The organism is uncultured Williamsia sp., assembly GCF_947494875.1.
Lineage (GTDB): Bacteria > Actinomycetota > Actinomycetes > Mycobacteriales > Mycobacteriaceae > Williamsia_A.
This window is the reverse complement of record NZ_CANLWM010000007.1, coordinates 226117-341459: the sequence shown is the minus strand read 5'-3', so window position 1 is coordinate 341459 and position 115343 is coordinate 226117. Positions and strand designations below refer to the sequence as shown.

99 protein-coding genes, 1 tRNA gene, 2 pseudogenes and 1 riboswitch (2 of these 103 only partly in view) are annotated in these 115343 nt (G+C 70.5%); of the genes and pseudogenes, 56 read left to right on the top strand and 46 right to left on the bottom strand.

Features of this window, described 5'->3' with window-relative positions; genetic code table 11:
* The 4 genes from Q1A98_RS17725 to purH all read left to right on the top strand — a co-directional run.
* Positions 1-658, top strand: partial view of a DUF5336 domain-containing protein gene (locus Q1A98_RS17725; protein WP_299575910.1) — the 3' end only. It extends 764 nt beyond the left edge of the window; 658 of the gene's 1422 nt are visible here — the last part of the coding sequence; the start codon falls outside the window, past its left edge; its stop codon occupies positions 656-658.
* A gap of 84 nt (positions 659-742) precedes the next feature.
* Positions 743-2194 carry a DUF6350 family protein gene (locus tag Q1A98_RS17720; RefSeq protein ID WP_299575909.1) on the top strand — a complete coding sequence of 484 codons (1452 nt, stop codon included), beginning with the start codon at positions 743-745 and terminating at the stop codon, positions 2192-2194.
* Positions 2195-2321: 127 nt separating this feature from the next.
* Entirely contained in the window at positions 2322-2903 is a 582-nt protein-coding gene (gene purN, locus Q1A98_RS17715; protein ID WP_299575988.1) for a phosphoribosylglycinamide formyltransferase, read from the top strand.
* Positions 2900-4456, top strand: a complete 1557-nt coding sequence (purH, locus tag Q1A98_RS17710) for a bifunctional phosphoribosylaminoimidazolecarboxamide formyltransferase/IMP cyclohydrolase (RefSeq protein ID WP_299575908.1) — start codon at positions 2900-2902, stop codon at positions 4454-4456. The genes purN and purH overlap by 4 nt, the downstream gene beginning before the upstream one ends.
* Before the next feature lie 100 nt (positions 4457-4556).
* On the opposite strand, the gene Q1A98_RS17705 is transcribed toward purH, so the two are convergent.
* On the bottom strand, positions 4557-6617 hold the full coding sequence (locus tag Q1A98_RS17705) for a glycosyltransferase family 39 protein (RefSeq protein ID WP_299575906.1): 2061 nt from the start codon (positions 6615-6617) through the stop codon (positions 4557-4559).
* 255 nt (positions 6618-6872) lie between these two features.
* Here Q1A98_RS17705 and Q1A98_RS17700 point away from each other — a divergent pair, with 255 nt between their 5' ends.
* Complete coding sequence (locus tag Q1A98_RS17700; protein WP_299575905.1) at positions 6873-8114, top strand: MlaD family protein; 1242 nt, start codon at positions 6873-6875, stop codon at positions 8112-8114.
* Positions 8115-8118: 4 nt separating this feature from the next.
* Here Q1A98_RS17700 and Q1A98_RS17695 read toward each other — a convergent pair whose 3' ends face one another.
* The 3 genes from Q1A98_RS17695 to Q1A98_RS17685 all read right to left on the bottom strand — a co-directional run bounded on the left by Q1A98_RS17695 (position 8119) and on the right by Q1A98_RS17685 (position 13673).
* Complete coding sequence (locus Q1A98_RS17695) at positions 8119-11658, bottom strand: hypothetical protein (RefSeq protein ID WP_299575904.1); 3540 nt, start codon at positions 11656-11658, stop codon at positions 8119-8121.
* Between the two features lie 171 nt (positions 11659-11829).
* Complete coding sequence (locus Q1A98_RS17690; RefSeq protein WP_299575902.1) at positions 11830-12465, bottom strand: TetR/AcrR family transcriptional regulator; 636 nt, start codon at positions 12463-12465, stop codon at positions 11830-11832.
* On the bottom strand, positions 12462-13673 hold the full coding sequence (locus tag Q1A98_RS17685) for a CaiB/BaiF CoA-transferase family protein (protein ID WP_299575900.1): 1212 nt from the start codon (positions 13671-13673) through the stop codon (positions 12462-12464). Before Q1A98_RS17685 ends, Q1A98_RS17690 begins: the two co-directional genes overlap by 4 nt.
* Before the next feature lie 244 nt (positions 13674-13917).
* On the opposite strand from Q1A98_RS17685, the gene Q1A98_RS17680 reads away from it, so the two are divergent.
* The 12 genes from Q1A98_RS17680 (at position 13918) to Q1A98_RS17625 (ending at position 38425) form a co-directional block, all read left to right on the top strand.
* Positions 13918-14751: an ABC transporter permease gene (locus tag Q1A98_RS17680; RefSeq protein ID WP_299575898.1), complete on the top strand. Its 834-nt coding sequence runs from the start codon at positions 13918-13920 to the stop codon at positions 14749-14751.
* Between the two features lie 70 nt (positions 14752-14821).
* Positions 14822-15622, top strand: coding sequence for an ABC transporter permease (locus Q1A98_RS17675; protein ID WP_299575987.1), 801 nt, complete (start codon positions 14822-14824; stop codon positions 15620-15622).
* Complete coding sequence (locus Q1A98_RS17670) at positions 15619-16671, top strand: MlaD family protein (RefSeq protein WP_299575896.1); 1053 nt, start codon at positions 15619-15621, stop codon at positions 16669-16671. Before Q1A98_RS17675 ends, Q1A98_RS17670 begins: the two co-directional genes overlap by 4 nt.
* Complete coding sequence (locus Q1A98_RS17665; RefSeq protein WP_299575894.1) at positions 16668-17672, top strand: MlaD family protein; 1005 nt, start codon at positions 16668-16670, stop codon at positions 17670-17672. Before Q1A98_RS17670 ends, Q1A98_RS17665 begins: the two co-directional genes overlap by 4 nt.
* Positions 17669-18643 (top strand): MlaD family protein, encoded by a 975-nt coding sequence (locus Q1A98_RS17660; protein ID WP_299575892.1) that lies wholly within the window; start codon positions 17669-17671, stop codon positions 18641-18643. The genes Q1A98_RS17665 and Q1A98_RS17660 overlap by 4 nt, the downstream gene beginning before the upstream one ends.
* A gap of 1 nt (position 18644) precedes the next feature.
* Positions 18645-19787 (top strand): MlaD family protein, encoded by a 1143-nt coding sequence (locus Q1A98_RS17655; protein WP_299575890.1) that lies wholly within the window; start codon positions 18645-18647, stop codon positions 19785-19787.
* Positions 19784-20839 (top strand): MlaD family protein, encoded by a 1056-nt coding sequence (locus Q1A98_RS17650; protein WP_299575888.1) that lies wholly within the window; start codon positions 19784-19786, stop codon positions 20837-20839. Before Q1A98_RS17655 ends, Q1A98_RS17650 begins: the two co-directional genes overlap by 4 nt.
* 57 nt (positions 20840-20896) lie before the next feature.
* Complete coding sequence (locus Q1A98_RS17645) at positions 20897-21832, top strand: MlaD family protein (protein ID WP_299575886.1); 936 nt, start codon at positions 20897-20899, stop codon at positions 21830-21832.
* A 69-nt stretch (positions 21833-21901) separates the two neighbouring features.
* Entirely contained in the window at positions 21902-22612 is a 711-nt protein-coding gene (locus Q1A98_RS17640) for a hypothetical protein (RefSeq protein ID WP_299575884.1), read from the top strand.
* A 302-nt stretch (positions 22613-22914) separates the two neighbouring features.
* The gene (locus tag Q1A98_RS17635; RefSeq protein WP_299575882.1) at positions 22915-36561 is read left to right on the top strand and encodes a non-ribosomal peptide synthetase; all 13647 of its coding nucleotides are present in this window, start codon (positions 22915-22917) and stop codon (positions 36559-36561) included.
* 59 nt (positions 36562-36620) lie between these two features.
* Entirely contained in the window at positions 36621-37640 is a 1020-nt protein-coding gene (locus Q1A98_RS17630) for an ATP-binding cassette domain-containing protein (protein WP_299575986.1), read from the top strand.
* Positions 37637-38425, top strand: coding sequence for an ABC transporter permease (locus Q1A98_RS17625; RefSeq protein WP_299575880.1), 789 nt, complete (start codon positions 37637-37639; stop codon positions 38423-38425). The genes Q1A98_RS17630 and Q1A98_RS17625 overlap by 4 nt, the downstream gene beginning before the upstream one ends.
* 133 nt (positions 38426-38558) lie before the next feature.
* Here Q1A98_RS17625 and Q1A98_RS17620 read toward each other — a convergent pair whose 3' ends face one another.
* The 3 genes from Q1A98_RS17620 to Q1A98_RS17610 form a co-directional block, all read right to left on the bottom strand.
* Positions 38559-39473, bottom strand: coding sequence for a MetQ/NlpA family ABC transporter substrate-binding protein (locus Q1A98_RS17620; protein WP_299575878.1), 915 nt, complete (start codon positions 39471-39473; stop codon positions 38559-38561).
* Between the two features lie 92 nt (positions 39474-39565).
* Complete coding sequence (locus Q1A98_RS17615) at positions 39566-40294, bottom strand: methionine ABC transporter permease (RefSeq protein WP_299575876.1); 729 nt, start codon at positions 40292-40294, stop codon at positions 39566-39568.
* Complete coding sequence (locus tag Q1A98_RS17610) at positions 40291-41295, bottom strand: ATP-binding cassette domain-containing protein (RefSeq protein ID WP_299575874.1); 1005 nt, start codon at positions 41293-41295, stop codon at positions 40291-40293. The genes Q1A98_RS17615 and Q1A98_RS17610 overlap by 4 nt, the downstream gene beginning before the upstream one ends.
* Before the next feature lie 244 nt (positions 41296-41539).
* Between Q1A98_RS17610 and Q1A98_RS17605 the strand changes: the two genes are divergently transcribed.
* Entirely contained in the window at positions 41540-42811 is a 1272-nt protein-coding gene (locus Q1A98_RS17605) for an HNH endonuclease signature motif containing protein (RefSeq protein ID WP_299575872.1), read from the top strand.
* A gap of 33 nt (positions 42812-42844) precedes the next feature.
* Positions 42845-43582 (top strand): sulfite exporter TauE/SafE family protein, encoded by a 738-nt coding sequence (locus Q1A98_RS17600; RefSeq protein ID WP_299575870.1) that lies wholly within the window; start codon positions 42845-42847, stop codon positions 43580-43582.
* A gap of 81 nt (positions 43583-43663) precedes the next feature.
* Here Q1A98_RS17600 and Q1A98_RS17595 read toward each other — a convergent pair whose 3' ends face one another.
* On the bottom strand, positions 43664-44563 hold the full coding sequence (locus Q1A98_RS17595; protein ID WP_299575868.1) for a hypothetical protein: 900 nt from the start codon (positions 44561-44563) through the stop codon (positions 43664-43666).
* A 230-nt stretch (positions 44564-44793) separates the two neighbouring features.
* Here Q1A98_RS17595 and Q1A98_RS17590 point away from each other — a divergent pair, with 230 nt between their 5' ends.
* Genes Q1A98_RS17590 through Q1A98_RS17580 form a run of 3 tightly spaced genes read left to right on the top strand, consistent with a single transcriptional unit; the run spans position 44794 to position 49057 of the window.
* Entirely contained in the window at positions 44794-46200 is a 1407-nt protein-coding gene (locus Q1A98_RS17590; protein ID WP_299575866.1) for an ATP-binding protein, read from the top strand.
* Between the two features lie 45 nt (positions 46201-46245).
* Positions 46246-48240 carry a VWA domain-containing protein gene (locus tag Q1A98_RS17585; RefSeq protein WP_299575864.1) on the top strand — a complete coding sequence of 665 codons (1995 nt, stop codon included), beginning with the start codon at positions 46246-46248 and terminating at the stop codon, positions 48238-48240.
* Between the two features lie 10 nt (positions 48241-48250).
* Positions 48251-49057 (top strand): DUF72 domain-containing protein, encoded by an 807-nt coding sequence (locus Q1A98_RS17580; RefSeq protein WP_299575862.1) that lies wholly within the window; start codon positions 48251-48253, stop codon positions 49055-49057.
* Here Q1A98_RS17580 and Q1A98_RS17575 read toward each other — a convergent pair.
* Positions 49050-49670: a DUF1707 domain-containing protein gene (locus Q1A98_RS17575; RefSeq protein ID WP_299575860.1), complete on the bottom strand. Its 621-nt coding sequence runs from the start codon at positions 49668-49670 to the stop codon at positions 49050-49052. The genes Q1A98_RS17580 and Q1A98_RS17575 overlap by 8 nt on opposite strands.
* A 9-nt stretch (positions 49671-49679) precedes the next feature.
* Positions 49680-50234: a CGNR zinc finger domain-containing protein gene (locus Q1A98_RS17570; protein WP_299575858.1), complete on the bottom strand. Its 555-nt coding sequence runs from the start codon at positions 50232-50234 to the stop codon at positions 49680-49682.
* A gap of 39 nt (positions 50235-50273) precedes the next feature.
* On the opposite strand from Q1A98_RS17570, the pseudogene Q1A98_RS17565 reads away from it, so the two are divergent.
* A pseudogene (locus Q1A98_RS17565) lies at positions 50274-51161 on the top strand (DMT family transporter); the annotation flags it as partial.
* An 18-nt stretch (positions 51162-51179) separates the two neighbouring features.
* Here Q1A98_RS17565 and Q1A98_RS17560 read toward each other — a convergent pair.
* Positions 51180-52115, bottom strand: a complete 936-nt coding sequence (locus tag Q1A98_RS17560) for an AEC family transporter (protein ID WP_299575856.1) — start codon at positions 52113-52115, stop codon at positions 51180-51182.
* A gap of 91 nt (positions 52116-52206) precedes the next feature.
* On the opposite strand from Q1A98_RS17560, the gene Q1A98_RS17555 reads away from it, so the two are divergent.
* From Q1A98_RS17555 to Q1A98_RS17540, 4 genes are all read left to right on the top strand, one after another.
* Positions 52207-52458 carry a type II toxin-antitoxin system Phd/YefM family antitoxin gene (locus tag Q1A98_RS17555; RefSeq protein WP_299575854.1) on the top strand — a complete coding sequence of 84 codons (252 nt, stop codon included), beginning with the start codon at positions 52207-52209 and terminating at the stop codon, positions 52456-52458.
* Positions 52455-52865: a PIN domain-containing protein gene (locus Q1A98_RS17550; RefSeq protein WP_299575852.1), complete on the top strand. Its 411-nt coding sequence runs from the start codon at positions 52455-52457 to the stop codon at positions 52863-52865. Before Q1A98_RS17555 ends, Q1A98_RS17550 begins: the two co-directional genes overlap by 4 nt.
* 63 nt (positions 52866-52928) lie before the next feature.
* Complete coding sequence (locus Q1A98_RS17545; protein ID WP_299575850.1) at positions 52929-54179, top strand: acyl-CoA dehydrogenase family protein; 1251 nt, start codon at positions 52929-52931, stop codon at positions 54177-54179.
* A complete protein-coding gene (locus tag Q1A98_RS17540) occupies positions 54176-55153 on the top strand; it encodes an acyl-CoA dehydrogenase family protein (RefSeq protein ID WP_299575848.1) in 978 nt (325 codons plus the stop codon). Before Q1A98_RS17545 ends, Q1A98_RS17540 begins: the two co-directional genes overlap by 4 nt.
* A 16-nt stretch (positions 55154-55169) precedes the next feature.
* On the opposite strand, the gene Q1A98_RS17535 is transcribed toward Q1A98_RS17540, so the two are convergent.
* Positions 55170-55727 (bottom strand): TetR/AcrR family transcriptional regulator, encoded by a 558-nt coding sequence (locus tag Q1A98_RS17535; RefSeq protein WP_299575846.1) that lies wholly within the window; start codon positions 55725-55727, stop codon positions 55170-55172.
* 103 nt (positions 55728-55830) lie between these two features.
* Between Q1A98_RS17535 and Q1A98_RS17530 the strand changes: the two genes are divergently transcribed.
* Positions 55831-56301 carry a DUF1772 domain-containing protein gene (locus tag Q1A98_RS17530; protein WP_299575844.1) on the top strand — a complete coding sequence of 157 codons (471 nt, stop codon included), beginning with the start codon at positions 55831-55833 and terminating at the stop codon, positions 56299-56301.
* On the opposite strand, the gene rpsR is transcribed toward Q1A98_RS17530, so the two are convergent.
* Genes rpsR through rpmB form a run of 4 tightly spaced genes read right to left on the bottom strand, consistent with a single transcriptional unit; the run spans position 56298 to position 57270 of the window.
* Positions 56298-56552: a 30S ribosomal protein S18 gene (gene rpsR, locus Q1A98_RS17525; protein ID WP_299575843.1), complete on the bottom strand. Its 255-nt coding sequence runs from the start codon at positions 56550-56552 to the stop codon at positions 56298-56300. The genes Q1A98_RS17530 and rpsR overlap by 4 nt on opposite strands.
* A gap of 4 nt (positions 56553-56556) precedes the next feature.
* The gene (rpsN, locus tag Q1A98_RS17520; RefSeq protein ID WP_299575841.1) at positions 56557-56862 is read right to left on the bottom strand and encodes a 30S ribosomal protein S14; all 306 of its coding nucleotides are present in this window, start codon (positions 56860-56862) and stop codon (positions 56557-56559) included.
* Between the two features lies 1 nt (position 56863).
* A complete protein-coding gene (gene rpmG, locus Q1A98_RS17515) occupies positions 56864-57034 on the bottom strand; it encodes a 50S ribosomal protein L33 (protein WP_253654229.1) in 171 nt (56 codons plus the stop codon).
* Positions 57034-57270, bottom strand: coding sequence for a 50S ribosomal protein L28 (gene rpmB, locus Q1A98_RS17510; RefSeq protein WP_299575839.1), 237 nt, complete (start codon positions 57268-57270; stop codon positions 57034-57036). The genes rpmG and rpmB overlap by 1 nt, the downstream gene beginning before the upstream one ends.
* An 86-nt stretch (positions 57271-57356) precedes the next feature.
* On the opposite strand from rpmB, the gene Q1A98_RS17505 reads away from it, so the two are divergent.
* From Q1A98_RS17505 to rpmF, 3 genes are read left to right on the top strand one after another with little or no spacing between them, the layout of a single operon-like run.
* The gene (locus tag Q1A98_RS17505; RefSeq protein WP_299575837.1) at positions 57357-58628 is read left to right on the top strand and encodes a GTP-binding protein; all 1272 of its coding nucleotides are present in this window, start codon (positions 57357-57359) and stop codon (positions 58626-58628) included.
* Positions 58625-58924, top strand: a complete 300-nt coding sequence (locus Q1A98_RS17500) for a type B 50S ribosomal protein L31 (protein ID WP_299575835.1) — start codon at positions 58625-58627, stop codon at positions 58922-58924. Before Q1A98_RS17505 ends, Q1A98_RS17500 begins: the two co-directional genes overlap by 4 nt.
* Before the next feature lie 21 nt (positions 58925-58945).
* Positions 58946-59119, top strand: a complete 174-nt coding sequence (rpmF, locus tag Q1A98_RS17495; RefSeq protein WP_299575833.1) for a 50S ribosomal protein L32 — start codon at positions 58946-58948, stop codon at positions 59117-59119.
* 73 nt (positions 59120-59192) lie between these two features.
* Here rpmF and Q1A98_RS17490 read toward each other — a convergent pair whose 3' ends face one another.
* The 3 genes from Q1A98_RS17490 to Q1A98_RS17480 all read right to left on the bottom strand — a co-directional run bounded on the left by Q1A98_RS17490 (position 59193) and on the right by Q1A98_RS17480 (position 61543).
* Positions 59193-59846, bottom strand: coding sequence for a 3-oxoacid CoA-transferase subunit B (locus tag Q1A98_RS17490; protein WP_299575831.1), 654 nt, complete (start codon positions 59844-59846; stop codon positions 59193-59195).
* On the bottom strand, positions 59843-60511 hold the full coding sequence (locus Q1A98_RS17485; RefSeq protein WP_299575829.1) for a 3-oxoacid CoA-transferase subunit A: 669 nt from the start codon (positions 60509-60511) through the stop codon (positions 59843-59845). Before Q1A98_RS17485 ends, Q1A98_RS17490 begins: the two co-directional genes overlap by 4 nt.
* Positions 60512-60655: 144 nt before the next feature.
* Positions 60656-61543, bottom strand: coding sequence for a hypothetical protein (locus Q1A98_RS17480; RefSeq protein WP_299575827.1), 888 nt, complete (start codon positions 61541-61543; stop codon positions 60656-60658).
* Here Q1A98_RS17480 and Q1A98_RS17475 point away from each other — a divergent pair.
* The gene (locus Q1A98_RS17475) at positions 61500-65498 is read left to right on the top strand and encodes an Ig-like domain-containing protein (RefSeq protein ID WP_299575825.1); all 3999 of its coding nucleotides are present in this window, start codon (positions 61500-61502) and stop codon (positions 65496-65498) included. The genes Q1A98_RS17480 and Q1A98_RS17475 overlap by 44 nt on opposite strands.
* Positions 65499-65524: 26 nt before the next feature.
* On the opposite strand, the gene Q1A98_RS17470 is transcribed toward Q1A98_RS17475, so the two are convergent.
* Genes Q1A98_RS17470 through Q1A98_RS17450 form a run of 5 tightly spaced genes read right to left on the bottom strand, consistent with a single transcriptional unit; the run spans position 65525 to position 71161 of the window.
* Complete coding sequence (locus Q1A98_RS17470; protein WP_299575823.1) at positions 65525-67732, bottom strand: MMPL family transporter; 2208 nt, start codon at positions 67730-67732, stop codon at positions 65525-65527.
* Positions 67733-67744: 12 nt separating this feature from the next.
* Positions 67745-68905, bottom strand: coding sequence for a hypothetical protein (locus Q1A98_RS17465; protein WP_299575821.1), 1161 nt, complete (start codon positions 68903-68905; stop codon positions 67745-67747).
* Entirely contained in the window at positions 68902-69672 is a 771-nt protein-coding gene (locus Q1A98_RS17460; protein ID WP_299575819.1) for a phosphatidylserine decarboxylase, read from the bottom strand. The genes Q1A98_RS17465 and Q1A98_RS17460 overlap by 4 nt, the downstream gene beginning before the upstream one ends.
* Before the next feature lie 5 nt (positions 69673-69677).
* Positions 69678-69908: a serine/threonine protein phosphatase gene (locus tag Q1A98_RS17455; RefSeq protein ID WP_299575817.1), complete on the bottom strand. Its 231-nt coding sequence runs from the start codon at positions 69906-69908 to the stop codon at positions 69678-69680.
* Positions 69905-71161: an SDR family oxidoreductase gene (locus tag Q1A98_RS17450; protein ID WP_299575815.1), complete on the bottom strand. Its 1257-nt coding sequence runs from the start codon at positions 71159-71161 to the stop codon at positions 69905-69907. Before Q1A98_RS17450 ends, Q1A98_RS17455 begins: the two co-directional genes overlap by 4 nt.
* 223 nt (positions 71162-71384) lie before the next feature.
* Between Q1A98_RS17450 and Q1A98_RS17445 the strand changes: the two genes are divergently transcribed.
* The 9 genes from Q1A98_RS17445 to Q1A98_RS17405 all read left to right on the top strand — a co-directional run bounded on the left by Q1A98_RS17445 (position 71385) and on the right by Q1A98_RS17405 (position 81070).
* Positions 71385-72071 carry a response regulator transcription factor gene (locus tag Q1A98_RS17445; protein ID WP_299575813.1) on the top strand — a complete coding sequence of 229 codons (687 nt, stop codon included), beginning with the start codon at positions 71385-71387 and terminating at the stop codon, positions 72069-72071.
* Positions 72072-72223: 152 nt separating this feature from the next.
* Positions 72224-73639 carry a HAMP domain-containing sensor histidine kinase gene (locus Q1A98_RS17440; RefSeq protein WP_299575985.1) on the top strand — a complete coding sequence of 472 codons (1416 nt, stop codon included), beginning with the start codon at positions 72224-72226 and terminating at the stop codon, positions 73637-73639.
* A 202-nt stretch (positions 73640-73841) separates the two neighbouring features.
* A complete protein-coding gene (locus tag Q1A98_RS17435) occupies positions 73842-75416 on the top strand; it encodes a trypsin-like peptidase domain-containing protein (protein ID WP_299575812.1) in 1575 nt (524 codons plus the stop codon).
* Entirely contained in the window at positions 75416-76087 is a 672-nt protein-coding gene (locus Q1A98_RS17430; protein ID WP_299575811.1) for a molybdopterin-binding protein, read from the top strand. The genes Q1A98_RS17435 and Q1A98_RS17430 overlap by 1 nt, the downstream gene beginning before the upstream one ends.
* A 607-nt stretch (positions 76088-76694) precedes the next feature.
* Positions 76695-77324 (top strand): MspA family porin, encoded by a 630-nt coding sequence (locus Q1A98_RS17425; RefSeq protein ID WP_299575809.1) that lies wholly within the window; start codon positions 76695-76697, stop codon positions 77322-77324.
* Between the two features lie 73 nt (positions 77325-77397).
* On the top strand, positions 77398-78054 hold the full coding sequence (locus Q1A98_RS17420; protein WP_299575807.1) for an MspA family porin: 657 nt from the start codon (positions 77398-77400) through the stop codon (positions 78052-78054).
* A 207-nt stretch (positions 78055-78261) separates the two neighbouring features.
* The gene (locus tag Q1A98_RS17415) at positions 78262-78537 is read left to right on the top strand and encodes a DUF3263 domain-containing protein (RefSeq protein WP_299575805.1); all 276 of its coding nucleotides are present in this window, start codon (positions 78262-78264) and stop codon (positions 78535-78537) included.
* Between the two features lie 166 nt (positions 78538-78703).
* Positions 78704-79825 carry a diguanylate cyclase gene (locus Q1A98_RS17410; RefSeq protein ID WP_299575803.1) on the top strand — a complete coding sequence of 374 codons (1122 nt, stop codon included), beginning with the start codon at positions 78704-78706 and terminating at the stop codon, positions 79823-79825.
* Between the two features lie 270 nt (positions 79826-80095).
* The gene (locus Q1A98_RS17405) at positions 80096-81070 is read left to right on the top strand and encodes an NADPH:quinone reductase (protein WP_299575801.1); all 975 of its coding nucleotides are present in this window, start codon (positions 80096-80098) and stop codon (positions 81068-81070) included.
* Between the two features lie 10 nt (positions 81071-81080).
* On the opposite strand, the gene Q1A98_RS17400 is transcribed toward Q1A98_RS17405, so the two are convergent.
* Genes Q1A98_RS17400 through mscL form a run of 3 tightly spaced genes read right to left on the bottom strand, consistent with a single transcriptional unit; the run spans position 81081 to position 82331 of the window.
* On the bottom strand, positions 81081-81407 hold the full coding sequence (locus tag Q1A98_RS17400; RefSeq protein WP_299575799.1) for a hypothetical protein: 327 nt from the start codon (positions 81405-81407) through the stop codon (positions 81081-81083).
* Positions 81404-81805 carry a VTT domain-containing protein gene (locus Q1A98_RS17395; protein ID WP_299575798.1) on the bottom strand — a complete coding sequence of 134 codons (402 nt, stop codon included), beginning with the start codon at positions 81803-81805 and terminating at the stop codon, positions 81404-81406. Before Q1A98_RS17395 ends, Q1A98_RS17400 begins: the two co-directional genes overlap by 4 nt.
* Before the next feature lie 58 nt (positions 81806-81863).
* Positions 81864-82331: a large-conductance mechanosensitive channel protein MscL gene (mscL, locus tag Q1A98_RS17390; protein WP_299575797.1), complete on the bottom strand. Its 468-nt coding sequence runs from the start codon at positions 82329-82331 to the stop codon at positions 81864-81866.
* Positions 82332-82771: 440 nt separating this feature from the next.
* Positions 82772-82909, top strand: a riboswitch (cobalamin riboswitch).
* Between the two features lie 213 nt (positions 82910-83122).
* On the opposite strand from mscL, the gene metE reads away from it, so the two are divergent.
* Positions 83123-85411: a 5-methyltetrahydropteroyltriglutamate--homocysteine S-methyltransferase gene (metE, locus tag Q1A98_RS17385; protein ID WP_299575795.1), complete on the top strand. Its 2289-nt coding sequence runs from the start codon at positions 83123-83125 to the stop codon at positions 85409-85411.
* A gap of 205 nt (positions 85412-85616) precedes the next feature.
* On the opposite strand, the gene Q1A98_RS17380 is transcribed toward metE, so the two are convergent.
* From Q1A98_RS17380 to Q1A98_RS17350, 7 genes and pseudogenes are all read right to left on the bottom strand, one after another.
* Positions 85617-86318 (bottom strand): SAF domain-containing protein, encoded by a 702-nt coding sequence (locus Q1A98_RS17380; RefSeq protein ID WP_299575793.1) that lies wholly within the window; start codon positions 86316-86318, stop codon positions 85617-85619.
* Between the two features lie 95 nt (positions 86319-86413).
* Complete coding sequence (locus Q1A98_RS17375; RefSeq protein ID WP_299575791.1) at positions 86414-86788, bottom strand: FmdB family zinc ribbon protein; 375 nt, start codon at positions 86786-86788, stop codon at positions 86414-86416.
* A 100-nt stretch (positions 86789-86888) separates the two neighbouring features.
* Positions 86889-87641 (bottom strand): annotated as a pseudogene (locus tag Q1A98_RS17370) (YoaK family protein).
* A gap of 85 nt (positions 87642-87726) precedes the next feature.
* Positions 87727-88317 (bottom strand): 5-formyltetrahydrofolate cyclo-ligase, encoded by a 591-nt coding sequence (locus tag Q1A98_RS17365; protein WP_299575789.1) that lies wholly within the window; start codon positions 88315-88317, stop codon positions 87727-87729.
* Complete coding sequence (locus Q1A98_RS17360; RefSeq protein WP_299575984.1) at positions 88314-89135, bottom strand: alpha/beta hydrolase; 822 nt, start codon at positions 89133-89135, stop codon at positions 88314-88316. Before Q1A98_RS17360 ends, Q1A98_RS17365 begins: the two co-directional genes overlap by 4 nt.
* A 42-nt stretch (positions 89136-89177) precedes the next feature.
* On the bottom strand, positions 89178-89687 hold the full coding sequence (locus Q1A98_RS17355) for a DUF4442 domain-containing protein (RefSeq protein WP_299575787.1): 510 nt from the start codon (positions 89685-89687) through the stop codon (positions 89178-89180).
* A gap of 85 nt (positions 89688-89772) precedes the next feature.
* A complete protein-coding gene (locus Q1A98_RS17350; protein ID WP_299575785.1) occupies positions 89773-91596 on the bottom strand; it encodes an EAL domain-containing protein in 1824 nt (607 codons plus the stop codon).
* 216 nt (positions 91597-91812) lie between these two features.
* Between Q1A98_RS17350 and Q1A98_RS17345 the strand changes: the two genes are divergently transcribed.
* From Q1A98_RS17345 to Q1A98_RS17320, 6 genes are all read left to right on the top strand, one after another.
* Entirely contained in the window at positions 91813-92649 is an 837-nt protein-coding gene (locus Q1A98_RS17345) for a trans-aconitate 2-methyltransferase (protein WP_299575783.1), read from the top strand.
* A gap of 73 nt (positions 92650-92722) precedes the next feature.
* On the top strand, positions 92723-93658 hold the full coding sequence (locus Q1A98_RS17340; RefSeq protein ID WP_299575781.1) for a UTP--glucose-1-phosphate uridylyltransferase: 936 nt from the start codon (positions 92723-92725) through the stop codon (positions 93656-93658).
* 90 nt (positions 93659-93748) lie between these two features.
* A complete protein-coding gene (gene glp / locus Q1A98_RS17335; RefSeq protein ID WP_299575779.1) occupies positions 93749-95014 on the top strand; it encodes a gephyrin-like molybdotransferase Glp in 1266 nt (421 codons plus the stop codon).
* Between the two features lie 45 nt (positions 95015-95059).
* Positions 95060-95725 carry a GNAT family protein gene (locus Q1A98_RS17330; RefSeq protein WP_299575983.1) on the top strand — a complete coding sequence of 222 codons (666 nt, stop codon included), beginning with the start codon at positions 95060-95062 and terminating at the stop codon, positions 95723-95725.
* Between the two features lie 105 nt (positions 95726-95830).
* Entirely contained in the window at positions 95831-96898 is a 1068-nt protein-coding gene (gene glpR, locus Q1A98_RS17325) for a gephyrin-like molybdotransferase receptor GlpR (protein WP_299575777.1), read from the top strand.
* 9 nt (positions 96899-96907) lie between these two features.
* Positions 96908-97255, top strand: coding sequence for a hypothetical protein (locus tag Q1A98_RS17320; RefSeq protein WP_299575775.1), 348 nt, complete (start codon positions 96908-96910; stop codon positions 97253-97255).
* Here Q1A98_RS17320 and crtI read toward each other — a convergent pair.
* Positions 97242-98726 (bottom strand): NAD(P)/FAD-dependent oxidoreductase, encoded by a 1485-nt coding sequence (gene crtI / locus Q1A98_RS17315; RefSeq protein ID WP_299575773.1) that lies wholly within the window; start codon positions 98724-98726, stop codon positions 97242-97244. The two genes, Q1A98_RS17320 and crtI, sit on opposite strands and share 14 nt — an antisense overlap.
* Positions 98727-98812: 86 nt before the next feature.
* Between crtI and Q1A98_RS17310 the strand changes: the two genes are divergently transcribed.
* Positions 98813-99085: a hypothetical protein gene (locus tag Q1A98_RS17310; RefSeq protein WP_299575771.1), complete on the top strand. Its 273-nt coding sequence runs from the start codon at positions 98813-98815 to the stop codon at positions 99083-99085.
* A gap of 209 nt (positions 99086-99294) precedes the next feature.
* Here Q1A98_RS17310 and Q1A98_RS17305 read toward each other — a convergent pair whose 3' ends face one another.
* The 3 genes from Q1A98_RS17305 to Q1A98_RS17295 form a co-directional block, all read right to left on the bottom strand.
* On the bottom strand, positions 99295-100173 hold the full coding sequence (locus tag Q1A98_RS17305) for an SDR family NAD(P)-dependent oxidoreductase (protein WP_299575769.1): 879 nt from the start codon (positions 100171-100173) through the stop codon (positions 99295-99297).
* A gap of 59 nt (positions 100174-100232) precedes the next feature.
* Entirely contained in the window at positions 100233-100664 is a 432-nt protein-coding gene (locus Q1A98_RS17300; protein WP_299575767.1) for a hypothetical protein, read from the bottom strand.
* A gap of 109 nt (positions 100665-100773) precedes the next feature.
* Positions 100774-100846: transfer RNA gene (locus Q1A98_RS17295), tRNA-Ala, on the bottom strand.
* 116 nt (positions 100847-100962) lie between these two features.
* Here Q1A98_RS17295 and Q1A98_RS17290 point away from each other — a divergent pair.
* Both Q1A98_RS17290 and Q1A98_RS17285 read left to right on the top strand, forming a co-directional pair.
* Positions 100963-102723, top strand: coding sequence for a DUF2207 domain-containing protein (locus Q1A98_RS17290; protein WP_299575765.1), 1761 nt, complete (start codon positions 100963-100965; stop codon positions 102721-102723).
* Between the two features lie 25 nt (positions 102724-102748).
* Positions 102749-103312: a LemA family protein gene (locus Q1A98_RS17285; RefSeq protein WP_299575763.1), complete on the top strand. Its 564-nt coding sequence runs from the start codon at positions 102749-102751 to the stop codon at positions 103310-103312.
* A 6-nt stretch (positions 103313-103318) separates the two neighbouring features.
* On the opposite strand, the gene Q1A98_RS17280 is transcribed toward Q1A98_RS17285, so the two are convergent.
* From Q1A98_RS17280 to Q1A98_RS17270, 3 genes are all read right to left on the bottom strand, one after another.
* Positions 103319-104584: an HNH endonuclease signature motif containing protein gene (locus tag Q1A98_RS17280; protein WP_299575761.1), complete on the bottom strand. Its 1266-nt coding sequence runs from the start codon at positions 104582-104584 to the stop codon at positions 103319-103321.
* A 151-nt stretch (positions 104585-104735) separates the two neighbouring features.
* Entirely contained in the window at positions 104736-105545 is an 810-nt protein-coding gene (locus Q1A98_RS17275) for a DUF2470 domain-containing protein (RefSeq protein WP_299575759.1), read from the bottom strand.
* A 1-nt stretch (position 105546) separates the two neighbouring features.
* Complete coding sequence (locus Q1A98_RS17270; protein WP_299575757.1) at positions 105547-107250, bottom strand: FAD-binding dehydrogenase; 1704 nt, start codon at positions 107248-107250, stop codon at positions 105547-105549.
* A gap of 82 nt (positions 107251-107332) precedes the next feature.
* Here Q1A98_RS17270 and Q1A98_RS17265 point away from each other — a divergent pair, with 82 nt between their 5' ends.
* Genes Q1A98_RS17265 through Q1A98_RS17255 form a run of 3 tightly spaced genes read left to right on the top strand, consistent with a single transcriptional unit; the run spans position 107333 to position 108911 of the window.
* Positions 107333-108247 carry a ribokinase gene (locus Q1A98_RS17265; protein ID WP_299575756.1) on the top strand — a complete coding sequence of 305 codons (915 nt, stop codon included), beginning with the start codon at positions 107333-107335 and terminating at the stop codon, positions 108245-108247.
* 57 nt (positions 108248-108304) lie between these two features.
* The gene (locus Q1A98_RS17260; protein WP_299575755.1) at positions 108305-108454 is read left to right on the top strand and encodes a hypothetical protein; all 150 of its coding nucleotides are present in this window, start codon (positions 108305-108307) and stop codon (positions 108452-108454) included.
* Complete coding sequence (locus Q1A98_RS17255; protein WP_299575753.1) at positions 108441-108911, top strand: NUDIX domain-containing protein; 471 nt, start codon at positions 108441-108443, stop codon at positions 108909-108911. The genes Q1A98_RS17260 and Q1A98_RS17255 overlap by 14 nt, the downstream gene beginning before the upstream one ends.
* Here Q1A98_RS17255 and Q1A98_RS17250 read toward each other — a convergent pair.
* Both Q1A98_RS17250 and Q1A98_RS17245 read right to left on the bottom strand, forming a co-directional pair.
* Positions 108902-111094 carry a cation-translocating P-type ATPase gene (locus Q1A98_RS17250; protein ID WP_299575982.1) on the bottom strand — a complete coding sequence of 731 codons (2193 nt, stop codon included), beginning with the start codon at positions 111092-111094 and terminating at the stop codon, positions 108902-108904. The genes Q1A98_RS17255 and Q1A98_RS17250 overlap by 10 nt on opposite strands.
* Positions 111091-111378: a DUF1490 family protein gene (locus Q1A98_RS17245; protein ID WP_299575751.1), complete on the bottom strand. Its 288-nt coding sequence runs from the start codon at positions 111376-111378 to the stop codon at positions 111091-111093. Before Q1A98_RS17245 ends, Q1A98_RS17250 begins: the two co-directional genes overlap by 4 nt.
* Positions 111379-111491: 113 nt before the next feature.
* On the opposite strand from Q1A98_RS17245, the gene Q1A98_RS17240 reads away from it, so the two are divergent.
* Together Q1A98_RS17240 and Q1A98_RS17235 are read left to right on the top strand one after the other, a co-directional pair.
* A complete protein-coding gene (locus Q1A98_RS17240) occupies positions 111492-112808 on the top strand; it encodes a S8 family serine peptidase (RefSeq protein WP_299575749.1) in 1317 nt (438 codons plus the stop codon).
* A 41-nt stretch (positions 112809-112849) separates the two neighbouring features.
* Positions 112850-113083 (top strand): hypothetical protein, encoded by a 234-nt coding sequence (locus Q1A98_RS17235; RefSeq protein ID WP_299575747.1) that lies wholly within the window; start codon positions 112850-112852, stop codon positions 113081-113083.
* 17 nt (positions 113084-113100) lie between these two features.
* On the opposite strand, the gene Q1A98_RS17230 is transcribed toward Q1A98_RS17235, so the two are convergent.
* From Q1A98_RS17230 to Q1A98_RS17220, 3 genes are all read right to left on the bottom strand, one after another.
* Positions 113101-113367 (bottom strand): hypothetical protein, encoded by a 267-nt coding sequence (locus tag Q1A98_RS17230; RefSeq protein ID WP_299575745.1) that lies wholly within the window; start codon positions 113365-113367, stop codon positions 113101-113103.
* A 267-nt stretch (positions 113368-113634) separates the two neighbouring features.
* Positions 113635-115002 carry an MFS transporter gene (locus Q1A98_RS17225; protein WP_299575743.1) on the bottom strand — a complete coding sequence of 456 codons (1368 nt, stop codon included), beginning with the start codon at positions 115000-115002 and terminating at the stop codon, positions 113635-113637.
* Positions 115003-115058: 56 nt separating this feature from the next.
* Positions 115059-115343, bottom strand: the 3' portion of a protein-coding gene (locus Q1A98_RS17220) for a VOC family protein (RefSeq protein WP_299575742.1). The gene runs 174 nt beyond the window's last position; the window shows 285 of its 459 coding nt (coding positions 175-459); its start codon lies beyond the right edge, outside the window — the gene reads right to left on this strand; its stop codon occupies positions 115059-115061.

Below are 115343 nucleotides of genomic sequence, written 5' to 3'. Positions count from 1 at the left end.
CGTCGGGTTCCCGCTGATCGCGCTCGCCGCAGCCGGTGTGCTCGCCCTGACGACCCTGCTGCCCAAGCTGACCGGCACCGTCAGCCCCGTCGTCGCCTCCCTCGCCCTCATCGGCGCGTTGGTGACGCTGTTCCAGCTGGTCACACTGCCCGAGGTCGTCAGCGCGTCGATCGGCCTCATCCTGCTGCTGGTGTTCGGCATCATCGAGGCCATCGCGGCCATCGTCTGGCTCCTGGTCGACGGCGGCGTGCTGAAGACGGCGCCCGCGACCGCCGGGTCGAACGACGCCGGACAGTCGGGCACGGGAACGCCCACGACGACCACCACCACCCAGACGCCGTCGTCGGCACCGACCCAGGCCTACAGCTACGGCGGCGCCACCGGCACAGCGACCGGATCCGGCACTGCCTCGGGTACCACCGGCACGCCGGGCTCGTCGTCGAGCACCGGCTCGACCACCGACACCGGTACGTCGACGAGCTCGCCCACCGCCCAGCCGACCGTCGGCCTCGGCAAGCCGGCGGGGGAGACGTCCTCGGCGTCGCCCTCGACCGGTGTCCCGGGCGCCCCGACCGCGGGCCCGACGGGCACCACGCCGCCCGCCTCGCCGTACGGCGAACGCACGCAGTCGTTCCCGGAGCAGACCTCCGGGTCCTGACCACGGCAGAGCACGACGGCGCGTCCGAGGTCACTCGGCGCGCCTGACACCGGCGCCGGTGGGGTGGTGCGACCCTGAGGGGTGATGGTCACCTCCACCGGCGCCGGTCTGTCCACACGACTGCGGGAACTCCGACGCGCGCAACGACTCTCCGCTGCGCGGTCTGCGGGTTCGACCCGCGAACTCGTCGTGGTCGCGTTCGCCGTGGGCTCCTGCGTCCTCATCGGCATCGCGGTCCTCGTCGCGATCACACTGCTCTCCTCCGACGGGGGGATGACCGGCCTCACCGCGGCCGTCGGTGCGGTCTGGCTCGCCGCGCACCAGGTCCCGGTGACGGTCAGCGAGGTCACCGTCGGTGTCTTGCCGCTGCTGCCGACGATCGGCATCGTCGCCGCCGTCGCCCGGGTGACCGCACGCGCTGCGTCCCGACGCTCACGGTCCGACGTGACCGCCGTCGTCCTGGCCGCCGTCGCCGGCCCATTGGTGATCACGGTCATCGCACTCGCCCTGGTGATGGACGGGTCCACCGTCGTGACGGTCGGGATCCCGAACATCGCCGTCGCCCTCGGTGCCACCGTCGCCGTCCACGGGACCGGCGCGGGCATCGGACTGCTCTGGGCGCACCGCTCGGACCCGGCCGCACCGCGCCTGCGCGACGTCGTCGGTGCCGCCCCGTGGGCCCCGACAGCGCTGCGCGGCGCGGCCATCGGCCTGCTTGGCCTGCTGTCCGCCGGAGGACTGGTGGTAGCCGGGCGACTGCTGTGGCGCTGGGACGCCGTCGGTGATCTGGTCGCCACCGGCCACGGTGTCGTCGGCGGCATCGGGCTGACGGTGCTGTCGATCCTCTATCTGCCGAACGCTGTCATCTCCGCCGCCGCAGTCCTGGTCGGCGCCGCCGTACACGTCGGTCCCGCCGGCGGCGACCTGTTCGCGGCGAGCCCGGGGAACCTGCCGCCGCTGCCGATCGTGGCCGTCGTCCCCACCGCCGCGCCGACCCTGGCTCCGGTCCTGCTCGTCCTCACTGCTGTCGCGGCCGTCGTCACCGCGACGCGCACCCCGTTCCGCGGACTGATCCACGCGGTGCGCCTCGCAGCCGCGATCGGCGGTCTCATGGCGATCGCGATGGTGGTCCTCACCTGGCTGGCCGGCGGCGCCCTCGGCGAGATGGGCTCCGCGGGGGCGACGATCCCCGCGGCCGGACTGTTCACCGTCGGCTGGTGGTTCGTGGTCGGCGTCGTCGTCGCGCTGGTCCGGGTCGCGCTCCCGTCGACCCGCCGCGACCTGCGCGAGCGCGCCTGGCACGACGACCTCGCCGTCGAGGACCACGACGACCAGATCGACGGATGGGCCGACGAGCCGTCGGAGGACGCCGACGATCTGCCCCAGGACAGCCCGCAGATCCCCGCCGATGACAGCCCCACCGTCGACATCGACCCCGAGGACGCCCCGCAGCGCGCTCCCGCGGCCCTCGTCTTCGCCGACCACGACGTCGACGACGGCTGGGACGACGACCGCTGGGACGACGACCGCCGCTGAGGACACCTCACCCGGCGCGCCGGGCGTCGGGCCACCCGGTTTAGGCTCCTCGTGTCCGCCAGTCGCCCGCCGCGAGGAGATCGTCCTGAACGCCACGCCTCCCGCCGAGCGGGCACCCGTCGTGGTGCTGGCCTCCGGGACCGGGACGTTGCTGACCGCACTCCTCACCGCCGCCGCCGACGAGTCCTATCCCGCGCGTGTCGTCGCGGTCGTGGTCGACCGCCCCTGCCGCGCCGAGGATGTCGCAGCCGGATTCGATGTTCCCGTCGTCCGCTGCGCGGTGTCCGACTTCCCCGACCGCCCGGCGTGGGACGCCGCGATCACCGACGCGGTGGCACGTCACGAGCCCGCCCTCGTCGTGACGGCCGGCTTCATGAAGATCCTCGGTCCGACATTCCTGACCCGGTTCGGCGGGGCGATCCTCAACTCGCATCCCGCGCTCCTGCCGTCGTTCCCGGGGGCGCATGCCGTCGCCGACGCCCTGGAACACGGCGTGACGGTGACCGGGGCGACCATCCACCTCGTCGACGACGGCGTCGACACCGGACCGATCCTCATGCAGGCCCCGGTGATGATCGACACCGACGACGACGAGACCTCCCTGCACACCCGTATCAAGAGCGTCGAACACGTCCTGCTGGTGCAGGCGGTGGCGGCGTACGTGACCCGAGGGGTCACCACCCACGGACGAAAGGCCCGTTTCTCGTGACCGACTCCCGTATCCCGCTGCGTCGCGCGCTCGTCAGCGTGTACGACAAGTCCGGACTCGCCGAGCTCGCCCGCACCCTCCACGGCGCCGGTGTCGAGCTCGTGTCGACCGGTTCCACCGCCAAGACCATTGCGGCGGAGGGGATCCCGGTGACGGAGGTCTCCGAGGTCACCGGCTTCCCCGAATGCCTCGACGGGCGCGTCAAGACACTGCACCCCCGGGTGCACGCCGGCATCCTCGCCGACCGCCGCAAGGCCTCCCACCGCGACCAGCTCGAGGAGCTCGGTGTCGCACCGTTCGACCTCGTCGTGGTGAACCTGTACCCGTTCACCGACACCGTCGCCTCGGGCGCCGGCTTCGACGAGTGCGTCGAACAGATCGACATCGGTGGGCCGTCGATGGTCCGCGCCGCGGCGAAGAACCACCCGTCGGTGGCCGTCGTGGTCGATCCAGGCGACTACGACCGCATCGCCGGCGCCGTCGTCGACGGTGGCTTCGACCTGGGGGCCCGGACCGCGCTCGCCGCGAAAGCGTTCGCGCACACGGCGTCCTACGATGTCGCCGTGGCCGGGTGGCTCTCGCAGCACCTCTCCGACGGCGGGTCACCCGAGTTCGTCGGCCGCACCTGGGAACTCGGCTCGTCCCTGCGGTACGGCGAGAACCCGCACCAGTCGGCGTCGGTCTACCTCGACCCGGTCGACGCCGGCGGGGGTGGCCTCGCCCGCGCCGAGCAGCTGCACGGCAAGGAGATGAGCTACAACAACTACACCGACGCCGACGCCGCCTGGCGCGCCGCGCACGACTTCGACGGCCCGGCCGTCGCGATCATCAAGCACGCCAACCCCTGTGGCATCGCCGTCGCCGACGACGTCGCCACCGCCCACCGCAAGGCGCACGAGTGCGACCCGGTGAGCGCCTACGGCGGGGTGATCGCCACCAACACCACCGTCAGCGTCGCGATGGCCGAGCAGGTGGCCGAGATCTTCACCGAGGTCCTCGTCGCACCGGGCTTCGACGACGGCGCGCTGGGCGTCCTGACGCGCAAGAAGAACATCCGCATCCTGCAGGCGCAGCCACCACAGCGTGCAGGAACCGAGCTGCGGCCCATCTCGGGCGGGATCCTGGTGCAGCAGCGCGACATCCTCGATGCCGAGGGCGACGATCCCACGAACTGGACTCTGGCGGCGGGGGATCCGGCCGACGACGCCACCCTCGCCGACCTGCGCTTCGCGTGGATCGCGTGCCGGTCGGTGAAGTCGAACGCGATCCTCCTCGCCGCCGACGGCGCGTCGGTCGGCGTCGGCATGGGACAGGTGAACCGTGTCGACTCGGCCGACCTCGCGGTCCGGCGCGCCGGTGACCGCGCGAAGGGCAGTGTCGCGGCGTCGGATGCGTTCTTCCCGTTCCCCGACGGTCTGCAGGTGCTGACCGCCGGCGGTGTCCGGGCGATCGTGCAGCCCGGTGGCTCCATCCGGGACACCGAGGTGATCGAGGCCGCCACCGACGCGGGGATCACCCTCTACCTCACGGGCTCCCGCCACTTCGCGCACTGAGCCCGGCGTCGACTGGGCGGTTGGAGGCGTCGAGTGGGCGGCCGACCGCCCACTCGACGCCTCCATCCGCCCACTCGACGGGTGAGACTGTCGGGACCGCTCAGTGGGACGGGGCGCGCAGGTCGTACACCGTGTAGCTGCCGATCGTGTGGCCGGTGTAGTGGCTCTGGACCCACTCCTGGATCTGACCCGTCACACCGCCGGACTCGAAGCGTCGCAGCAGCTGTGCCGCCTGGTCGGCCTGGCTCGGGTCGAGGCCCAGCGCGCTCGTCGCGCTCGATCCGCCGCGTGACCGGTCGCCGGTGCTGCCGGTGCTGATGTAGTACCCGATGTCGCCATCGGCGACGTAGCGCTGGAATTGCGCGAGCGTCGGTGCGGGATCGCTGCCGGTGAAGCCGCCGATCGCCATGATCGGTGTGCGCGTCGACAACTCGAGACCCGCCGCGGTCGACGACCGGCTCACGGCCGCGGCCCACCGGGTGTGCGTCGCCTGCAGTGCGCGGGTGAGCTCCGACGGCGCGCTGGTGGTGCCGCCGAAGAACGACGCGAATCCTCCGGTGTCGTGTTGCGAGTGGGCCCGGTCCTCGGTGGTCGGGTCCGCCGACGGGCTGCCGCCGGTGTGTGGGGTGGCGACCACCTCGGCGGAATACGCCGCGGGCGCGGCGATCCCGGCCAACCCGATGAGCGCGGCGATCGCGGCGACGGCGAGCCCGGTGCGTCGACCGACGCGCGACGACGACTCACCCGCCAGGCCGATGACCACGATCGTCAGCACGGCGACCACGGTCAGGACCGCGACCGTCCACGACAGCCACGACTGCCAGGTCGGGTCGCGGCGCATGAGCACGAACGACCAGCCGCCCGCCGCGGCCACGATGGCCGCGCCACCGATCACAGCGGTGATGCGATGCCTGTCGCGGACGCACTGCGCCACACCGAGTCCGACGAGCGCGGCGATGGGCGGCGCGATGGCCAGCGAGTAGTAGGGGTGCGGATTGCTCTTCATGTACGAGAGCACGATGCCGTCGACCAGCAGCCACGTCCCGAACAGGATGAACCCGACCCGAGTCGGGTCGGTGCGGGGCGCGCGACCACGGAGCACCAGGCCCACCACCAGTGCGACGAGCGCCGCCGGCAGCAACCACGAGATCTCGACACCGAACTCGCCCTGGAACAGTCGCGTGATGCCGGGGTTCTCGGAGAACATCCCGCCGCGGTGCCCGCCGCCGGCGTGGGAGAACCGCTGCATCAGCTCGTGCGTCAGCGGTGAGTTCATCACCGAGCGCTGGGCGGCGTTGCCTGCGTGCTCCTTGCCCTCGATGCGCTGCAGCCCGTTGTAGCCCAGCACGAGGTTCATGAAGGAGTTGTCCGTCGACCCGGCGATGTAGGGCCGCGACGACGCGGGCCACGCGATGGTGACGAGGACGTACCACCCGGCCGCCGCGATCATCGCCACCGTCGCGACGAGCAGGTGGACGATCCTGCGGCGCAGGGTCGTCGGGGCCGCGATGAGGTAGACCAGGCCGAGGGCGGGCAGCACCATGAGGCCCTCGAGCATCTTGGCGAGGAACGCGAACCCGACCGCGACGCCGGCGAGCGCGAGCCACCGTCCCGACGCGGACGCCGTCGCCCGGACGGTGCAGTACGCGGCGACGGTCATGAGCAGCACCATCGCGGCGTCGGGGTTGTCGAAGCGGAACATCATGACGGCCACGGGCGTCAGCGCCATCGCCGTGCCGGCCACCAGGCCTGCGCCCCGACCGGCCAGACGCGTGACCGCGGCGTAGACCAGTGCGACGGTCGCGACGCCCATGAGGGCCTCGGGGATCAGCAGCGAGGCGCTGGAGTAGCCGAAGATGCGGCCGGACAGCCCCATCACCCACTGCGACACCGGCGGCTTGTCGACGGTGATGAAGTTCGACGGGTCGATGGAGCCGAAGAAGAGGGCCTCCCAACTCTTCGACCCCGCCCACGCGGCGCCGGCGTAGAAGGTGTTCGCCGACCCGTTGATCGTGATGTTCCAGAGGTAGAGCACCGCGGTGCCGACGAGCAGCACCGCGAGCGCGATGCGATCGACGGGACGTGCGGGCGGCAGGCCGCCGGTGGGCGACGGAGCGTCGGCCGCGGCGGGGGACGGATGCACAGGGGCGTCGATGGTCACGGTGACGACTCTCGCGACTGCCGCTGACGGTCGGGTGACGGGTCACTGTGAACTCGCTGTCAGGATGCCCGGCGTCCCGGACGTTCCCGACAAAGCCCGCTCGGGCAGGTCGGGACGTCGACCCGAGGTCCGCCGAGCCGACACGTTTGACGTCGAACATGTCCAATTCACTGTTATCAACGCGCGGTCGTCCTACTGTGCTCACAGCGCGTCGCGGACAGACGAACGACGCGGGAAGGGTGACCCGGGCAGGTGGTGCGGTCGAGACGTGTGCGCTGGCAGCTGACGGTGCTGGCCGTGGTCGGGGTGATCGCCACGGCGTACGTCGGCGCCACCTACGCCCGCCTGGACAAGCTCTTCGGCATCGGGACGTACACCGTCCACGCCGACTTCCCCGACTCCGGCGGCATCTTCACCAACGCCGAGGTGACCTATCTCGGTTCGCCGGTGGGCCGCGTCGGATCGCTCCACCTGCGGCCCGACGGTGTCCGCGTCGACCTCGACCTGAACTCCGACGGCCCGCGGATCCCGGCGTCGGCCCAGGCGGTGGTGGCGAGCCGGTCGGCGATCGGTGAGCAGTACGTGGACCTGCGTCCGCCGTCGACGGGTGGACCACAACTGACCGACGGCTCGGTGATCAGCGACACCGCGATCCCGGTACCGATCCAGGACGTCGTGTCCTCCGCGGTCGACCTCGCCGGGTCGGTGCCCGTCGACGATCTGAAGACGGTCGTGACGGAGCTGGGCAAGGCGTTCGACAACAACGGCGAGAACCTGCGCACGCTGGTCGACTCGCTGGCGAACCTGTCGAAGTCGGGCAACGACAACCTGCCGCAGACGATCTCGCTGATCCGCAACTCCGACACGGTGCTCACCACGCAGGCCGCGCAGTCGGACGAGATCCTGAACTGGTCGCGCAGCCTCGGGCTCATCACCGCGCAGCTCGCGACCAGCGACCCCGACCTGCGTCGCCTCCTCACCACGGGTCAGACGTCGGCCACGCAGCTGTCGGCGCTGCTGGAACGCAGTGGGGGCGACGTCACCAGGGCCCTGCGCGATCTCGCGCTCGACATCCGGAACATCAAGGGCACGTTCCCGGCCGTCTCGCCCGCTCTCGCCGTGATCTCCGCGGTGTCCAGCGGGAGCTACACGCCGTCGCCGGGCGACGGCACGGTCCATTTCGGGGCGACCCTGGAGACGAACAACCCGCCCGCGTGCACCTTCGGCTACGAGAAGACCCAGCAGATCATCGCCGAGGAGAAGCGGAAGAACCCGGATTTCGACATCAACTACGACGACTTCCCGTTCAACACCGACGCGAGGTGCGCTCTGCCGCAGGGCAGCCCGACCAGCGTGCGCGGCGCGCAGAGCGCGGTCTGGGCCGACCCGGACATCCGGCAGCCATGGGACGACATCCCCAAGAAGGACCCCGACAAGCTCGACCTGAACCCGATCGCCACGCAGCTCTCGGCCTTGCTGGGAGTCTCCCCCCGCTGACGGGTCAGCAGCCCGTGGCGGCGCAGATGCGCTGGTCGACGGTCTGGGTCCGCAGTGTCATCACGCGGCTGGCCGTCTCGTCCCCGACCGCGATGATGTCGTCACCGCCCGACGGCCCGACGTGGACGACGCCCGATCCCTGCGCGGGGTAGAGGTCGGCCACCCGGACAGCGCTGCCGTTGGCCGCGACGCGGTGGATGGAGCCGTCCGCGGAGCCGGTCGCCGTCGTCGCGCCGACCGCGGCGACGGAGGTGACAGCGGTCGACCCGAGGGACACCCGCGGACCCAGCGCACCGCCGGTGCCCACGTCGAAGCGGCTCACGCCACCCGTCGCGTCCCCGACCACCACCACCGGGCGCAGCGCGGCCCGGGAGTCCGAGCCGGGTTCGCCCTCGCCGAGCGCGAGTCCGTAGGCGAGCGCGGTGACGGGTGTCGACGGCGCGATCCGGCCGGAGATGGCACCGACCCCCGTCGACGACACAGTCCACCGCAGGACGCCCGTGGGCCCGCCCACGGCGATCTGGCCGCCGTCGGAGGACCAGGCGGCCGCGGTGGCTCGGGTACCGATGTCGAGGTCGCCGATCGCGACCAGTCCTCGCGGCGTGACCGACCAGATCCCCGTCGACGCGCCACCGTTGCGCGACATGGCGATCAACGACGACGTGGGTGAGAACGCGATCACGCCGATTGGGCCGGGACCGAGCTGCACCGGGGCGCCCACCGCGACCGGCGCCGCGAACGTCCGGGTGTCCCACAGCTGAGCGCGGTGTCCGGCATCGACAGTCATCATCCACAGGCCACTCGGCGCGACCGCCGCGCCGTCGAAGTGGTCGGGTGCGTCGACGACCCCGCCGACCACCGGTGCCCGGGGATCGCTGATGTCGACCACCTGGACCGGTCCGTCGAGATGCGGTACGGCGCAGATGGATCGGGCGATCGAACACGACGGCGTCGCCGCGGTCCCGATCGTGCCGGGGATCGTCCCCGTCGGCAGCGACCACGAGCGCGCGCCATCGGCGCCGGTGCTGACCAGTACGCCGTCGGGAGCGAACCGGGCGGCCGTGATCCCGCCCGGGCTGCGCAGCGGTGAGATCTGCGGCGTGGACGCGGCGGGGCGGGCGGGGTCGACGATGTCGGTGATGCCGTCGGCGGTCACCGCCAGAACGGGTGCCGGGCGGCCGGGGCCGGACGGTGAGAACGACAGCGACCCGACGCGGCTGTGGTCGCCGGCGAGATCGGTCGCGGGCCCGGTCGCGAGCCCGTCCGCGCCGACCCGGACGACGGACACCTGACCGGCACCGTCCGCGAGGGCGGTGTAGCCGGTGGTGGTGGCGACGGCGGTCACGGCGCCGTCGACCGACGGCAGCGACCCCACGAGGGCCCCGGTTCGGGGGTCGACGACGGTCGCCCCGCCGTCGGTGGCACCGACGACGACGCCGTCGGGTCCGGCCGCGAGGGCGGTGGGTGTCCCACCGAGCGCGGCGGTCGCGGCGACCGTCGGGCGGGCGGGATCGTCGACGGCGACGATGCGCAGGGTGCCCGCCGCGTCGACGACGGCGAACCGGTTCGGCTCCGGGATCGCGACCACCGCGACCGCGGGACGGGAGGTCGGCACCGTCCCGACCGGGCTCGGGGCGAGCCCGGATCCGATGCGCCACAGGCGGATCGCGCCGTCGGAGACGACACCCATCGCCGTCGTCCCGGAGATCGCCACCGACTGCGGACCGTCGGCGACGCCGGCGTCGACGATCGATCCGCCCGGGCCGGTCGCGCCGACCACGGTGAGCCCACCGGCGGGTCCCACGACCACCGACGGGGCCGCCGGGTCCGCCGCGGGGGTGGCGACGGCGCGTGTGGCGCCGACGCCGAGTGGGCGGGCGAGTGGCCGTGTCTGGGTGGCCAGGACGGCCGCCTCGGCTCCTGCGTCAGCCGGGTCCGCCGCGAACGCAGCACGGGCGGCGGCCGCCGACGCGGACGGATTCGTCTGTGCGAGAGCCGAGGACCGCTCGATGAGGGATGTGATCCGTGCGGCGTCGCGCTGGGCGTCCGATCGCTGGGTACCGACCCCGAACACCACCGCGAGCACCAGCGACACGATCGCCACGAGGACCCCGACAGTGGCCAGGACCCGACGTCGGGAACGATGCAGCCGCAGGCGATCTCGTGATCGCTCGAGGAACGAGGCGGCATCGGATCCGAGCTCGTCGAACGGTTCGAGCGCGGACTCGGCGCGCCGGAGCCGGTCGGTGTCGTACAGCTCGTCGGCGGGCCGGCCGCCCTGCGCCCAGCGGGCCGCGTCGGTGGTGACGCGGTCCCGCAGCGGTGCCTGCACTCGACGGTCGGCGATCCACGCGGACAGCCGCGGCCAGGCCGTGATCAACGCCGGGTGGGTGAGTTCCACCCGGCCCTCGACGACCCGGACGAGGTGCGCCTCGGTGAGACGGCTGAGGACGCGGTCGAGATGGGGGCGGGCGACACGACGCAGCAGGTGGGTGGTGTCACGAGCGGACGGTGATCCGTCGGCCGCGGCGAGCAGGAGGATGCGGGCCGTGTCCCGGTCGACCGGGGTGAACCGCGACCAGGCACGGTCGGCGGCGATCGCCGTGATCTCGGTGATCGGGTCCGACGCGCGGTACGCCTTCATGGTCATCGCGACGTCGGTGTCGGCGATCCGCGTGTGCCACAGGTGATCGAGCATCACGCCGAGCGCGACGAGGGGCGGGGTGTCGGCGTCCACCCGGGTGAGATCGGCCGCGATCGCCTCGCCGAGCCCGGACTCGGTCCGCACGCCCGCGACCCGCGCGGGCAGGTCGACGGCCTCGACGACCTCCGGGGTGCTCATCGGCGTGAGCACCACCGACCGAGTGTCGAGGGCGGTGGCGAGGACGGGTTCGGTGAGCGCCTGCGCGGCGTACTCGGCACCCAGCCCGAGGACGACGGCGAACCGGCTGTCACCGGCCAGTGTGTCGATCAGACGGAGGAACAGGGCGCGGTCGGCCGAGCCGCACCAGCGGAACAGCTCCTCGACCTGGTCGACGACGAGCAGGCAGGCGCGGTGCCGACCGGTGGCCGTCACGGAGACGACGTCGGACGCCGCCACGAGATCGGGCGCGGCGGAGGCGTCGTCGACCGCGGACCGGTCGAGGCCGACGGCCGCGGCGAGCGACGCGACGGCGTCGGAGCCGGGCCTGAGGATCACCGTCGACGCGTCGACCCGGTCGGTGCGGGTGCGCAAACCCGATGCGCGGACCTCGGGGATCAGACCGGCTCGCAGCAGCGAGGTCTTCCCGGAGCCGGACGGACCGAGCAGAACGACGGCGCCCTCGCCGGCCGTCACCCGCAGATGAAGGCGGCGTCGCAGGTCGGTACGTCCGGCGAACACCGCGGCGTCGACCTCGGTGTAGGCGGTGAGCGGTCGGTACGGGCTCGCGTCGTCGGGCCGTGGCGACGGATCGTCCGCCACCGATGCGGCGTCGGTCGACGTCGGATGCGTGGAGTGCCCGGCCGCGTCGACACGCGGACGGGCACGCAGATCTGCGTACACGAGGCCCCCCTGGCCACCCCGCCGACCGTGGACGGCGGGTGTCTCACTCTCGTTGCGCGGCGCACGTCCCCACGTGCGCTGCCTTCCCCGTCAGCGATTGTGCGGGAGTCCCGTGGCCTTTGTCCACCGCGTGCGCCGCCACCGCACCCGTCCTGACCTCGTGAGATCAGCTCACGAGTCGGTGGACGCACGCCGATCGGTGGGCACGACGAGCCCGCGTCGCCAGATCTCGACGAGTGTCGCGATGGCCTCCTCCTCGGTCCGTCCCCGGGTGATGTCGTCGCCGCCGCTGACGAACCAGTTCCAACAGAACGAGTCGAGCATCGAGACGATCGCCGAGGCGAAGAGATGTTTGTCGAGCCCGATGTCGGTGCCGCGGTGCTCCACGGACCGGAACACGTCCAGCACCGCGTCGATGCCCTGCGCCCGCCGCGTCCGCCACCACTGCCCGAACGCGGGGTCGGTCATCGACAACTGGAAGGCACCGATCATCTCCGGCAGGTAGTCCCGATACGACGCCCAGTACACCCGCACCGCCGCGTCGATGTTGTGGCCGGGATCGGCGGTGAGGCGGCTGCGGGTGTCGGCGAGGATCCGGTCCTGGAACTCCTCCAGGAGGTGTTCCAGCAGTTGACGTTTGCTCTCGTGATAGTTGTAGAACGACCCCGGCGAGCGGCCGGCCGCGGCCGCGATGTCGGAGATCTTCGCCGCGAGGTACCCCTTCTCGGCGAACACCTTCCGCGCCGCCTGCACGAACGCCTGCTCGGTGCGGCGACCCTTCTCGGTCGCGATCGGCGTGTCGTTCACACGACACCCGCCTCGCGGAGACGGGCGAGCGCCTCCGGGTCGCGCAGTGCACCGAGCACCTCGTCGTTGTGGTGCCCGGGGCGGGGCGGTGCGGCGGTGCGAACCGATCCCGGGGTGCCGTGGAGCATGGGCACGACACCGGGTCCGAGCACGGTGCGTCCCACCCGCTCGTCGGGGTGCTCGACGAGCATCCCGCGGGCGCGCAGCTGCTCGTCGTCGACGATGTCGGCCACGGTGTTGATCGGTCCGGCGACCACCCCCGCGTCGTCGAGGCGGGCCAGGAGGACGTCACGCTCGATCGTCGCGGTCCATGCGGCGATGATCGCGTCGATCTCGTCCTGATTGGTCCCACGGGCGCCGTGGGTGGCGAAGCGGGGGTCGTCGGCGAGTTCGGGCCGGCCCATCGCGCCACACAACCGTCGGAACACGGTGTCCTGGTTGGCCCCGATGACCACCAGCGACCCGTCGGCGGTGGGGTAGACGTTCGACGGCGCGATCCCGTCGAGACGGGTGCCCGACGGCCCGCGCACGACGCCGCCCATCGCGTAGTCGGGGATGACGGACTCCTGGATGGCCAGGCAGGCCTCGGTGAGCGCGACGTCGACGACCTGTCCCTCGCCGGTGACCGTGCGGCGGTAGAGGGCGGCGAGTGCGCCCTGCGCGGCGAACATCCCGGCGAGGGTGTCGCCCAGGGACAGTGCGAGCCGGGGCGGCGGCTGATCCGGGTACCCGTTGAGGTGCCGCAGTCCGCTCACGGCCTCGGCGACCGACGCGTAGCCGGGACGCGACGCGGCAGGGCCGGTCTGCCCGTAGCCCGACACCCGCACCAGGACGAGGCCGGGATTGCGCTCGTGCAGGACGTCCCAGCCGATGCCGAGCCGCTCGAGGGTGCCGGGACGAAAGTTCTCGACGACCACGTCGGCGGTCGCGACGAGGTCCAGGAACAGGGCCCGCCCGTCGCCGGAGCTCAGGTCGATGGTCACCGCGCGCTTGTTGCGTGCATAGACCGTCCACAGGAACCGGTGCCCGTCGACCTCGGCCTGACCCCATCCCCGCAGCGGGTCCGGCGAGGTCGGCGACTCCACCTTGACGACGTCGGCGCCCATGTCGCCGAGGAGGCGCGCCCCGAACGGCCCGGCGATGAGCGAACCCAGCTCGACGACGCGGATCCCGTCGAGGGCGCCGGACACGGCGGGGTGCTTCTGCATGGGTCCAGGGTGACGAATCGCCCGTACACGGCGCCAACCGACCCGCCGACAGCCCGGTGTCCGTCACTCGTCGTGCGCGCGTGCCCAACGTCGTCCTGGACCGTTTGTCCACCGTCCCAATGTCGTTTCGCAACCCGGACAAAAGATCAGAGCACCCCGTTACAGTGACCGCGGTCACGGAGCCCGGGTGACGTCACTTCCCCGTGCGCCGTCGACAGCAGCTTCACGACGACCCGGGGGAGAGATGGCGAACGTCGGCACGCGCCGCAGCGGTGTGCTCGCGGTGACACGGTTCGGTGATGCCGTCGTGTCCGCGATCGCGACCCTCGGTCGCCTCGTCGAGTTGACCCTCACCGCGTTCGGGCACCTCGGCCGGGACATCGTGCGGGGCCGACTGCCCGGGCGGGAGGTGCTGAGTCAGGCGAGCTTCTTCGCCGGCGTCGCCGGGGTGCCGGCCGTCCTCGTCTCGATCCCGTTCGGCGTCATCCTGTCCGTACAGGTCGGCGGCCTCACGCAGCAGCTCGGCGCGTCGTCGCTGTCCGGCGCCACCGGTGCGCTGGCCATCCTCCAACAGGGCGCGCCCATCGGCGCGGCGCTGCTCATCGGCGGCGCCGTGGGGTCGGCGATCGCCGCCGACCTCGGTGCCCGCACGGTGCGGGAGGAGATCGACGCGATGCGCACGATGGGCATCGACCCGGCACGACGGGTGGTCGCGCCCCGCATCCTCGCGGTGATCGTCGTCGCCCCGCTCATCTGCATGGAGATCATCGCGGTCGGCGTCGCCGCCGGGTACGTCATCAACGTGTCGTTCCAGGGCGGCGCCCCCGGCAGCTATCTCGGCGGCTTCGGCCAGTTCGCCGGCGTCACCGACCTCGTGATCGCGCTGGCCAAGTCGGTCCTGTTCGGGGTCGTCGTCGTGGCCATCGCCTGCCAGCGCGGACTCGAGGCCCGCGGCGGGCCCCGCGGCGTCGCCGACGCGGTGAACGCGGCCGTCGTGCTCGGCGTCGTCGCGTCGTTCCTGCTGAACCTCGCCGTCACCCAGATCCTGTCGATGTTCGTCCAGCAGAAGGTCGGGTGACGCGGTGACGGGTTTCGCGACGTACTCCCGCTCCCGGCGGTGGACCACCGCCACCAGCCGGGCCGCCGCCGTGCCGGTGAACGCCCTCGAGCGCGTCGGACATCAGGTCCACTTCGCCTACGACGTGCTGCGGTCGACGCCGCACGCCCTGCGTGTGTACCGGTCGCAGACCGGCGCCGTGCTGTCCGACCTGATGTGGGGCTCCACCGGCATCGTCGTCGGCGGTGGGTCGGTCGCGGTGCTGGTGGTGCTCGGGCTGTCGGTCGGCGGGTCCATCGGCATCGAGTCGTTCGCGACGCTGCGACTGTTCGGGATCGGGCCGCTGAGCGGGTTCCTCTCCGCCTACGTCAACACCCGGGAACTGGGGCCGATCGTCGTGGCCATCGGGTTCGCCGCGCAGGCGGGCTGTCGGATGACCGCGGAGATCGGGTCGATGCGCATCGCCGAGGAGATCGACGCGTTGGAGGCGCAGGCGATCCGTCCGGTGCCCTTCGTGGTGTCCACCCGCGTCATCGCGGGCGTGGTCACGATCATCCCGCTGTTCCTCATCACGCTGATCCTGAGCTACCTGTCCTGCGCGTTCGTCGTGAACACGGTCAACGGGCAGTCGTCGGGCACGTACTACCACTACTTCACGGCGTTCCTGTCCCCGGTCGACATGCTGTTCGCGATGGTCAAGGCCGTGATCTTCGTCGTCGCGGTGATCCTGATCCACTGCTACCAGGGGTTCTACGCGGCGGGCGGACCCGAGGGCGTGGGCATCGCGTCCGGCCGGGCCATCAAGAGCAGCTTCGTGATGATCGTCGTGCTCGACATGATCCTGACCCTGGTGTTCTGGGGGTCCGACGTCGGGTTCCGGTTCTCCGGATGATGTACGAGGACGCCTCCGGACGCGGTCCGTCCCGACGCACGCTGCTGATCATCGGCGCGGCCACCCTCGCCGTGCTCGTCGTCGCGGCCATCCCGCTGACGATCTACGCGCGCGGCGGATTCGACGACCGGGTGACGGTCGTCGCCGTGACCGACGCCGTCGGTGACGGGCTCGCCGCGGGCGGCGACGTCAAGTTCCGCGGCCTCATCGTGGGACGCGTCGACTCGGTGCGGGTCACCGACGGGACGCAGCAGCAGGTCACGCTCTCCATCGACGAGAAGCAGGCCGCGAACATCCCCGACCGGGTGAGCGCCGCGTACGCGCCGTCGAACATCCTCGGCGTCACCGGCATCGAGCTGCGCTCCGACGCCACCGCCGGACAGGGCGCGGGCCGGCTGCGCGACGGTGAACGACTGCGGATCGGGTCGGACTCGACGAACGTGTCGGTCGCCGAGCTGCTCCGACAGGTCGGTCAGATCTCGACCACGGTCACCGGCACAACGGTCTCGCAGAGCATCGACGTGCTCTCCCGTGTGGTCGACGCCGTCCAGCCGCTGCTGCGGTCGGGGGCGGACCTGCTGAACCTCGCCGCGGCGCGTCAGCAGATGCCGCTCGCGCGGTTCCTGCAGATCCTCGGGCCCGCGTCCCGGGGTGTCGCCGACCTCGAGGGCCCGTTCGACACCGTCCTGATCAACCTGACGAAGACCACCGCCGAGTACACCGACCCGAAGGTGGTCAGCGGTGTCCGCGACACGCTGTCGGGACTCGTGCAGACCGTCGGCACCATCGGCGGCGTCGTCGGCGACAACCTCACCTCGCTGAGTACCCTGCTCGACTTCGTCATCACCGTGGGCTCACCGCTCGGACGCACCCTGCGGTCCATCCCGCCCGCCTACGACGACTCGCGGGAACTGGTGCGGCGGTTGACGAAGGCGCTGCCGACGCAGGACGGCAAGGTCACCCTGCAGGTGGGCGCGACCCTCGCGAACATGCCGCAGCTGACCTCGGTGCTGCTCGCGCCCCCGACCGCAGGCGGCGGTGGGCGATGAGGCTGCGGGCGGGGTCGATGATCGGGCTCGCGCTGTTCGTCGTCGCGATGATCGCCGCCGGCTGGGTGGTCGTGGGTGCCCTCTCGCCGCCGGTCGAGGGTCCGCAGCGCACGGTGACCGCCGACTTCTCCGACGTGTCCGGTCTCGCGGCCGGCAACGACGTGCGCGAGATCGGCGTCCGCGTCGGCAAGGTCGAGAAGGTCGCTCTGCACGACGGCGTCGCCCGCGTCACCTTCAGCCTCGAGCGCTCGGTCCCGCTGTTCGACAACACCACCATCGCGGTCCGGTACCTCAACCTCGTCGGCGAGCGGTACCTCGACGTGTACACCGACGGCCCGGCCGGGGTGCGGGTGTCCGGCTCGCAGGTCATCCCGCAGTCGCGGACCGTCCCCTCCTTCGACATCACGGTGCTGTTCAACGGACTTCGCCCGGTGTTCCGCGTGCTCGACCCCGCGCAGATCAACGAGTTCGTCGGCAACGTGCTCGCCGTCGTGCAGGGCCGCGGACCCGAACTCGGCTCGATCCTCGACCGCCTCAACGACATCACGCGGTTCGCGGCCGACCGGTCGGAGACCATCGCCGCGTTCGTCACCGGACTCGGGTCGTTGGCGCGCCAGATCCAGTACAAGTCACCGCGTCTCAACGAGCTCATCGCGCGCACCGGTGACGCGCTCGGTGCCCTGGCCGGCAACATCGACCAGACGCAGGCGTCACTGAAGGAGTCGGCGCGGGCGCTGAAGCCGCTACGGCTGGTGCTGCAGAGCCTGAACGGGGTCTACTTCGGCAACTACGCCGACGTCGACCGGCTGCTGCGCAAGTACATCCCACTGACGAACACCGCCTCGCAGATCCTGGCCGGGATCCCCGGCGTCCTCGACTCCCTCGTCGCGTCCACGCAGAGCGCCCGGGCCGCGTCCCTCACCTGCCGTGCGGGACAGTCGGTCCCGGGCCCGCTCACCACCGTGCTGCTCGCCGGTGCCCCGGTGGTGATCTGTCGATGACCCGTCGTCGGAAAGAGGTGCTGTACGGCCTGGCCGGGGTCGCCGTCATCGCGGTGATCGCCCTGGTGTGCGGGCTGCTCTACGTCATGCCGATGGGCGAGGACGAATACACCGCCGAGTTCACCTCGAGCGGTCAGCTCCGGTCGGGCGACGAGGTGCGTGTCGCCGGGATCCGGGTCGGCGAGGTGCGGGACGTCTCGGTCGTCGGCGACCACGTCGAGATCCGGTTCGGCCTCGACGGCTCGGTGCGCCTCGGCGACCGCACAGGCGCCGACATCCGCCTCACCACCGCGATCGGCGGCCACTATCTGGCGGTGACGCCGCAGGGATCGGAACCGCTGCGCGGCCACATCCCCCGCACGCAGACCTCCACGCCCTACGAGCTCACCGACGTCATCCGGGACTCCGGCTCGGTCGTGGACAAGGTCGACGCCGTCACCACGCGGCAGACCTTCGCGCAGGTGAGTCAGGCCCTCGCCGGGCGCTCGGACGCCGCGCGCGAGATCATCAGCCAGATCGAGACGGTCACCACCACCCTCGGCGACCGCGACGACGATCTCGACCGGGCGATCGCGATCACCGAGGAGTATGTCGGCGCCCTGAACAACGGTCGCGCCCAACTGGTGAACCTGCTCCGTCTCGTCGGGCTCATCGGATACCGCTTCTACCAGTTCCGGTTCGACGCGCTGGAGACGATCCGCGGCGTCGACGCACTCTTCGCCTTCCTCGAGCCGCCGGTGGGGGCGCTGTCGGGAACGATCAACCCAGAGGTCGACAAGGTGAAGGAGATCGTACTGGCCGTGCGCGACAAGCTCGGTCGCGCCAACCCGATCGTGGACCGACTCACACAGCTGGCGAACGAGATCGGTGGCATCCTCAGCACCGACGGGTCCGCCGTCGACGTCGATCTCTCGAAGACCCGCGTCGACGCGCCCTCACTGTGCATCCCGACCCCGGACAAGGGGTGCTGAGATGACCGACGCCACAGCACAACCCGCCCCGTCCCGCTGGCGGACCGTCGCCGCGCGGGTCGTGGTGGTGGCCGCGATCGTGGCCGTCATCTCGATGATCGTCGCCGCCGTGCGGACCACCGACTCGTCGCCGAGCGGGTCGGGCTGCGCCATCATGTCCGACTCGATCGGTCTCTACCCGGGCAGCAACCTCACCTTGCTCGGGGTCACCATCGGACACGTCACGAAGGTCGCCCCCGACAACGGCGCCGTCCGCGTCGATTTCGACGTCGACGGCGGCGTGCGGTTCCCGGTGAACGTCTCCGCGGTGACGACGTCGGACTCCATCGTCACCGATCGGCGGTTGGAGATCCCCACCCCGTACGTCGGTGGCCCCACCTGGGACACCGCCCGGTGCATCCCGCTCGACCGCACCCGCACGCCGAAGAGCCTGAGCCAGGCGTTCGACGCGTTCAACAAGCTCTCGGCCCAGCTGACCGACGTCGCGGGCCGCACCCCCGAGCAGCAGCAGGCGGTCGGGAACGCCCTGGCCGACGTGGACAACGCGCTCAAGGGGTCGGCCGAGGACTTCAACCGCGCCGTGCAGGGGTTGTCGCGGGCGCTGGGTGATCCGGCCCTGCGGGACTCGCAGCTGCGGTCCCTGATCGTCAACGGGCAACAACTCGCGCAGTTCTTCGTCGACCGCTGGCCCGACGTGCAGTCCGCCATCGACAACGTCGGCAAGTTCTCCATCGCGTTGGGAGAACTCACCCGCGAACTGAACCCCGCCCTGCGGCGCATCACGACAGTGGTGCCGCAGCTCGCCGACAACGTCGGCCGCTACGGTCCGATCCTGCTCAAGGTCCTCGAGCTGATCACCCCGCTCGTGCAGCTGCTCCCCACCGACCAGATCGTGGCGCTGCTCGAGCTGCTGCCGCCGGTGATGTCGGCGATCCGCGCGCAGGCCCAGGACACCCAGCCGGGCCTGGCGGTCTCCGTCGCGGCGCCGACCGTCCGCGTGAGCGCACCGCTCTCGGCGTCAGCCGCCTCGTGTGCTGTCGTGAACCGACTCGTCGCCGGCTCCTGTCGACCGGTGGCCGGCGCGCCCGACCGCGTCGACACGAAGCTGCTGCAACTCGTGCTCGGATCGGCAGGCCGGCGATGACCCGCACCCGCCGCGCCGCCGCCGCGGTTCTCGTCGTCGTCGTCGCGACCCTGCTGGCCGGATGCGGCGTGCAGGTCGTCGACCTCCCGCTGCCGGGGACCCGCGTCTCCGGGCAGAGCAGAGAACTACGGCTCGAGTTCTCCAACGTCCTCAACCTGCCCGCGCGCAGCAAGGTGCTCATGAACGGCACCAAGGTCGGCGTGCTCCGCGAGGTCGGCATCGGGGGTACCCCCGGTGCCCCCGTCGCCGTCGCGACCGTCGACGTGGAGGCGGCCGTACGGATCCCGCAGGGGACGCGCGCGTCGCTCGAGCAGTCGACCCTCCTCGGTGACATCTACATCGCGTTGACCCCGCCGTCCCAGGACGGCGACGAGCCGCCGCTGGCGAACGGGGCCACCATCCCGGAGTCGCGGACCACGGTCACGCCGGCTGTCGAGGAGTTGCTCGGCGGCATCGCCTCGCTCGCGAACGGCGGGACCCTGGAGAAGCTGCAGCGCACCGTCGACCGTGCGAACACGGCGTTCCCGCAGGACACCGCGCAGCGCGACAAGGCGATCGAGGTGTCGCGGGAACTCGTCGCGCGGCTGGCACAGAACCAGGGACCGGTGGGGGAGTTGCTCGAATCCCTTGCGGTGCTGGCCCGCTCGGTGCAGGTGCGTGGGCCCGACCTCGCGTTCTCCCTCGACGTCGGCCCGGAGCGCATCGGTGGCGCGCTGGTCTCCTTCGCCTCGTTCACCAAGGTGTTGGGGACGTTGGGGTTCGAGCTCGTGCCCGTCGACCAGCTGTTCACCACACGAGCCCAACCGCTCTCGACGCTCATCCGTACCGTCGACCCCCTGGTTGATCTCGCCGTCGAGCTCGATTCGACGCTGCCGACCGACCTGCAGAAGCTCGGCGATCTCGTGAACGACCGGATCCTGCCGTTCCTCGCCGCACCCAGCGTGAACATCGTCGACATGAACTCACCCCGTGGGGTGTCCACGCCGACGGCCTCAGGCGACGAACTGCGGACGATCGCCGCGACCCTCCGGATGATCGGGGCGATGAAGTGACGCGAGGTGGGTCATGAAACCGGGTGGGCGAGAGCGGGGCGGGTCATGAAGCTCGGCGTGAAGACCTCGTTGGCGTTGCTCGTCGTGGTGTCGGTCGGCCTGGCCGGGTACCTGGCCGTCGGGATCCTGAAGGTGCGGCCCGTCGCCTCGACGTCGACGGTGACCGTCGACATGGCCTCGTCGGGAGGGTTGTTGCCCCGATCGCGCGTGCTGTGGAACGGGATCGAGGTCGGAACCGTCCGCGCCATCGACATCCGCCCCGACGGACTGCGGGCGACGCTGTCCCTCGACACCGACTACAAGATCCCGGCGTCGGCCTCGGTCACGGTCGAGAACCTGTCGCTGGTGGGCGAGCAGTACCTCAACTTCTCGTCGACGACGGCCGACGGCCCCTTCATCGCGAACGGCGCCGTGCTGGAGAAGAACATCGACGCGCGGTCGACGGTCGGGGAGACGCTGACCAACCTGCAGCGGCTCGTCGGGCAGATCGACCCCGGGCGGATCGAGAGCATCGCCAACACCGTCAACGCCGGGTGGATCGGCCGCGACGACGACATCACCCGCATCGGTGAGTTCTCCCGCTACCTGTCGCGGACCATCACCACGCAACGCACCGAGTTCTCGGACCTCTTCGACACCGCCCAGGCCTTCGTGCGCACCATCGACGGCATCGGTCCGACACTGTCCGAGGGATCGCGGCAACTGCTGCTCAACCAGCCGACGTTCACCGAACTATGGGGTCTGTTCCCCGGCCTGGCCCGCGCGACCAACGGTGCCGTGGCCTGGACGCAGGTGATCTCCCCGTTCCTGCAGACCCTCGACGACTACCTGGTCCGCCTGCTGCCGAAGATCACCCCGCCGATCGGTGTGCTGCTCCCGCTGCTGTCGACGGTCGCCCCTGCGACCGACATCGACATCGGGTCGGTGGTCCGACGGGGGCTGCGGATCGTCGACGAGAACGGTGTGGTGCGCTTCCGCGTGACCACCCGATAGTGCACACGACGGTGAGAGGGTCCCGCGCGCAGGCGGCGGGGCGGACGACGACGACGGAGGATGCAGGCGATGGCGACTGACGACGAGAAGGACGCCGTGGACGACACCACGGCGACGTCGACCGAGGCGTCCGCCGACGAGACGACGGCGGAGGCGACGACGGAGTCGACGGGGAAGCCGTCGTCGGACACGACCCCGACGACGCCGGAGAAGAAGGCCGACGACCGCCCGGCCGATGCCGCGCAGCCCTCACGTCGTCCTCGGCTGCTCGTGGGCGCACTCGCCGCGCTGGTGGTGGTCCTGGCTGTCGTCGCCGGTGTCGCCGTGTACTTCGCGTCGTCCTACCGCGACGACTACACGACGCTGCGGGACGCGAACTCCGGCGCGCAGCGGGCGCAGGACGTCGCGAGCGACTACGCGGTGAAGGCGGCGCTGATCAACTACCGCGACTTCGACCCGTGGTTCGCGGCGCTGCGGACGAACGTCGACGACAAGATGCGGCAGCAGTTCACGACGAGTGAGTCCGTGTTGCGGCAGCTGCTCGGCCAGTTGCAGTGGGTGTCGAAGGGCGACCTCGTCGGCAGCGACATCAAGAGCCAGAACAACGGCGTCTACGTCGTGCAGGTGTTCGTCGACGTCCAGGTGACCAACGTCCAGTCCCCGGGCGGGGTGAAGACCACCGCGCTCTACCCGATCACGGTCGACAAGAACAAGAACTGGACCATCACCGACATCAGCGGCGGGGTGGCCCCGCTGGCGCAGGCGACACCGCCGAACTGACTCCCGCCCGAAAACAGCACGCATGCAATGTAAATGCGTTCTTCTGGGTGGATTTGCAATGTCAAATATGCGGCGGTAAAACATGTGGACAGTCACAACTGTTTGTTAACGTGAACCCGGACTGAGGACACGTTCGACGCCGCGTGGGCACGACTGAGCTGGTTACTGTGGCTCACAATGCTTTTCGGGACGCTCTGGCGCGCTCACAGCCGAGGCCCCCGCGGTGGTGTCCGGCCGAGTCCGCGCCTTCGTCACCGACCCACGGCGACGACGACACCGGTGGATCCGGCGTGGGAGGTCGCGTGGACGCGGAGCGTCGCCTCGAGACGGTGCCGATGACGGCGGCGCAACGAGGGGTGTACCTGGCCCACGAGCTCGCGCCCGAGGCGCCGATGTCCATCGCGTTCTTCCTCGACTTCCCTGCTGCACTGGACATCTCGGCGGTCGAGGACGCCGTGCGCCGCACGACACGGGAGATGCAGTCGCCGGCTCTGGCCATCGTCCCGGCGACGCAGGCGCCGCCCCCGGAAGGTCTCGAGGACGACCCCGACGCCGACCTCCCGGTCCGGCTCGTCGTCGACCACGACCTGTCGCCGGCCGTCGACCTCGTCGACCTCCGGGACGACGCCGACCCCTCGGGGACCGCGCGGGCACTGATGGACCTGCACCGCACCGCCCCGGTCGATCTCGTCGCCGACCCTCTGGTGTCGATGATGGTGCTCCGCCTCGGACCCGACCACGACATCCTCTACGCCCGCGGCAATCACATCGTCCTCGACGGGTACGCGGCCGCGCTCATGCTGATCCGCGTCGGCCAGTGGTACGGCGAGATCACCGGGGTGCGACGCGCGCCGCCCGTCGACGCCCTCACCATGCGCCAGATCTCCGACCTGGACCGGGCACATCGATCGTCGGCGGACCACACGGCCGACGCCGCGCACTGGCGCGAGGTCGTCGCCCGCGCACCCGAGATCGCGACCCTGGCCGACGCGCTGCACCCCGGGGCGGTCACCGACGACGCCGAGCTGTCGATCACCGAGACCCGCACGCCGAGTCGCGACGTGGTCGACGCGGTGCGCGAGCGGGCCGGCCGGGCGTCGGTCCGCACCGCGACGGTGGTCACCGCCGCCGTCGCAGCGCATCTCGCCGCCCTGACCGGTCGGGACGCGCTGATGCTGAGCCTGCCGGTCGCGGCGCGGACATCCGACGACCTCCGCCGGTCCGCCGGGATGTGTTCGACGGTGCTGCCGATCGTCCTCGACGTGCATCCTGCGGCGACCGTCGACGACCTGCTCGTGCACACCGAGGCGACCATCCGGGATGCGCTGCTACACCAGCGGTATCGGCACGAGGACATCGCCCGGGAGATGGCCACCACCGGAACGGACGTCGTCCGTGGCTTCTTCGGACCGATGGTCAACGTCATGCTGTTCCTCACCGAGATCGACTTCGGCGCCACCGCGGGCACGGTCCACGTCCTGACCACCGGACCGGTCGAGGACCTGTCGCTCAACGTCTACGAGACACTCGACGGCGGGATGCGCGTCGACCTCGAGGCGAATCCCCGCCGCTATCGGCGGACCGAGGTCGCCGCGGCTCTCGACCGCATCCTGGCGGGTCTCGCGGCGTTCGTCACCGTCGACGGGGCGACGCCCCTCGCGCGACTCGACACCACGACCGTCGACGAACGCCGCCGGATCGCCGCGGCCGACAACACGACGCACGCCGTCGATGCCGGGACGCTGTTGGATCTGCTCGAGCGCGGACGGCGGGCGGGGATCGCCGCGGGTGTGCCCGCGGCCGTCGCCACCGACGCGGACGGCGAGCACCGGGGCGACCTCGACCACGCACGGTTGCACGGTCTCGCCGCCGAGCTCGCCGACGACCTCGTCGCCGCCGCCGTCGGACCCGGTGACGTGGTGGGTGTGATGCTGACCCGCAGCATCGATCAGGTCGTGGCGATCCTCGCCGTGCTCGGGGCCGGGGCCGCGTTCCTCCCGATCGACCCGGCAGAGCCGGAGGACCGTCTGCGCCACGTGGTGTCGACCGCCGACCCGGTCCTCGTGCTCACCCTCGATCAGGCTGCGGCACAGCGGATCGGTGAGATCGGGGCACGGCCGACCGTCGTCGTCGACCTGCCCGGGCTCGCCGACCGCCTCGACGCACGCGACGCCCCTCGCTCGCTGCGTCAGGTGCGTCGCCGCCGGGACGTCCGACCGCTGGACCTGGCCTACGTCCTGTTCACCTCGGGGTCCACGGGACGGCCGAAAGGCGTGGGGATCACGCACGCCGGCATCGTCAACCGGCTCGCCTGGATGCAGGGGCGCTACCGGCTGCGCACCGACGACGTCGTGCTGCAGAAGACCCCCGCCACCTTCGACGTGTCCGTGTGGGAGTTCCTCTGGCCCCCGGCCACCGGCGCCACCCTCGCCGTCGCCACGCCCGACGGCCACCGCGACCCGTGGTACCTCTACCAGGCGATCGCCGCGCTCGGCGTCACCGTGCTCCACTTCGTGCCGTCGATGCTCACCACCTTCGCGACGATCATCGGCGACGACGGCGACGCGGGCTCCGGTGGTGAACTCGAGAGCGTCCGCATGGTGTTCACCAGCGGCGAGGCGCTCTCCACGGCCACCGTCGCGCGATTCGCCGAGCTGTCCGACGCGCCCGTCCACAACCTGTACGGGCCCACCGAGGCCTCGATCGACGTCACCCACGCCGACGCGATCGACCCGGCCGTCTCGCCGGTGCCGATCGGCCGACCGGTGTGGAACACCGGGGTCCGTGTCCTCGACACCCGACTCCGCCCGGTGCCGCCGGGGATCGCCGGGGAGCTCTACCTCACCGGGATCCAGCTCGCGCGAGGCTATCTCGCGCGGCCCGACCTCACCGCCGACCGGTTCGTCGCGGATCCGTCCGGCGACGGCACCCGCATGTACCGCACGGGCGACCTGGTCCGCTCCGCCGCCGACGGGGCGCTGATCTATCTCGGCCGCAGCGACTTCCAGGTCAAGATCCGCGGGCAGCGCATCGAGCCGGGGGAGGTGGAGGCCGCGGTGTCGGCCGTCGACGGCGTCGCGGACACGGTCGTCGTCGCCCGCGGCGCGTCCGGCGAGGACCAGATGCTGGTCGCCTACGTGACCGGGACCTCCGGCCGTCGGCCCGACCCCGCCACGGTCCGCGCGACCGTGGCCCGGCACCTGCCGGCGTTCATGGTCCCCGCCGCGGTGGTCGTCCTCGACCGTTTCCCGACCACCGCCAACGGCAAACTCGACCGGCGCGCCCTGCCCGCGCCGGGCAGGACGACGGTCGCCTCGGGCGACCACGCCGCTCCCGCCGACGATCTCGAGCGCGGCGTCGCGACGACCTTCGCCGACGTGCTCGGTGTGGCCGCGGTCGGCGCGACGACCTCCTTCTTCGACGCCGGCGGCAACTCGCTGACCGCCACCCGACTGGCGAGTCGCCTCTCGGCCGCCCTCGACCACCCCGTCGGGATCCGTGACCTCTTCGACGACCCGACCCCGCGGCGGCTCGCCCGCGCGCTGCGATCCCGCGGTGTGCAGACGTGGCATCACGACACGCGACCCGACGGGCTCGTCGCCGCTCCCCGGCCGGACCGCATCCCGCTGTCGCCGGTGCAGCACCGCATCTGGTTGCTCGCGCACGGTGACCAGACGGACGGTTCGTACAACATCCCCTTCCTGGTGCGGTTCACCGGACCGCTCGACGTCGACGCCCTGCGTCTCGCCGTCGACGACGTCGTCGCCCGGCACGAACCGCTGCGCACGGTGTTCCGGGTGGACGCCGACGGGCCCCGCCAGGAGATCCAGCAGCCACCCGCCGACGTGGTGCACGTGGTCGGCGACGTCGACGACGGGCAGTTCGCCGCGCGCGGGTTCGATCTCGCGCACGAGATCCCGATCCGGGCGGCGCTCGTGCGGGAGTCCTCCCGTCCCGAGCGTCATCGCCTGGTGGTCGTGGTGCACCACGTGGCGGCGGACGGTATGTCGTTGATCCCCCTCGCCGGCGATCTGGCCGCCGCCTACGCCGCCCGTCGCGACGGCCGCGATCCCGTCCGAGCCGCGCCGGCGGTGCAGTACGCCGACGTCGCTATCTGGCAGCTGAGTCGTCTCGGCGACGCCGACGACCCCGCGTCGACCGCGGCCCGCCAGGCCGCGTTCTGGCGAGAACACCTCGCACACCTGCCGGCCGAGACGGAACTGCCCGTCGACCGCCGCCGGCCGGCGGTGGGGTCGCACCGCGGTGGTCGCGTGCGGGTGGATCTGAACACCGCGGTCCACGCCCGGCTCGTCGCGATCGCGGCCGACGCCGAGGTCGGGATGTTCACGGTCGTCCACGCACTGGTCGCGGTGCTGCTGCGGCGGTTGGCGCGCGAGGACGACATCGTGGTGGGGACCCCGGTCGGCGGCCGGGGCGACCCCGCTCTCGACGCGCTCGTCGGGATGTTCGTCAACACGGCGACGCTGCGGGTGCCGGTGAGCAAGCACGCCTCGTTCACCTCGGTGGTCGAGCGGTGCCGCGAGGTCGATCTCGCCGCCCTCGACCACGCCGACCTGCCGTTCGACCGCGTCGTGGAGATAGTCGACCCACCCCGCGTCCCGGGCCGACACCCGCTGTTCGCGGTGAGCGTCGCGCTCGAGGCCGCACACCGCGTCGAGCTCGACTTCCCCGGACTGGAGGCGGAGGCCGAGCCGGTCGAGACGGGCACCACGAAGTTCGACCTCGAGATCACCGCGATCGAGCGGTTCGACGCCGAGGGTCGCCCCGACGGCGTGGTCGTCGAGATCGCCTACGCCGCAGACCTGTTCGATGAGGCGACGGTCGTCGACCTCGGCGACCGCCTGCGCCGCATCGCCCGCGGGGTGTCCGCGGACCCGGAGCGCGCCATCGGCGACGTCCCGGTGCTCCACCGCCACGAACGTGCCGCGCTCGTCCCCGCGACGGGGCGTGCCCCGCGGCGGGCGGTGACGTTCGCGGACATGGTGGCCGACGCGGTCTCGGTCGACCCGAACGCCGTCGCGGTCCGTTTCCGCGACGAGGACGTCACCTACGCCGAGCTCGACCATCGCTCGACCACCCTGGCCCGTGTCCTGCTGGGCATGGGGATCGGCCCGGAGGACGTCGTCGCCGTCGCGATGCCCCGGTCGGTGGAGTGGGTGTGCGCGATGTGGGCCGTCAGCAAGGCCGGCGCGGCGTGGGTCCCCGTCGACCCGCGGTATCCCGTGGATCGGATCGACCACATGCTCGCCGACTCCGGCGCGCGGATCTGCCTCACCGCGGACGTCGAGGTGCCGCACACGGTCGACGTCGCCGAACTCGATCTCCAGGGGGAGCGCTGCGCCGAGCTGGCCGCCGCGGTCGACACCGACCCGGCCGACCCCGTGACGGACGCCGAACGGCCCGTGCCGATCTCGGTCGACAACCCCGCCTACCTCATCTACACCTCGGGCACGACCGGCCTGCCGAAGGGCGTCGTCGTGAGCCACCGCGGACTCGCGAACTTCGCCGCCGAGCAGCTGGTGCGGTTCACCGCCGGACCGGGTAGTCGCACACTGCAGTTCGCGTCCCCCAGCTTCGATGCCTCGGTGCTCGAGACGCTCATGGCCACGGGCGCCGCCGCGACGATGGTGATCGCACCACCGGAGACGGTCGGTGGGCGCGACCTCGAGGAACTGATCCGCAAGGAACGCATCACCCATGCGTTCCTCACGCCGTCGGTGCTGGCGACGATCTCGCCCGGCCTGCCGGACCTCGAGGTGGTGGTGGTGGGTGGCGAGGCCCCGAACCCGGTGGTCCTGCACGAGTGGTCCCGCGAGCACCGGGTGTTCAACGCCTACGGCCCCACCGAGGCGACCGTGGTGGCCACCATCTCCGACGAGATCCGGCCCGGTGACCCGCTGACCATCGGCGGACCGATCCGCGGGATCGGGGTGCTCGTCCTCGACGAACGTCTCTCGCCGGTCCCGCCGGGTGCGGTCGGTGAGCTGTACCTGACCGGTCCGCAGCTGGCCCGGGGGTATCACGAGCGACACCCGCGGACGTCGAGTGCGTTCGTGGCCAACCCGTTCGGGGAACGCGGCGACCGGATGTACCGCACCGGCGACCTCGTGCGATGGACGTCGGACACCGAACTCGAGTTCGTCGGACGCGCCGACGACCAGGTCAAGATCCGGGGATTCCGGATCGAGCTCGGCGAGGTGGACGCCGCCCTCAGCGCGGTGCCCGGCGTGGCCGAGGCGGTCACCACCACCGCGCCCGGCCCCGACGGCAACGACCGCCTCGTGTCGTACGTGGTGGTGGGCGAGACCGACGAGGGCGTCCCGGACGGCGCGTCGGTGCGCACGTCGGTCGCGCAGACGCTGCCCGGACACATGGTGCCGCAGAGCATCACGCCGGTCGACGCCATCCCGATCACGCCGTCGGGCAAGGTGGACCACCACGCCCTGCCCGAGCCCGAGCTCACCCCCGTCACCGTGACCCCACCGCGCGACGACGCCGAACACCGTGTCGCCGAGATCTTCGCCGCGGCGCTGGGGCTGCGGACAGACCAGATCGACCGCGACGCCGGCTTCTTCGACCTCGGCGGCACGTCGCTGATGGCGACGACGGTGGTCGCCGCACTGGAGGCCGCGGTCGGTGAACGGGTCGGTGTGCGGGTGCTGTTCGAGACGCCCAGTGTCGCCGGCGTCGCCGCGCGGTTCGGTGACCGGCTGCGCACCCCGACCGGCGACGACGTCTTCGGCGCCGGTTCCGTGGTGCCGATCGTCCATCGCGACAGGGCGCCCGACGAGGGTGTCTGCTCGCCCGCGCAGCGCCGACTGTGGTTCCTCAACCGTCTCGAACCCGACAACGGTTCGTACACCATCGCTTTCGTCGTCGAGCTCCGTGGTGCGGTCGACCCGACGGCACTCGGTGAGGCCGTCGTCGACGTGGTCGCGCGACACGAGCCGCTGCGCACGGTGTTCCCCGACCACGACGGGACACCGCATCCCCGGGTGCTCGACGTCGCCGACGCCGTCGGGTCGCTGCCAGTCCTCGACGCGGTCGACGCCGACGACGCGCAGGCGCGTCACACCGATCTCGCGCGGCACCCGTTCGATCTCCGTGTCGACCCGCCGATGCGTGCACACCTCGTTCGCATGGCCGAGAACGGCGGCGATCAGCGGTGGGAACTGGCGTTGGCGATCCACCACATCGCCGCCGACGGGTGGTCGATGGGTCCGTTGGCCCGCGACATCGCCACCGCCTACGCGGCCCGGTCAGCCGGGTCCGCGCCCGACTGGACGCCGCTGCCCGTCGACTATCGCGACTACTCGGCCTGGCTCGCCGAGTCGCTCGGCGACGTCGACGACGAGGACAGCCGCATCGCGGAGCTCCTGTCGTGGTGGACGCAGACCCTGGCCGACCTGCCCGCCCGGGCGAGCCTGCCGACCGACCGGACCCGCACCGCCGCCGCGGACATTCGCGCCGGGACCGTCGACGCCGACCTCGGTGTCGCGCGCCTCGACGGGGTGCGGCGCCTCGCCGCCGCACGGGGTGTCAGCCCGTTCATGGTGGTGCACAGCGCGTTCGCCGCCCTGCTGGCGCGGATGTCGACCGACCCCGACGTCGCTCTGGCCGGCGACCCCGCGGACGTCGTCGTCGGGACCCCGGTGGCGGGGCGCCCCTCGACCGCCCTCGCCGACCTGGTCGGGATGTTCGTGACGACCCTCGTCCTGCGCACCTCGGTGTCGCGGTCCGAGCCCTTCACCGATCTCGTCGACCGTGTCGGCGCCGCGGACATCGGCGCCCTCAGTCACGCCGACATGCCGTTCGAGCATCTCGTCCAGGCGCTCGCACCGGATCGCTCCGCGGGCTCGCATCCCCTGTTCGCCGTCGCGCTGGCCTTCGCCGACACCGCGCCCGAACCGGTCGACATCGGCGACGTGGAAGTGGTTGCGCGGGAGATCGACACCGGCGCAGCGCGGTTCGACCTGGAACTGCGCGTCACCGGATCGGCGCTGCGCTTCACCTATGCCGCGGACCTCTTCGACGCCCAGACGGTCGCCGACCTCGGTGAGAGGTTCCTCGCCGTCGTCGACCAGGTCCTCGCCGACCCGACCGTGCGGGTGGGGGACCTCGGCGTCCTCACCGAGGCGGAGCGGCATCGCGGCCCCGCGATCGACGCCGCCGACGCCGCGCCGCCCGTGCGGACCCTCGCCGAGATGACCGCGGCCGCTGCTGCCGCCGCACCGCGGGGCCTCGCCGCCGTCGATCCCGCCGCCGACCGCGCGATCACCTACCGCGAGCTCGACGAGGCCTCCAACCGGTGGGCCCGTCTGTTGATCGGCCAGGGGGTCGGGGCGGGCGATCGGGTCGCGATCGCCGTCGCGCGCAGCATCGAGTCCCTCGTCGCGACATGGGCGGTGGTCAAGACCGGCGCGGCGTTCCTCCCCGTCGACCCCGCCTACCCGGCACCCCGGGTCGCGCACATGCTGGCCGACGCGCAGGTGCGGATCGGGCTGACACGTGCCGCCGACGTCGAGGCGTTGCCGGCGGACGTGACGTGGGTCGCCGTCGACGACGACACCCCGGCCGCGCAGCTCGTCGCGACCCTGTCCGACGACGCGATCGCCCCGCGCCACCTCGTCCGGCCGATCCGACCGGACGGTCCGGCGTACGTGATCTACACGTCGGGGTCGACCGGTACGCCCAAGGGCGTCGCGGTGACCCACCGCGGTCTCTCGGCACTCGCCGCCGATCAGCGACGGCGCTACGGCACCGATCGTCGTTCTCGTGTCCTGCATTTCGCGTCACCCAGCTTCGACGCCTCGGTGCTGGAGTTGCTGCTCGCGCTGGAGACCGCGGCGACCCTCGTGATCGTCGCGCCGTCGGTGGTGGGCGGGTCCGAACTCGCGGATGTCCTGCGCGCCGGCGAGGTGTCCCACGCCTTCATCACCCCCGCCGCGCTGGCGACCGTCCCCGACGTGTCGCTGCCGTCGCTGCGGACCGTGGCCGTCGGAGGCGAGGCGCCGACGCGGGATCTCGTCGCACGGTTCGGGGCGACGCGGACCATGCTGAACGCGTACGGCCCCACCGAGACGACCGTCGTCGCGGTGATGGGGGAGATTCACCCGGGCGGACCGGTGACGCTCGGCACGCCGGTGCCGGGCACGCGCGCCCTCGTCCTGGACAGCACCCTCCGCCCCGTCCCCACAGGGACACCAGGCGAGCTGTACCTCACCGGACGGGGTGTGGCGCAGGGATATCTGGCCCGGCCGGATCTCACCGCGACACGCTTCGTCGCCGACCCCGACGGCGCGGGGGGAGTGGCCTACCGCACCGGCGACGTCGTCCGCCACGACCGACACGGCCGCCTCACCTATCTCGGTCGCGCCGACTCGCAGGTCAAGCTGCGGGGATTCCGCATCGAACCCGGTGAGGTGGACGCTGTCCTCGCCGCGTGCGACGAGGTGCGCTCGGCGGTCACCGCCGTCCACGGGGCCGGCGCCGACGCGACGCTCGTCAGCTGGGTGGTCCCCGCCGACCCCGCCGTCGACCTGGACGTGGACGCGCTGCGTCGGCAGGTCGCCGCGCGGCTGCCACGCCACTTCGTCCCCGCGAGCATCACCGTCATCGACGAGGTGCCGCGGACGACCAACGGCAAGCTGGACCGCAGGGCCCTGCCGGAGCCGGTCGCGCAGTCCGGCCCGGCGTTTCGCGCACCGACCACGGCGGTCGGGGCGGCGGTCGCGGTGGCCTTCGCCGCGGCGATCCCCGGTGTCGAGAGCGGCTCGATCGGCCTCGACGACGACTTCTTCGATCTCGGCGGCACCTCGCTCGGCGCGACGCAGGTCGTCGCGGCCCTCGCCGACACCACCGGGTCCACGGTGCGCGTGCGGGATCTCTTCGACCACCCGAGGGTCGGTGCCCTCGCCGCCGCCCTCGGAGACGCCCAGCCCGCGGTCGGGGAGATCGTCCGAACCCCGGACCACGACGGGGGCGCGACCGAGGGACCGCTCGCCCCGGCGCAACGCCGGATGTGGATCGTCCAGGCCGCCGACACGGCGTCGTCGGCCTACAACGTCCCGATCGTCCTGGGCATCGACGCCGACGTCGATCTCGGTGCCCTGCGGGCGGCCTGGCGGGATGTCGTCACCCGGCACGCCGCGCTGCGCACCGTCTTCCCCGTCGTCGACGGCAACCCCGTGCAACGTGTCGAACCGGTCGACGGGGTCGACGGCACAGGCGGTCTCGACGACGTCCTCGAGATCGTCGACGTGACCGATCCCGCCGCCGTCGAGGCGACCACCCACCGGCAGGCCCGCGCCGGGTTCGATCTCGCCGTGCGATGGCCCCTGCGGGTGACGGTGATCCGGCGCAGCGGCCACACCGATCTCGTGATCGTCGTGCATCACATCGCCGCGGACGGGTGGTCGCTGCCGATCCTCGTCGAGGACCTGTTCACCGCGTACAGCGCGCGGATCACCGGCAGCACACCCGACCTGCCGACGGCGCCGGTCACGTTCCTGGACCACGCGCGGCGTCAGGTCGCGGCCCTCGGCTCCGTCGACGACCCGGGATCGACCGCCGCGCAGCAGCTCTCCCACTGGCGGACGCGTCTCGCCGACGCCCCGTCCGAGACGACCTTGCCCACCGACGCGCCGCGACGTCCCAGCGCGTCGGCGACCGCTACCGTCGACCGTCGCGTCGACGACGAACTGCGGGACGCGATCGCCGCCGCGGCGCGGGCGGTCCGGGCGGGGCCGTTCGTCGTCGTGCACGCGGCCCTCGTCGTCCTGCTCCACCGCCTCGGCGTCGGCGACGACCTCGTGATCGCGACGCCCGTGGCGGGTCGGGACCACCCCGACGTCACCCGCGTGGTCGGCATGTTCGTCAACACGGTCGCTCTCCGTACCGCGGTGTCGCCGCACGACGAGGTGGGTGCGCTCTTGTCGCGGGTTCGTGACGCAGACCTCGACGACCTCGACATGGCGGACATCCCGTTCGACGACGTGATCGCTGCGGTGAACCCCGCCCGTGTAAACGGCCGGGTACCGCTCGTGCAGATCGCGTTGTCGGTGCACGACCTCGCCGACGACGGCGCCCTCGACGTCGACGGCATCCCCGGTGTCACCGCTCGCGAGATCGACACCGGGGCGGCCAAGTTCGACCTGCAGATCACCGTGCGCGGACTCTCGCCGCGGACGCCGACGGGTTCCATGCAGATCACCTATGCCCGGGATCTCCACGACCATGCCGACGTGGACGCCTTCGCCGATCGCCTCCTGCACGTCCTGAGGACCGTCGCCGACGGTTCCTCCTCCTCGATGGCCGTCGGCGACATCGCCGTCCACCCCGACGGGGAGGGGTCCGCTCTCGTCGTCGGTCCCGAGGCGGTCGAGCCGCGGACGGTCCCGCAGATGCTGGCCGAAGCGGTCGACGCCCGGCCGGACGGGATCGCCGTGGTCGACGCCGACGGGCCCATCACCTACCGCGTCCTCGACCGGCACACCACGCGACTGGCCCGCCACCTCCGCGGACTGGGCGTCGGGCTCGGCGACGTCGTCGCGGTGGCGGTGCCGCGCTCGGCGTACGCGATCGCTGCCGTGTGGGCGATCACGAAGACCGGTGCCGCGTGGCTGCCCGTCGACCCGCTCTATCCCGCGGACCGCATCGCGCACATGCTCGACGACAGCGGGGTGACGGTCGGTGTGACGACGGGCGATCACGTCGACGCCCTGCCGGGTGCGGTCCGCTGGGTGGTGCCCGACGACCCGACCACCATGCGCGACGTATCGTCGCAGTCCGCGGATGCGCTGTCGGACATCGCCATGCCCGTGGACGCCGCCGCCTACGTCATCTACACCTCGGGATCGACCGGACTGCCCAAGGGGGTCGTCGTCCCGCACCGCGGGCTCGCCGGTCTGCGCGCCGAACTCCGCTCTGCCACCGGGGTCGGACCGACCGCGACCGTTGCGCACTTCTCGTCGCCGAGTTTCGACGCGTCGGTCCTCGAGATGCTCCTGACCCTCGCCGGACCGGCCACCGCCGCGGTCGTCGGCACCGACGTCTACGGCGGGCCGCCGCTCGCGCAGACCCTCGAGGAGCGCGCGGTGACCCACGCCTTCCTCACACCGGCCGCCCTCGGCAGCATCGACCCCACCCGGGTCCCGACGCTGCGCACCGTGGTGGTCGGTGGCGAGGCGGTCGGTGATGTCCTGGTCCGCCGGTGGTCGCGCGAGCGCACGCTGCTCAACGCCTACGGCCCCACCGAGATCACCGTGTTCGCCTCGCTCAGCGCACCGTTGCGACCGGGCGCGCGCGTCGACATGGGTGCGCCCAACCGCGGCGAGTCGGCCCTTGTCCTCGACCGCCGCCTGCATCCCGTGCCCGTCGGGGTGGTCGGAGAGTTGTACGTGCTCGGCGACGGGATCGCCCGCGGGTACCACGGCCGTCCGGGCCTGACCGCCACCCGATTCGTCGCGTCACCCCACGGCGGTGACGGGTCGCGGATGTACCGGACCGGCGACCTGGTCCGCTGGACCCGCGACGGGACGCTCGAGTACGTCGACCGCGCCGACAGCCAGGTGAAGATCCGCGGGTTCCGCGTCGAGCCCGGCGAGATCGACGCCGTCGTCGCCGATCACCCCGGCGTCCACCAGGTGGTGACGCTCGTGCGGGGTGAGGGCGCCGCCGCCTCGCTGGTGAGCTACGTGGTCCCGGCGTCGGGCAGATCGGACGTGCCGGAGGACATCCGAGCACACGCGGCGCGCAGCCTGCCGCGGCACATGGTGCCGGCGTCGGTCGTCGTCGTCGACGCCATCCCCGTCGGGCCGAGCGGCAAGATCGATCGCGCGGCGCTGCCCGTCCCCGCCGAGCGGTCGGGCACCGGTCGTGCGCCGCGTCCGGGGACCGAGGCGGTGATCGCCGAGGTGTTCGCCGACGTCCTGGGCCTGCCGTCGCTCTCGGCCACGGACGGGTTCTTCGACCTCGGTGGCACGTCGCTGACCGCGACCACCGCGGTGACCGAGATCCGGCGGCGCACCGGCGTGGAGGTCGCGGTCGCCTGGGTGTTCGCCGCGTCGACCCCGGAGGAACTGGCGTGGCGGATCGACGGTGTGCAGGTGGGCGCCGGGCCGACGGGCATGAGCCCGGCGATCGTGTTGCGGCCCGCGACGGACTCGCCCCGCGCCGACCGCCCGGCACCCCTGGTGGTCGTGCATCCCGCCATAGGTCTGTCGTGGTCGTATGCATCGCTGCTGCAGCACGTCTCGGGTGATCGCGCTGTGTACGGCCTGCAGAACCCCGTCCTGGCCGGTGAGACGGCGGCGGCGTCGCTGGGTGACCTCGCACGACGTCACCGGGACACCATCCGCGACCTCGTCCCCGACGGTCCCGTGCACCTGCTCGGCTGGTCGCTCGGCGGGATGCTCGCCGCCGAGCTCGCCTGCCTGCTGGCCGAGGATGGCGCCGGGCCGGCGTCCGTGGTTCTGCTCGACTCGTACGTGCTCGCCGACCATCCGGGATGGGACGAACCGCCGTCGCCGGCCGATCTCGCCGTCGAGTTCGGTGTCGCCGACCCCGACGACGTCGATCCCGATCTCACCGTCGCCCAGGCCCATGGACTGATGCACGGACTTCCCGGACCCATCGCGGACCTGCCGGTCGAGGTGCTCGAGTCGCTGTACGACGCCTACCGCGACGCGACCGCGCTGGCTGCCGGATGGCGCCCGCGGCCGGTTCCGGGAGACGTCGTGTTCGTCACCGCCGCAGCCGATCCGCCCGGACCGCCGGCGATCGACGACTGGCGCGGCGTCGTCGCCGGTGACCTCGCCGAGGTCGTCGTCGACGCCCGACACCGCGATCTGCTCGACCCGGACGTCGTCGCGCGGTGGGCGCCGCGCGTCGGCGGGGCGATGACCACCGAGGGACAGGACGGGCGATGACCGCGACCGACACCACCGACGACCGCGCACCCTGGGAGCGGCACGCCGCACGGGCGGCCATGGAGTCCACCGAGCCCGACGCCTCGGCGTCGTCGGATCGACTCGACGATGCTGCCGCCGTATCGATCCGGGGTCTCCGCAAGGTGTTCGGCGGGGGACTCGGCCGGTCGGCCTCGACGCATGTCGCGCTCGACGGCATCGACCTCGACGTGCTCCCGGGAACGGTCCACGCCCTGCTCGGTCCCAACGGTGCCGGGAAGACGACGACCGTGCGCATCATCTCGACCCTCCTCGCCCCGGACGGTGGCGCCGTGCGGGTCCTCGGCCACGACGTCGCCCGTGAGGCCGTCGCGGTGCGACGGGCGATCGGGGTGTCGGGGCAGTACGCGGCCGTCGACGGCAACCTGACCGCGTTCGAGAACCTGAGCATGGTCGGTCGGCTCTATGGGATGAACCGTCGTGCGGCCGGGGTCCGGGCGCGGGAACTGTTGGACGACTTCCGCCTCGCCGACGTCGCCGATCGCCCGACCCGGACCTTCTCCGGTGGGATGCGACGCCGTATCGACCTCGCCGGGGCGCTGGTGGCCCGCCCGCGGCTCGTGATCCTGGACGAGCCGACCACCGGTCTCGACCCCCGCGGGCGTCGCGATATGTGGTCGCTCATCACCGACCTCGTGGCGGCCGGGACCACCGTCCTGCTGACCACGCAGTACCTCGAAGAGGCCGACACCCTCGCCGACGAGATCACGGTCATCGACAAGGGCGTCGTCATCGCGCGGGGCACCGCCGACGAGTTGAAGTCGACCATCACGCAGGCGATCCTGACCGTCGTCGTCGCCGAGGGCGCTGGCGACCAGGCCGTGACGCGGGTGCTGTCCGACATCGGCGTGGCACCCCCCGAACGCGTCGACGGTCTGGACCGATGGACGGTCGCAGTCTCCGACGGGACCCGTTCCGCCACAGCAGCTGTCGCGGCGCTGACCGCCGCAGGCGTCGAGGTGGTCGACTCCTCCGTCAGCGCGCCCACGCTCGACGACGTGTTCCTTACACTCACCGCCGAGAAGGAGTCGCAGTCATGAGCGTCGTGTCCGACAGCGTCATGATGGCCGAGCGCAACCTGATCACCATCCGTCGTGTGCCGACCCTGCTGGTGAGCGCGACGGTCCAGCCGCTGATGTTCGTGTTCCTCTTCGCCTACGTCTTCGGGGCCACGTTCGGCGGTGGGTCCTACCGCGAGTACCTGATGGCCGGGATCTTCACGCAGACCGTGGCGTTCAACGCAGCGTTCACGACGGTGGGGTTGGCCGGGGACCTGCAGGACGGGATCGTCGACCGCTTCCGGTCGCTGCCGATGTCGCGGATCGCCGTCGTGTTGGGGCGCACCGTCTCCGACCTGGCGGTGAGCATCGTCAGCGTCGCGGTGATGGCGCTGTGCGGGTTGGCCGTCGGGTGGCGGATCCGGGGCAGCGTCGGCGATGCCGTGCTGGCGTTCGCGATCGTCCTGCTGTTCGGGTTCGCCGTGTCCTGGATCGGGGCACTGACCGGTCTGATGGCGAAGACTGTCGAGGTCGCGCAGAGCGTCGGGTTCGTGTGGCTGTTCCCGGTGACCTTCCTGTCGAGTGCGTTCATCTCCGCGCAGAGCCTGCCGGGTCCGCTGCGCGCGATCGCCGAGTGGAACCCGGTCACCGCCGTCGCGACCGCGTGCCGGCAACTGTTCGACAACCCGGCCCCGCCGTCGTTCCCGGTCGCCACCGGCTGGGTGGCCGACCACGCCGTCGCCTACTCGATCGGCAGCTCGTTGGTGATCCTCGTGGTGTTCGGGACGCTCTCGGTGCTGCGCTACCGACACGTCGCGAGCCGCTGACCCCGGGGCCGTTCGTTGGGCACCCGGAACCGTCTGTTGGGCGGTCGGAGCCGTTCGTTGGGCGGTTGGGACGCCGCTAGCCGCTGACCCGGGTGGGTCAGCGGCTCGCGAGTCAGGCGGCAGCGTCAGTCGGTCACGACTGCAGTGGCAGCAGGATGTTCTTCACCTGGGGGTCGGTGCGCAGGTAGTCCTGCACTGCGGGGTCCTTGAACACAGCGACCAGCTTCTTGATGTTGTCGGTGTTCTGCCAGCGTGTCCCGATGGTCAGCTGACCGGCGAACTCGTCGGGGGCGGCGGGCGCGAAGATCTGCTTGGTCAGTGGGATCCCCGCGGCCAGGTAGTACTCCGTGTAGCCGACGGTCGCGTCCAGGTCGGGCAGGGCGCGTGACTGGGCGGCGAAGTCCAGCAGGGTGAACTGGATGTTCTTCGGGTTGGTCGCGATGTCGTTCTGGGTCGCCCGCGACTTGTCGATGCCCGGCTTGAGCGTGATCAGACCGGCGCGCTCGAGCAGCCACAGGCCCTGGGCCTCGTTGGCCGGGTCGGAGTAGAGGGAGACCTTGGCGCCGTTCGGCAGCTGCGAGACGTCGGTGTACTTGTCCGACCAGATCCCGAATCCCCAGCGGAACACCGGCGTCGAGGCGACCTCCTTGAAATCAGGGTTGGCGTCGAGTACCTGCGACAGCCACCGCTTGTGCTGGTAGATGGTGCCCGCGACCTCACCGTCGCTGACCGCGCGGTTCAACGTGGTGCTGTCGGCGAGACCCTTGAACGCGACCTTGATGCCGTAGCGAGGGGCGACGTTCTTCGCGATGTAGTCGACGAGAGCCTGCTCGTTGGCGTTGCCCTCGGCTGTGACGACGGTCAGTGTGGCGCCGGCCTTCTCGTTCGGCGACGTCGAGTCCGACCCGAAAAATCGCCAGGCGACGAGTCCGGCGACGACCGCGACGACGACGATGACGACGCCCGCGATGATCGGTCCGCGACGGCGCTTCCTCACCTCGAAACCGGTTGTGGTGTCGGTGGTGGACGGGGGACTGGTCTGCGTCATGGTGTCTCCTTCGGTGCGCAGGGGGCCACGGCCACGCCCGGTGCGCGTCCGTGTGATGAGCGAGATGCTGTGAGGTGGTTCTTCCTGGGCGGTCAGACCTTCGACGGCAGGCGGGCCGATCGCACCGACTGCTCGGGGGAGAGGAACCGGACCAGCGCGTCGCCGACGACCTGGATGACCGCGACGGTGACGACCAGGGTGATGATGGTCGCGATCATCACCTGGTGGTCGAAGCGCTGATAGCCGTAGGTGACCGCGATGTAGCCCAGTCCGCCGGCGCCGATGGTCCCGGCGATCGCCGAGTACTCGATCATCGCGATCGTGTTGATCGTGAGACCACCGACGATCGACGGCAGTGCCTCGGAGATCTGCGCGGTGCGGATGATCTGGAACTTCGAGCCGCCCGCCGCGGTGGCGGCGGCGACCACAGACGACGGCACCCCGCGCAGTGAGTTCTCGACGATACGGGTGAAGAACGCGATGCCCGCGATCGACATGGGGACCACCGCAGCGGGGATGCCGATGTTGGTGCCCGTGATCAGCCGCGTGAACGGGATGATCGACGTCATCAGCACCAGGAACGGCAGCGACCGGCCGATGCTGATGACCCACGACAGCGGTGTGTGCAGCGCCCGGTTCTCGAACAGGCCACCGGGAGCGAGGTTGTGGACGATCGCACCGAGCGGGATCCCGACGACGGCGACGATCACCATCACGATGCCGACCATGATCACGGTGTCCTGGAACGCCGGGATCAGCAGGCCGGGGATCTCGTTCGTCGGGACGGTGATGGCCGCCAAGACGGTGCTCGACGCGCTCACGCCGCGACCACCTGGGTCGTCGTGTCGACGGGTCGCGCGGTCAGTCCGAGCGGTCCCGCCGCGGAGACCACCGCCGCGACGTCAGCCTCCGGCACGCCGATCGTCCACTCGCCCACGGGGACCCCGCCGACGTCCTGCACATGACCACCGAGCACGGTCAGCGTGGCGCCCGTCGCCGTGCCGATGCGGGTGATCCAGTCGCCCGGCACCGCGGGTGAGGTGTGGGTCACCCGGAGCGCGCGGACACCCGGCGCCGGAGCGGTGGTCGCGGCGCGCGGCCGGAGCGCGGACCCCAACGCGGAGTCGGGATCCAGGAGCAGGTCGACGACTGCGCCCTGCTCGACGATGCGTCCGTGATCCAGTCGGCCGACGCGGTCGGCGACCTTCACGATGGTGTCCATCTCGTGGGTGATGAAGACGACCGCGATCTGCAGGTCGTCACGGACCTCGGTGAGCAGCTCCAGGAACGAGTCCGTCGTGGCCGGATCCAGACCCGACGTGGCCTCGTCGGACAACAGCACCGACGGACGCAGGGCCAGGGCGCGCGCGATGCCGACGCGCTGGCGCTGACCGCCCGACAGCTGATGGGGGTACCTGTTCGCCTGCGCCGTCAGTCCGACGCGGTCGAGCAACTCCGCGACCCGCTCCTGCGTCTGGGTCTTGGTGACGCCCAGGTACTGCAGGGGGAGAGCGACGTTCTGCGCGGCGGTGCGGCGGCTCAGCAGATTCGCCGACTGGAACACGGTGCCGATGCGTCGCCGTGCTGTCCGCAGACCCGCCTCGTCGAGGTCGGTGAGACGCTCGCCGTTCACGACGACGGACCCCGACGTCGGACGTTCGAGCAGGTTGATGCACTGCGCCAGCGTCGATTTGCCCGCACCTGACGGTCCGACGACGGCGAAGATCTCACCGGCGGCGACGGCGAAGTCGATGTCGTCGAGGACGGTGACGGCGCCCGGGCCGCTCCCGAACGTCTTGGTGAGTCCCTGGATCTCGATCACCGGAGGATCATCACGGCGGGCGTCGCGGTCACACAGCATTGCGATCACGGTGATTCCGGTGCGGCCTGCGACGCCTGTATGTGCTGTGACCAGCGGAAACCGTTATCGCGGCATAGTAAAAAACCTCCCTCCGCCTGTTGGGCGGTCGGAGCCGTTCGTTGGGCAGGTGAAGCACCGAAAACGGTTGTCCACAGATGCTTTTGAGTCTCCGATCTTGTCGGACCCCTCGTGTACACATGTACTCATGACGAGCACGGGCATCATCGACGCGCGAGACGCGTTGCGTGAGGTGATGGCTGTGCTCGCTGAGATTCCCGCTGCCGGTGATGAGGTCGAGGCGGTTGATCGGATCTCCCTGTTGGAGTCGATCAAAGCGGCCTGCGCCGCGGGGCAGGCGGCGGACACTCTGCGGTTGCAGGAGTTGCGGTCGGCGGCGGAGGCCGAGCGGGGCGTCCCGATCGAGCGACGGTGCCGGGGGTTGTCGGCGGAGGTGGCGTTGGCGCGGCGGGTGTCGGGCAACGCCGGTGGCCGCCATCTGGGGTTCGCCCGGGCGATGGGCGAGATGCCGAACACCTTCGCTCGCCTCCGAGAGGGCAGCCTTTCTGAGTGGCGGGCGACGATCCTTGTCCGGGAGACCGGCTACCTCCAGGTCGAGGATCGGCGCGTCATCGACCACGCACTGTGTGCCGATGCCGCGACGCTCGACGGTGTCGGCGATCGGGCGCTGGAGGCGTTGGCGAAGCAACTCGCCTATCAGCGTGACCCGCAGGCCGTCGTGGACCGTAACGCATCCGCGCCGAAGGACCGTCGCGTGAGCATGCGGCCGAAACCCGATGCCATGGTGCAGCTCTCGGCGCTCCTACCGATGAAGGCGGGGATCGCCGCGTACGCCGCGCTGAAGCAGCATGCGGACGCACTCGTCGGCGACGGCGATCGCAGCCACACGCAGATCATGGCCGACACACTCGTCGAACGACTCACCGGCAAAGCCCGAGCCGAGGACCTCCCGGTCGCGGTGGACGTAGTTGTCTCCGCGGATGTCCTCCTCGCCGACTCCAGCGCCGCGGCGGAGGTTCCCGGCTACGGGCCGATCCCGGCCGATACCGCCCGGGACCTGATCACCGATGCCCTCGACGCGGACGCCCTGGTCACGCTGCGACGGCTGTTCGCAGCGCCGGACTCCGGTGCGCTCGTCGCCATGGAGTCGAAGGCGCGGATCTTCCCGTCCGGTCTGCGCCGCTTCATCACCCGCCGCGACATCTCGTGTCGGTTCCCGTACTGCGATGCCCCGATCGTCGAGATCGACCACGCACACCCGCATCACGACGGCGGTGCGACGGACGCTCTCAACGGGCTGGGGGAGTGTCGGACGCACAACCGGCAGAAAGAGAGCTTCGGCTGGCAGGTCACGACCGCGATCGACGACGACGGCACCCACGACGCGTTGATACGAACACCCACCGGACACGAACACCGCTCCCGCGCACCCGCGCGAGATACCGATGAGGCCGCGTAACCGCGCACTCCGCCGCAGGCGAAGATGGTGGCGATGACTCTCACCACCCTGGCGCTGTTGGCCGTGGCCGGATTCGGTGCCGGGCTGGTCGGCTACATCACCGGGCTGGCGTCGCTCGTCAGCTATCCGGCGTTGCTCCTCGCCGGGCTGTCGCCGCTGGCTGCCAACGTCACGAACACCGTCGCGCTCGTCTCGGTGGGTGTGGGGAGCACCGCGAAGGCGGGGTCGTCGCTGCTCGACGACCGTCGGCGACTCTCGATGCTCGGTGCGATCGCCGTCGTCGGTGGTCTGATCGGCGCGGGCATCCTTCTGCTGTCCCCGTCCGGATCGTTCGAGGCGATCGTTCCCGTCCTCGTCGCGCTCGCCGCGGTCGCCGTGTTGGCGCAGCCCGTCCTGCGGCGGGCGGCAGGTCACCGGGAGATGCCGACGGTTTTCGCCGTCGCCTCGATGGCGGTGGCGGTCTACGGCGGCTACTTCGGTGCCGGCGCGGGCGTCATCTTCCTGGCCCTTGCGCTCGTCACGTCGGCGCAACCGCTGTGGCGGGCGACGTTACTGAAGTCGGCGCTCCTGGGCCTGTCGAACCTGTCTGCAGCGGTCGTCTTCGCGATCACCGGCCCCGTGCATTGGGTCGCCGCCCTCGCCATGGGCATCGGCTGCCTGGCCGGCGGGTGGGCCGGACCCCCGATCGTCGCGCGACTGCCCGCCGGCCCCCTGCGCATCGCGATCGGCATCGCCGGCCTCGGTCTCGCCGTCTGGCTCGCTGTTCGTTGACGATGCCCGTTCCCGCGACACCCGTCGACTCCCGCGACTGTGATCGCAGTCGCGGGAGTCGATCTCTGTCGCGCGACAGGGTCAGATCAGACCCAGCCGCCCCAGCCACGGCTGCACGATCGACGCGACCCGGCGGCGCTCGAGGTCGGCCCAGATCCACCGCACCACCATCGACCCGTCCCAGCGCAACAGGTCTTCGCGAGCTTTCTCGTCTTCGACGACGTCTGCGACCGTCTGACCGGGCTTGAGCAGCCGGCCGTACTTGACGTGGCCGTCGAACTCGCCGACGAGCTGACGGTCCCAGTCGAAGTCCGTGACGATCCTGCGTCCGCGGACCCGACGCTCATGCTGTAGTCGGGCGGTGGGTAGCCGCGCCGTGATCATCTGAGCTCTGCTCCACGACTCGCCGACGCTCTCCGCTGCCCCATCCGCGAGGGGCAGGGCGATACGCGCGGCCGCGTTTCCCCGTCGACGACCCCGAGCGATGGTCTCCGCCATCACCTCCCTGTCGGCGCCGGCTCGCAGTGCAGAGTCGAAGACGACGAGCGCGGCGTCGAAGTCGTACCCGCACGCGACGTCGACTGCTGTCCGTTCGATGCTGGTGGTCGGGACACCATCGACGACGACGGTCTCCTCGGGGCCGAGGAGCCCACTGTGGATGTGCCGCGTCGGATGGACGCGCCCACCGGACGCCGTTCCGGTGGTGACGTGAACACGCGAGAAATCGGGGTGGAGGAGACCGAGGCCGTGCATGACGGCCGCCGACTGGTGACTCACCGGCAGGGTGTGCGACGGGCATGCGAGGACACGCAGTCGGTGCGAGGCCTCGGGGAGCCGGTCCGCGGTCGGCACCCACACTCCCGGCCGCAGCCGTTCGAGCTCGCCGGCACGCACCCGGGCCTCGAGAAGGCGGTCGGTGAGACCGGATGCGAGCGCGGCCGGGCGTCGGAGCACAGCATCAGCGTCGTCGTTCGTACCCATGACCATTGGACGCAGCGGGACTCCGTCCGGATCCGTCGACTCCCGCGACAGTCCTCGACTGCCGCGACTGCCATCGCAGTCGCGGCAGCGGAACGGTGTCGCGGATGCGAGGAGGTGTCGCGGGAAGCCGGGTGCGGCAGGGTTCGGCGTGCCGTTCGCTGACAGCGAGAACGCGGGTCGGGACGGGTCGGCTCAGTGCGTGACAGGCGAAACACTCGTAGCGTGGAGAGGTGACGTCAGCCTCAACCGGACATCCCTCTGCTCGCACTCTCGGCGAACTCCGCGCCTCCGGCCATGTACAGCGGTCGGTCAAGGACGAGATCCGCAACAACCTCCTCACCAAGCTCCGGGCCGGTGACGACCCGTGGCCCGGCATCGTCGGCTTCGAGTCGACCGTCGTCCCGCAGCTCGAGCGCGCGCTCCTCGCCGGCCACGACGTGGTCATGCTCGGCGAACGCGGCCAGGGCAAGACCCGCCTGCTCCGCACCCTGGCCGGACTGATGGACGAATGGACGCCCGTCATCGAGGGCTCCGAACTCGACGAGCACCCCTACGAGCCGATCACCCCGGCCGCGATCCGCAAGGCCGCGAATCTCGGCGACGACCTGCCGATCGAGTGGCGCCACCGCTCCGAGCGCTACTCGGAGAAGTTGGCGACGCCGGACACCTCCGTCGGCGACCTCGTCGGTGACGTCGACCCGATGAAGGTCGCGGCCGGTCGCAACCTGGGTGACCCGGAGACCATCCACTTCGGGCTCATCCCGCGCGCCCACCGCGGCATCGTCGCGATCAACGAGCTCCCCGACCTCGCCGAGCGCATCCAGGTGTCGATGCTCAACGTGATGGAGGAGCGCGACATCCAGATCCGCGGCTACTCGCTGCGGCTCCCGCTCGACGTGCTCCTCGTCGCCAGCGCGAACCCGGAGGACTACACCAACCGCGGGCGCATCATCACCCCGCTGAAGGACCGCTTCGGCGCCGAGATCCGCACCCACTACCCGCTCGAACTCGACGACGAGATCGCCGTCATCGAGCAGGAGGCGGACCTCGTCGCGACCGTCCCGACGTTCATCGTCGAGATCCTCGCGCGGTTCACCCGCTACGTCCGCGACCACCCGTCGATCGACCAGCGCTCGGGCGTCTCGGCGCGCTTCGCCATCGCCGGCGCCGAGACCGTCGGCGCGGCGGCGTTGCACCGCGCGACGATCACCGGCGAGGAGTCGGCCGTCGCGCGCGTCGTCGACCTGACGTCGATCATCGAGGTGCTGCGCGGCAAGGTCGAGTTCGAGTCCGGCGAGGAGGGGCGCGAGACCGAGATCCTCGAGCACCTGCTCCGCAAGGCCACCGCCGACACCGTGCGGGCCCACCTGGGTGGCATCGACATGGCCCCGCTGGTCACCGCGCTGGAATCCGGCGAACCGGTCGTCACCGGCGACCGCGTGACCGCGTCGGAGCTGCTGAAGAGCATCCCGTCGCCGGACACGACGACCCCGGTCGTCGACGCCGTGGCCGAACGCCTCGACGCCGCCGACGGTGGCGAGCGCGCGAGCGCACTGGAACTCGCGCTGGAGGGGTTGTTCCTCGCCCGGCGCATCAGCAAGGAGGCGGACGACCACGGCGTCACCATGTACGGCTGACCCGCGGCGTCCCGGCCGCCACAGCATCACGGAGAGCATCACCTGATGGCACGCAACAGATTCCACCGCTCCTCCTACCAGCGCTACCGTGGCGGCCCCGATCCGCTCGCCCCACCTGTCGACCTGCGGTCCGCCCTCGACGAGATCGGCGAGGACATCATGGCCGGGGCGTCGCCGCAGCGCGCGATGCGTGAGTACCTGCGTCGCGGTACGCAGGACATGCGCGGGCTGGACAAGCTGCGCGAGCAGATCAACAAGCGTCGCAAGGAGTTGCTCGAGAAGAACAACCTCGACGGCACCTTCGACGAGATCCGCGAACTCCTCGACTCGGCCGTGCTGAACGAGCGCAAGCAACTCGCGCGCGACCTCGACGACGAGGCGCGGTTCGCCGAGATGCAGATCGGGAACCTGCCCCCGTCGACGGCTCAGGCGGTGCAGGAGCTCTCCGACTACCAGTGGCGCTCGCCGGAGGCGAAAGCCGACTACGACAAGATCTCCGACCTGCTCGGTCGCGAGATGCTCGACCAGCGGTTCCAGGGCATGAAGGACGCGCTGGAGAACGCGACCGACGCCGATCGCCAGGCCATCTCGGAGATGCTCTCGGACCTCAACGAGCTTCTCGCAGCGCACAACCGCGGTGAGGACACCACCGAGCAGTTCGACGAGTTCATGGAGAAGCACGGTCAGTACTTCCCCGACAACCCCCAGTCGACGGAGGAACTCGTCGAGGCGCTCGCCAAGCGGGCTGCCGCGGCTCAGGCGTTCTACAACTCGCTGTCACCCGAGCAACGTGCCGAGCTCGACCAGCTCGCCCAGCAGGCGTTCGGGTCGCCGGAACTGATGAACCAGCTGGCGCAGATGGATTCTCAACTGCGCCAGGCCCGTCCCGACATGGGGTGGGGTGACTCGGCGGACTTCACCGGTGAGCAGGGGATGGGCATGGGTCAGGGCGCCGGTGCCCTGTCCGACCTCGCCGAGCTCGAGGCGCTCTCGGAGCAGCTTTCGCAGCAGTACGCCGGTGCGCAGATGGACGACATCGACCTCGACGCGCTGGCACGTCAGCTCGGCCCCGAGGCGTCGGCGGATGCGCGCACCCTCGCCGAGTTGGAGAAGGCCCTCAAGGAACAGAACATCTTCCACCGCGACGCCGACGGCAACCTGCAGTTGTCTCCGAAGGCGATGCGGCAGCTGGGGCAGTCGATCTTCCGTGACGTCGCCGAGCAGCTCTCCGGCCGCAAGGGCGACCGCGCGACACGTCGCACCGGCGCTTCGGGCGAACCGACGGGGGCGACCCGCGAATGGGAGTTCGGCGACACCGAGCCGTGGGACGTCACCGCGACCGTCGGCAATGCCGTGCGGCGCACCATCACCGAGCAACCCGGCGGTGCCGGCGTCGATCTGGCCCGCGAGGGCGTGCGCATCGACGTCCGCGACGTGGAGGTCGCCGAGACCGAGGCCCGGTCGAAGGCGGCCGTCGTCCTTCTCGTCGACACCTCGTTCTCCATGGAGATGGAGGGGCGCTGGCTGCCGATGAAGCGGACGGCAGTGGCGTTGAACCACCTGATCAGCACCCGGTTCCGCAACGACGAACTGTCGCTGATCGCGTTCGGTCGGCACGCCCGCACCATCGACATCGCCGAACTGACCGGGCTGCAGCCGCGGATGGAGCAGGGCACCAACCTGCACCATGCGTTGATGCTGGCCGGGCGGCACCTGCGCAAGCACCCGAATGCGCAACCGGTGGTGCTCATCGTCACCGACGGTGAGCCGACAGCCCACCTCGAACCCGACGGCGAGCCGTTCTTCTACTACCCGCCGCACCCGGCGACCCTGGCCATGACGGTCCGAGAACTCGACGCGATCTCGCGTCTGGGTGCACAGGTCACCATCTTCCGTCTCGGGGACGACCCGAGCCTGGAACGCTTCATCGACCAGATCGCCCGACGGATCGGCGGACGCGTCGTCGCCCCGGACATCGACGGCCTCGGTGCCGCGGTCGTCGGTGACTACCTGGGGTCACGACGGGGCCGTCGCGGGTAGTCGGGGAAAGGTGACACGAACTGTCCGCGTCGGCACCTCGGGATGGGTGTACCCGCCCTGGCGGGGCACCTTCTACCCGAAGGGCCTCGTCCAGCGACGGGAACTCGAATACCTGTCGTCGACGCTGAACTCGGTCGAGATCAACGGCACCTTCTACTCGCTGCAGAAGCCGGACAGCTTTCGCCGCTGGACCGATCAGACGCCCGACGACTTCGTGTTCGCGGTGAAGGGCCCGCGGTTCATCACCCACATGAAGAAGCTGCAGGATGTCGACACCCCGCTGGCGAACTTCTTCGCCTCGGGTGTGCTCGCGCTCGGCGCCAAGCTGGGGCCGGTCCTCTGGCAGCTGCCGCCGACCCTGCAGTTCGACGCCGAGGTCCTCGCCTCGTTCCTGGACCGACTGCCCCGGACCACCAGCGCCGCAGCCGACCTCGCGAGACATCACGACGAACGACTCGACGGGCGGGACTGGACCGAGACCGACGCCGACCGCCCGGTGCGGCACGCGGTGGAAGTCCGACACCCCAGTTTCGAGTCGAGCAGGGCTGTGCGGGTGATGCGGGACGCCGGGGTCGCCATCGTCCTCGCCGATGCGGCCGGCCGGTACCCGGTGATCGACGAGAAGACCGCGGACTTCTCCTACTCTCGCCTGCACGGTGACGAGAAGCTCTACGAGAGCGGCTATTCCGGCGACTCGCTCGACGCGTGGGCGCAGCGGTTACGACGTCGCCGCGGCGACATCCACGCCTACTTCGACAACGACGTGAAGGTGCACGCGCCGTTCGACGCTCGCGGACTCCTCGACCGGCTCAGCTGAGCCGCTTGCGCTTCTCGCGCGGCGGACCCTTGCGCTCCACCGACACCCCGCCCCAGAACGCCAGACCTGTGATGGTGACCCGCGGGCCGCCGGGACGGCTGCCCGGTCCCGACGCGCGACGATCGAACCCGCCCATGATGCCGACCCCTCGGACGTCGACCTCGACGTCGGGCGGGACCACGATCTCGATGCCGCCCATCACCGCCGTCGCCTGGATGTCGAGCGTGCCGGTGGTGAATCGCGCCTGACGCAGGTCGATGCTGACCCCGCCCCAGAACGCGACCGCCGTCAGCGTCCCGGCAACCGCGACGTCACCGGCCAGTTCCGATCCGCTCATCACCGCGATCAGTCGCTGGACCGGGGCCCGGCCGGACGGTGCGGACGACGGCACCGATCCCGCGATCGCGTCGACGCGCAGGTCGGCGGTGAGGGGCGCGAGATCCTCGGTGGTACGTGCCGCGACGGCCGCGCCCGCCCGCGTCTCGTACTCGCCGGGGCTGAGATACCCCTGGGCCATCGCCGCAGCGAGGATGTCGTGGACGCGACCACGGTCGGCGTCGGAGACACGGATCGCGGGCCGGTCCCCGGGCCGGTCGGCGGGCAGATCGCTCATACGCCGACCCTATCGACCGGAGCCGTTCCCGTCGCCGCGCTGCCGGGACCGGTAGGCCGCCACGGCGTTCCGGTTGCCGCACGTCGTCGAGCAGTAGCGACGGGATCGGTTGCGGGACAGGTCGATCACCAACGCCTGGCAGGTGTCGTCCGCGCAGATCGAGAACCGCGACATCTCGTCGGCGCGGATCACGTCGATCATCGCCATCGCGGCCTCGACGAGCATCCGCGCGGCGAGAGGCGCCTCGTCGTCGACGGCGTGGATGTGCCAGTCCTGCCGGTCGTGGCGGACCAGCCGCGGCGTGGCCCGGTACTCGGCGAGGATGTCGTTGACGAGGCCGACCGCGTCGCCGGTCGTGGCCGTGAACAGCTCCCTCAGCCGCGGCCGAGCCGCGCGGACCGCGTCGAGCTCCGCGACGTCGCCGTCGATGCGTCCGGTGAATCCCTGGTCACGCACGAACCCGCCGAGGTCGTCCACGGTGGTCAGGGTGTCGGGGTCTTCCGCGGTGTTGGCCAGTGCCACCGCGGCCTGCAGCGACAGCTCAGTGTCATCGGTGAAAACCACGTTGACACATTACCGCGATGGCGCCTAGCGTCATCACCCATGCGATCGATGGGTCATGACAGTCGTTTCGGGGTGGGACTGGTGATCGCGCTCGTCTCCGCCTTCTCGTTCGGCCTGTCGGGCGCGATCGCCCGCCCGATGCTCGAGAGCGGGTGGTCGCCGGGCGCCGTCGTCACCCTGCGCATCGCGGTGGGCGCGCTCGTCGTCCTCCCGGTGGGTGTCGCGTCGTTGCGCGGTCGGTGGTCGCTCCTGCGGCGCAACGCCGCGACGGTGATCGCGTACGGCCTGCTCGCGGTGGCCGGTGCACAGTTCTGCTACTTCTCCGCGGTCCGGTCGATGCAGGTGGGCCCGGCCCTCCTGATCGAGTACACGGCACCCGCAGCCGTCGTGCTCTGGCTCTGGGTGCGGCGTGGGCAGCGGCCCTCGGCCGTCACGGGTGCCGGCGTCGGCGTCTGCGCGCTCGGTCTGGTGCTCGTCCTCGACCTGATGTCCGCGTCGACAGCGGTGACCGGGACGGGGGTCGCATGGGCGTTCGGCGCGATGGTCGGCGCGGCCGCCTACTTCCTGATCAGCGCCGACGACCGGTCCGGACTGCCGCCACTGGCACTCGCCGCCGCGGGGCTGGTGGTCGGCACCGTCGTCCTCGCCCTGCTGGGCGCGGTCGGCGCGATGCCGATGACGGTCGGGACCGCGGACGTCGCCTATGCGGGCGTCGAGATGTCCCCATGGGTCGCCGTGCCGGTGCTCGGCGTCGTCACCGCGGCCACCGCGTACGTCACCGGCGTCCTCGCCGCACGACGACTCGGACCGCGCGTGGCGTCGTTCGTCGGTCTCAGCGAGGTGGTGGCCGGCGTCGTGTGGAGTTGGGTCCTGCTCGCCGAGCTTCCCCGGCCCGTCCAGTTCGGCGGGGGCGCGCTGATCCTCGTCGGCGTGATCGCGGTGAAGTCAGGCGAGAAGCGCGGCGATGACGGCGATGACGGGGATGGACACGATGGTGGTGACCAGGGCGCTGTCGCGAGCGAGCACCACCCCGCGCTGGTACCGGGTGGCGTAGACGAGGACGTTCTGCGCGGTCGGTAGCGCCGCGATCACGACCTGCGCGAAGAGGTTGTGGCCGCGTTCGTCGAACAGGAAGTACGCGAGCACGAACACCAGGATCGGCTGCACGATCATCTTCATGACCGACGCCAGCGCGACGTCGCGACGGGGGTTGTCGCCCTTGCGCAGCACGCTGACGCCCGTCAGCGAGAGCCCGAACGCGAGCAGCGCACCGGGAACCGATGCGTCGCCGAGCATCTGGATCGGTTCCGACACCGCCTGCGGCAGCGTCACCCCGGCCAGCGAGATGATCAGTCCGATGAGGCCGCCGATGACGATGGGGTTCGTCAGTGGAGCGATGACCGTGTCCCGCAGCGTGATCCGACCGGCGCCGGACCGCAGGGCGGTCAGGTCGAGCATCGTCAGCGCGATGGGGGAGTAGATCATGATCTGGAACAGCAGCAGCGGCGCGACGAACGTCGCGTCCTTGAGCACGAAGATCGCGATGGGGATGCCCAGGTTCGCGCTGTTCACGTAGCTCGACGAGAGCGCACCGATCACCGCCTCGGGGACCTGCCGTCGCAGCACCGTCCGGGCGAGGACGAAGTAGACCGCACCCACCGCGAACGCGCTGCCACCGGCGATCACGAGCGTCGTGGAGAAGATCTGTGCGACGTCGGTGTCCGACAGCGAGTGCAGCAGCAGAGCCGGTGTGAAGACGAAGAACACCAACCGCGACAAGGTCTGGTGCGCGTCGGGTCCGAGCGTCCCGGACCGTCCGAGCACCCATCCCACCCCGATGAGGATGAAGATGACGGTGAACCCCTGGACCACTCCGGACACCGGGGGGATCCTACGGGCGCTCCGCATCACCGGATCGTCGGGCACGGCCACCAGTAGACATATGTCTACTCACTCGGCCTACGATGTCGTCATGACGGAGACAGTCCCCATCGCGCAGTTGCGGCAGAACCCTGCGCCCGCGTTGAAGGCTGTGAGCGAGGGGAAGACGCTGGTCGTCACCAGCCACAATCGGCCGGTCGCAGACCTGGCCCCACACCGGGAGGCGCGGGGGGTCTCGCCGGCCGACCTCGTCGCCGTGCTGACGCGGACCCCTGTCGACGACGCGTGGAGCGCCGAGGTGGAGGACACCCGAGATGTCGAGACCGACGATCCCTGGGCATGACGAGGCGTCGCGCGCTGCTGGACACGTCGGTACTCGTCGCGATGCGCAATCCCGATGAGGCGGCCCCCGATCTGACCCGCTTCGACGAACTGTTCGTGAGCTCGCTGAGCTACGCCGAGATGCGAATGGGTCTCGCGACCGTCGACGGCGCCGACCGTGCCCGTCGCCAGGATCGGCTGGATGCGGTCACCAACCTGTTCGGCGCCGGCCTCGTGTTCGACGATTCCGCCGCGCTCGAGTTCGGGCGGATCGCGCGCGCCACGATCGAGGTCGGCCGAAGCCCACGCAATCACGTCATCGACCGGATGATCGCGGCCGTTGCTGCCGCACACGGGCTCGTATTGGTCACCCGCAATCCCGCAGACGTGTCGGGTCTCGAAACGCTGGTGGACATCACCACCCTGTGACGCCGCTCACTGCCCGCTCGTACAGTGGCGGTGAGGCCGTGCCGGCGGCCACGGAAGGGCGCGATGGATTTCGAGGACACCCCGGACGAGGCGGCCTGGCGCGAGAAGGTGCGGTCGTTCATCACCGAGCACCGCGACGAACTCGGCGACCGCAGCGACCGAGGTCACGACGACGTCCGCTCGCGACAGCGCGAGGCCGTCCTCTACGACGGGGGTCTCGTCGGTGTCACCTGGCCGACGGAGGCCGGCGGTCACGGCGGCACCCCGATGCAGCAGGCCATCGTCGACCAGGAACTCGCGCGGGCGGGCGCACCGGGCCTGGTGAACTTCATCGGGATCGGCATGTGCGGTCCGACGGTCATCGCCCACGGCACCCAGGACCAGAAGGACCGCTACCTCAAGCGACTGCTGCGGGCCGACGACATCTGGTGCCAGCTCTTCAGCGAACCCGCCTCGGGCAGTGACCTCGCCGCGCTGCGCACCCGCGCGGTCCGCAACGCCGACGGCGACTGGGTGGTCAACGGGCAGAAGGTGTGGACGACGGTCGCCCACCTCGCCGACTACGGCATCCTGCTCACCCGCACCGACCCGGACGTCGCGAAGCACAAGGGGCTCACGATGTTCGTCGTCGACATGAAGGCGCCCGGCGTGACCGCACGGCCGCTACGCCAGATGAGCGGCGGCGCCGAGTTCAACGAGGTGTTCTTCGACGACGTCGTCATCCCCGACTCCGAACGTCTCGGCGACGTCGGCGCCGGATGGTCGGTGGCCATCACCACCCTGATGGCCGAACGCTTCTCGCTCGGCGGGGGCGGCGGAGAGCTCGGCATCTCGCCCGACGCGGTCGCCGCACACGTCGCCGAGCACCTGTCCTCCCTTCCCGAGGCGCGTCAGGGCGTCGTCCGGCAGCGGTTCGGCCGCGCGTTCGCGGAGGCGCTCGCGACCCGCTACACCGGGTATCGGCAGCTGTCGGCGATCAGCCGCGGCGACATGCCGGGACCGGAGGCGTCCGCCGGCAAGCTGTCGGGCACGGCCACGGCGCGCGAACTCGCCGACATCGCCGTCGAACTCCTCGGCGGCGACGGTGCGTTCGCGGCCGAAGGCGGCGGACAGTGGCAGGCGATCCAGGCGAGCCTGCCCGGTCTGGCCATCGCGGGCGGCACGAACGAGGTGCTGCGCAACGTGATCGGCGAGAGGGTCCTCGGCCTGCCGCCCGAGCCGCGCGCCGACAAGAACGTCACGTTCCGCGAGAGCATCGCCGTCGCCGCCGGTGGCTCGGAGGCCCCCGCCCAGAAGGAGGCGCAGCGCGCATGAACTTCGACCTCGACGACCAGCAGCGCGATCTCGCCTCGGCGGCAGGGGGTTTCCTCCGGTCGGTGACGTCCACCGACGCCATCCGCGCCGCCCTCGACGGTGACTCCAGTGGCCTGGGACCCGGCCGAGAGCAGTTGGCGCAGAGCGGGTTCGCCGCCATCACAGTCCCGGATGCGGCCGGAGGTGGTGGTGGCTCCGTGCTCGACCTGGCCGTCGTCGCCGAACAGGCGGGCCGTGTGCTGGCCGCACCGTCCCTGGTGACGTCCGCGCGGGCCGCGATCCTCCTCGACGGAGACGACACGCGCCTGGCCTCACTCGCCGACGGTTCGACGGCCTTCGCGGTGGTCGATGTCGGCGAACCCACCCTCGACGCGGTCGGTGCGACGTCGTTCCTCGCCCTTGTCGGTGACGACATCGTGGTGGGATCCGGGACCGTGGAGACGCCCGACCCGATCGATCCCACCCGCGGGCTGGGCCGCGTGACACTCGGTGACACCGAGGTGCTCGCGGCCGGCGCGCGCGATCGGTGGGAGCGAGCCACCGCGGTCGGTCGTGTCGTCCTCGCGGCCGAGGGTCTCGGCACCGCCTCTCGCGCACTGGAACTCGGGGTCGCGTACGCCAAGGACCGGGTCGCATTCGGTCGGGCCATCGGGTCCTACCAGGCCGTCAAGCACGCACTGGTCGACGTCTACGTCGCCGTCGAGCAGCTGCGGTCGCTGGTGTGGTGGGCGGCCTGGGCCGCCGACGCCTCACCCGACGAGCTGCCGCTCGCCTCCGCCGCGGCGAAGGCGTTCGCCGCGACGGCTGCGCAGCAGGCCACCGAGACCCTCATCCAGGTCCACGGTGGCATCGGTTTCACCTGGGACCACGACGCCCATCTCTACTGGCGTCGCGCGAAGGTCGACCGGTTCCTCCTCGGCGACGAGACCACGGCCTACGACGAGGTCGCGCGGGTGGCGCTGGCCTCGGCCTGATCCGCCGTGGCGGCGGTCACCGTGCCTGGGTGATCGCCAGCGCCCGTCGGGCGTCGGCTTGTTGTGGATCGAGTCGGCTGTGCCGTTCGAGCTCGCAGAGGCCGTGCAACGTGCTCCAGAGGAGTTCCGCCCGGACGCCGGCATCGTCGCGGTCGGGCCCGATCGCATCGACGATCACGTCGAACGCAGCAGTCAGCGCGGCGGGCGTCGACTCGCTGGCGAATGGGACGCCGACCGCCAGCGAGAACATCGCCTCGTAGGTCGCGGGGTGGGCGCGCGCGAACGCCAGGTAGGCGTCCACCAGGGCGACCAGCGGATCGCCGCCGCCGTCGACAGCAGCACGCGCGGTCACCGTGAACTCCTCGAACCCGAGGACGGCCACCGCGGTCACCACACCGTCGCGACCGTCGGGGAAGTGCTGGTAGAGCACGGGCGGCGTGTACTCGATCTCGTCCGCCAGTCGTCGCGTCGTCACCGCCGCCCAACCATCCGCCTCCGCGAGGTCGCGGGCCGACGTGACGATGCGGTGGTGCCGCTCCGCTCTCTCTCGCGCGCGGCGATCGGTCGATGCCATGCGCCGGAATCTACCGCCGTTCAGAAAATCTATCAACGATAGACATCGACGAACGGGCGTGGTTCTATCAGCGGTAGAACCCATATCGACGGAAGGCAGTTCGATGAGCGCAGTGGTGGTAGGGCTGGCAGGTGTCGCGGTGATGGCGAATGCGGTGGTCTACGGGACCGACATGTTCGCGGGTGCGGTGATGACGTCGGCCTACGGACGGATGGACGACGCGACGATGACGCTCGCCGCAGGGTGGGGGCACCACTTCGCGGATCGACGGATGCCCGCGTTCGGCGTGCCCGGCGTGGTGGTCGCGCTCGCGGCGACCGTCGCCGCCGCCGTCTGGGGAGGTGCGACCGCCGCGATCGCAGGAGGCGTCGCGGTGGCTGCGCTTCTCGTGTGGCTGGCGGTCTACGCGGTCGTCGCCAAGCCGATCAACGAGCGCCAGAAGGAGGCCGCGCGCACCGGCGTGATTCCCGCCGACGCACGAGACCTCCAGCGACGGTGGGATTCCGTCGCGCCGCTGCGCATCGCCTTGCAGGCCGTCGCGCTGGTCGCCCTGCTCGTGATGGTCGCGATCTAGCGGCTCGACACGAACGGCAGCAGGGCCATCTCACGGGCGTTGCGGATCGCGGTCGCGACCTGACGCTGCTGTTGTGGCGTCAGGCCCGTGACGCGGCGACCACGGATCTTGCCGCGGTCGGACAGGAACAGTCGCAGCGTGGCGACGTCCTTGTAGTCGACCTCGGTGATCCCGCGGTCGCGCAGGATGTTTCGCTTCGGCGCGGCGGGCTTGCCCGTCTCGGGCCGTCGGCGCGGTGGCTTCTTCGTCACGGTGTCACCAACTCGATTTCGTGATGCCGGGCAGTTCGCCGTTGTGCGCCATGGCGCGGAACCGGACACGGGAGACACCGGCCTTGCCGATGTAGCCGCGGGGCCGGCCGTCGACGACGTCGCGGTTGCGCAGCCGCGTCGGGCTGGCGTCGCGGGGGAGCCGTTGCAGGGCGAGCTGGGCGTCGGCGCGGGAGTCGTCGTCGGCCTGCGGGTCCCGGATGATCGCCTTCAGTGCCGCGCGACGCTCGGCGTACCGGGCCACCACCTCGCGGCGGTGCAGGTCGCGGTTGATCTTCGACTTCTTCGCCACCTCAGCGCTCCTCGCGGAAATCGACGTGACGGCGCACGACCGGGTCGTACTTGCGGATCACCAGGCGATCGGGGTCGTTGCGACGGTTCTTGCGCGTCACGTACGTGTATCCCGTTCCCGCCGTGGACTTCAGCTTCACCACCGGGCGGATGTCGGTGCTCTTGCCGGCCATCAGACCTTCTCTCCTCGTGCGCGGATCCGCGCGACGACAGCCTCGATGCCGTCACGATCGATCGTCTTGATGCCCTTCGCCGAGACCCGCAGCGTCACCGTGCGGCCCTCGCTGGGCAGGAAATAGCGCTTGCGCTGCAGGTTCGGATCCCACCGTCGCGACGTGCGGACGTGGGAGTGCGACACCTGCTTGCCGAAACCGGGCACCCGCCCGGTCACCTGGCAGCGTGCGGACACGTGCCCTCCTCATGCAAATGGAAATCGTTCTCGATTGTGGCTACGGTAGCGCTTGTCGACAATCATTGCCAACAAGAGGAGGTCCAGTGCAGAAGACGCCGGTGTTCGTCGTGGCCGGGCTCGACCCGGTCGCCGTCGACGCGGTCGCGACGGGCCTGTCGGTGCCGGGGACGGCGGTGGTGCACCACGACCTGGTGGAGGTGTCGCTGGGGATCATCACCCGGACCGTGCGACAGGTCGACGCCGACGGCATCACGCAGACCTGGGTGACCCGCATCGACCTGGACCACGGGTGTGTGTCCTGTGCGCTCCGGCACGACCTGCTGCCGACGTTGCGCGCTCTGCATCGCCGGTCGACCGTGGAACGCATCGTCGTGGCCCTCGACCCGCTCATCGAGCCGGAGCCTCTGTGCTGGGCGATCGAGAACGTCGACGTCGTCGGGGTGCCGGGGCAGATGGACGGCCCGGCTGCCCGTGACGTCTGCGTCGAGGCGGTCATCGGCTGCGTCTCGGCGGGGACCTGGCTGGACGAGGCCACCGGTGACCTGACCACGGCCGAGGCCGGTTTCGACTCCGGCGACCCCGCCGACGAGCGGACGCTCGCCCAGGTGGCCGTCGGGCACGTCGCCGTCGCCGACGGCCTTGTCGTGCACGGTGCGGCACCTGCGAACTGGGATGCGGCGGTGTTCGGCGCGGTGGTCCGCCGTCTCGCACCGGAGGCGCCGGTCGTGATGGAGGCACCCGGGCGCCCGCTCGACGGGCGACTGGTGTCGCTCCTCGTCGCGGCCATGCCGCTAGGCGCGCGTCGTGACCGGACTGTCGGCCCGTTCGACCCGTTGCTGGCCGGTACGCCGCCACTGGAGGCGGACTGCGGCGTGCAGCTCGTCGAGTTCACCGTCGCCCGGCCGTTCCATCCCGGCCGGCTGCACGACGCACTCGACCACCTTCTCGATGGCGTCGTCTGCTCGCGCGGACGGATGTGGCTCGCCACCCAGCCCGACGAGGCGCTGTGGATGGAGAGCGCCGGCGGCGGCCTGCGCGTGGCGACGGGCGGACCCTGGTTGGCGGCGATGACCGACGACGAGGTCGCCGACGTCGATGCCGAACGCGTCGCACTGGCCGCGGCGAGGTGGGACCCCGACTTCGGCGACCGGCACACCAGCCTCGTCGTCCTCGTCTGGCGCGCCGACCCCGACGCCATCCGCACAGCACTGCGCCGGGCCTGCCTCACCGACGACGAGATGTCCGCAGGTCAGAGCGTGTGGTCGACCTGGGACGACCCCTTCGGCACGTTCCACGCCGACCCGTGCGAGACGTCCGTCCCGCACCCGATCCACGAGAACGAGGAGAAGTCATGAAGCCCGGAGTCCACCCCGACTACCACCCTGTCGTGTTCCGCGACTCGTCCACCGGCAAGCAGTTCCTCACCCGCTCGACGGTCACGTCCGACGTCACTTTGGAATGGGAGGACGGGAACCGGTACCCTCTTGTGGTTGTCGATGTCACGTCCGACTCGCATCCGTTCTGGACTGGTGCGCACCGCGTGATGGACACCGCAGGACGAGTGCAGAAGTTCGAGCGCCGATACGGGCGCCGCGGACGGCCGTCGTCCGGCGCGAGCCACAAGGGCGACGTCGACACGACCGAATCGTGAAGTGAAGGAAAGGGCTGGATCATGGCGGTACCGAAGCGGCGGATGTCTCGGGCGAACTCGCGGAGTCGTCGTGCTCAGTGGAAGGCCGACAACCCGGCTCTGCAGGAGGTCAAGGCCGGTGGCGTCAGCCAGCGTGTCCCGCGCCGCCTGGTGAAGGCCGTGCAGATGGGCATCATCGACCTCGACCGTCGCTGACAGTCGGTCGTTGACCTGAGCCCGAGATCGGGGCCTCGAGGATTCGTCTCCTCGGGGCCCCGATCTCGTGCTGTCAGGGGTTGGTGGTCGACGTGGCGAGGTCGACGCCGACAATGCTGCGCAGTTCTTCTGGCGTGGTGCCGTGCAGGTCGCGGACGGTCGCGCCGTCCGGGCCGATGTCGAAGGTCGCGAGGTCGGTGTAGATCCGTGTCACGCAACCGATCCCGGTGAGCGGGTAGCTGCATTCCTCGACGAGTTTCGACGTCCCGTCCTTCGTCATGAGGGTCATCATCACGAACACCTGTTTGGCCCCGATCGCGAGGTCCATGGCCCCGCCGACGGCGGGGATCGCACCGGGGGCGCCGGTGTGCCAGTTCGCGAGGTCGCCGCGCGTCGACACCTGGAACGCGCCGAGCACGCAGACGTCGAGGTGGCCGCCGCGCATCATCGCGAACGAGTCGGCGTGGTGGAAGTACGACGCCCCGGGCAGTTCGGTGACCGGGATCTTGCCCGCGTTGGTGAGGTCGGGGTCGATCTGATCGCCGACGGCGGCCGGCCCCATGTTGAGCATCCCGTTCTCGGTGTGCAGGACGACGCCGGAGTCGGCGGTCAGGTGATCGGCGACGAGCGTGGGCTGGCCGATACCGAGGTTGACGAACGAGCCACGCGGGATGTCGGCGGCGATCGCCGCGGCGATCTCGTCCTTGGTGCGGGGGTGGTCGGTCATCGGGGCACCTCCACGATGCGGTCGACGTAGATCGACGGGGTGACGACGGATTCGGGGTCGAGGGAACCGGTCTCGACGATGTCGGTGACCTCGACGACCGTCCGGGCGGCCGCGGTGGCCATCACCGGTCCGAAGTTGCGGGCGGTCTTGCGGTACACGAGGTTGCCCATGCGGTCGGCGATGTGCGCACGGATGAGGGCGACGTCGCCGCGGATGGGGTATTCGAGGACGTGGGTGCGACCGTCGATCTCGCGGGTCTCCTTGCCCTCGGCGAGCAATGTGCCGACGCCGGTCGGGCAGAAGAACGCGCCGATACCGGCCCCGGCGGCGCGCATCCGTTCGGCGAGGGTGCCCTGCGGCACCACCTCGAGCTCGATGGCGCCGTCGCGGTAGAGGCCGTCGAACACCCACGAGTCCGACTGGCGTGGAAACGAGCAGATCACCTTGCGGACGCGGCGTTTCGCCAGCAGCGCCGCGAGGCCCGTGTCGCCGTTGCCGGCGTTGTTCGAGACCACGGTGAGATCGGTCGCGCCCTGGTCGATCAGTGCGTCGATGAGTGCGACGGGCATCCCGGCCATGCCGAACCCGCCGACAAGGATCGTCGCACCGTCCTCGATCCCGGCGACCGCCTCGGCGGTGCTGTGACAGATGGTCGTCGTGCCCATGCAGGTCCTCACCGGTACTTCCGTTGCCGCAACTGATGATTTACAGAAAACTTGCACTCTTTTTCTACCGTCTTCCGCAGATACCCGGGGGCAGCCGGGAATGTGCGCGTGAGCGCGGCGAGATCGGAACGTGGTCGTGAGTGCTCATCGGGTGAAGAACCGTGCGAAGGCCAAGGCTCGAGCGGCACGAGTGGCGAAGCGCGCGCAGGGACGGCATCGCGCATCGGCGCAGCACGAGGTGCCGCTGTGGATGAAGACCGGCGCGGTCGCGATGGGGATCGGTGCCGCGGTGTTCGCGGGCAACGGTGCGATCGCGGGCGCCGACACGGCGACGGGTGCCTCGAGCGGCGGTGTCGCGGCCACCGACTCGTCGACCTCGTCGAGTGCGGCGACGACGCGAACCGCAACCGACGTGCCGTCGCCCACGTCCACCGCGAGCGACGTGCCTTCGACGTCGTCGACCGGCACAGAGCCGCCGACAGGGTCGCCGGTGGCGGGTGCATCGGACACGGCGTCGTCCACCCCCGGATCGACCGCTCCGTCGGGGACCGCCGGCACGACGGCGCCGCCGCCGCCGGCTGCACAGCAGTCCGGCGCAGCCACCGGTGGCGCGTCATCTGCGTCGGGCGGCGCTGTCACGACGGCCGGGTCCGGGGCGACCCCCGGTGCGAGCTCGCCGTCGACGCCCGCGAGGACCTCGACGTCGACCACCCCCTCTTCGTCGACCGCAGCCAGCGCGGGGACGGGTACGACATCGGGTGGTGTCGCCACCTCGACAGCAGGATCGACAACCTCCCCCGCCCCGACGGCGCCGGCAGGTTCGGTCGCCAGCTCGCCGAGCATCGTCACCGCGAGCACTCCGACCGCGGCGGCGTCGACGTCCACCACCTCGGCTCCGGCAGTGCTGCGGGCAGCGGCGACGCAGCAGAAGCAGGCTGTGGTGGCGCCGGTGTCGGCGATCGCTGCGGTGGGATTGACGCTGTTGGGGGTGCCGGTCGCGGCGACGAACCAGACGACGGGACTGCCGGTCACCCCGGCGCCGGTGGTCAACCCGCTCGGTGATCTGGTGGCGGCCTTCTTCCGCCGGATCCAGTCGGTGTTCGATCCGTACCGCACGAATCAGAACGCGTCGACGACGATCAACTCGACGACGGGTCAGGTGACGGGCAGTGCACAGTTCACGAGCCCGTTCTTCCTGCCGCAGTGGTACACCATCACCGCGCCTGCCGGGGGTACCGCGAGCATCGACAAGAACGGACAGTTCGTCTACACCCCGACCGCGACGGCCCGTCACGCCGCTGCGGCACCGGGGGGTGCCACGTCGGACTCGTTCACCGTGACCGCGAACAACGCGATATCGAAGTCCTCGATCGTGGTCACCGTGCCGATCGTGCCGATCAATTCTGCTCCGGTCGCGGGTGCGACGACCGTCGGCACTCCGAGAGCCGATGGTGCGGTGTCCGGGTCGGTGTCGGTGACCGACAGGGACAACGATCCGATCACCTACACCGCGTCGACTCCCGGCAAGGGCAGCGTCGTGGTCAGCAGCACCGGCGGGTTCACCTACACCCCGACCACCACCGCGCGCCACGATGCCGCGTCGACCACCGCGCCGACCTCGGCGGCATCGGACGGGTTCACCATCACCGCCTCCGACGGCCACGGAGGTGTCACCCCGATCTCGGTGGTCGTCCCGGTCCTCCCGGCGAACCAGGCCCCGGTCGCGGGTTCCACCACGGTGGGCACGCCAGGGGCGAACGGTGTCGTCACCGGGACCGTCTCGACGACCGACGCCGACAGTGACACCGTCACCTACACCGCGGGAAGCGGCGCGGGCGCGCCGAGCCGCGGCTCGGTGGTGGTCACCCCGGCAGGCGGGTTCACCTACACGCCCGCCAGCAGCGCCCAGCACGCCGCCGCTGCCGGCGGCGGGGCGACATCGGATTCGTTCACCGTCATCGCCTCCGACGGGCACGGCGGGTCGACCCCGATCAGTGTCGTCGTGCCGATCGCCCCGGCCAATCAGGCGCCGGTCGTCGGGACGACGACAGTGGGAGCACCCGGTGTGAACGGTGTTGTGGCCGGATCGGTCTCGGCGACCGATGCCGACGGAGACACCGTCACCTATTCCGCCGGGAACGGGTCGGGTGCGGCCCCGTCGCGGGGGACGGTGGTGGTCACCTCGAGTGGCGGGTTCACCTATACCCCTGCGGCCGGAGCGGGAGGCAGCGGTTCGACCAGCGACACGTTCACCGTTATCGCCTCCGACGGTCACGGCGGAGCCACCCCGATCAGCGTGACCGTGCCGATCGCAGCAGACAATCAGGCCCCCGTCGCCGGGATCACGTTCGCCAACCCACCCGGCACGAATGGCGTTGTCACCGGGTTCGTCTCGGCGACCGACCCCGACGGAGACCCCGTCACCTTCAGCGCACCCACCACCGGTCTCAGCGCTCAGGGCGGCGCAGTCGTCGTCGACGGCGCCGGGACCTTCACCTACACCCCGACCGCAACGGTTCGGCACGCCGCGTCCGCGAGTTCCCGGTACACCGACTCGTTCACCATCACCGCCTCCGACGGACGTGGTGGGTCGACGCCGATCACCGTGACCGTGGCCGTGTCCCCCGTCAATGCTGCGCCGGTGGCCGGAATGTCATCAGCCACAGTCGTGTCGACGGTGACCGGTCAGGTCACCGGGTCGATCGGCGCCACCGACGCCGACGGCGACCACCTGGAGTTCCACGCTCCCAGCACCGGTCTCACCTCCGGCGGCGGGTCGATCACGGTGTCGACGGACGGCACCTATTCCTACGTCCCCACAGCAGCAGCGCGCCATGCCGCTTCCGCGCCAGGTGGAGTCGGCGCCGACTCTTTCGTGGCAACTGTCGACGATGGCCACGGGGGGACGACGCCGATCACCGTCACAGTGCCGATCTCCCCGGCCAATCAGGCTCCGGTCGTCGGGACATCCACTGTCAACGCGGCCGGCGCGAACGGCGCCGTCACCGGGTCCGTGTCGATCACCGACCCCGATGGCGATCCGCTGACCTACACCTCGACATCTCCGGTCAACGGGGGATCGGTCGTGGTCAACGCCAACGGCACATTCACCTACACCCCCGGCGCCGCGGCACATTCCGCCGCGGCGAACGGTCCGACCACCGACACGTTCACGATCAGTGCCGGTGACGGACACGGTGGAGTCACCACCCCGATCAGTGTCACGGTGCCGATCACTCCGGCCAACCAGCCGCCGACGGCGGCGCCGTTCACGAACGGGTCGACGATCACCGGCGTCACACCGGACACCAACACCGTGACCGGGACGATCACCGTCACCGACGCCGACAACGACACCCTCACCTACACCGCCGGCACCCCCGCCAGGGGGTCGGTGACCGTCAACTCCGACGGCTCCTTCACCTACATCCCGACTGCGGCAGCCCGTCACGACGCCGCGGCGACGGGGAACTTCTCCGACACGTTCACCGTGACCGTCAGCGACAGTCACGGCGGCTCGATCCCTGTCACGGTGACCGTGCCCGTGAGCCCGATCAACACCTCCCCGGTCGCCGGGACCACCACCGTCGGCACACCGAACGCCACCACCGGCGTCGTGACCGGCGCGTTCTCCGCCACCGACGCCGACGGTGACGCTCTCACCTGGTACCAGAACGGCAGTCCCACCAACGGTTCGGTGACCGTCGACACCGACGGCACCTTCACCTACACCCCCACCACCGACGCACGCACCGCGGCCGCAAACGGCGGTGCGACCAGCGACACCGTCAGCGTGGTGGTCGTCGACGGCCACGGCGGCGTCACCAACGTCACCGCAACCGTGCCCATATCCGCACCCGCGGTGAATCATTCACCGATCCTGGACGCCACGACGTTCACACCGTTCGCTTCCGTCGGTCAAGTGGTCACAGTCACCCTTCATGCCACAGATCCCGACGGGGACCCCATCACGTTCTCGGGTCCGAGTCGAGGCGCACTCACCGCAGACGGGAGACTCACCTTTATCGTGACCGCCGCCGACCTCGTCTTGGGCTATGCACCGATCATGGCCGTCGCCACTGACAATCGGGGTGGCATAACCCCCATCAGCATCTTCGTACCCGCGAACCCCGACCGCGCCCCCGTAGCCGGGCAGGTCACGACAAATGCCCCCGGCGCGGGGGGATTGGTCACCGGGTCGGTCACCGCGACCGATCCCGACGGCGACCCCCTCACGTTCACCGGGCCCACCGGGGCGACCACGAACGGTGGCAGCGTGACCGTCACGCCCACAGGTGGTTTCACCTACGCCCCGAGTACGACCGCGCAGCACGCCGCTGCCGGCGGCGGGCCGACCACCGACAGCTTCTACGTCAACGTCACCGACGGCCGAGGCGGCTCCGTCGCCATACCGGTCACCGTCACCATCGCCCCGGCGAACACGGCCCCCACCGCGACCGTCCGCGCCGGCTCCGGTCCGGCAGGCAGTGTCGCCAGTGCGAGCGTCACTTCGGGGAGTGTCGGCTTCACCATCGTCGGCAACGACGCCGATGGTGACGCGATCACCTTCAGTGTGCCCAGCGGGGGTACGCCGCGAGGAACAGTGAGCCAGGTCGGGGGATCCTCGGGGTCGTTCGTGTACACGCCCACCGTCTTTTCTCGCATGGCTGCGTCGACGCAGTCTGTGCTCACGGACACCTTCACGGTGACCATGACCGACGGGCACGGGGGCAGCACGCCGCTGCAGTTCACGGTGCCGATCATCGGGGTCCAGACGACGACCACGATGTTCCTGTCGGTGGTGGTGACGAACGGGATGACGACCATCGTCGCCACTCCGCAGTTCATCCCGCCACCGCCGCCCATCACGACGCCGCCCACCACGACACCGCCCACGACGGGTGGTTCCGGCGGCACCGGGGGTGGGGGCAACAACTTCTACTGCGAAGACGACGGTCACGGCGGCATCTACTGCCCAGTGCGCTGATCCGGTCAGACGTCAGACGTCAGACGTCAGACGGTCGATGTCAGCTGACGGCTCCCCGGCCACCAGTTGCGGGCACCGAAGAGGCGCATCATGGCCGGGACCAGGATCATCCGGACCAGGATGGCGTCGAAGATCACCGCAACGGACAGCGCGAAGCCGAACTGCTTGAGCTCGAGCACGTCCGCGGTGAGGAAGCTGGCGAACACCGCCACCATGATCGCAGCGGCCGCGGTGATGGGGCGGGCGGTGTGCTCGATGCCGTCGACGACGGACTCGAGGTTGTCGCCGGTGCGGGTGAACACCTCGCGCATCCGGCCGATGAGGAACACCTCGTAGTCCATCGACAAACCGAACACGACGGCGAACACGGTGATGGGCAGGTAGATCTGCACGAAGCCGACGCTGGTGAAGCCCAGCACCGACGACAGCCAGCCCCACTGGAACACCGCGACCGTCAACCCCATCGCGGCGCCGGTCACCAACAGGTTCATCAGCACGGCCTTGACGGGGATGACGATGCTGCGGAACACGATCGCGAGGTACAGGAACGAGAAGCCGAGGATCGCGGCGATCACCCACGGCAACTTGCCGGAGATCTCCGACGACGCGTCGACGACGAGAGCCGTCGTCCCACCGACGTATGCGCGGGGCCCGCCGTCGGCGGTGATCGCATCGGCCCGGTCGCGGATCGACTGCACCAGCTCGTTGGCCTTCGACGAGTCGATCGGCACGGACGGGATCACCACCATCAGCGATCGGCCGTCGTTGCTCTGCGAGTACGTGAACGACACCCGCGGGTCCTTGCGGAGCGCGTACTCGAGTTCGATCGCCTGCTCGGCCTGGCGGTCGCTGAGCGGTCCGCGGTTCGGTCCGGTGAACACCGTGGTGATGGGGGACGAGGTGCCGGGCGCGAACTTCTCGGCCAGCACCGTGTTCGCGGGCCCGGTCGGTTGGTCGCGGAGTGCGGCGGTGCCGATGTCGACGCCGTACTTGATCGAGCCAAGCGGGATGATGCAGAGGACCAGCAGCAGCACACCCGCGACGGCGTACAGCCAGGGGTGTCGCATCACGTGCCGGGCCCAGCGGGCCCAGCGGCTCGTGCCGGCGTCGATCCGCGCGTCCGCCGGTCGGAACCGCTCGGGCAGGCCGAACTTGTCGACCGCCGGCCCCAGCGTCGCGAGACCCGCGGGCAGGACTGTCCACGCGGCCACCAGCACACACACGATGGTCAGTGCGACGACGAACGAGATGGTCCGGATCGCCGGCACGTCGACGATCGTCAACGAGGCCAACGCGATCATCACGATGAGCCCGGAGATGGCGATCGTGTGGCCCGCTGTCCCGAGGGCGACGCCGGTCGCGCGCATGACGCCCTCTCTGTCGGACCGTGACGTCACACCGCGTCGAGCCAGTTCCTCACGGAACCGACTCACGACGAACAACGAGTAGTCGATGCCGAGGCCCAGACCGATCATCGACGCCACCGTGGTGACGAGGACGTCGAACGACATCACATGGGCCAGAGCGGAGATGACGCCGAACGCGAACACCAGCCCGATGCCCGTCGAGATCAGTGGGATGGCGCCCGCGACGATCCCGCCGAGTGCGAGCACCAGGACGATCAGGGCGATGGGGATGCCGACGCTCTCGGCGCGTGTCGCGTCGTCGGACTCGACGCGGGTGAGGTCGACGGTCATCGGGGAGTACCCGGTCATCGCGACGGTGATGCCGTCGCGACCGGCGCCCGACAACGATGCCTGGAGTCGCTCGGCGATGCCGATGCGGTCGCTGGCGTCGCCGGAGATCCCCACCAGCGCAACTGCAGCCGTCCTGTCCTGCGAGATCTGCGGCGCGAAACCCTGTGTCTGGTAGGGGTCGACGACGGTCACCACATCGCGCTCGCCGCGCAGTTCGCGCACCACGGACTCGACGCGATCGCGGAACCGCGGGTCGGACACGTCGCGGTCGGACGACGAGAAGGTCACCGCGAGCTGTTCGCTGCCGAAGTCGCCGAAGTGCTGAGCGACCAGGCTGTCCGATATGGACGAGTCACGGTCGGCGACACCGAAGTCGACGCCGACCAACCGCGACTGCAACGTCGGGTACAGCGCCGCCGCGACCACCACGAACAGCAGCCCGACGGCGAGGACGACATACCGATGGCGCGCGACGAACTCGCCCCACACGACACCGGGCGAACGGCGCGCGGTGGTCGCCGCGGGTCGGTCGGCCATGTCCAGCATGGTTCAGCTCCCGGAGATCTCGCGCGAGTAGATGCGATAGGTGCGGTACGGGCTCATCTCGATCCGGGACAGGACCGATCCCTTCATCCAGTCGCTGTCGTCGAGGACGGGTGCGCCCTCCATCCGCGTGTATCCGCGCGCGGCGATCCGACGCCACATCTCGACGACGATCTGCGATGCGACCGAGCGGTCCGGGCAGGACGAGTCGACGAGCATCATGTCGACGCGGACACCGTCCATCACCTCGGTCCGCCTGCGACCCTTCACGTATCGCAACGTCGTCAGGTCGCGCACGAGACGACTGCGATGGTGCGCCGCACGTGCCATCGCCTGGTTCGCGTCGGGGATGCCCATGAAGAACGCGACGGGTTTCCCGCGGTACTCGGCCAGCAGCGTGAGCTCCGGGTCGAGTACGGGGAGCATCATCCTCAGTAGATCCCACATCTCCGCGCGCGACAGAGGCGAGAACCCCCAGAAGTCCTGGAACGTCGTGTTGTACAGCTCGCGCACGATCTCGGCGTCGCGGCGCAGCGTGCGGTAGCTCATGGTGCGGAACGTGACCTCCGACCGCGCGCTGACCCGCTCGTAGAGTTGCTTGTGCCGCGCGAACGTCGGGCTGCAGAACATCTCGTACGGCTCGTCGAAGCGGTAGCTGTAGAAGTCCTTGATGGCGGCCATGCCCCACTTCTCCAGCTGCGCCGCGTAGTACAGCGGGTTGTGTGGCATCCCGATGAGGGGGAGCTTGTTCGCGTCGTCGACGAGGACACCGGCGCTGTAGAACATCGACGGGCTGAACGGGCCGGCCATGCTCGCGAGTCCCCGCTCGGACAACCACGACGACGCGGCGTCCAGAAGGGCCTCGGCGACGGCGAAGTCGTCGACCGCCTCGTAGAAGCCGAAGAACCCGATGGACTCCCGGGTGTAGGAGGTGAACCCGGTGTCGTGGATGGCGGCGATCCGCCCCACCGGACGCAGGCCGTCGAGCGCGACGAAGGCCTGCACGGTGCGGATCTGCCGCAGTTCCCTGGCCGGGGAGCGCAGCGTCGCGTCGACGTCGAACGGCTCGTCGGGCAGGCCGTAGGGGTCGTCGGCGTAGACCGTCGTGTAGACGGCCGCGAAATCCTGCCAGTCCGCGTCGGATCGGACCGGTACGACGCTGATCACAGCGGGGCCTCCTCGAACACTGCTGCGCCCAGGTCGATCCGGGCGTCGCCGGACACGGCGACGGGTGACCGGGCGATGGTGGTGCTGCCGGCGAACACGTACTGACCGGGCCGGACGGTGATCTGCTCGACGAGGGCGTCGGGCAGGAAGACGTCGCACTGGGAACCGAACCGGATCATCCCGTACTGCTCACCGCGGCCGACGGTCTCACCGACGTCGACGTGCGCGACGATCCGATTGACCCACAGGTCGGCGATCTGGGTGACGGTCGCGACCGCCCCGCCCGGATGACGCACCCCGATCGTCAACCGCTCGTTCGTCAGCAGATAGTCGCAGCCCTCGTCGTACGGGGTCTGCCGCGCCAGCAGGTTCGCCCCGACGCGGGCCATCGACCGGTTGAACGGTGCCGCGGACCGGTGACGTCGCGCGACCACCGTCCCCGCGATGGGAGATCGGTTGCGGTGCACCGAGTACTCCGTCATGTAGACGCCGATCAGGAAGCCACTCGTGTCGGTCGCGATGTCGGTGAACTCCTCCAGCGGGATGGTCCGGCCCTTTTTGACCGCGAACGGGACCTGGCCGTGCTCGACCCGCTTGACGTAGGTGACGACCCCGTCCGCCGGGGCGACGACGGCGCACGCGTCGGATGGTGGAGTGCGGACCGGGTCGCGGAAGAAGAACCGCAACCGCCACCACGCGACGGCGCCGGCGAACACCGACGCCGTCGCAGCGACCGCGCCGAGCGTCCACCGTGCGGCAGGGGACACCCGGCTCAATGGTCACGTCTCTCGTCGACCGACGCGGCCCAGGACGCCCAGCGGTCGAGAGCGGGGCGACCGAGACCGCCCGGCAGCAGCCCGATCCCGGCGCACACCGCGTAGAACCCCAGGGACAACACGGCGTTGCCCATCTCCGGCAGCAGCGGGGTGTCGGCGTGGGCGACCCGGGACGGCTCCGCGCGACGACCGACCACCCCGACACGCGGGGTGACCTCCCCGGTCACGCGCCGGCGATGGCGGGCGCCCGCCGGCCCGACAGCAGGTCCTTGAGGGTGACGGTGCTGAAGTACAGCTCGAACAGACGCCGGTGGTCGCACCACGACGCGTCGTGGTCGGCCGGGAAGATGGCCTCGGGCTTGTGCACCTTGCGCATGAGGACGTCGATGTTGTCCCCGAGCATGGTCGCCGCGAACTCCTCACCGGCGAGGTCGGCGACGCGACGGTAGAAGTCGTCCCAGGTGACGAGGTCCAGACCCAGCAGGTCGGCGTAGAGCCGGTGGTCGTAGCCGGTCGGGTTCGACGGCAGCATCCGCGCCATCGGCACGTCGGCCTTGGCGTTGTGGACCATCACCTCGCAGATCACGTCGACGGGGACGTAGTTCATCCCGGGGCCGTCCCAGATCGCGCCGACGGCGATCGCGACCTCGACGATCCGCCAGAAGCTGTAGGCGCGACCGGGATCGAGACCACGCTGCGTGCTGCCGAGGATGTAGGGCGCCTCACACAGCGTCACCGAGAAGGTGTCGTCGTCGGCGAGCCACCCGAGCAGTACCGAGTTGACCCACTTCATCTGGGCGTAGCCGGAGTACCACCACGAGTCGGGTCGGCGGAAGTCCTCGGCGCGCTGGTAGAGGTGGGCGCCGATGCTGCCGACGTAGGTGACGTGCTTGCGCGTGCGGGTGATGGAGAACTCGAGCACCCGCAGGAGGCTGAGGAACCAGTCGTCGCGCAGGTCGACGTAGCTCGACAGGTAGTCGGTGGAGCTGGCGCAGTTGTAGATGAGGCCGATGGAGTCGGCGAGTGCGGTGTAGCCCTCGCGGTCGAGACCGAAGAAGCGGGCGGTCGGGTTGCCCTCGACGATCCGCACCTTGGCCATGTCGACGCTGATCTCGTACTGGTCGAGGGTGGCCTGCAGCCGCCGTCGCGCCGACTCCGACTCCGTCGGCCGGATCATCGCGACCACCTCGGTGATCTGCGCGTCCCGCGACAGCTGACCGATGAGGTGGGCGCCGAGGAACCCGTTGCCGCCCAACACCAGTGCGGTGTCCCGGCGGGGCTCGGGCATCGTCGCGACGCGACGGCGTGTGGCGACGTCGACCGTGGGACGCAGGGCCGTCGGATCGCCGGTGCTGAGCGCGACGACGTCGGCGTACTTGCCGGCGAAGCGCAGGCTCCGGCAGTCGCGGGTGATGAGTGCATCCGCGTGCGGCCACACCGGCCGCAAGGACTCACCCGACGATCCCAGCCCTGAATTCATCCCTCGAAACCTCCCCGTCGCACGTCCATGAGCGGAGTGACCGTATCGGCGCAAAAGGGACAAGTGTGACGGCCGTCGCACAAGTTTGTGAGTACCCACAGAGGCCGGACGCAACATCTGTTGACGTTCCTGTCGCCTGCTGTGACCCGACCTGATCGCGAAGGACAACAAACGATCGTGTCGTCTCAGCACGATCTCAGTCGGCCCGTCCACACTGGAGGGCATGCGCATCCTGGTGGTCGACGACGATCGCGCGGTCCGGGAGTCGTTACGGCGGTCGCTGTCGTTCAACGGCTACACCGTGGAGACCGCGAGCGACGGCATGGAGGCCCTCGACGCCATCAAGTCCGAGCGGCCCGACGCCGTCGTGCTCGACGTCATGATGCCCCGGCTGGACGGCCTCGAGGTGTGCCGGCGACTCCGCAGCACCGGCGACGACCTGCCGATCCTGGTGCTCACCGCCCGCGACAGTGTGTCCGAGCGGGTGTCCGGCCTCGACGCCGGCGCCGACGACTACCTGCCGAAGCCCTTCGCGTTGGAAGAACTGCTCGCGCGGCTGCGTGCGCTGCTCCGGCGTGCCGGGGCCGACGTCGAGGCCGACTCGGAGTCGATGGAGTTCTCCGACCTGCGTCTGGATCCGGTGACCCGGGACGTGTCGCGGGGTGAGCGCCCGATCAGCCTCACCCGCACCGAGTTCGCGCTGCTGGAGATGCTCATGGCCAATCCTCGGCGCGTGCTCACCCGAGGGCGCATCCTCGAGGAGGTGTGGGGCTATGACTTCCCGACCTCGGGCAACGCCCTCGAGGTCTACATCGGGTACCTGCGGCGCAAGACCGAGGCCGACGGTGAGCCCCGTCTGATCCACACCGTCCGCGGCATCGGGTACGTGCTCCGCGAGACGCCACCGTGATGCCGTCGGGCGCCGGACGCGACGGCGGCGCGCCCGACACCGTCGCCCACCCCCCGTACCCGACGGGGGATGTGGTCGTCACCGCTCCGCAGGACACGCACAACGGCGCCCCACCCGGGTGGCAGCCGGCGCCCGTCCAGGTGCCCGGTCGGATGCGGGAGCCGACCGGACTCACGCGCGAGATCTCGCTGCGGACGCGCGTCACCCTTCTCGCGGCGACCGTGGTCGGCATCGCCGTGGCGGTGATGGCCGCGAGCGCCTATGCGGTGGTTTACCGCGCGATGTACGCCGATGTCGACGCGCAACTGGTCAATCGCGCCGACGGGATGACGCAGCTGGCGCGCCTCGGACTGCTCGATTCCTCGCCGGAGAGCCTCGTCGCGGGCACCATCTTCTCGTCGGACATCTCCGTCGCCCTGGTGCGCTCGAACGGGCAGGTCTTCCAGATCGGCGAGGTCCCGATCGGCGCGGTGGAGCGCGACGTCGTCTCCGCCCCGGACCCGTCGTCGCCCGCGGCGTCGAGCCTGCGGACGGTCGGCGATCAGCGTGTGCTCGCGCGCAAGCTGTCCGACGGCAACACGCTGGTGATGGCGCAGAGCCTCGAACCCACCGACAAGGTGCTGGGCCGACTCGCGTGGGTGCTCGCGATCGTCGGCGGGTGCGGCGTCATCCTCGCCGCGGTGGCCGGCACCACCGTCGCCCGCGCCGGGCTGAGACCCGTGGCGCGATTGACCCAGGCGGCCGAACGGGTCGCCCGCACAGACGCTCTCGAGCCCATCCCGGTCAGCGGCAACGACGAGCTCGCCCGGCTCACCGACAGTTTCAACGCGATGCTGCGGGCGTTGGCCGAGTCGCGGGAGAGACAGTCGCGGCTCGTCGCCGACGCCGGACACGAGCTGCGCACGCCTCTCACATCCCTGCGGACGAACCTCGAGCTGCTCATCGCGAGCAATGCGCCCGGGGCGCGTGCGCTGCCCGAGGCCGACATGGCCGAACTGCAGCACGATGTGATGGCCCAGATCGAGGAATTGTCCACGCTCGTCGGCGATCTCGTCGACCTCGCCCGTGACGACGCCCCGCAGGCCGTGGCCGAGGAGGTCGATCTCACCGAGGTCGTCGACCGTTCCCTCGAGCGTGTCCGACGGCGCCGCAGCGACGTCGACTTCTCGGTGTCGATGGCGCCCTGGTTCGTGTTCGGCGAGTCCAACGGGCTGTCGCGGGCGGTGCTCAACGTCCTCGACAACGCGGCCAAGTGGAGTCCCCCCGACCGTCCCGTCGTCGTGGAGCTGCGTCCGATCGGACCCGACCGCGTCGAGCTGACCGTCTCCGACGCCGGCCCGGGCATCCCGGAACAGGATCGCGGCCTGGTGTTCGAACGGTTCTACCGATCGGACTCCGCGCGATCGATGCCCGGATCGGGACTCGGGTTGGCGATCGTCCGCCAGGTCGTCGCGCGCCATGGCGGTTCGGTGGAGGCCGGCGAGTCCGCCATGGGCGGTGCGCGGATCCGCATCGAACTCCCCGGGCGCCCGACGCCGGGGTTCGGACCCGTCGGCGACGCGCGGTGACCTGTCCGTGACCGGACCCCCGTCGACCGAGTTCCTTTCGGTACTCATCGGAGGGTCTCAGACCTCTCTCAGGGCACCCGTCCAGGATTAGGGTCGACACGTACGACGACGCCACGCCGCGTCACTCCCCGCGGAGGGTCCCGCGTCCGACGGACGCAGGCCGACCCGACCGCCCCGGAGCAGCCATGGAGGGCAGCCACGCATGAGCGACAACCAGCAGGGTGGGGACACCGGATCGGACTCGTCGCCGTCCGGTGATCACGGCCGCCACGAGGGGTCGACACCCCAGTACGGATCGGCCGACACGTCCCGGTACGGGTCGGGGGAGAACGACACCCAGCAGTACGGGAGCCAGCCGTCCTACGGACAGCACGAGTCCGGTCAGTACGGCGGCGGCCGGCAGGGCTCGGACCAGGAGTACGGCTCCGGGCAGCAGTACGGCTCCGGTCAGCGATACGACTCGGGCCAGCACTACGGGTCGGGCCAGTACGGCTCCGGTCAACAGGACTCGGGCCGGCAGTACGGCAGCGGCGGGTCCTTCTCGCAGCCGTACGGCCAGGCCTACTCGGGCAACCCCTACGGCGGGGCCCAGCAGTACGGCCAGACGCAGCCGTTCGGGTCGTACGGCGGGGGCCAGTCCTCGCCGTCGTACTACCCGGCGACCGCCACCCAGCCCAAGCGCGGCGGTTCGCGCGCGGGTCTCGTCGCCGGCGTGATCGTGTTGACGGCTCTGGCCGGCGGGATCGGCGGCGTCGTCGGCGCGGGTCTGGAGGACTCGTCGTCGCGCTCGCTGTCCTCACCGCTCGGCGGTGACCGCGACACCTCGCAACCCGTCCAGGGTGAGCAGGGGTCCGTCCAGGAGGTCGCCGCGAAGGTCCTTCCCTCGGTGGTGTCGATCGACGTGCGCGTCGGCAACCGCGAGGGGGAGGGGTCCGGGGTCGTCCTGAGCCAGGACGGCTTCATCCTCACCAACAACCACGTCGTGACCGCCGAGTCGGGACGGTCGGGTCAGCTCACCGTCAGCTACAACGACGGCAGCACGTCGGGGGCATCGGTCGTCGGTGCCGACCCGATCTCCGACATCGCCGTCATCAAGGTCGACAAGACCGGACTCACCCCGATCACCGTCGGCACCTCCGGCAACCTGGCCGTGGGTCAGAACGTGATCGCCGTCGGCTCGCCGCTCGGGCTGGCCGGCACCGTCACCACCGGCATCATCAGCTCGCTGAACCGGCCGGTGTCGACGCAGGGCGCGAACGACAGCACCGCCTCTGTCATCGACGCGATCCAGACCGACGCCGCGATCAACCCCGGCAACTCCGGTGGCGCGCTGGTGAACGGCAACGGTGCGCTCATCGGCATCAACACCGCGATCGCGAGCCTCTCGGACAGCTCCAGCCAGCAGGGCGGCAGCATCGGGCTCGGCTTCGCCATCCCGATCGACCAGGCGATGCGCATCGCGCAGGAACTGCAGCGCACCGGGAAGGCGACCCAGGCGGGTCTCGGGGTGTCGGTGCAGTCGTCGGGCGAGAACGCCTCGACGCCCGGCGCCCTGATCTCCGCCGTGCAGGCGGGCGGCGCGGCGTCGAAGGCGGGCATCCCGTCCGGCGCGCTGGTCACCAAGGTCAACGACCGCGTCATCAGCTCCGGTGACGCCCTGGTCGCGGCCATCCGCTCGCACGCCCCCGGGGACACCGTCTCCATCAGCTACACGGCCAACGGTCAGTCCAAGACCGTCCAGGTCACCCTCGACACGCTCGACACCGGAGGACGATGATGACCGACGACAACCGCGCCACGATCCTGCGGATCCTGCCCGAACCGCCGGCCGCGGACACCCTCGACGACGAGCTCGCCTCGATCGGTCTCGGTGTCTCTGCGCAGGATGTCGCCGCCGCCGACCGGGCCGCCGAGCAACTGTCGGCGGGCGCACGCGAGGATGACCGCATGACATCGGTGAGCCTGGAGTCCAGCGACCTCGGTCGCGCCCTGGTGGTCGTCGTCGACGACCGCGCCGCGCACGGCGAGGACCAGACCCTCATCGGGCCGCTGGTCGGTGAGTTGCTCACCGAGGCCGGCTTCCACGTGGACGCGACCATCGCGGTCTCGGCCGACGAGGTCGAGATCCGTAACGCGCTGAACACCGCCGTCATCGGTGGCGTCGACCTGGTGGTGTCGGTCGGCGGCGTCGGGGTGAGGCCCCGTGACGTCACCCCCGAGGCGACGTCGGGTCTGATCGACCGACGCCTGTACGGCATCGAAGAGGCGGTGCGGAGCTCCGGACTGGCCGCCGGCGCGTCCGACGCGGGCTTGTCGCGCGGCGTCGCGGGGATCTCCGGTCAGACGCTCGTCGTGAACCTCGCCAGTTCGCGGGCCGCCGTGCGGGACGGCATGGCGACCGTCGCGCCGCTCGCCGAGCGCATCATCTCCTCACTCACCGAGCTCTGACCGCGAGGTCGTGTCCGACAAGCGATCTGACAACGCTCCCATGCAGGAATCCGCATGGGAGCGTCGTCGTCGACTGGCCCGGATCTTCGGCGACGACATGCCCTCGGTGACGTCCGACGAGACCTCAGATGAGGGTGCCCTAACCAAGGGTGACGCAGATCACGAAGGGCAATCGTCCGCCTCCGACAGGTGGCTTCGGGAGAACCGGCCACCGCACCACGGCTAGACACTTCACCTGCTCCTGACCGTTTCGGTCGCTCTGACCGAAATCGACCGATGGCGACGAGTGTCCGTGCTGCCCAGGCGCCGGGCGCGACCATTTCGTGACGCGCCCGTACTCATCTGTTGTCCGCTCACGTCGCACGGGTTAAGTTTCCTCCCGACAACACACCCACCACAGGTGTGGCGTCGCCGCGGGTCGGGCTGTGGCACACGCACGGGGGTTGAGCCCACCCGGAATTAACGTCTGGGAAACATCGGGCAACACCACCGTCAAGTGTTACAGCCACGATTTCGCGGACCGCCAGGTTAGACCGGGTTAGAGTTCACTTCACTTCTCGAAAGTGAGAATTCAAACCGGTTCACGCACGTCCTTGAGAGGGAACGAATGAGCACGAAGAGCAAGCTCGGTCTGCGCCGCCTCGCAGCGGCCGCCGCCGTCGTCGCGGTATCGGCCGTCGGTCTGGCAAGCATGGGCGCGGGCAATGCTGCCGCCGGTGCCCTCCCCAACGGATCCAAGACCACCGTCGGTGTCGACGGCACCACGATCAAGCTTGCCCGCACGGGTGAGGGGATCTACCCGGTCAAGTCGCAGGCGAACAACGGTGCCGGTCGCGCCGCGGAGACCTTCGGCAACTTCTTCGCCACGTACCCCAAGGGCACGACGGGCAAGCTGACCGTCGGCTACCTCATCGGATGCCAGATCAACATCGACGGCCTCAAGGGCGGGCTCGGATTCTCCTTCGGTGGGCCCGGTGACACCAGCGTCTCCATCCTCCCGACCGCGGGCTTCTCCGGTTCCCTGACCGTGCCGCTGTCGCCCGGCCAGGTGCAGACCGTGGCCGTCGGCGCGAAAGAGCTGAAGGGCACCACCGCCGCAGTTCAGCTCCAGCGCTTCCAGATCGACGTGCAGCAGTGCGGCGGCTTCGCGCAAGCCCGATCGATCGCCGTCCTCGAGACCACGGGCGACTACTACATCAAGTCCACCCTGTACGGCGTCCCGTTCACGCTCGGCTGAGCAGCAGATCCGTCCATTCATCTCCGATAGACCCATCTGCTGCACGCAGAACGACTTTCCTGAAGGGGAAATCATGAACACCAGCACCAAGCGTCGCGCCGGCGCAGTCGCCGGCCTCGCCGCCGTCTCGGCCGTCGCCCTCTCCAGTCTCGGCGCGGGTGGCGCCGCCGCCGGTCCGCTCCCGGGCGGGTTCACCAGCCAGACCCTCGTCGACGGCACCAAGGTGACTGTCCGCCTGTTCGACGAGTCGGTCGATCGGCGTCAGCCGTCCACCGTGGCCCTGCCGACCAGCCGTAACGTCCTCGTCTCCGGAAAGGTCCTGGTGACCGTCGGCGGATCGGGTGCCAGCGGTGGCGCGATCGACGCGGGTTACATCGTCGGCTGCCAGCTGAACTTCGGTGCCGGTGCCACGGCCAACAGCGGACTGAACACCGACACGCTCATCAACACCGCGACGGGCAGTGGTGGAGACTTCTCCGGAAACAACATCGGCAGCTCGTTCGAGCTGTCGCCGGGCAAGGCCACCGCGGTCAGCGTCGTGAAGGACGGTGACAACACCGGCTTCGAGTTCGCCGGTAAGCGCGCCGGTCTCGCCTACAGCCAGGAGGCGTTCCGGGTCGACGGATGCGCCGGCTTCGCCGAGGCCAAGGCCTACGTCAAGGTGAAGGTCTCGACCGACGCGGTCGACGGCTACGTCACCCTCGTGGGCAAGCCGTTCAGCATCGGCTGATCCAGCACGACCTCGGACAACGGGGAGCGGCCCACAGGGTCGCTCCCCGTTTTCTGTGTATTCATTCGCAGTGCGCAATAAGGGTGGCTCATGTCACTCTTGATCTGCACAATGGACGGGTCGCGCAGCGCCCGGTGGTTGAGCCACGACGCGACGGGTACTCAACGGGCGCAACGGACATCGGAACACGACGCAGTGGGGATGAAGATGAGTGTGGCTGTCGGCGGCGGTCTGGGGAACCGCGGCGAGGACGACGGGAAGCTGGTGGCATTCGAGCTGGGCTGGTTCCAGCGCGGCGGGGGACCCGCCGAGGCGATCCGGGAGCAGTTCGGGATCGGCGACGTCGAGTTCTTCCACCGACTCAGCGAATACCTCGACAGCACGATCGAACGTCCGGGCGTCGACGAGGCGCTGCCGCCGCACGTCGTCGAGAAGATGAAGGCTGTCTGCCGCAAGCGACTCTGGCTCGCCCGCGCCGGCTGATCACCCACGCGCCCCGCGGTGGCCTCTGTGGGTGTTGAGCATCGCGCCCCGTTCGCGATATAGTACGCGTGCCGTTTTTGGTATGAACCTCACTTCTTCGCTCTCAACGGCACCACTGCGCTGACCTCCGCCGAGGCCGCGCTCGGTCGGCCGGACGGATGTGACGATGCGCGACTGGTTGTCGGGTGTCGGCGGACGGTTCGACCAGCGCTCCGCGGCTGTCCTCGCGAGCACGTCCGGAGCGGTTGTGCTGCCGATCTTCCCGGTTGCCTACCCCGACATGGTCCGCCCGGGCCTCATGCCCTGGCTCATCCTGATCTGGGCGTACTCGGCGCTGTCCATGATCGCCACCGCCGTCGCAGGCCGTCTGAGCGACCGCCTGTTCGTCCTCCTGGGCGCCGGCGGGATGGTGGGTGTCGCGGGCTCGGCGTACGTGCTCGCCGACCCGGGTACCTCCCATGCGGTTCTGGTTCTCCTGGCAGCCATCCCGGCGCTCGCCGCCATGCACTCGCGGCCCGCGATCGTCGTCGGATTCGTCGTCATCGCACTCTCGTTGGCCCTTCTGGTCGCGGCTGCGGTGGCGCCGTCGTGGCCTGAGTTCGCCGTCGCGGCAGGGTCGACGGCGATGGCGGTGACGATCCCGACGACCCTGGTCGCCGCGCTGCGCCGATCCCTGATGGCCCTCGTGCGGCGACTCGAGACGATCAGCGACACGGACCCGCTGACGGGCGTGCTGAACCGGCGCGGCGTCGAGGCGCAGGTACACGCGCTGATGGACGGCGCCGTCCTCGGTGAGCGCGGGCTCGGAGCCGCGGTTGTCGACATCGACCACTTCAAGGCGGTCAACGACAGCCTCGGTCACTCGGCGGGCGACCGCGTCCTCGTCGACGTCGCCGAGGCGGTGCGGGCCAGTGCCCCGCACGGCGCGATCGTCGCGCGGGTCGGGGGTGAGGAGTTCTTCCTCCTGGCCGCCGTCGACGACGAGACGGAGATCCTGGCGATCGCGGAGAGGACGCGAATACGCGTGGCAGGAGAGACATCGGTGACGGTGAGCGTCGGCGCGGTGTACGCCGGAGTGCGCCAGGTCAGCACGTCACCCCTTCTCCCGTCCATGGACCCCGGCCGCGAACTGATCGACATGTTGTCGCGATCCGCCGATGCGCACCTGTACGCGTCGAAGGCGGAGGGCCGCGACCGGGTCGGCATCGGGAGTGTCGACGCGGTCGAGTGGAGCCCCGTGCAGATCAGTCGGTCGCGCTCCCGCTTGATGCTGTCGATGCGATCGTGACGTCCTCCTCGGGTGACGTACGGCGGAGTCGGTGGCGCACAACCAGCCCCACGATCGCGTCGATCACGATGCCTGTGATGACCCACGAGGCGTTGCCGAGAACCTTCTCGACCCGCTCGTAGGACGCGCCCGGGCCGTAGACGCCCGCCCGGTGAGAGAGCTCGCGGTCCAGAGAACGCGGTCGAGTGCGGCCTGCGTGGTGCTCGGTTGCCGCCGCCAAGTACATTCCATGGAAACCAAATCCGAGCCAAGGCGAGCCGAGGAGTCCCCGTGCGTGCAGCGTTCTACGACCAGCAGGGGCCTGCGGCCGACGTCCTCCGCCTCGGAACCGTCCCGGAGAGCGAACCCGGCCCCGGCGAGGTTCGCGTGCGTGTGACCCGGTCGGGGATCAACCCCGGTGACGTGAAGAAGCGACAGGCCTGGCTCGGGTCACCGATGGCGTTCGATCGGATCGTTCCGCACAGTGACGGTGCCGGTGTGATCGACGCGGTCGGCGAGGGCGTGGACGCGAGCCGCCTCGGACAGCGTGTGTGGGTGTTCAAAGCGCAGTCGTATCGAGCGTCGGGCACCGCGGCGGAGAGCACCGTGGTGCCGACCGGCCTCGCGGTGGACCTTCCCGACGAGGTCTCGGACTCCGTCGGCGCTTGCCTGGGGATACCCGGGATCACCGCTCACCGTGCAGTCTTCGCCGACGGCCCCGTCGCGGACAGCACGGTCCTCGTGCATGGTGTCGCCGGTGCGGTGGGGTCGCTTGCGGCGCAACTCGCTCGCCGGGCGGGAGCCCGCGTGATCGGCACGGTGCGCCGCGACGGAGACGTCGACGGCGTGGACCCGGGTGTGGCCGACGTCGTCGTGTCGACAGCCGCCGACGGTGCTGACCGAATCCGGGACGCCGCTCCCGCGGGCGTCGATCGCATCGTCGAGGTGGCGCTGTCAACGAACGTCGATCTCGACAGCCAGGTCGTCGCCCCGAACGCCGTCATCGCCGTGTACGGCAGTCCTGAACCGCGGCCGGCGATCCCCCTGTGGCCGCTTCTCTTCGCGAACGTCTCCATCCGGCTCCTGGGCAGTGACGACTTCCCGATCGCCGCCAAACTTGCGGCCGCGCACGATCTCACGCGTGCTGCCGCCGACAACCCACGTCTCGTCCCGCGGATTCAGGAGTTCCCGCTCGACCAGATCGCAGCCGCCCACGAACTGATCGAGAACGGACACCCGTCGGGCCGCGTCGTGCTCACCGTCTGAGCAGGTGCGGTCAGGCCTCGTGCCGGCCCGGTTCGTCCGCCGCGCTCGTCGACGCCGTCGACCAGGTCCCCTCCGCCGCGTTGTCGCCTTCGTGGCGCTCGGTCGACGGGCCGGTGGCATCGACTGCCCGTCGGCGACGCACCCGGTGCTGCACCACCAGCAGCGCGACGGCCAGCACGACCACGCCCGTGATCACCCACGAGGTGTTGCCGAGGATCTTCTCGATGCGCTCGTAGGACGTCCCGGCCGCGAACCCGAGACCGGAGACGACGGCCACCCAGATGATGCCGCCGATCGCGTTTGCGATCGCGAAGGTCCGGAACCGCACGTCGCTCATGCCGCCAGACCCGGCATGAGCGCGCGGAGCGCTGCTGTCCATCGCCCGACGAGCACCGCGATGGCGCCGCGCTTGCGGAGTTCGTGCCGTCCCCGCTCGATGTGGTGGGGCTTGATCAGCCGCTGCGGCAGCTTCGCGAGCAGCGCTGCACCCCACCGCCGACCGACCTCGAAGCCGATGAAATCGCCGATGATCGCACCGGCGATGGCCGCCACGATGACCTCCCACAGCTGGAGGCGCCCGCCGCTCGCAGTCACGCCCGCGACCAGCACGGCGATCTCGCCCGGGATGACGACCCCGACGAACACCGACGCCTCCAGCGCCGGGAAGAGGAACGCCATCGTCAACACCAGCCACGGTGGGAGTTCGAGCAACCAGTCGAAAACGGCGTTGATCACGTCTGCACCCTAATCGGGCGAGGCGGACATGCCCCGGTGGGCGATGGGGCGGCCGCGGTCAGGCCTCGTGGCGCCCCGGCCCGTCGGCCGTCGTCGACGACGCGGCGCCGGTGCTGCCCGCGGGGGCGCTTCCGCCGCTCTGCTGCGTGGCGAGCAGATCGCGGATCTCGGTGAGGAGCTCCGCCTCGGTGAGCGCGGCGGCGTCGTCGCCCTTCTTGGCGCTCAGTGCCTTGATCTTCTCGAACGGCAGGACGATGACGAAGTACACGACCGCCGCGATGATGACGAAGTTGATGGCTGCGGTGATCAGCGTGCCGAAGTCGACGAAGGTGTTCGCCTTGCCGTCGCGGATGAGAAAGCCGAGCCCCTCGGCCTGGTTTGTGCTGCCGAGCGAGTTGATGAGCGGCTGGATGATGCTGTCGGTGAACGCCTTCACGATGGCGCTGAACGCGGCGCCGATGACGACCGCGACCGCCAGGTCGATGACGTTACCGCGCATCAGGAAGTCTTTGAAGCCCTTGAGCATGTGTTCCTCCTCGTGCGGTGGTCAGTGTGCGATCACCCTATCGACATCGGCCCGTCGAAGCCGGACGCACGCGCGGATCGGCGGTCCTGTTCGGCGATCGGCCCGCGCGAGGTGCTCGTCGAGGTTGCGGTGGACGGGATGCGGGAGCAGCTGACGATCCTCGTCAGCGGCGCGGCGTCGTTCTCCGGCTGTCCCGACGTCGACCACGCGCTTCGCGATGCACGATCGGCGACGGACTCGACACCACCGACTGATCGGCCGGTCTGGAACGACGGCGTTGTCGTCGACGGCCGCGACGCACGGCCCCTCGAATCGCGGATGTCGGGGTCCACTAGCCTGGCGCGCGCAGCTGGTCTGCGGCGTCACCGGGTGCAGGGAACTGCGCCCGCGATGTCGCATCGAGTGGGGATCACCGGCCGGGAGACCGGCAGTTCCCCGCGAGAGGGAACCCGGTGGGAATCCGGGACTGTCCCGCAGCGGTGAGTGGGAACGACCGTCGGCATCAGCACTGGGCCCCGTGCCCGGGAAGCGTCGACCAGTAGGTGCGCGTGAGCGCTTGCCCATGAGTCCGAAGACCTGCCAGCCGTGTCCGCCGCGCCGCGGTGGACGGTTCATCGCCTCGTGGACTGGGCGTGTGGCCGGACAGGTGGGTCGCCGCACGGCACCGTCAGTACTGGCGGGCCATGCCGTGGGGCGATCGTGTCGTCACCCCGACGGGGCGTCGACGCTTCTCCGGGTGCCGTCGGTATGGGCGATGACCATCTGCTCCACATCCGGAGGAAGCACAACCCATGTCCGACATCGATCGCACGACAACCGATTTCCGCGCCACCGTTCTCGGCGCACCACGCATCGGTCCGAACCGCGAACTCAAACGCGCCACCGAGGCGTACTGGGCGGGCCGCATCGACCGTGAGGCACTGCTCGTCCAGGCCGGCGATCTTCGCCGCAATGACCTGGCCCGCCTCCGCGACAGCGGCCTCGACTCTGTCCCGGTCAACACGTTCTCCTTCTACGACCAGGTTCTCGACACCAGCGTCCTGCTCGGCGCGCTCCCAGCGCGGTACGACGGGATCGCTGACGACCTCGACCGATACTTCGCCGCCGCGCGCGGCGTGCAGTCGGTGACGGCGATGGAGATGACGAAGTGGTTCGACACGAACTACCACTACCTCGTCCCGGAGATCGCGCCGGACACCACCTTCTCGCTCCACCCGGAGAAAGTCTTGGCCGAGTTCGTCGAGGCGACCGAACTCGGGGTGGCTGCACGTCCGGTGATCATCGGTCCGATCACCTTCCTGCTCCTCGGCAAGGCGGTGGACGGGGCGGACGCGCCGATCTCCCGCCTCGAGGACCTCATCCCGCTGTACGCAGATCTCCTCGGGCAGCTGAAGTCCGCCGGTGCGCGATGGGTGCAGATCGACGAACCGGCGCTCGCCACCGATCTCACGAACGACGCGGCAGGACTCGCCGCACGCGTCTACGGCGCGCTCGGGGGTCTGTCCGACCGGCCCGCGCTGCTGGTGGCCGGCTACTTCGGAGACCTCGGTGACGCCCTCGGCGCACTTGCCGCGACCGAGATCGACGGTGTCGCGGTGGATCTCGTGCGCGGGGATCTCGATCGTGTGGTCGCGACGACGGGTCTCGCGGACAAGGTCCTGGTCGCGGGCGTGGTGAACGGCCGCAACATCTGGCGCACCGACCTCGACCGGGCATCGGCGACGCTCGCGACGCTGCTCGGCAGTGCGCGAACCGTCGCGGTGTCCACCTCGTGCTCGCTGCTGCATGTGCCGTACACCGTGGCCGCAGAGGATCGTCTCGACCAGACGCTGCGCCCCTGGTTGGCGTTCGGGTCCGAGAAGGTCGCAGAGGTGGTGACCCTGTCACGCGCCTTGACCGAGGGGCGCGAGGCCGTGTCGGCGGAACTGGCCGCAGCGGCCGACGCGATCGCCGCCCGCAAGTCCGATCCGCGGGTCCATGACGAGCGGATCCGCAGCCGGGTTGCGCACACCGTGCGGAGTGGGATCGGCCGCGGCCCCGCGGCGGACCGGCGCCGCGAGCAGGACGAGCGTCTGGGCCTCCCGCTGCTGCCGACCACCACCATCGGTTCCTACCCGCAGACCTCGGAGATCCGACTGGCCCGCGCCGCGCTGCGGTCGGGCGAGATCGACGAGGCCGAGTACACCGGTCGCATGCGTGCCGAGGTCGAATCGGTGATCCGGCTGCAGGAGGAGCTCGGCCTGGATGTGCTGGTGCACGGAGAGCCCGAGCGCAACGACATGGTGCAGTACTTCGCCGAGCAGCTCGACGGGTTCGCCGCCACCGACCATGGCTGGGTGCAGTCCTATGGGAGCCGGTGTGTTCGGCCGCCGATCCTGTTCGGCGACGTGTCGCGCCCGCAGCCGATGACCGTCGAATGGGTCACCTACGCACAGGCTCTGACCCCGAAGCCGGTGAAGGGGATGCTCACCGGTCCGGTCACGATCCTCGCGTGGTCGTTCGTCCGCGACGACCAACCCCTCGCGGACACGGCGAACCAGATCGCCTTGGCGATCCGGGACGAGACGGTGGACCTGCAGGACGCCGGCATCGGCGTCATCCAGGTCGATGAACCCGCACTGCGCGAACTCCTCCCGCTGCGCCGATCCGATCAGAAGGCGTACCTGAGGTGGGCCGTCGACGCCTTCCGGCTCGCGACGTCGGGAGTCGCGGATGTGACCCAGATCCACACCCATCTCTGCTACTCGGAGTTCGGTGAGATCATCGCGGCGATCGCCGATCTCGACGCGGATGTGACCTCGATCGAGGCGGCGCGGTCGAAGATGGAGGTCCTCGACGACCTCAACGCCATCGGGTTCGGCAACAGCGTCGGCCCGGGTGTCTACGACATCCACTCGCCGCGCGTCCCGTCGCAGGACGAGATCGTCGCCTCGCTGCGCGCGGCGCTGGACGCCGTTCCCGCCGAGCGCCTCTGGGTCAATCCCGACTGCGGGTTGAAGACCCGTGGGCCCGACGAGGTCCGCGAGTCGCTGGCCCATGTCGTCGCGGCGACCGAGCAGGTGCGGGCGTCGCTCGTGTGACCCCACGGGGGTGCGGGTCGGCGCATGGTCAGCACGGCCATGAGCCGACCCGCACTGCCCCACTCGACCGCCGCGAGGGCAATCGCGGCGAGGCGGTCAGAGGGTGATCTCCTGCCGGGATCACTCCGCATTCCACGCGCGATGGGAGATCGCCGACCAGCGATCCCCCCCCCGGCCGTTCTCGACGTCCCGACAGCACCGCGCGCTAATGGAAGACGACGGTGACCGGCGCGGCGAGGGCGGTGCCGGCGACCGCGTGGGCGTCGCGTTCGGGCATGGCCAGCATCACGACCGGCGCGCGGGTGTCGCGGGTGCTCCGCTGGGCCGGGACCACCGCCACCACGGCGCCGCGCACCAGGACAGTGCCGTCGTGACGTGGGCTCGGTCGGCGCGGCTCGTCCGGTCCCGCCGTGTCGTCGGATTCGGTGAGGACGTCGACGACGTCGCCGGTACGCAGCAGGTCGACGACAGCGTCGTCGGCCAGGCGGACGGGGACGAGGCGTGCGCCGTCGTCGTCGGCAAGCAGCGCCGGCAGTCGCGGCGACAGGAGTCGCCAGTCGGTCAGGATCTCCCCGTCGTGCACGGGGCCGGTGACCGTGCGGCTCAACCCGTCTCGGGTCATGCGCAGGGCGCCGGGTGGGACGACGGCTGGGTCGACCTCGACGGCGCGCAGATCCTCCGCGACGAGTTCGGTACCCGGCGAGAGATCTCGCGCCGCGACCATCACTGTCGTCAGGCGCGTGCCCCGATGCGCGATGAGCGCGGACGTGAGGGCGACCCCGACGAGGACGACCGCCGCGATCCGCCGGACGGCCAACGATCGGGCCCATCCGGGCCGCAGTGTGCCGCGGATCCGGTCGACGATCGTCGGGTCGAGACGGAGATCGCGGGAAGGAGGTCGCGGCATGCGCGGACGGTATGTCGTCCGGCTCAGGTCAAAACCGGTCCGCGCGGCGTCACACCGTCAGCCTGGGGATGCGGGCCGACCTGGGGAGGAGTCGGTCAGGAGGCCTTGGCGGACGAACTGCCCGACGACGAGGAGCTCGAGGAGCTGCTGCTCGAGGACGAACTGTCCTTGCCGGACGAGGACGACGAGCTGCTGCTCGACGAACCGTCCTTCGACGACGAGGTGTCCTTCGACGAGGAGGAGTCGGAGCTCGACGACGAGTCCGACCCGGAGTCGCTGCCGACCGTCGAACCCGAGCGGCTGTCGGTGCGGTAGAAGCCGCTGCCCTTGAAGACGATGCCGACGGAGTTGAACAGCTTGCGCAGACGACCGCCGCAGCGCGGGCACTCCGTCAGGGAGTCGTCGCTGAAGGACTGCACGATGTCGAACTTGTTGTCGCACTCCGTGCACGCATACGAGTAGGTCGGCACCGACTCACCTCCGGGAGGGAAGAACCTGGGCCCCGAGCGGGACCGCAGAACAGTCTAGCGCGCGATTGGCACTCGACCGACGCGAGTGCCAACCGCGGTGTCACGCGCCGGTCTGCTCCGCAGGCTCGGGCGGCCACGCGTGCTTCCGCAGCTTGTCGGTGTGGAAGTAGGCGACGATCGTGGCCACGGCGCACAGGCCGGCCGCGCCGAACAGGACGTATCCGCCGCCGATGATCGAGGCGACCACCCCGCCGACGACCGCGCCGAGGATGAAACCCGCGTACAGCAGCGCGTAGACGAGCCAGTCGTAGAAGGTGCCCCCACCGGTGACGTGCCGTTCGACCCCCTGCCCGAGTTTCACGAGCGTCCCGGTGACGTAGCTCAGCGGGATGGACACCTCGCCCTTCTTCACGAACGCCGTGTTCAGGGTGCCGACCGTGAACGCGACGATGATGATCGGGATCTAGGTGACGTCGTTGGTCCCGAACCCGTTGAGGACCAGGTCGGTCATCCCCGCTGCGAAGAGTCCGAGCGTGGTGAGCACGGTGATGCCGTGCGGGTTGTTCTTCCACAGCTTGCGGCGCAGGTACATCGCCACAGCGACGCCCAGGACGAACGCGAGGATGAGGAAAGCCGCGTTGAGGGCGACGGGCCCGATCACACCCCGCTCCCGGGTGGTGTCGAAGCCCTGCAGGACCGCCCGCTCGGTGTTGCCGGTCATGAAGGTGACGAAGTATCCGTCGGAATCCAGGAACGCTGCCGCGCCGATCATCCCCGCCACCGCTGCGAGGAGCCACGACAACTGTGCTTCACGTCCGATGGCATCTTCCCGCGTGACGCGGATGGTGGTCATGTGCGCGAACGCTATCCGCAGTTCACCCGTCGATACCTCACGCGTGGGACGTCTCACAATCACGACGGACCCGGGTGGTGAACACTCAGGCAGACAGGCGGCGAAAGCCCGCCCCGGGCGTCAGTGCCCAGTCCATCGCGACGTCGAGGTCGTCACCGGGGACCAGGGGGAGGATCTCGTCGTCGTGGACGACGGCGACGAGCGCACCCCGGGCACCCACGAGCGACCGGTCGTAGAAGCCCGCGCCCCGTCCGAGCCGCACCCCTCGGGTGTCGACGGCGAGAGCGGGGACGAACACGAGGTCGGCGTCGGTGACGGCGGTCGGTCCGAGGCGTTCGCCGGTGGGTTCGAGAAGGCCGAACCTGCCGGGCGCCAACGCCTCGGGCCCGTCGGCGACCGCCCACTCCAGCGGCGAGGGGGCGCCGGGGAGGGTGACCGGCAGCAGGACCCGGGCGCCGGTCTCGGCGAGTGCGGCGAGCAGCGGGCCGGTCGGCGGCTCGGTCCCGATCGACACGTAGGCGCACACGGTGCTGTCGGGGCCGATTGGTAAGGGTGACTCGCCCAGGTGGCCGGCCAACGCCGTGCCGACCTGCGCGCGGTCGTGGTCGGACATCGCGTCGCGACGGCGGATCAGGTCGGCACGCAGCGCCTTCTTCGCGGCAGCGGGATCGCTCATCGGACCATCCCCACGCGGGCCAGCCAGTCGGCCAGGATCGCGGTGAGTCTCTCGGGCGCATCGAGCTGGATCAGGTGGCCCGCGTCGGGGACGACGTGGAGCTCGCCCCCCGGGATCGTCTCGGCGAGGGTGTGCGCGCGATCGACCGGGATCCACGTGTCGTCGGCACCCCACACGACGAGGACCGGGAGGTCCAGGCTCGGGTACAGCGGCTCGATCTCGTCGGTGTACCGCTCGCCGGCCTGGGCGATCTGGCGGTAGAAGGCGGCCTTGCCGGTCGCACCGAGCCACGGTCGGACAAGAATGTCGTGGTCCTCGGCGCGCAGCGGACGATGGGCCGCGACGGCGACGTACGCACGGACCAGCGCTTCGTGCAATGGGTCCGGGAGGGCGGCGAACACCTCGGCGTTCTCCGCGACGAGTCGGAAGAACGGCGACCCCCATGGCCGGAGCGCGACGACGTCGACGAGGGCCAGGGCGCGATATGGCATCCGCCCCAACAGATGTGCCCGGAGACTGACGGCGCCGCCGTAGTCGTGTGCGACGACGACGGGATCGTCGAGACCCCAGTGTCGGATCAGGTCGGCGAGAGCCTCACCCTGCGTCGCCAGGGACACGTCCTGACCGTCGGCCTGGGTCGATCGCCCGTACCCCGGCATGTCCCAGAGGTACACCGTGTGTCGCGAGGAGAGGGCGGTCGCGATCGGCCGCCACAGCTCCGACGACCACGGCGTCCCGTGGCAGAAGACGACGGCGGGCCCGGTGCCGAATCGGTCCCACCGGATGACCTGCCCGTCACGCCAGGCGAACTCGCGCATCTGCACGCACGCACCGTACCCACGCGTCCGAGGCGTCGGGGGTCACGTCGATGCGGCGCGGACGCGAACCCGCATCGTGTGTGCCGCCTCGGCGACGGTCGTCCCATCGGCGTCGACGATCGCGACGCGGTGGAGGACGTCCGACGACCCGTCGCGTTCGGTGTCCCGGCGGATCTTCTCGGTCTCCTCGGGGGACAGAGTGACGCCGAGGTGGAGTCGTCCGCGGCCGGGGGCGTGGAACTCGATGTGCGCCGACTTGGTCCAGACCTCGAATCGTCGACCGAGTTGAGCGGCGAGCATCATCCCGTAGAGGATGTCGGTCGCACTGAAGAGCGCGCCGCCGAACGCCGCGCCATGGAGGTTCGCCGTCCAGGGGTGGACACGCAGGGTCACCGTGCCCGACGTCCAGTCGTCGGCGATGCGCGAGACCCGCACACCCGCGCCCAGCAGCGGCGGGTAGAGGCTCACCAGTACACGGAAGCGCGCGGGTCGGTACAGCCACCGGTGGAACGGGGTCTTGCGCGGTCCCAGGGCGGCCGACGTCGTGGTCATCCGACCATCCTGCCATTCGCCGATGGCACTGTTGGGCGCGGAACAGCGCGGCCGGGCAAAATCGCGTCGTCACCTGCCTGATCGGCTACGCGCTCCCCGGGGATCGGTCGCCGGCGCCCTGGGTGCGCCGACGGTCGGCGGAGGCGCTGATCTGGGACGGCCGTCCCAGAAGGTATCCCTGGACCATCTCGACGCCGCAGGCGGTGACAGTGTCGAGTTCGGCCCGGGTCTCCACGCCCTCGAAGACGCAGCGAGCGCCGGTCACGCGGGCGAACTCGACCATCGAGCGCGCGATCGCCTGGCGCGCGGGGTCGGTGTCGACGCCGCGGGTGATCGCGGAATCGACCTTGATCATGTCGGGTGAGACGGCGAGCAGCTGGCGGAAGCCGGCGTAGCCCGCACCCACGTCGTCCATCGCGATGAGGATCCCCGCAGCTCGGAGTACGCACAAAGCCGTCTGTACCTCGTCGTCGACAGAGACGAGGGCGGTCTCGGAGATCTCCACTACGACGGTGCGTGTGGACGCCGCGGCAACGAGCATCTCGCGGCACCGATGCGACGACAGCGTCGCGGGTGAGGCGTTCACGCTGACGAACACCGACGCCGGGAGGCGCTGCGCGGCGTCCAGTGCCCGGTGGATGGCCGACGTCTCCAGGGCCACCGACAGGCCCAGCTCTCCGGCGGCGCGAAACCACGCCTGCGGAGACGCGTGATGGCCGGGGAAGCGGGACAGGGCCTCGTATCCGAGGACGGCATGGTCGCCCGCCCGGACGATCGGCTGGAAGACGATCATCGGGCCGGCCCCGTCCACCACGGCGCGGACATCGTCGAACGTGATCTCGGGCCCGGAATCCCGGTGCGCTCGCGTGTCCGGATCTCGCCGACGCGCTTCTGCGGCGGCGATGGACCGCTGCACGGTCCACGTCGCGGTCGTCGTGGGCGACCCCTCCTGATTGTGGGCGGTCACGACGCAGCCCCAGCGCGCGTTCCGCTCGCCCGTGACACCGGCGAGCTCGTCGAGCGCCGAGAGCATCGCCTCGACGGTCGACGAGGCCGCGTCCCATCCGTCGACCCAGATCCCGACGAGGAACTCCGTCGCGGACGTCCGCGCCGTGAACCCGCCGTACGGGGTGATGTCCCTCAAAGCCCCGGCGGTGGCGAACACCTGCGCGGGGACTCCCCGTGCGCCCTTTCCGCCAGACAGCAGTGCGTCACCGTGGATCTGGACCGAGGCCGTGACGAAGATCGGGGAGTCGACGTCGCCGGTGTCGGCTGCGGCGGCTGCCACCTCGAACCCGACGCGATTGAAGAGCCCGGTCACGGGATCGCGCTGCACGCTGGTCACCAATGTGAGGAGCCGACGCTGGTACAGCCAGTATCCGACGGGCATCGCCAGCGCGGTCACGACGATCAGTGTGCGACAGGCGATGTTGGCGATCGGCGCGCCTTCGACGGCGGTCCCGACCACGAACACGCCCAGGACGCCGAGTCCGACAGCGGAGTTCGCCAGGAAGCAGCCCGGTCCGAGGAGGAACAGCGCGCCGAACGCGATGGGGCCGTACAGGACCACTCCCGGCATCGCCCCGAACATCGGGTACAGGAGGAGCAGTACCGCTGTCGTCGCGCAGTTCGCATACGCGACGAACAGCAGGTCCGCCCGGCGCCGGTGGCGTTGGCGAAACCACAACCACGCTGCCGGGATCGCGGACAGGGCCACCACCGCCACCGTCCACCCGGCGGGTGAGAACGGTCCGCCTCGCGCGGACGGCCATGCCGTCAGGCCTGCGAGTCCCGTACCGATCGTCAGCATCGCCGCGTAGCGCCTGATGGACGACGCCTGGCGGCCGTCGAGGAAGTGGAAGAGTCCCTCGTCTCGGGCGGGCGAGGTGGTGGGCCGATGGTGGAGCATGAACCGACCCACCCCTCTCGACGGTGGCGACGCCGACGGTCGCAATCGAACCGGATCTTACCGTCGGCGAGTCCGTGAACTGCACTTCCGCCGATTTCTCATGTGGTCTTGGCATGACAAATGTTGGGATCCGGAGTCCGTTGTCGCCACGCAACAAAGTGCTGTTTTGGCACGATGATGTGCCGATACTGCGAAGCCACCTCTAGGGTGTCCTCCATGGCGCACGAGCACGGTCATCACGGTCACGCCCGCACCTTCGACGGCCTCGACGACGAGACCGCCGCGTTCGCGCGGCACTGGGACGACCTGCTCGACTGGGTGGTCGAGCAGGCCGGAGCCCCGTCGTTCGTCGTCGACCTGGGTGCCGGGAACGGCGTCGCGTCCCTCGGACTCGCGCGTCGGTTGCCGACCGCGCAGATCACGGCGATCGACGCACAGGACACGTGGTTCTCTGTGCTCGCCGAGCGAGCCGAGCGCGCCGGGGTGGCGGCGCTGGTGCACACCGTCGTCGCCGACATCGACCACGAGGTGCCGATGTCGTCGGCGGATGTGGTGTTCGCCTCGAATTGCCTGCACCACGTCGCCGACGCCGGCGCGGTGCTCCGACGACTCGGCGACGCCTCCGACGGCGACGCGATGCTCTGCGTGGTGGAGGTCGCGCTGCCGTTGCTGGTGCTCGCCGACGACGATCCCGCCGCTGCCGCCGAACGGCGGGCGGCCGACGCGCTCGGGATGCGTCTGCGCGAGTCGATGCCGTTGCACGGCGGGCCGTGGGCGCAGGTGATCGGCGACAACGGGTGGCAGGTCGTCGAGGAACGCGAGTTCGTGACGACGGCCGATCCGGCGTCCGATGCCGCCGCCGCACGCCACGCCCTGAGGCACCTCGACCGGCTCGCGGCCGCGTCGACCGATCGGGTGACACGCGTCGACTCGGAGTCACTCCTCGATGCGGTGGACCGTGCCCGGCGAGCCACGCGTGCGGTGTCCTGGGACCTTCGCGGCTCACGGACCGCGGTGCTCGCACGGCCCGCACGCACAGCGGACACCCGATAGGTTCACAGGCGACGGTCGGGGATCGCACCTAGGGTCTCCGACGAACCGCGCACGCTGAGGTGAGAGGTAGGTCATGGGACCCAAGGGCGTCGAATACGAGAGCGTTCCGAACACGCCGCCGATCCCGCGCACGGCCATCGTCCCCGCTGCTGGGTTGGGTACCCGTTTCCTCCCCGCGACGAAGACCGTGCCCAAGGAACTGCTGCCGGTGGTCGACACGCCGGGCATCGAGCTCGTCGCGGAGGAGGCGAAATCGGCTGGGGCGGAACGGCTCCTGATCGTCACCTCGCCGGGCAAGGACGGTGTCGTCGCGCACTTCGTCGAGGACCTCGTCCTGGAGTCGACGCTGGAGAAGCGCGGCAAGGCGTCGATGCTGGCGAAGGTGCGCAAGGCGCCGTCGCTGATGGAGGTCGCCGCCGTCGTCCAGGACAAGCCGCTGGGGCTGGGCCACGCGGTGGGGTGCGTGGAACCCGAGTTGCGCGACGACGAGGACGCCATCGCCGTGTTGCTCCCCGACGACCTGGTGCTGCCCGGGGGTGTGTTGGAGGTCATGGCACGCACCCGCGCCCGCCGCGGCGGCACGGTGCTCTGCGCGATCGAGGTGCCGCACGACAAGATCAGCGCCTACGGCGTGTTCGAGGTGGAGGAGCTCGAGGACGCGAACAACCCGAACGTGATGAAGTTGACCGGCATGGTCGAGAAGCCGGCGAAGGAGGACGCGCCGTCGAACCTCGCGGCCGCGGGGCGCTACATCCTCGACCGTGCGATCTTCGACGCCCTGCGGCGCATCGAGCCCGGCGCGGGTGGCGAGCTGCAGCTGACCGACGCGATCGCCCTGCTGATCTCCGAGGGTCACCCGGTGCACGTGGTGGTCCACCACGGCACCCGCCACGATCTGGGCAACCCGGGTGGATACCTCAAGGCTGCCGTCGATTTCGCGCTCGACCGTGACGACATCGGTCCCGAACTGCGCGAGTACCTCGTGGAACGGCTCGCCCAGGACTCCTGATCGCACCGTTTGCGGACCGGCACGGCTAACGTCAGTCCCCGACGACGGGTCCCGGCGTGTCCGGGGCGAGGGGAGCAGGCGGGAGGCGAGATGCGCTCGGTCGAGGACCAGTTGACACGGGTGACCGCCGCGGCGGTCGCACCCCGCCCGGTCCGGGTGGCCATCAGCGAGGCGCAGGGTCTGCTCTGCGCCGAGGAGGTCGTCACCGAGAACCCGCTGCCCGGGTTCGACCAGGCCGCCATCGACGGATACGCCGTCCGCAGTGTGGATGTCGCGGACGCAGGCATCGCGTCCGACGACTCCGACACCCCGGGGGAGCACGTCGTGGTCGTACTGCCGGTGGTCGGCGAGGTGTCGGCCGGTTCCCGGACGCCCACACGGTTGCAACCCCGCCAGGCGGTCCGCGTCGAGACGGGGGCGCCGCTGCCGACCCTGGCCGACGCGGTGCTGCCGTTGCGATGGACCGACGGCGGGCTCTCGAAGGTGAAGATCGGCCACGCCGTCGAGTCCGGCGACTATGTCCGGCATGTCGGCGACGACGTACAGCCCGGTGACGTCGCGGTCCGGGCGGGCACCATCATCGGTGCCGCGCAGGTCGGGTTGCTCGCGGCGGTCGGGCGCACGCGCGTGCTCGTCCACCCACGTCCGCGGCTGTCGGTGATCTCCGTCGGCGGTGAACTCGTCGACATCGACCGGACCCCCGGCCCGGGGCAGGTCTTCGACGTCAACAGCTACTCGTTGGCCGCGGCCGCCCGCGACGCCGGCGCCGACGTGAACCGGGTCGGGATCGCCAGCCGCGAGGCGTCGCAGCTGCGCGACGTCGTCGAGGGTCAGTTGATCCGCTCGGAGATCGTCGTCATCTGTGCGCCGCTCGGCGGCACCGCGTCGGAGAACATCCGGGACGCGCTGGCATCTCTCGGCGACATCGAGATCGACCGCATCGCCATGCATCCCGGCTCGGTCCAGGGCTTCGGTCAGCTCGGCCGCGACGAGGTGCCCACCTTCCTGCTGCCCTCGAATCCCGTCAGCGCGCTGGTCGCGTTCGAGGTGATGGTGCGGCCGCTCGTGCGTATCGCGCTGGGCAAGCGCAAGCCGATGCGACGGGTGATCCGTGCCCGCACCGTCGGCCCGATCGCCTCGGTCCGGGGCCGTCGCGGATACCTGCGCGGTCAGCTGATGCGCGACGAGCAGACCGGCGAGTACCTCGTCCAGGTCATCGGGTCGTCGGAGAGCGGGTCGTCGCACCTGCTCGCCGGTCTCGCCGAGGCCAACTGCCTGGTGGTCGTCGAGTCCGACGTCGACGAGGTGCACACCGGCGACGAGGTCGACGTCCTGTTCCTCGCGCAACGCGGCTGACCGCGTCGCGCGGCGTAATAGAGTTCGGTGGTGTTCCGGCGTTCGGTGAACAGGCGCGGTGGTCCGCATCCCGGGTGGCCCACGCAGCTCGGGCCCCTGGTCACCCCCGGCGGTGCGGTGAGTCTGCGCGGTGTCCGGATGCGTGATGCCCGTGCGTGGAGCGCGCTGCGCATCAAGAACCAGGCAACCCTGATCCCGTGGGAGCCGACCGGTGAGGGCGACTGGAACGACCGTCACCACGTCACCGCCTGGCCCGCGCTGTTCTCGGTGCTCCGCCGGGAGGCCAAGGCGGGGACCATGATCCCGCTCGCGATCGAGCTCGACGGTGAGTTCGTCGGGCAACTGACCATCGGGAACATCCAGCGTGGCGCGCTCCGGAACGCCTGGGTGGGTTACTGGATCGACGCCGACCGCACCAACAACGGTGTGGTGACCGCCGCTGTCGCGCTCGCCGTCGACCACTGCTTCGGTCCGGTCGGTCTGCACCGCGTCGAGGCGACGGTGCAGCCGGCGAACGAGGCGTCGAAGGCGGTGCTCACCAAGGTCGGGTTCCGGCGCGAGGGGCTCCTGGAGCGCTACATGGACGTCGACCGCGGGTGGCGTGACCACCTGCTGTTCGCGCTCACCGTCGAGGAGATCGTGGGCAGCGCCGCCGAGGCGATCGTGCGCAGTGGTCGGGCCGCCTACCCCGCGGGAAACTCTCGCTCCTGACCCCGGCGCGTCTGCGCTGGTGGAGCCGCCCGCAGCACTAGCCTTCACGGCAGTCGGATGTGACTGGTGTGGTCACAGGGATGACGCCGAGAGGAGGCCACCCGCATGCCCAACTCCGTGCTGTGGATCTGTCTGGTGGCGATCTGGCTGTTCGTCCTGGTCCCCATGCTCATCAAGGGCCGTCCCGAGCTGCGCAAACCCACCCAGGCGACGCTGGCCACCCGCGTCATCGACCGCGGCGGGAAGGCCATGTCGCGCGCGACGCGCCGCATCGCCGCCGGCCGCCATCCCCACGACGCCGGCTGGGTCGCGCCCGAGCGGGAGTACCGCAAGGCCGGGGACCTCATCAACGAGGCCGACGACCACGTCGACGCGCGCCGCGAGCGTGTCTCCGCGCGGACCGCGACGGCCGTCGCCGACCTCGACGAGACGACCGACTCCGACAACGCACCCGCCGACGGTGAGTCCGACGGCCCCGTCGTCGATCTCGACGCCATCCACCTCGGGAAGCCGCGGGTGGAGAACGTCACGCGGACCGAAGAGACCGACGACGCCGACGCCCTGATCGACGCGGACAGCGAACTCGAGACGGACGAGGACCTGGCGGACGACGCGGATCTCGACTCGGGCGACGACCTGTCGGACGACGATCTCTCGGACGAGGTCGAGGACTTCGACGACGTCTCGGACGATATCGACGACGCCCACGACGAGCCCGCTCGTCGTGGACGCGGCGGGTACGACCCTGCCGCCGACACCCGCCGCAGCGAGAAGCGTTACCGTGCGCGGCAGCGCACCGTCCTGCTGCTCGCCGTGCTGTCGCTGGCGGGCCTGGGCGTCGGCATCGCGCTGGGCGGTCTCGCCTGGGCGGCAACCGGTGTCACCGTCGGCCTGCTGGTCCTCTACATGGCGTTCCTGCGTCGCGCGGTGCGCATCGAGGAGCAGATCCGCCGACGTCGGGCTGCCCGTGCCACGCGCGCTCCGCGGCGTCACCGCGACTTCGACGACGTCGGCGATCCGTTCGCCGACGAGATCCCCTTCCACCTCCGCCGACCGGGCGCGGTGGTTCTCGAGATCGACGACGAGCACCCCGTGTTCGACCACCTGCCCCCGTTCCAACACCGGCGCATGATGCGCGAGGAGCCGGACTACCGCAGGGCCGTCGGCCAGTAGGCGGCGTCGGTGGTCGTCTGGGAGGACGTCGTCGCGCACGCAGGCCGACTGCCCGAGGTCACCGTCGGCGACCACCACGGGATGGACTGCCTGCGTTTCCGGACCTCGATCCTCGCGACGCACCCCGACCCCGCGACGCTGCGGATCATGGTGGCGCCGGACCAGATCGACGAGGCCGTCGCCGAATTCGCCTGGTGTACTCCGGTGCTCTGGGGTCAGAAGGTCTCAGCGGTCGCGGTCGCCCTCGCTGACGCCGACCCGGGTGTGGTGCGCGACATGCTGACCGACGCCTGGCGCCGTCGCGCGCCGAAGCGCCTGCAGGCCGGCTACGACGGAGGCGACCTCAGCGACCGATGAGGTCGGCGACGATCTTGCCCGACAGCATCACCAGCGGCAGTCCGCCGCCGGGATGCGACGATCCGCCGACGAGGTACACCCCGGGGACGGGAGAAGCGTTCTGCGGGCGGAGGAATGCCGCCCGGGCGCCGTTCGACGACGAGCCGTAGATCGAGCCGCCCGGCGTCAGCGTGCGGCGTTCGAGCTCGGCGGGGGACAGGATCCCGCGCCAGCGGATGCGGTCGCGCACGTCGACCCCGCGTTCGGCCATGAGGTCGAGGATGTGATCGGCATAGGTGTCGGCGAGTCCCGGTGTGTCCCAGTCGACCCCGTGGCCCGGCTCGTGCCGTGGCGCGTTCACCAGCACGAACCACGCGCCCGTGCGGGGCCCGGGCACGATCGCCGGGTCGTCCGGTGCGGAGATGTAGACGGTGGGCCGTTCCACGGGCCGGGGCCCGCCACCTCGACCGAACAGCGCGTCGAACTCGGCGTCGTAGTCCTCGGCGAACAGCACCTGATGGTGGGGCTGGTCGGCCGGGGGGTCGTCGACGGCGAGCAGCAGCACGAAACCCGAGAACGACGGCGTGGGCGCGAGAACTCGCCGCGCCATCCGCTTCGTGGTGGGGGTGCGCAGGAGGTGGCCGTACACCGAGCGCGCATCGGCGTTCGCGACGACGACGTCGGCGGGGACATGCGACCCGTCGACCAGTGCCACGCCGCTCGCCCTGCCGTTCTCGGTGGTGATGGTGCCGACCGACGTGCCGAACTCGATGCGCCCGCCGAGCGACAGCAGTCGGTCCTGCAGCGCTGTGGCGATCTGCCCCAGTCCGCCGCGGATGTACCAGGACCCATAGGCCTGCTCGGCCCAGGGGACGGTGGCCAGAGCCGCCGGGGCCCGGCGGGGATCGGACCCGGTGTAGGTCGCATAGCGGTCCAGCAGCATCAGCAACCGGGGGTCCGAGAGGTACTTCCGCCCGATGCCACGCAGGGTCCGCAGCGGCGCGATCGCCGGCAGGTCCCGCAGCGGGGGGTGGTTGTGGCGCAGCGACTCGACGGTCAACGGGTTCTCGAGGAACGTCGCGCGCGACGCCTCCCACATGCGTTCGGCCCGGCCCAGGAAGGACGACCACTGCTCGCCGCGCCCCGGGCCGAGGGCGGCGTCGAGTGCGTCGGGGATGTCCGCGAGATGACCGGGCATGTCCAGGATCGCCCCGTCGGGAAAGCGGTACTGCGCTGCGACGGGGAGGCGCTGCAGGTCGAGCACCTCGCGCAGGGGCGCGCCGGTCGCCGCGAACAGGTCCTCGAGGATGTCGGGGATGGTGACCAGCGACGGGCCGGTGTCGAAGACGAACCCGTCGTGACGGATGACGCCGAGTTTGCCGCCCGGCTCGTCGGCGTGTTCGAGGACCGTGACCTCGTGGCCGACCGCGGCAAGGCGCACGGCCGCGGAGAGTCCCCCGACCCCGGCCCCGACGACGACGACGCGCGTCACGCTCTGTTCCCCATCCGCTCCATCGTGCCACCGGCGCGGGTCCGACAGCCGATGCAGCACGCGTGATGCACAGGTAGTTTGTCCGTATGGCACTCGACGCGGGCCGCTCGGAGCGGATCACGCGCGACCAGGCCGAGGCGCTTCTCGATCACCTCGTCACCGTCGCGACGCGGCTGGAGCGTCAGATCTCCGCTCTCGAGACGGCGGCGGCGGAACCGGGTTGCCGGACCGCACCGCGACTCCCCGCCGACGCCCGCGAGCGACGCACGGAGTTGTCGGAGGCGCGGTCGCACATCGACACCCTGACGGCGTTGACCAGGCCGGACGATGGGGGAGCGATGCGGCCGACGGGTCGCTGACACCGTCCGGATCCCCGGACCGACGGCCCCCGGGTCGGGGGAGACAGGGGGCCGTCGGCATCTCCGAGGAGATACTCCACGCGGTGCGCGGAGCGGATCGGATGGGGATTGGGGGGGACACCCCATACGGTCCGTTGCTGACTGTACCCAGGTTCACGATCGTGAACTGGTTTGTGACCAGTCCGTGTTGTCGATTTTCGGCAGCCGGGTCAGCGGGACGTACGACCCTCGACCTCGCCGACGAGCTCGACGAGTCTGCGATCCGACCGGAGCACCGCGTCGGAGATCGGGTTGACGATGCCACGCAGCGCGGAGACGGGGATCCATCGGCGCGGCACCTGGATCCGCGCGCGCCGGTCCTCGATGCCGTCGGCGACGGCACTCCCGACCCGCGCAGGGGCGATCGGGCGGCGCAACGGCGCGGGGAAGGCCCGGGCGACGAGGGCTGTCGCGAGCGGGTCCTTCCCGAAGGCGACGTCGGCGATGGGCGTCTGCACCCACCCGGGGTAGAGGACTCCGGCGGTGGCGCCATGCCGTCGCACCTCGACCCGCAGTGCCCGCCCGATCTGCTCCACGGCGGCCTTGGTGGCCGCATAGGGGGCGTTGACCATCCCGTTGACGTAGGCGTACGTCGACGACGTGATCAGGACATGCCCCTGCGCGTCGAGCACGGCGGGCAGCGAGGCGCGGACGGTGTTCCAGACGCCCTGCAGGTTCACCGCGATGACCTTCTCGAAGACGCCGTCGGCGACGCTCGCGACGGTCTCCGAGGTGTCCCCGCTGGAGATGCCGGCGTTGGCGAACGCCACGTCGAGTCGTCCCCAGGTCTCGATGGCCGCGGCGACCGCGGCGTCGAGATCCTCACGGCGGGTCACGTCCGCGGCCAGGGCGAGCACGCGATCCGGCGACAGTCCCCGTGCCGCGTCCTGCACGGCGGCGAGATCGAGGTCGACCAGGACCAGACGCGCGCCCCGCCCGTGCAGTTCTCGTGCGACCGCCCGCCCGATTCCCCCGGCCGCGCCGGTCACCAGGACGACGGCGTCGGCGAGCTGGAGTGGGGGAACGGCCGGCAGCGTCGATCGGCTCATGGTCACCTCTATGTCGGAGCGGTGCCGTAGATCCTGCCTCAGTGCTCGGCGGGAGGGCGCTACCGGCCGGGCAGTGTCCCGTAGCTGTTGGCGTAGACCTTCCCCGGCCTCGGATGGGTGAACTTCAGGCCCGACCAGGTGTCGTCGATGCGCAGGCAGGTGCTCTCCACCATGCCGCGGTCGTATCCGATCGCGATGACCGAGCGGATCGTGAGGTCCGTCCCCAGTCGACCACCCTTCGGCCAGGAGACCCAGAGCATCCCGGCCGGGCCGACGGCGTCGCGGAGTGTCGCGAACTCCGACCGCAGCTGCTGCTGCGTCCGGACGAAGAGGTGCACGTGGTCCAGGCCGGGGGTCGGGGTGTCGACGAGGTCGAGCGTGGGCAGCATCATCGCGGCCACGGCGGATGCGGGTGCACCGCGGAGGAGCGCGCGTGAGCCCGTCCGGATGCCCATCTTCTGCGCGACGGTGCGCGGCTGCTGTGTGGTCATGCGCCGACGGTAGAAGCCAACGCGGACAGGATTGGTCCTCGTCCTGTCGTGTGAGCGCCTCGTCGAACCTGGTGGTCGACCGAGATGCGGGATGAATCGCCGGATGGAGTGGAGCTAGGGAGAATCGAACTCCCGACCTTCTCGATGCGAACGAGACGCGCTACCAACTGCGCTATAGCCCCTGGTGAAGCTCTGCCAGGCTAGCAAAGGCGTCGGGCTGGGCCGAAATCGGGAGGTCGTCATCGGACGAGCCCGGTAACCCGGGCAAACCCCGCGCACTCGATTACGCTGCCGACCCATGAGGCGAGCCGTCACCGTGGTCGTGGGGCTGCTCGTCGCCGTGGGCGCGATGTTCATCCCGCTGCTCTCGGGTGCCGGCGACGACTCGGGCTCGCCGACGACGGAGACCGCGCGGATCACCGACTACGCCGCCGACTTCCGTGTCGCGGCAGACGGCCGTCTGCGCGCCACGGAGACCCTCGACGTCGACTTCCCGGTCAGCAAGCACGGGATCTTCCGCTTCTTCGACGTCGTCGACCCGTCCGACCGGCACGCCCGGCTGGTCCCCGAGGACATCACGGTGACCCGGGACGGGCAGCCCGACGGCCTCGACGTGACCAGCCAGTCGAACGGGCGCTACCGCGTCGCCAAGATCGGCGACGCCGACACCACCATCAGCGGAGCGCACCGCTACGTCGTCGAGTACACGATCCCGGGCGTGCTCGGTCGCGCCGAGAACGGCGCCACGGGCTCGCAGTTCTACTGGAACGTCATCCCCGGCGGATGGCAGATGCCGATCGCGCGTAGTCAGATCCGCGTCGAGCTCCCCGCGGCCCCGCAGGACATCCGCTGCGCGGTCGGGACCGCGTCGACCACCGGGTGCACCGCGACAGCGGCCGGATCCGCACTGACGATCGCGACGGGCGAACTGGAACCGCACACGCCGGTCACCCTCCAGACACGCATCGACGTCCCCACGCCCGATCGCGTCACACTGCCGTGGACCGTTGCCTTCGACTCGGTGCTCGGACGATCGGTGCCGTGGGCGGTCGTCGTCGGGGTCATCGCGCTGCTCGCGGCCGGGGTCGCCGCGTACATCGTGCGGAGCACCCACGAACCGGCGCCCGCGTTCCCGCTGATGTACGCGCCGCCGGCGGGTCTCGGTCCGGCGCAGGGCGCGTTCGTCATGACCGAGCGCACCTCCGACGACCTGTTCGCCGCGACCATCCTCGAGATGGGGGAGCGGGGGGCGGCGACGATCGCGAAAGAGGGCGACAGCTGGTCGATCCGGGGCAGCGACCGGCCACCTACGCCGCTGGACACCGTCACCCATGACGTCGCGGCATCGTTGGGGGTCCGGCCCGGTGCGACCTTCACCGCCGACCCGTCCGACGTCGATGCAGGCAAGCAGCTCAAGGACGTCCGGTCCCACTTCGACAGCAGCCTCAGCTCGTGGGCGACGTCGTCGGGGCTGTTGCAGGCCGCACGGCTTGCCTCGGTTGCCCGGCTCGCACTGATCCTCGCCGCCGTCGTCGCGGGTGTGGTCTACATCTGGAATCCCTTGGACATGTCGCTGCTGGGGCTGCCGTTCGCCGTGTTCGCAGTGATCTGCCTCCCCGTGTTGCAGCCCGGCGCGGTCACGTTCCGCACCAAGAAGGGTCGCGACGTGTGGTCGCAGGTGGGCGGGTTCCGACGTGTGCTCGGCACGCGGTCGTCGGAGGCGCGCTTCGACTTCAGCGGCCGCAAAGAGCTGTACACGCAGTACATCCCGTGGGCGGTGGCGTTCGGCGTCGCCGACGTGTGGGCCGAGAAGTACCGCGTCGCCGTCGGTGAGGACCCGCCCGCCCCGGGCTGGTTCTCGGGCGGTCCGGGTTTCTACGCCGGCTACGGCGCAGGCACGTTCGCGGGGTTCACGTCGGACTTCTCGTCGTCGGTGTCGTCGGCGATCTCGTCGTACGAGGCGACGCAGAAGTCGTCGTCGAGTTCTAGCGGCGGGTTCTCCGGCGGTGGCTTCTCCGGCGGCGGGGGCGGGGGCGGTGGCGGTGGGGGTTCATGGTGACAACCGGTGACAGAGGAGTTCTGCAATGGTGATCGCGCTGATCGTGATCGTCGTCGTCGTGGTGATCCTGGTGATCGGCGGCGTCGTCGGCTTCAACAAGCTGCGCAAGGCCGACATCGGGGCGCAGGAGGCGCTCGGCGGCATCGACGTCCAGCTGACCCGACGGGCCGACCTCATCCCGAACCTCGTGAACACCGTCAAGGGCTATGCGGCACATGAGAAGGGCGTGCTGGAGGCGGTCACGGAGGCGCGGTCGCGGGTGGCGGCTGCCGCCCAGGGTGGTGCGGTGCCGGAGAAGGCCGCCGCCGATGCGCAGCTGCAGAAGGCGCTCGTCGACGTGATGGCGGTCGCCGAGGCCTACCCGGACCTCAAGGCGGACAGCAGCTTCCTCGATCTGCAGCGTCAGCTCACCGACACGGAGAACCAGATTTCCTTCGCCCGGCAGTATTACAACGATGCGGTGAGCACACTGAACACCCTCGTCTCGACCATCCCGTGGATGTTCTTCTCCGGCATCGCCAAGGTGAGCCGTCGGGAGTTCTACAAGGCCCCCGAGGGCCAGCAGGCACCGCCGACCGTCAGCTTCTGAAGGTCGTCACGCGGCGTCCGGTCGCGCCGGTGCGCGGGAGCGGTGTTCGTGTCCGGTGGGTGTTCGTATAAACGCGTCGTGGGTGCCGTCGTCGTCGATCGCGGTGGTGACCGCCCAGCCGGGGTTCTCTTTCTGCCGGTTGTGGGTGCGGCATTCGCCCAGCGCGTTGAGTGCGTCCGTCGGTCCGCCGTCGTGGTGGGGGTGTGCGTGGTCGATCTCGGCGATCGGGGCGTCGCAGTACGGGAAGCGACACGAGACGTCGCGGCGGGTGATGAAACGTCGCAGCCCGGAGGGGAAGATCCTGGCCTTCGACTCCATCGCGACGAGCGCACCGGAGTCGGGGGCTGCGAACAGCCGTCGCAGCGTCACCAGCGCGTCCGCGTCGAGGGTATCGGCGATCAGGTCCCGGGCGGTATCAGCCGGGATCGGCCCGTAGCCGGGAACCTCCGCCGCGGCGGAGGAGTCTCCGACGAGGACATCCGCGCTGACGACGACATCGACGGAGACGGCCACGTCTTCGGCGCGGGCTTTGCCGGTGAGGCGTTCGACAACGGTGTCGGCCATGATCTGGGCGTGGCTGCGGTCACCGTCCCCGACGAGGCCGTCCGCGTGCTGCTTGAGTGCGGCATAGGCGGCGATCCCGGCCTTCATCGGTAGTAGCGCGGAGAGCTGAACCATCGCATCGGGTTTCGGCCGCATCGTGACGCGACGGTCCTTCGGCGCGGATGCGTTGCGATCGACGACGGCGTGTGGGTCACGCTGGTAGGCGATCTGCTTCGCCAACGCCTCCAGAGCGCGGTCACCGACCCCGTCGAGCGTGGCCGGGTCGGAACACAGTGCGTGATCGATGACGCGCCGATCCTCGACCTGGAGGTAGCCGGTCTCGCGGACCAGGATCGTCGCCCGCCACTCCGACAACGAGCCGTCGCGCAGGCGAGCGAAGGTGTTGGGCATCTCGCCCATCGCGCGGGCGAACCCGAGATGCCGGCCACCGGCGTTCCCGGAGACTCGCCGCGCCAACGCCACCTCGGCCGACAGTCCGCGGCACCGTCTCTCGACTGGCACGCCACGCTCGGCCTCGGCGGCGGACCGCAACTCCTGCAACCGCAGAGTGTCGGCGGCCTGCCCCGCGGCACAGGCCCATTTGATCGACTCCATCAGGGAGATCCGATCAACCGCCTCGGCTTCATCACCGGCAGCGGGAAGGTGGGCGAGCACAGCCATCACATCACGCAGCGCGTCCCGCGCGTCGATGGTGCCCGCCCTCGTCATACGTACATGTGTACACGAGGGGTCCGACACGACAGACTTCGCGAAGTCGGCTGTGAACAAACGGTTTCGGGTGTCCCAACCGCCCAACGAACGGTTCCAACCGCCCAACGAACGGTTCCTGCTGCCCAACGAACGGGGGGCGGGGTGTGGGTCAGGCGGTGGTGCGGGCGCGACGGGCGAGGTCGACGGTGGCAGCGCGCAGGTCGTCGATGCCGTCGATGGGCTCGGCGTACCCGACGCGCGTGTAGGCGATGCCGCGCGGGGTGGTCACCTTGAGGTCGAGGCCGTAACGGTCGGCGCTGGTGCACACCGCGCCGGTGGCGTCGGGGAAACCGCCGAAGGCACGGGCCATGTCGGTGAGAGAAGTCGCGTGGTCGGCGTTGAGGTGCTCGACGGCGGGCCCCGACGCCGGTGCGACCGGATCCGGCTGAGCCGCCGCATAATCCGGTCCGGTCGCGGAGTCCATGCGACCGTACCCACCGACCCACCGCACCCGATCGACCCGGAGCACCCACAGCGTGAAGTCGCTGTAGTCGACGTAGTACTTGGCCGCGGGGACGGCGGCGAGGTGAGCGGTGCGCGCCGCGTCGTACTCGGCACCGGTCGGCTCCTCGACGCGCCCGGCCAGCGTGATGCGACTGCCCGCCAACGGGTCCGTGTCCGACGTGGGTGCGACGACGGCGAGGCTCGCGCGAGGATCCGCGGCGAGATTGCGTCCGTGCTCGGCCATGTGGGACACGCACAGCACGGGGTCACCGCCGAGGAGACCGAAGGTCACGTAGGACGCCCACGGATCCCCGTCGGTGGTCAGGCTGGCCAGGGTGGCGGTGTTCGTCGACGCCGCGATGGTCCTGGCCTCCTCCGCCGCGGTGGGGCGGACGGGGTTGGTCGGCTCGACGAGCGGTGCGGGGACCGACGGGGCGTCGCCCGGGTCACCGTGGTCGCGCAGTGTCTCCGCCATCTCAGGCGTTCTCCCGCACGGCGACACGTCGACTGCCGAGCGCTGCGGCGGCCGCCCGACCGGCGGTGCGGCCGGAGAACAGGCATCCGCCGAGGAACGTGCCCTCCAGGGAGTTGTACCCGTGCACCCCACCGCCGCCGAACCCGGCCGCCTCGCCCGCGGCGTACAGACCGTCGACGGGCTGCCCGTCGAGCCCGAGCACCCGCGACGACAGGTCGGTCTGGATGCCGCCCAACGACTTCCGGGTCAGCACGTGCAGTTTCACACCGATCAACGGTCCGTCGTCGGGGTCCAGGATCTTCCCCAGCGCCGCCGTGCGACCCAGCCGCTCGCCGATGAACGCACGGGAGTTGCGGATGGCCATGATCTGGCTGTCCTTGGTGTAGGCATTGTCGAGCTGCGCGTCCCTCGCCTCGATCTGGCTGCGGACCGCCGCCGCGTCGAGCAGGGGAGAGTCGGTGAGGCTGTTCATCTTCGCGACGAGCTCCTCGACCGTCGACGCCGTGACGAAGTCGACGCCGTTGTCGATGAACGCCTGCACCGGGGCCGGTGCGCCGGAGCCCAGGACCCGCTCGCGCACCATTGCCATCCGGCCGCCGGAGGTGATGTCGGGGTTCTGCTCGGACCCCGAGAGGGCGAACTCCTTGGCGATGATCCGCTGGTTCAGGACGAACCACGAGTGGTCGTGCTCGGCTATGTCGGGCGTGGTCCGCAGGTGGCGCAACGTCGAGAGCGTGTCGAACCCGGGAAGACACGGGTCGGGCAGACGCCGACCGAGGGCGTCGAACCACATCGACGACGGTCCCGGCAGGATGCGGATGCCGTGCGACGGCCAGATCGCGTCGCAGTTCGCGACACCCTCGGTGTAGTGCCACATGCGATCCCGGTTCACCAACCGCGCCCCGGCCGACTCTGCGATGTCCAGCATGCGGCCGTCGACGTGCTCGGGCACGCCCGTGACCATCGTCGTCGGCGGGGTGCCGAGACGCGCCGGCCAGAACTTGCGGACCATCTCGTGGTTGCCGCCGATGCCGCCTGAGGTGATGACGACCGCCTGTGCGCGCATCTCGAAGTCCCCGACGACGACCCGGGACGACGGGGCACCGCGGACGGCGACGTCTGGTTCGAGCAGGGACCCACGGACACCGACGACGGCGCCGCCCTCGACGATCAGGTCGTCGACGCGGTGGCGGTGGTGGAAGTCGAGCGAGCCGGTCGTCGACGCGCGTCGCGCCGACTCGGCGAACGGCTTGACGATCCCGGTACCCGTGCCCCAGGCGACGTGGAAGCGGGGGACGGAGTTGCCATGCGCGTCGGCGCGCATCCCGCCGCGCTCGGCCCAGCCGACGGTCGGCAGGAACGTGACGCCGTGGCCGTCGAGCCACGACCGCTTCTCCCCGGCGGCGAACTCGACGTACGCGCGTGCCCACCGCACGGCCCAGGAGTCCTCGTCGTCGAGACGGTCGAAGCCCGCGCTGTTCTGCCAGTCCCGCCACGCGAGCTCGAGGGAGTCGTGCACACGCAGTCGGCGCTGCTCGGGGCTGTCGACGAAGAACAGGCCGCCGAACGACCACCACGCCTGGCCGCCGAGGTTGGCCGCGTTCTCCTGGTCGAGCAGGGCGACGCGGTGACCTGCGGTCGTCAGCTCGTGTGCGGTGACCAGGCCGGCGAGACCGGCTCCGACCACGATGACGTCGACGTCCACGACCTACCTCCGCTGCCCGCTGCTGTGACCCACCCGACCTTACTCAGCGGCCCGGGCCCGTCGATCCGGCATCATCGGACCGGTGGGCGCTGCGGTCGTGGTGGTGGGTTCGGTGAACACCGACGTCGTGGCCGAGCTCGATCGGTTCCCGCGGCCCGGGGAGACGCTGCGGGCCGTCGCGGTCCGTCGCAACCTCGGAGGCAAGGGCGCGAACCAGGCCGTCGCCGCGCGGCGGGTGCACGACGACGTCGCGTTCATCGGGCGTGTGGGTGACGGCGCACAGGGAGACGGCGTCCGCGAGGAGCTCGCGGGACACGGGGTGGACGTCGACCACACGCGGACCGTCCCGGACGCCGCGACCGGAACCGCGTTCATCCAGGTCGCCGCCGGGGAGAACACGATCGTGCTGGACGCCGGTGCCAACGACGCCTGGGACCGCCTCGACGACGCCGAACGACGCGATGTCGCCGACGCCGCGGTGGTCGTCTGCCAGATGGAGATCCCCTCGGCCGTGAACCGCGCTGTGGCTCAGGCCTGCCGAGGGCGACTGGTCGTGAACGCCGCACCGGCTCGTGAGGTCACCGATCTGCTGTCGTCGTGTGATCCGTTGGTGGTCAACGAGCACGAGCTCGCCGTCCTCACCGGTGTCGACGTGGACGGTCCGACGCAGGCGCGCTCGGCCGCCCGATCCGTGCTCGACCGCGGCGCACGGTCGGTCGTCGTCACACTCGGAGCGGCAGGAGCTGTGTGGGTGACAACCGAGGGCGGTGGTGTCGTGACGCCGCCCGACGTCGAGGTGGTCGATTCCACCGGTGCCGGAGACGCTTTCGTTGGCGTGCTGGCCGCGCGCCTCGCCGTCGGCGGCGAACTGGGCGATGCGATCCGATGGGCGGTGGCCGCGGGCTCGCTCGCCGTGCAGACGTCGGGGACGCACGCCTCCTACCCCGACGCGGACGGGATCGTCGCGATGCTGGACTCGATCGTGAGCAAGTCGTGACCGTGGCGTTGCCATCCGGACCTTGTGTTCCGCGCCTCCGGCAGACACGATCTCGGGATGATCACTGTGATCGTCGTCATAGCCGTGGTGGTGTGGATGGCGATCGCGGCCGTGACCGCGCTGACGATAGGAGCGGCCATCCGCCGCAGCGAGTCCGAACGTCGTCGCGCGTCCCGGGAGGAGTCGACGAGCGTTGCCGCGCCGTAGCGCCGGTGTGATCGCGGTCCGCCGAGCGCCCGGTACGCCCGTGCAGGTGTTGCTCGCCCACCCCGGCGGCCCGCTGTGGGCCCGCCGCGACGACGGCGCCTGGTCGATCCCCAAGGGCGAGTACACCGACGAGGATCCGCGCGACGCGGCCGCGCGGGAGTTCGCCGAGGAGGTCGGTGTCACGGTCGACGCCGCCGCCCTCACGCCGATCGGCGAGATCACCCAGAAGAGCGGGAAGGTCGTCACCGCCTTCGTGATCGAGAAGAACGTGGATCCCGGGACCTCGGTCAGCAACACCTTCGAGATGGAGTGGCCGCGAGGGTCGGGCCGGGTGCAGAGCTTCCCGGAGGTCGACCGCGTCGAGTGGTTCGACCTCGACGCCGCCGGGCGGAAGATCCTGCCCGCCCAGCAACCACTGCTCGCCCGTGTGCAGGACGCGCTGCGGCCTCAGCCCTGACCTGCCGCCCTCGTGGCGGGCTCGTGCGGGAGCCGGTGTCCGATGAGCCGCGAGCTGTTCGCCACCACAGCGACCGACGACGCGTTGTGCAAGATCGCGGCGACGACGGGCGACAGCGCGCCGCCTGCGCCGACGGCGAGTCCGATCGCGTTGACGGCGATGGACATCGCGTAATTCTGCCCGATGAGATCGACGGTACGAGAACCGAGTTCGCGGACATCGACGACGGCGGACAGATCGTCGGAGGCGAGCGCGACGTCGGCGGTCTCGACCGCGACGTCGGTACCGCCGAGACCCATCGCGATCCCCACGTCCGCCGCGGCGAGAGCAGGGGCGTCGTTGACGCCGTCGCCGACCATCGCGACAACGTGGCCGTCGGCCTTCAACGACTGCACCGCTGCCAGCTTGTCCTCGGGCAGCACCTGCGCCTTCCACTCGTCGATGCCGAGTTCGGCGGCGACCGCCGCGGCGGTGACGGGGTGGTCACCGGTGAGCATGAGGATGCGAGTGACGCCCGCGCCGCGCAGCTCGTCGAGCACGGAGAGAGCCTCCGGTCGGATCTCGTCGCGCAGACTGATGAGGCCGATGAGCTGTCCGTCGACGGCGAGCAGCAGCGGCGTCTCCGCGCGCAGCCGCAACTTGTCGACCCATGCGCCGGCGTCGGCGGTGACCTCCACCCCCTCGCCGGAGAGCAGGGCGGGGCTCCCCAGCAGGAGCGTGCGGCCGTCCGCGCGTGTGCGCATCCCCAGGCCGACGAGCACCTCGCACTCCTCGTGCGGTGGGATGGCGATGTGACGCTCCTCGGTCGACCGGATCACCGCCTCGGCCAACGGATGTCGCGAATGGATCTCCGAGCTCGCCGCGTAGGCGAGCACCTGCTCGGGCTGCCAGTCGTCGTCGAACGAGACGACGTTCGTCACCACGGGACGGCCCTGGGTGAGGGTGCCGGTCTTGTCGAACACGACGGCGTCGAACCGTCCCGACCGCTCCAGGTGCGAGCCGCCCTTGATGAGGATGCCGCGACGGGCGCCGTTGCCGATGGCGGCACTGATCGCGGTCGGCGTGGCCAAGCCCACCGCGCACGGGCAGGCGATGAGCAACATCGTCATGGCGCGCCGGACATCTCGCGTCACCAGCAGGGTCGCCAGCGACAACGCGAACGACGCCGGTACGAACCGCCGGGAGAAGGTCTCGCCGACGGTCTGGATCGGCGCGCGGTCGTGCTGTGCCTCCTCGACGCGGGCGACGATGCGTCCGATGGCGGTGTCGTCGCCGACGGCTTCGGCCCGCAGCACGAGCCGACCGTTCATCACCACCGACCCGGCGAACACGCGGGCGCCCGGATCGGCTGCCACGGGTAAATTCTCGCCGGTGACGGCCGACTGGTCGACCAGCGCGGTCCCGTCGACCACGATCCCGTCGACCGGGACCGCGACGCGATCGTGCACGACGACCTCGGTCCCCACCGCGATGGTCTCGATGCCCACCTGGACCTCGGTGCCGTCGGGCAGACGTGTCCAGGCGGTGTCCTGATTGCCACGCAACAGGTCCCGGATGGCACGCCGGGTGCGACGCAGCGTCAGGTCCTGGAGGAACTCGCCGATGTTCAACAGCCACAGGACGGTGAGGGCGACGACGTTCTCCCGCAGCAGGAGGCTGGCGATGGTCGCGGCGGACACCAGGGCATCTGTGCCGGCGGATCTCCCTCCGCCGAGTGATCGCACCGCACCGCGCAGGAAGGGGTAGCCGGTGATGATCGTGACGCCCGTGGCGGCGAGACGGCCGGTGGGGCCGAGGACCGGCGCGCGGCGGAACCCGTAGCGGCGGATGCCCAGGACGACCAACGCGGCACCGCCCAGGGCCATCCGGGCGACGTCGGCGTTGGCGACCTCCGACGAGTGCGGCGCCCTGCGTGCGACGAGATCGGTGGGGACGTCCCGGGCCGCGAGGATCGCGTCGACCAGGTCGGCGGCGGCGGTGATGTCGCGGCGGTACCAGACGACCACCGATCCGGTGCGGGGGTAGGCATGTGCGACACGGACTCCGGGGTTCTCGGCGAGCACATCCTCGACCGCGACCGCGCGGACGCTGTCACCACGCACCCAGGGCACGGTCAGACGGATGCGACCGGCTGCGTCGGAGACGACCTCCGCGCCGCCCCCGTGGACCGCCGGCGGTGTCAGTGCTCGTGCCCGTGGTCGGCGGCGCCGGCCGTGCCGGGCGGCTCCGCCTCCTCGCCGATGCGCTCGCGGGCCTCGGCGACGACATCGGCGACGGACAGTCGCGCGGACTCGGCGGCGGTCTCGGCGCGTCGCGTCCCGCGCAGACCCCACGACGTCACCACGACGGCGCCCTCGCGCAGCGGTGCGCGACGGGCGGCCTTGCGGGCGAGGTCGTAGGCGGCGGCGCCGACCGCGCCGGTCACCACCGTGGACGCCGCTTTCGCGACGAGTCCGTGTACGGGCATTCGCGTGTCTCCTCCACTGTCGAAGTGGGACTCACCCTAACGCGCCCCGTGGGCCCCGGCGTCTGTCGCAGGCCCGCATTACGGTGTGCGAATACGACAATGGGAGGGCTTCGATGATCGGGACATCGACCGACGGTGGGCAGACAGGGCGACGACTGGTCGTCTTCGGTGACGCGACAGGGGCGTCGGGATACGCCGACGTGCTCCGGCGGGTGGCGGGTCTGACCGAGGTCGCCTCCACCGCGGATTTCGGTGACCGCATCGTCGACCGCACACAGACGTCGCGCGCCCAGGCCACCATCTTCGCCGACCTCGGCGTCGCGGTGGTCGCCGCCGACGACGACCAGGCCTCCGCGCTGTCGGCGAACTGCTCTCCCGACGGCGACATCCTCGCGGTGGAACCCGAACGGGTGCATCGCGTCCGGGCGGCGGTCGGTGTCCCCGACGCGGACCGCGCCGCCTACCTGCGCGGCTACGCCGACGGCGTCGCCGATCTCGCGGCCCGCCTCGGTGGCGTGCCGGCCACCGCGACCGCGGCGGCGTCGTTCGCCGACACCGACGCGTTCACCTGGGGGCTGCAGGCCACGGGGGTGTCGACCACAACGGCAACGGGCTCCGGTGTGCGGGTGGCCGTCCTCGACACCGGCCTGGACCTCACCCACCCCGACTTCGCGGGACGCGACATCACCTCGGCCGCCTTCGTCGACGGTGTCACCTCCGCCCAGGACGGCCACGGGCACGGCACGCACTGCGCGGGCACGTCCTGTGGTCCTCGCACGCCGAGCACCGGCCGTCGCTACGGCATCGCCTACGAGGCCGGGCTCTTCGTGGGCAAGGTCCTCGGAGACAACGGCAGCGGCGCCGACGAGGGCATCCTCGCCGGGCTGAACTGGGCACTGACGAATCGCGTCGACATCGTCTCGATGTCGCTCGGCGCCGACGTCCGGACGGTCTCCACCGCCTACGAGACGGTCGGCCGACGGGCACTGTCGGCCGGGACCCTGATCGTCGCGGCGGCGGGCAACAACGCGAACCGACCTGCCGACCCCGGCTTCGTCGGCGTGCCGGCCAACAGTCCGTCGATCGCCGCCGTCGCGGCCACCGATCAACGGTCCGCCATCGCCCCGTTTTCGGCCCGCAGCTCCGACGTCGACGGCGGCAACGTCGACATCGCCGCACCCGGCGTCGACGTGTACTCGTCGTGGCCGGTGTTCCCGCCCGGATCGTCCGAGGGTGAGGGCGCGAGCACGTACAACACCATCAGCGGGACCTCGATGGCGACGCCGCACGTCGCGGGGATCGCCGCGCTGTGGGCGCAGACCACCGGCCGACGCGGGCGCGATCTGTGGACGACGCTGACCCAGCAGGCCCGCAGGCTCGACGTGCCCGCGTCCGACGTCGGCGCGGGACTGGTGCAGGCGCCGCGCTGACCAGGCCCGTCGTGTCCGCGTCGGGCGTAGGATCGACATCCATGCCGGACGTCACGATCACCGTCGACGACGATCACCTCTCCGCGCTGGACGAGGTCGTCGCGTCGGTGCGTGCCGCGGGGGTGCACGTCACCTCGGTCCACACCGCGATCGGGATCATCTCGGGGACGGTCGCCGACGACGTCCGCGGCCCGCTCGCCGCGATACGCGGGGTCGCTTCGATCGAACAGACACCGCGATACACGGTGGCGCCCCCGGACTCGCCGATCCAGTAGTGGCCGCGCCCGCGCGGTCAGCGATCCATCAACGTGCCGCCGGTACCGCCGAGCGACAGCAGGAACAGCGCCAGCAGCAGCCAACTCGCGCCCTGCCACACCTGCCAGGGACCGCGTGACGACGTCGCTGTCGATCGCTGCGACTGCCACATCCGGAACGTCCACCAGAGGGACCCGAGCGCGCCCGCGAACACGATCAGCGGGAAGGCGATCACCACCCACACCGGAACGGGGTCGTACAGCAGGGATCCGACCACGAGGAACGCGATTGCGAACGCGAACACCGAGACGACGTACACCGCCGCCGAGCGCAGGGTCGTGCCTCGGTCCGGGCGGGGATCGTCGGTGGGGGAGTTCTGTGACGGTGCGATGACTCCAGCATCCCGACGTCTGCCATCCCGCGCAACGAGCGCGAGACAAATCACGCACCGCCCAACCGACGTCTCCAACCGCCCAACCGACGTCTCCAACCGCCCAACCGACGTCTCCAACCGCCCAACCGACGGGTCATCACCACGTCGAGTGGGCGGTCGGAGAGGTCGAGTGGGCGTTCAGCGAGCGATGGTGGCGTCGGCGGAGAGCCCCGTGCTGCGGTGGCCGAGGACGCCGACATTGACCATCAACGCCACCATGACCGCCGCGACCAGTGCGAAGACCGGGCCGGAGCCGTTGGCGTCGAGGAACGGCAGCAAGATGAACGGCAGGACGCCGGTCGTCAGCTTCGACAGCGAGTACGCCGCGCCGGCGGCGGTCCCGCGGATCGCGGTGGGATACGAGTCGGCCAGGTACACGTGGTACGCGTTGGAGAAGAGGTTGCTGGCCATCGTGTACAGCACCCCGGACACCACGATCGCCCACGCGGCCCCGGCAAAGCCGAACCACAGCCCGAAGGCGGCCATCGCCCCCGCCGAGCCGATGACGAGCCACTTGCGCTCGACCCGCTCGACGATCGGCACCGCCAGCACCGACCCGAGCGGATATCCGAAGTAGGTCGCGGCGAGGAAGCCGAGCGACGTGACGAGGTCGAATCCTTTGTCGAGCAGCACGATCGGGGCGAGGGTGCCGAAGCCGTAATACCCGAACACCTCGAGTACCGACAGGATCCACAGCATGGTCGTGCGCTTGGTCAGGGGAGGACGGAACAGCGCCCGCACCCCGACCGCCTGTGTCGGGGTGACGACCAGCGACCGGTCGGGCTCGGACAGTCGATGGCCGGCGGCGATCGCCTGCGCCTCGAACTGTCGACAGATCGCGTCGGCCTCCTCGTGCCGCCCCTGCGCCTCCAACCACCGCGGGGACTCCGGCAGACCGCGCCGGACGATCCACACCGCGAACGACCCCAGCGCCCCCAGCACGAACAGCCACCGCCACCCGTCGACGCCGAACGGCTGCAGCGGGACGAGCCACCGGGCCAGCAGACCCACGACGGGGACGCCGAAGAACGCGACGGTGTACGCCCACGAGATCATCCGGCCGCGGGCGTTCTTCGGCAGCAGGTCCGAGAGGTAGGAGTCGGCGAGGGCGAACTCGGCGCCGATCCCGACACCGGCGATGAAGCGGGTGACGACGAGGAACGCCGCATTGGGCGAGAACGCCCCCAGCAGCGAGAAGAACGAGTACACCGCGAGGTTCACCATGAACGCTCGTCGACGTCCGACACGGTCGGCGTAGCGACCCATCACCGCGGCACCGAGGAACTGTCCCAGGAACGCCGATCCGAGGAGCAGGTTCAGCTCGGTGCGGTCCAGCGACAGCTCCGACTTGAGCACCCCGGAGATGGTCGCGGCGAGGAAGTTCTCGTACAGGTCGAAGAACAGTCCCAGACCGATCACCGCTGTCGCGACCCGGTGCGCCCGCACGATGGGCAACCGGTCCAGACGCGCGGCGACCGTGGGCACGGACGCGTCGACGGTGGTCATCTCCGGAGGCTAACGGTGTCCGATTCGGCCGCTCGGGGTCGGCCGTCGTCCCCGGGTCACACCGCGGCGACGGCCGCCTCGAGGTCTGCGACGACGATGCGCTGCATGGTCATCATCGCGGCCATCGACGCCCGGGCCCGTTCCGGATCGGGATCGCTGTTGAGTTCCAGCAGGCGCTTCGGCGTCACCTGCCAGCTCAGACCGAACCGGTCCTTGAGCCATCCACACTGCGACTCCACCCCGCCGTCGGCGAGCAGCCCGTACCAGTAGTGGTCGGTCTCCTCCTGGTCGTCGCACAGGATCATGAACGAGACGGCCTCGGTGAACGGGAACTGCGGGCC

Excerpts from the sequence above, each read along its gene's own strand:
- Q1A98_RS17535 (WP_299575846.1), bottom strand. The coding sequence starts at position 55,727 with ATGGCATCGACCGATCGCCGCGCGCGAGAGAGAGCGGAGCGGCACCAC.
- Q1A98_RS17595 (WP_299575868.1), bottom strand. The coding sequence starts at position 44,563 with ATGGGTACGAACGACGACGCTGATGCTGTGCTCCGACGCCCGGCCGCG.
- Q1A98_RS17380 (WP_299575793.1), bottom strand. The coding sequence starts at position 86,318 with ATGCCGCGACCTCCTTCCCGCGATCTCCGTCTCGACCCGACGATCGTC.
- glp (WP_299575779.1), top strand. The coding sequence starts at position 93,749 with ATGCGCTCGGTCGAGGACCAGTTGACACGGGTGACCGCCGCGGCGGTC.
- Q1A98_RS17470 (WP_299575823.1), bottom strand. The coding sequence starts at position 67,732 with ATGGCCGACCGACCCGCGGCGACCACCGCGCGCCGTTCGCCCGGTGTC.
- Q1A98_RS17585 (WP_299575864.1), top strand. The coding sequence starts at position 46,246 with ATGGCACGCAACAGATTCCACCGCTCCTCCTACCAGCGCTACCGTGGC.
- Q1A98_RS17550 (WP_299575852.1), top strand. The coding sequence starts at position 52,455 with ATGACGAGGCGTCGCGCGCTGCTGGACACGTCGGTACTCGTCGCGATG.
- Q1A98_RS17245 (WP_299575751.1), bottom strand. The coding sequence starts at position 111,378 with ATGCCCGTACACGGACTCGTCGCGAAAGCGGCGTCCACGGTGGTGACC.
- Q1A98_RS17575 (WP_299575860.1), bottom strand. The coding sequence starts at position 49,670 with ATGAGCGATCTGCCCGCCGACCGGCCCGGGGACCGGCCCGCGATCCGT.
- Q1A98_RS17530 (WP_299575844.1), top strand. The coding sequence starts at position 55,831 with ATGAGCGCAGTGGTGGTAGGGCTGGCAGGTGTCGCGGTGATGGCGAAT.
- Q1A98_RS17500 (WP_299575835.1), top strand. The coding sequence starts at position 58,625 with ATGAAGCCCGGAGTCCACCCCGACTACCACCCTGTCGTGTTCCGCGAC.
- Q1A98_RS17360 (WP_299575984.1), bottom strand. The coding sequence starts at position 89,135 with ATGCGCGAGTTCGCCTGGCGTGACGGGCAGGTCATCCGGTGGGACCGA.
- Q1A98_RS17345 (WP_299575783.1), top strand. The coding sequence starts at position 91,813 with ATGGCGCACGAGCACGGTCATCACGGTCACGCCCGCACCTTCGACGGC.
- Q1A98_RS17665 (WP_299575894.1), top strand. The coding sequence starts at position 16,668 with ATGAGGCTGCGGGCGGGGTCGATGATCGGGCTCGCGCTGTTCGTCGTC.
- Q1A98_RS17435 (WP_299575812.1), top strand. The coding sequence starts at position 73,842 with ATGAGCGACAACCAGCAGGGTGGGGACACCGGATCGGACTCGTCGCCG.
- Q1A98_RS17450 (WP_299575815.1), bottom strand. The coding sequence starts at position 71,161 with ATGAATTCAGGGCTGGGATCGTCGGGTGAGTCCTTGCGGCCGGTGTGG.
- Q1A98_RS17605 (WP_299575872.1), top strand. The coding sequence starts at position 41,540 with ATGACGAGCACGGGCATCATCGACGCGCGAGACGCGTTGCGTGAGGTG.
- Q1A98_RS17655 (WP_299575890.1), top strand. The coding sequence starts at position 18,645 with ATGACCGACGCCACAGCACAACCCGCCCCGTCCCGCTGGCGGACCGTC.
- Q1A98_RS17420 (WP_299575807.1), top strand. The coding sequence starts at position 77,398 with ATGAACACCAGCACCAAGCGTCGCGCCGGCGCAGTCGCCGGCCTCGCC.
- Q1A98_RS17630 (WP_299575986.1), top strand. The coding sequence starts at position 36,621 with ATGGAGTCCACCGAGCCCGACGCCTCGGCGTCGTCGGATCGACTCGAC.
- glpR (WP_299575777.1), top strand. The coding sequence starts at position 95,831 with ATGCCCAACTCCGTGCTGTGGATCTGTCTGGTGGCGATCTGGCTGTTC.
- Q1A98_RS17625 (WP_299575880.1), top strand. The coding sequence starts at position 37,637 with ATGAGCGTCGTGTCCGACAGCGTCATGATGGCCGAGCGCAACCTGATC.
- Q1A98_RS17285 (WP_299575763.1), top strand. The coding sequence starts at position 102,749 with ATGGTGATCGCGCTGATCGTGATCGTCGTCGTCGTGGTGATCCTGGTG.
- Q1A98_RS17225 (WP_299575743.1), bottom strand. The coding sequence starts at position 115,002 with ATGACCACCGTCGACGCGTCCGTGCCCACGGTCGCCGCGCGTCTGGAC.
- Q1A98_RS17290 (WP_299575765.1), top strand. The coding sequence starts at position 100,963 with ATGAGGCGAGCCGTCACCGTGGTCGTGGGGCTGCTCGTCGCCGTGGGC.
- mscL (WP_299575797.1), bottom strand. The coding sequence starts at position 82,331 with ATGCTCAAGGGCTTCAAAGACTTCCTGATGCGCGGTAACGTCATCGAC.
- Q1A98_RS17680 (WP_299575898.1), top strand. The coding sequence starts at position 13,918 with ATGGCGAACGTCGGCACGCGCCGCAGCGGTGTGCTCGCGGTGACACGG.
- Q1A98_RS17400 (WP_299575799.1), bottom strand. The coding sequence starts at position 81,407 with ATGAGCGACGTGCGGTTCCGGACCTTCGCGATCGCAAACGCGATCGGC.
- Q1A98_RS17275 (WP_299575759.1), bottom strand. The coding sequence starts at position 105,545 with ATGGCGGAGACACTGCGCGACCACGGTGACCCGGGCGACGCCCCGTCG.
- Q1A98_RS17555 (WP_299575854.1), top strand. The coding sequence starts at position 52,207 with ATGACGGAGACAGTCCCCATCGCGCAGTTGCGGCAGAACCCTGCGCCC.
- Q1A98_RS17685 (WP_299575900.1), bottom strand. The coding sequence starts at position 13,673 with ATGCAGAAGCACCCCGCCGTGTCCGGCGCCCTCGACGGGATCCGCGTC.
- Q1A98_RS17260 (WP_299575755.1), top strand. The coding sequence starts at position 108,305 with ATGATCACTGTGATCGTCGTCATAGCCGTGGTGGTGTGGATGGCGATC.
- Q1A98_RS17440 (WP_299575985.1), top strand. The coding sequence starts at position 72,224 with ATGCGGGAGCCGACCGGACTCACGCGCGAGATCTCGCTGCGGACGCGC.
- Q1A98_RS17280 (WP_299575761.1), bottom strand. The coding sequence starts at position 104,584 with ATGACGAGGGCGGGCACCATCGACGCGCGGGACGCGCTGCGTGATGTG.
- Q1A98_RS17600 (WP_299575870.1), top strand. The coding sequence starts at position 42,845 with ATGACTCTCACCACCCTGGCGCTGTTGGCCGTGGCCGGATTCGGTGCC.
- Q1A98_RS17355 (WP_299575787.1), bottom strand. The coding sequence starts at position 89,687 with ATGACCACGACGTCGGCCGCCCTGGGACCGCGCAAGACCCCGTTCCAC.
- Q1A98_RS17620 (WP_299575878.1), bottom strand. The coding sequence starts at position 39,473 with ATGACGCAGACCAGTCCCCCGTCCACCACCGACACCACAACCGGTTTC.
- Q1A98_RS17240 (WP_299575749.1), top strand. The coding sequence starts at position 111,492 with ATGATCGGGACATCGACCGACGGTGGGCAGACAGGGCGACGACTGGTC.
- metE (WP_299575795.1), top strand. The coding sequence starts at position 83,123 with ATGTCCGACATCGATCGCACGACAACCGATTTCCGCGCCACCGTTCTC.
- Q1A98_RS17670 (WP_299575896.1), top strand. The coding sequence starts at position 15,619 with ATGATGTACGAGGACGCCTCCGGACGCGGTCCGTCCCGACGCACGCTG.
- Q1A98_RS17365 (WP_299575789.1), bottom strand. The coding sequence starts at position 88,317 with ATGAGCGATCCCGCTGCCGCGAAGAAGGCGCTGCGTGCCGACCTGATC.
- Q1A98_RS17305 (WP_299575769.1), bottom strand. The coding sequence starts at position 100,173 with ATGAGCCGATCGACGCTGCCGGCCGTTCCCCCACTCCAGCTCGCCGAC.
- Q1A98_RS17235 (WP_299575747.1), top strand. The coding sequence starts at position 112,850 with ATGCCGGACGTCACGATCACCGTCGACGACGATCACCTCTCCGCGCTG.
- Q1A98_RS17545 (WP_299575850.1), top strand. The coding sequence starts at position 52,929 with ATGGATTTCGAGGACACCCCGGACGAGGCGGCCTGGCGCGAGAAGGTG.
- Q1A98_RS17425 (WP_299575809.1), top strand. The coding sequence starts at position 76,695 with ATGAGCACGAAGAGCAAGCTCGGTCTGCGCCGCCTCGCAGCGGCCGCC.
- Q1A98_RS17340 (WP_299575781.1), top strand. The coding sequence starts at position 92,723 with ATGGGACCCAAGGGCGTCGAATACGAGAGCGTTCCGAACACGCCGCCG.
- rpmG (WP_253654229.1), bottom strand. The coding sequence starts at position 57,034 with ATGGCCGGCAAGAGCACCGACATCCGCCCGGTGGTGAAGCTGAAGTCC.
- Q1A98_RS17350 (WP_299575785.1), bottom strand. The coding sequence starts at position 91,596 with ATGCTCCACCATCGGCCCACCACCTCGCCCGCCCGAGACGAGGGACTC.
- Q1A98_RS17660 (WP_299575892.1), top strand. The coding sequence starts at position 17,669 with ATGACCCGTCGTCGGAAAGAGGTGCTGTACGGCCTGGCCGGGGTCGCC.
- Q1A98_RS17640 (WP_299575884.1), top strand. The coding sequence starts at position 21,902 with ATGGCGACTGACGACGAGAAGGACGCCGTGGACGACACCACGGCGACG.
- Q1A98_RS17300 (WP_299575767.1), bottom strand. The coding sequence starts at position 100,664 with ATGACCACACAGCAGCCGCGCACCGTCGCGCAGAAGATGGGCATCCGG.
- Q1A98_RS17540 (WP_299575848.1), top strand. The coding sequence starts at position 54,176 with ATGAACTTCGACCTCGACGACCAGCAGCGCGATCTCGCCTCGGCGGCA.
- Q1A98_RS17410 (WP_299575803.1), top strand. The coding sequence starts at position 78,704 with ATGCGCGACTGGTTGTCGGGTGTCGGCGGACGGTTCGACCAGCGCTCC.
- rpmF (WP_299575833.1), top strand. The coding sequence starts at position 58,946 with ATGGCGGTACCGAAGCGGCGGATGTCTCGGGCGAACTCGCGGAGTCGT.
- Q1A98_RS17650 (WP_299575888.1), top strand. The coding sequence starts at position 19,784 with ATGACCCGCACCCGCCGCGCCGCCGCCGCGGTTCTCGTCGTCGTCGTC.
- Q1A98_RS17310 (WP_299575771.1), top strand. The coding sequence starts at position 98,813 with ATGGCACTCGACGCGGGCCGCTCGGAGCGGATCACGCGCGACCAGGCC.
- Q1A98_RS17720 (WP_299575909.1), top strand. The coding sequence starts at position 743 with ATGGTCACCTCCACCGGCGCCGGTCTGTCCACACGACTGCGGGAACTC.
- Q1A98_RS17490 (WP_299575831.1), bottom strand. The coding sequence starts at position 59,846 with ATGACCGACCACCCCCGCACCAAGGACGAGATCGCCGCGGCGATCGCC.
- Q1A98_RS17415 (WP_299575805.1), top strand. The coding sequence starts at position 78,262 with ATGAGTGTGGCTGTCGGCGGCGGTCTGGGGAACCGCGGCGAGGACGAC.
- Q1A98_RS17445 (WP_299575813.1), top strand. The coding sequence starts at position 71,385 with ATGCGCATCCTGGTGGTCGACGACGATCGCGCGGTCCGGGAGTCGTTA.
- Q1A98_RS17485 (WP_299575829.1), bottom strand. The coding sequence starts at position 60,511 with ATGGGCACGACGACCATCTGTCACAGCACCGCCGAGGCGGTCGCCGGG.
- Q1A98_RS17430 (WP_299575811.1), top strand. The coding sequence starts at position 75,416 with ATGACCGACGACAACCGCGCCACGATCCTGCGGATCCTGCCCGAACCG.